General features: G+C 55.5%; 110 protein-coding genes and 8 pseudogenes (2 of these 118 only partly in view). 60 read left to right on the plus strand and 58 right to left on the minus strand.

Going from position 1 to position 112,720, the window contains the following annotated elements:
- Together FEE99_RS11440 and FEE99_RS11445 are read right to left on the minus strand one after the other, a co-directional pair.
- On the minus strand, positions 1-305 hold the 5' portion of the coding sequence (locus FEE99_RS11440) for a cyclic nucleotide-binding domain-containing protein (RefSeq protein WP_016771227.1). It extends 169 nt beyond the left edge of the window; only the first 305 of its 474 coding nucleotides appear in the window; the start codon lies at positions 303-305; the stop codon falls past the left edge of the window.
- Between the two features lie 195 nt (positions 306-500).
- Positions 501-2,555, minus strand: coding sequence for a S9 family peptidase (locus FEE99_RS11445; protein ID WP_041478846.1), 2,055 nt, complete (start codon positions 2,553-2,555; stop codon positions 501-503).
- 236 nt (positions 2,556-2,791) lie between these two features.
- On the opposite strand from FEE99_RS11445, the gene FEE99_RS11450 reads away from it, so the two are divergent.
- From FEE99_RS11450 to FEE99_RS11460, 3 genes are read left to right on the plus strand one after another with little or no spacing between them, the layout of a single operon-like run.
- Positions 2,792-3,289 carry a hypothetical protein gene (locus tag FEE99_RS11450; protein WP_041478845.1) on the plus strand — a complete coding sequence of 166 codons (498 nt, stop codon included), beginning with the start codon at positions 2,792-2,794 and terminating at the stop codon, positions 3,287-3,289.
- A gap of 15 nt (positions 3,290-3,304) precedes the next feature.
- Complete coding sequence (locus tag FEE99_RS11455; RefSeq protein WP_041478844.1) at positions 3,305-4,081, plus strand: class II glutamine amidotransferase; 777 nt, start codon at positions 3,305-3,307, stop codon at positions 4,079-4,081.
- A gap of 12 nt (positions 4,082-4,093) precedes the next feature.
- Positions 4,094-4,636, plus strand: a complete 543-nt coding sequence (locus FEE99_RS11460; RefSeq protein WP_016771223.1) for a DUF2937 family protein — start codon at positions 4,094-4,096, stop codon at positions 4,634-4,636.
- A 269-nt stretch (positions 4,637-4,905) separates the two neighbouring features.
- Here FEE99_RS11460 and FEE99_RS11465 read toward each other — a convergent pair whose 3' ends face one another.
- A complete protein-coding gene (locus FEE99_RS11465; RefSeq protein ID WP_041478843.1) occupies positions 4,906-5,820 on the minus strand; it encodes a LysR family transcriptional regulator in 915 nt (304 codons plus the stop codon).
- Between the two features lie 159 nt (positions 5,821-5,979).
- Here FEE99_RS11465 and FEE99_RS11470 point away from each other — a divergent pair, with 159 nt between their 5' ends.
- The 4 genes from FEE99_RS11470 (at position 5,980) to FEE99_RS11485 (ending at position 9,702) form a co-directional block, all read left to right on the plus strand.
- Positions 5,980-7,266, plus strand: a complete 1,287-nt coding sequence (locus tag FEE99_RS11470; protein ID WP_016771221.1) for an MFS transporter — start codon at positions 5,980-5,982, stop codon at positions 7,264-7,266.
- Between the two features lie 62 nt (positions 7,267-7,328).
- Positions 7,329-8,081, plus strand: a complete 753-nt coding sequence (locus FEE99_RS11475) for a 5-oxoprolinase subunit PxpA (protein ID WP_041478842.1) — start codon at positions 7,329-7,331, stop codon at positions 8,079-8,081.
- Positions 8,078-8,782, plus strand: coding sequence for a 5-oxoprolinase subunit PxpB (gene pxpB / locus FEE99_RS11480; protein ID WP_041478841.1), 705 nt, complete (start codon positions 8,078-8,080; stop codon positions 8,780-8,782). The genes FEE99_RS11475 and pxpB overlap by 4 nt, the downstream gene beginning before the upstream one ends.
- Complete coding sequence (locus FEE99_RS11485) at positions 8,779-9,702, plus strand: 5-oxoprolinase subunit C family protein (RefSeq protein ID WP_041478840.1); 924 nt, start codon at positions 8,779-8,781, stop codon at positions 9,700-9,702. The genes pxpB and FEE99_RS11485 overlap by 4 nt, the downstream gene beginning before the upstream one ends.
- Positions 9,703-9,789: 87 nt before the next feature.
- On the opposite strand, the gene FEE99_RS11490 is transcribed toward FEE99_RS11485, so the two are convergent.
- Entirely contained in the window at positions 9,790-10,968 is a 1,179-nt protein-coding gene (locus FEE99_RS11490; protein ID WP_016771218.1) for a vWA domain-containing protein, read from the minus strand.
- Positions 10,969-10,980: 12 nt separating this feature from the next.
- Positions 10,981-11,826, minus strand: a complete 846-nt coding sequence (locus FEE99_RS11495; protein ID WP_007911294.1) for an AAA family ATPase — start codon at positions 11,824-11,826, stop codon at positions 10,981-10,983.
- A 225-nt stretch (positions 11,827-12,051) separates the two neighbouring features.
- On the opposite strand from FEE99_RS11495, the gene FEE99_RS11500 reads away from it, so the two are divergent.
- Positions 12,052-12,549, plus strand: a complete 498-nt coding sequence (locus FEE99_RS11500; protein WP_041478839.1) for a helix-turn-helix domain-containing protein — start codon at positions 12,052-12,054, stop codon at positions 12,547-12,549.
- Here FEE99_RS11500 and FEE99_RS11505 read toward each other — a convergent pair.
- Entirely contained in the window at positions 12,546-13,622 is a 1,077-nt protein-coding gene (locus FEE99_RS11505) for a DUF748 domain-containing protein (RefSeq protein WP_041478838.1), read from the minus strand. The two genes, FEE99_RS11500 and FEE99_RS11505, sit on opposite strands and share 4 nt — an antisense overlap.
- Before the next feature lie 141 nt (positions 13,623-13,763).
- Here FEE99_RS11505 and cysK point away from each other — a divergent pair, with 141 nt between their 5' ends.
- Together cysK and FEE99_RS11515 are read left to right on the plus strand one after the other, a co-directional pair.
- Positions 13,764-14,738, plus strand: coding sequence for a cysteine synthase A (cysK, locus tag FEE99_RS11510; RefSeq protein WP_041478837.1), 975 nt, complete (start codon positions 13,764-13,766; stop codon positions 14,736-14,738).
- Between the two features lie 184 nt (positions 14,739-14,922).
- Complete coding sequence (locus FEE99_RS11515; protein ID WP_041478836.1) at positions 14,923-15,861, plus strand: aspartyl/asparaginyl beta-hydroxylase domain-containing protein; 939 nt, start codon at positions 14,923-14,925, stop codon at positions 15,859-15,861.
- Between the two features lie 55 nt (positions 15,862-15,916).
- On the opposite strand, the gene FEE99_RS11520 is transcribed toward FEE99_RS11515, so the two are convergent.
- Positions 15,917-16,078, minus strand: coding sequence for a hypothetical protein (locus FEE99_RS11520; RefSeq protein WP_016771212.1), 162 nt, complete (start codon positions 16,076-16,078; stop codon positions 15,917-15,919).
- A 35-nt stretch (positions 16,079-16,113) separates the two neighbouring features.
- Entirely contained in the window at positions 16,114-16,536 is a 423-nt protein-coding gene (locus FEE99_RS11525) for a hypothetical protein (RefSeq protein ID WP_305965250.1), read from the minus strand.
- Positions 16,537-17,087: 551 nt separating this feature from the next.
- Between FEE99_RS11525 and FEE99_RS11530 the strand changes: the two genes are divergently transcribed.
- A complete protein-coding gene (locus tag FEE99_RS11530; protein ID WP_041478834.1) occupies positions 17,088-17,951 on the plus strand; it encodes a DMT family transporter in 864 nt (287 codons plus the stop codon).
- Between the two features lie 113 nt (positions 17,952-18,064).
- Here the strand turns inward: FEE99_RS11530 and FEE99_RS11535 are convergent, their stop codons facing one another.
- Positions 18,065-18,973 carry a DMT family transporter gene (locus FEE99_RS11535; RefSeq protein ID WP_041478833.1) on the minus strand — a complete coding sequence of 303 codons (909 nt, stop codon included), beginning with the start codon at positions 18,971-18,973 and terminating at the stop codon, positions 18,065-18,067.
- Positions 18,974-19,187: 214 nt separating this feature from the next.
- Here FEE99_RS11535 and aceK point away from each other — a divergent pair, with 214 nt between their 5' ends.
- The 5 genes from aceK to FEE99_RS11560 all read left to right on the plus strand — a co-directional run bounded on the left by aceK (position 19,188) and on the right by FEE99_RS11560 (position 27,514).
- Positions 19,188-20,909 (plus strand): bifunctional isocitrate dehydrogenase kinase/phosphatase, encoded by a 1,722-nt coding sequence (aceK, locus tag FEE99_RS11540; RefSeq protein ID WP_041478832.1) that lies wholly within the window; start codon positions 19,188-19,190, stop codon positions 20,907-20,909.
- A gap of 138 nt (positions 20,910-21,047) precedes the next feature.
- The gene (gene hrpA, locus FEE99_RS11545; RefSeq protein WP_041478831.1) at positions 21,048-24,959 is read left to right on the plus strand and encodes an ATP-dependent RNA helicase HrpA; all 3,912 of its coding nucleotides are present in this window, start codon (positions 21,048-21,050) and stop codon (positions 24,957-24,959) included.
- Positions 24,960-25,412: 453 nt separating this feature from the next.
- A complete protein-coding gene (locus FEE99_RS11550) occupies positions 25,413-26,534 on the plus strand; it encodes a beta-ketoacyl-ACP synthase III (RefSeq protein ID WP_041478830.1) in 1,122 nt (373 codons plus the stop codon).
- 135 nt (positions 26,535-26,669) lie between these two features.
- Positions 26,670-27,281 carry an RNA polymerase sigma factor gene (locus tag FEE99_RS11555; protein WP_041478829.1) on the plus strand — a complete coding sequence of 204 codons (612 nt, stop codon included), beginning with the start codon at positions 26,670-26,672 and terminating at the stop codon, positions 27,279-27,281.
- Positions 27,275-27,514 carry an anti-sigma factor family protein gene (locus FEE99_RS11560; RefSeq protein ID WP_041478828.1) on the plus strand — a complete coding sequence of 80 codons (240 nt, stop codon included), beginning with the start codon at positions 27,275-27,277 and terminating at the stop codon, positions 27,512-27,514. Before FEE99_RS11555 ends, FEE99_RS11560 begins: the two co-directional genes overlap by 7 nt.
- A gap of 250 nt (positions 27,515-27,764) precedes the next feature.
- On the opposite strand, the gene FEE99_RS11565 is transcribed toward FEE99_RS11560, so the two are convergent.
- Entirely contained in the window at positions 27,765-29,087 is a 1,323-nt protein-coding gene (locus FEE99_RS11565; protein ID WP_041478827.1) for a putative porin, read from the minus strand.
- A 280-nt stretch (positions 29,088-29,367) separates the two neighbouring features.
- On the opposite strand from FEE99_RS11565, the gene FEE99_RS11570 reads away from it, so the two are divergent.
- On the plus strand, positions 29,368-30,492 hold the full coding sequence (locus tag FEE99_RS11570) for a GNAT family N-acetyltransferase (RefSeq protein ID WP_041478826.1): 1,125 nt from the start codon (positions 29,368-29,370) through the stop codon (positions 30,490-30,492).
- A 117-nt stretch (positions 30,493-30,609) separates the two neighbouring features.
- Here FEE99_RS11570 and FEE99_RS11575 read toward each other — a convergent pair whose 3' ends face one another.
- From FEE99_RS11575 to FEE99_RS11590, 4 genes are all read right to left on the minus strand, one after another.
- Entirely contained in the window at positions 30,610-32,442 is a 1,833-nt protein-coding gene (locus tag FEE99_RS11575) for an ABC transporter ATP-binding protein (protein ID WP_041478825.1), read from the minus strand.
- An 88-nt stretch (positions 32,443-32,530) separates the two neighbouring features.
- Positions 32,531-33,094, minus strand: a complete 564-nt coding sequence (locus FEE99_RS11580) for a peptidylprolyl isomerase (RefSeq protein ID WP_041478824.1) — start codon at positions 33,092-33,094, stop codon at positions 32,531-32,533.
- Positions 33,095-33,097: 3 nt separating this feature from the next.
- Positions 33,098-33,901, minus strand: coding sequence for an alpha/beta fold hydrolase (locus FEE99_RS11585; protein ID WP_041478823.1), 804 nt, complete (start codon positions 33,899-33,901; stop codon positions 33,098-33,100).
- A gap of 14 nt (positions 33,902-33,915) precedes the next feature.
- Positions 33,916-34,839, minus strand: coding sequence for a LysR family transcriptional regulator (locus FEE99_RS11590; RefSeq protein ID WP_016771199.1), 924 nt, complete (start codon positions 34,837-34,839; stop codon positions 33,916-33,918).
- A gap of 49 nt (positions 34,840-34,888) precedes the next feature.
- Here FEE99_RS11590 and FEE99_RS11595 point away from each other — a divergent pair, with 49 nt between their 5' ends.
- The 3 genes from FEE99_RS11595 (at position 34,889) to FEE99_RS11605 (ending at position 37,220) form a co-directional block, all read left to right on the plus strand.
- A complete protein-coding gene (locus tag FEE99_RS11595) occupies positions 34,889-35,203 on the plus strand; it encodes a hypothetical protein (protein ID WP_016771198.1) in 315 nt (104 codons plus the stop codon).
- A 232-nt stretch (positions 35,204-35,435) separates the two neighbouring features.
- Positions 35,436-36,035: an FMN-dependent NADH-azoreductase gene (locus FEE99_RS11600; protein WP_041478822.1), complete on the plus strand. Its 600-nt coding sequence runs from the start codon at positions 35,436-35,438 to the stop codon at positions 36,033-36,035.
- A gap of 327 nt (positions 36,036-36,362) precedes the next feature.
- Positions 36,363-37,220, plus strand: a complete 858-nt coding sequence (locus FEE99_RS11605) for a carboxylate/amino acid/amine transporter (RefSeq protein ID WP_041478821.1) — start codon at positions 36,363-36,365, stop codon at positions 37,218-37,220.
- A gap of 90 nt (positions 37,221-37,310) precedes the next feature.
- Here the strand turns inward: FEE99_RS11605 and FEE99_RS11610 are convergent.
- Positions 37,311-37,916: pseudogene (locus FEE99_RS11610) on the minus strand (mechanosensitive ion channel domain-containing protein); the annotation flags it as partial.
- A 524-nt stretch (positions 37,917-38,440) separates the two neighbouring features.
- On the opposite strand from FEE99_RS11610, the gene FEE99_RS11615 reads away from it, so the two are divergent.
- Entirely contained in the window at positions 38,441-38,650 is a 210-nt protein-coding gene (locus tag FEE99_RS11615; RefSeq protein ID WP_371924046.1) for a DUF6957 family protein, read from the plus strand.
- Between the two features lie 164 nt (positions 38,651-38,814).
- Here the strand turns inward: FEE99_RS11615 and FEE99_RS11620 are convergent, their stop codons facing one another.
- Positions 38,815-39,276 (minus strand): helix-turn-helix domain-containing protein, encoded by a 462-nt coding sequence (locus FEE99_RS11620; protein ID WP_041478820.1) that lies wholly within the window; start codon positions 39,274-39,276, stop codon positions 38,815-38,817.
- Between the two features lie 27 nt (positions 39,277-39,303).
- Between FEE99_RS11620 and FEE99_RS11625 the strand changes: the two genes are divergently transcribed.
- The 3 genes from FEE99_RS11625 to FEE99_RS11635 all read left to right on the plus strand — a co-directional run bounded on the left by FEE99_RS11625 (position 39,304) and on the right by FEE99_RS11635 (position 40,674).
- Positions 39,304-39,804 carry a DUF6957 family protein gene (locus tag FEE99_RS11625; protein ID WP_305965252.1) on the plus strand — a complete coding sequence of 167 codons (501 nt, stop codon included), beginning with the start codon at positions 39,304-39,306 and terminating at the stop codon, positions 39,802-39,804.
- An 81-nt stretch (positions 39,805-39,885) separates the two neighbouring features.
- On the plus strand, positions 39,886-40,281 hold the full coding sequence (locus tag FEE99_RS11630) for a hypothetical protein (protein WP_081932509.1): 396 nt from the start codon (positions 39,886-39,888) through the stop codon (positions 40,279-40,281).
- A gap of 12 nt (positions 40,282-40,293) precedes the next feature.
- A complete protein-coding gene (locus FEE99_RS11635) occupies positions 40,294-40,674 on the plus strand; it encodes a hypothetical protein (RefSeq protein ID WP_041478818.1) in 381 nt (126 codons plus the stop codon).
- A gap of 377 nt (positions 40,675-41,051) precedes the next feature.
- On the opposite strand, the gene FEE99_RS11640 is transcribed toward FEE99_RS11635, so the two are convergent.
- Complete coding sequence (locus tag FEE99_RS11640) at positions 41,052-41,309, minus strand: hypothetical protein (RefSeq protein ID WP_041478817.1); 258 nt, start codon at positions 41,307-41,309, stop codon at positions 41,052-41,054.
- Between the two features lie 341 nt (positions 41,310-41,650).
- On the opposite strand from FEE99_RS11640, the gene FEE99_RS11645 reads away from it, so the two are divergent.
- Positions 41,651-42,196 carry a hypothetical protein gene (locus tag FEE99_RS11645; RefSeq protein ID WP_041478816.1) on the plus strand — a complete coding sequence of 182 codons (546 nt, stop codon included), beginning with the start codon at positions 41,651-41,653 and terminating at the stop codon, positions 42,194-42,196.
- Positions 42,197-42,494: 298 nt separating this feature from the next.
- On the opposite strand, the gene FEE99_RS11650 is transcribed toward FEE99_RS11645, so the two are convergent.
- From FEE99_RS11650 to FEE99_RS11660, 3 genes are all read right to left on the minus strand, one after another.
- Positions 42,495-42,656: a type II toxin-antitoxin system CcdA family antitoxin gene (locus FEE99_RS11650; RefSeq protein WP_041478923.1), complete on the minus strand. Its 162-nt coding sequence runs from the start codon at positions 42,654-42,656 to the stop codon at positions 42,495-42,497.
- A gap of 206 nt (positions 42,657-42,862) precedes the next feature.
- Positions 42,863-42,991: a helix-turn-helix domain-containing protein gene (locus tag FEE99_RS11655; protein WP_335340678.1), complete on the minus strand. Its 129-nt coding sequence runs from the start codon at positions 42,989-42,991 to the stop codon at positions 42,863-42,865.
- Between the two features lie 30 nt (positions 42,992-43,021).
- A complete protein-coding gene (locus tag FEE99_RS11660; RefSeq protein WP_305965253.1) occupies positions 43,022-43,255 on the minus strand; it encodes an AraC family transcriptional regulator in 234 nt (77 codons plus the stop codon).
- Between the two features lie 214 nt (positions 43,256-43,469).
- Between FEE99_RS11660 and FEE99_RS11665 the strand changes: the two genes are divergently transcribed.
- Entirely contained in the window at positions 43,470-43,931 is a 462-nt protein-coding gene (locus FEE99_RS11665) for a RidA family protein (protein WP_041478815.1), read from the plus strand.
- A gap of 100 nt (positions 43,932-44,031) precedes the next feature.
- On the opposite strand, the gene FEE99_RS11670 is transcribed toward FEE99_RS11665, so the two are convergent.
- From FEE99_RS11670 to FEE99_RS11680, 3 genes are all read right to left on the minus strand, one after another.
- Positions 44,032-44,595 (minus strand): TetR/AcrR family transcriptional regulator, encoded by a 564-nt coding sequence (locus tag FEE99_RS11670; RefSeq protein WP_041478814.1) that lies wholly within the window; start codon positions 44,593-44,595, stop codon positions 44,032-44,034.
- 249 nt (positions 44,596-44,844) lie between these two features.
- Positions 44,845-45,546 carry a glutathione S-transferase family protein gene (locus FEE99_RS11675; protein WP_041478813.1) on the minus strand — a complete coding sequence of 234 codons (702 nt, stop codon included), beginning with the start codon at positions 45,544-45,546 and terminating at the stop codon, positions 44,845-44,847.
- Between the two features lie 455 nt (positions 45,547-46,001).
- Positions 46,002-46,469, minus strand: coding sequence for a metallophosphoesterase family protein (locus tag FEE99_RS11680; RefSeq protein ID WP_041478812.1), 468 nt, complete (start codon positions 46,467-46,469; stop codon positions 46,002-46,004).
- Positions 46,470-46,778: 309 nt separating this feature from the next.
- Between FEE99_RS11680 and FEE99_RS11685 the strand changes: the two genes are divergently transcribed.
- Together FEE99_RS11685 and FEE99_RS11690 are read left to right on the plus strand one after the other, a co-directional pair.
- Positions 46,779-48,962 (plus strand): PAS domain-containing sensor histidine kinase, encoded by a 2,184-nt coding sequence (locus FEE99_RS11685; RefSeq protein ID WP_041478811.1) that lies wholly within the window; start codon positions 46,779-46,781, stop codon positions 48,960-48,962.
- Positions 48,959-49,294, plus strand: coding sequence for a response regulator (locus FEE99_RS11690; protein WP_237143811.1), 336 nt, complete (start codon positions 48,959-48,961; stop codon positions 49,292-49,294). Before FEE99_RS11685 ends, FEE99_RS11690 begins: the two co-directional genes overlap by 4 nt.
- 184 nt (positions 49,295-49,478) lie before the next feature.
- Here FEE99_RS11690 and umuC read toward each other — a convergent pair.
- Both umuC and FEE99_RS11700 read right to left on the minus strand, forming a co-directional pair.
- Positions 49,479-50,758 (minus strand): annotated as a pseudogene (umuC, locus tag FEE99_RS11695) (translesion error-prone DNA polymerase V subunit UmuC).
- A complete protein-coding gene (locus FEE99_RS11700; protein ID WP_041478810.1) occupies positions 50,745-51,176 on the minus strand; it encodes a LexA family protein in 432 nt (143 codons plus the stop codon). The pseudogene umuC and the gene FEE99_RS11700 overlap by 14 nt, the downstream one beginning before the upstream one ends.
- A 98-nt stretch (positions 51,177-51,274) precedes the next feature.
- Here FEE99_RS11700 and FEE99_RS11705 point away from each other — a divergent pair, with 98 nt between their 5' ends.
- The gene (locus FEE99_RS11705) at positions 51,275-51,985 is read left to right on the plus strand and encodes an SOS response-associated peptidase (RefSeq protein ID WP_041478809.1); all 711 of its coding nucleotides are present in this window, start codon (positions 51,275-51,277) and stop codon (positions 51,983-51,985) included.
- A 176-nt stretch (positions 51,986-52,161) separates the two neighbouring features.
- Positions 52,162-52,527 carry a histone-like nucleoid-structuring protein, MvaT/MvaU family gene (locus FEE99_RS11710; RefSeq protein ID WP_081932507.1) on the plus strand — a complete coding sequence of 122 codons (366 nt, stop codon included), beginning with the start codon at positions 52,162-52,164 and terminating at the stop codon, positions 52,525-52,527.
- Here the strand turns inward: FEE99_RS11710 and FEE99_RS11715 are convergent.
- Positions 52,458-53,681, minus strand: a complete 1,224-nt coding sequence (locus FEE99_RS11715; protein ID WP_081932505.1) for an isocitrate/isopropylmalate dehydrogenase family protein — start codon at positions 53,679-53,681, stop codon at positions 52,458-52,460. The two genes, FEE99_RS11710 and FEE99_RS11715, sit on opposite strands and share 70 nt — an antisense overlap.
- Before the next feature lie 46 nt (positions 53,682-53,727).
- Positions 53,728-54,306: pseudogene (locus FEE99_RS11720) on the minus strand (SLC13 family permease); the annotation flags it as partial.
- A gap of 66 nt (positions 54,307-54,372) precedes the next feature.
- Here FEE99_RS11720 and FEE99_RS11725 point away from each other — a divergent pair.
- Together FEE99_RS11725 and FEE99_RS11730 are read left to right on the plus strand one after the other, a co-directional pair.
- A protein-coding gene (locus tag FEE99_RS11725) for an IS5 family transposase (RefSeq protein ID WP_156497531.1) occupies positions 54,373-55,225 on the plus strand; the annotation gives its coding sequence in 2 pieces (ribosomal slippage) (positions 54,373-54,714 and positions 54,716-55,225; 852 coding nt in all).
- 70 nt (positions 55,226-55,295) lie between these two features.
- Positions 55,296-55,988, plus strand: a pseudogene (locus tag FEE99_RS11730) (HAD family hydrolase).
- Between the two features lie 677 nt (positions 55,989-56,665).
- Here FEE99_RS11730 and FEE99_RS11735 read toward each other — a convergent pair.
- A complete protein-coding gene (locus FEE99_RS11735; RefSeq protein WP_041479743.1) occupies positions 56,666-57,805 on the minus strand; it encodes a glutathione-independent formaldehyde dehydrogenase in 1,140 nt (379 codons plus the stop codon).
- Between the two features lie 224 nt (positions 57,806-58,029).
- Between FEE99_RS11735 and FEE99_RS11740 the strand changes: the two genes are divergently transcribed.
- The 3 genes from FEE99_RS11740 (at position 58,030) to FEE99_RS11750 (ending at position 59,697) form a co-directional block, all read left to right on the plus strand.
- Complete coding sequence (locus tag FEE99_RS11740; RefSeq protein ID WP_064361071.1) at positions 58,030-58,236, plus strand: hypothetical protein; 207 nt, start codon at positions 58,030-58,032, stop codon at positions 58,234-58,236.
- A gap of 56 nt (positions 58,237-58,292) precedes the next feature.
- A protein-coding gene (locus FEE99_RS11745; RefSeq protein ID WP_156497532.1) for an IS5 family transposase occupies positions 58,293-59,145 on the plus strand; the annotation gives its coding sequence in 2 pieces (ribosomal slippage) (positions 58,293-58,634 and positions 58,636-59,145; 852 coding nt in all).
- Between the two features lie 288 nt (positions 59,146-59,433).
- Positions 59,434-59,697: a DUF1652 domain-containing protein gene (locus FEE99_RS11750; protein WP_081932520.1), complete on the plus strand. Its 264-nt coding sequence runs from the start codon at positions 59,434-59,436 to the stop codon at positions 59,695-59,697.
- A 205-nt stretch (positions 59,698-59,902) separates the two neighbouring features.
- Here the strand turns inward: FEE99_RS11750 and FEE99_RS11755 are convergent, their stop codons facing one another.
- Positions 59,903-60,313, minus strand: coding sequence for a response regulator (locus tag FEE99_RS11755; RefSeq protein ID WP_041478930.1), 411 nt, complete (start codon positions 60,311-60,313; stop codon positions 59,903-59,905).
- A 480-nt stretch (positions 60,314-60,793) separates the two neighbouring features.
- Entirely contained in the window at positions 60,794-61,189 is a 396-nt protein-coding gene (locus tag FEE99_RS11760; protein ID WP_208601939.1) for a DUF7673 family protein, read from the minus strand.
- A gap of 395 nt (positions 61,190-61,584) precedes the next feature.
- On the opposite strand from FEE99_RS11760, the gene FEE99_RS11765 reads away from it, so the two are divergent.
- Positions 61,585-61,797, plus strand: a complete 213-nt coding sequence (locus tag FEE99_RS11765) for a hypothetical protein (protein WP_371924083.1) — start codon at positions 61,585-61,587, stop codon at positions 61,795-61,797.
- On the opposite strand, the gene FEE99_RS11770 is transcribed toward FEE99_RS11765, so the two are convergent.
- Positions 61,763-62,008 carry a hypothetical protein gene (locus FEE99_RS11770; RefSeq protein ID WP_420480641.1) on the minus strand — a complete coding sequence of 82 codons (246 nt, stop codon included), beginning with the start codon at positions 62,006-62,008 and terminating at the stop codon, positions 61,763-61,765. The two genes, FEE99_RS11765 and FEE99_RS11770, sit on opposite strands and share 35 nt — an antisense overlap.
- A gap of 509 nt (positions 62,009-62,517) precedes the next feature.
- On the opposite strand from FEE99_RS11770, the gene FEE99_RS11775 reads away from it, so the two are divergent.
- From FEE99_RS11775 to FEE99_RS11805, 7 genes and pseudogenes are all read left to right on the plus strand, one after another.
- The gene (locus tag FEE99_RS11775) at positions 62,518-63,342 is read left to right on the plus strand and encodes an alpha/beta fold hydrolase (RefSeq protein WP_237143813.1); all 825 of its coding nucleotides are present in this window, start codon (positions 62,518-62,520) and stop codon (positions 63,340-63,342) included.
- 187 nt (positions 63,343-63,529) lie between these two features.
- Positions 63,530-63,754, plus strand: coding sequence for a DUF2188 domain-containing protein (locus FEE99_RS11780; protein ID WP_041478933.1), 225 nt, complete (start codon positions 63,530-63,532; stop codon positions 63,752-63,754).
- A gap of 949 nt (positions 63,755-64,703) precedes the next feature.
- Positions 64,704-66,215 carry a sensor domain-containing diguanylate cyclase gene (locus FEE99_RS11785; RefSeq protein WP_081932522.1) on the plus strand — a complete coding sequence of 504 codons (1,512 nt, stop codon included), beginning with the start codon at positions 64,704-64,706 and terminating at the stop codon, positions 66,213-66,215.
- A gap of 310 nt (positions 66,216-66,525) precedes the next feature.
- Positions 66,526-67,071, plus strand: coding sequence for a DUF488 domain-containing protein (locus FEE99_RS11790; RefSeq protein WP_041478934.1), 546 nt, complete (start codon positions 66,526-66,528; stop codon positions 67,069-67,071).
- Between the two features lie 902 nt (positions 67,072-67,973).
- Entirely contained in the window at positions 67,974-70,043 is a 2,070-nt protein-coding gene (locus FEE99_RS11795; protein ID WP_143979135.1) for a putative bifunctional diguanylate cyclase/phosphodiesterase, read from the plus strand.
- A 152-nt stretch (positions 70,044-70,195) separates the two neighbouring features.
- Positions 70,196-70,924, plus strand: a pseudogene (locus tag FEE99_RS11800) (PAS domain-containing protein); the annotation flags it as partial.
- A gap of 153 nt (positions 70,925-71,077) precedes the next feature.
- A pseudogene (locus tag FEE99_RS11805) lies at positions 71,078-71,515 on the plus strand (methyl-accepting chemotaxis protein); the annotation flags it as partial.
- Positions 71,516-71,647: 132 nt separating this feature from the next.
- On the opposite strand, the gene tnpC reads toward FEE99_RS11805, so the two are convergent.
- The 7 genes from tnpC to FEE99_RS11840 form a co-directional block, all read right to left on the minus strand.
- Positions 71,648-73,195: an IS66 family transposase gene (gene tnpC / locus FEE99_RS11810; RefSeq protein WP_034128274.1), complete on the minus strand. Its 1,548-nt coding sequence runs from the start codon at positions 73,193-73,195 to the stop codon at positions 71,648-71,650.
- A 61-nt stretch (positions 73,196-73,256) separates the two neighbouring features.
- On the minus strand, positions 73,257-73,592 hold the full coding sequence (gene tnpB, locus FEE99_RS11815) for an IS66 family insertion sequence element accessory protein TnpB (protein ID WP_009682493.1): 336 nt from the start codon (positions 73,590-73,592) through the stop codon (positions 73,257-73,259).
- Positions 73,589-73,921: an IS66-like element accessory protein TnpA gene (gene tnpA / locus FEE99_RS11820; protein ID WP_009682494.1), complete on the minus strand. Its 333-nt coding sequence runs from the start codon at positions 73,919-73,921 to the stop codon at positions 73,589-73,591. Before tnpA ends, tnpB begins: the two co-directional genes overlap by 4 nt.
- Positions 73,922-73,940: 19 nt before the next feature.
- Positions 73,941-74,129 (minus strand): transposase, encoded by a 189-nt coding sequence (locus FEE99_RS11825; protein ID WP_082817310.1) that lies wholly within the window; start codon positions 74,127-74,129, stop codon positions 73,941-73,943.
- Positions 74,130-74,520: 391 nt separating this feature from the next.
- Complete coding sequence (locus tag FEE99_RS11830; protein WP_041478935.1) at positions 74,521-75,006, minus strand: hypothetical protein; 486 nt, start codon at positions 75,004-75,006, stop codon at positions 74,521-74,523.
- A 252-nt stretch (positions 75,007-75,258) separates the two neighbouring features.
- Positions 75,259-76,488, minus strand: a complete 1,230-nt coding sequence (locus FEE99_RS11835) for a three-Cys-motif partner protein TcmP (protein WP_041478936.1) — start codon at positions 76,486-76,488, stop codon at positions 75,259-75,261.
- A 31-nt stretch (positions 76,489-76,519) separates the two neighbouring features.
- Positions 76,520-77,302 (minus strand): phage Gp37/Gp68 family protein, encoded by a 783-nt coding sequence (locus FEE99_RS11840; RefSeq protein WP_041478937.1) that lies wholly within the window; start codon positions 77,300-77,302, stop codon positions 76,520-76,522.
- Between the two features lie 344 nt (positions 77,303-77,646).
- On the opposite strand from FEE99_RS11840, the gene FEE99_RS11845 reads away from it, so the two are divergent.
- From FEE99_RS11845 to FEE99_RS11870, 6 genes and pseudogenes are all read left to right on the plus strand, one after another.
- Positions 77,647-78,279, plus strand: coding sequence for a hypothetical protein (locus tag FEE99_RS11845; RefSeq protein WP_052392179.1), 633 nt, complete (start codon positions 77,647-77,649; stop codon positions 78,277-78,279).
- 400 nt (positions 78,280-78,679) lie between these two features.
- On the plus strand, positions 78,680-79,360 hold the full coding sequence (locus FEE99_RS11850) for a dual OB domain-containing protein (RefSeq protein WP_143979042.1): 681 nt from the start codon (positions 78,680-78,682) through the stop codon (positions 79,358-79,360).
- 9 nt (positions 79,361-79,369) lie between these two features.
- Positions 79,370-79,812: pseudogene (locus FEE99_RS11855) on the plus strand (DUF488 domain-containing protein).
- A complete protein-coding gene (locus FEE99_RS11860) occupies positions 79,809-80,402 on the plus strand; it encodes a DUF4326 domain-containing protein (protein ID WP_052392180.1) in 594 nt (197 codons plus the stop codon). The pseudogene FEE99_RS11855 and the gene FEE99_RS11860 overlap by 4 nt, the downstream one beginning before the upstream one ends.
- 78 nt (positions 80,403-80,480) lie before the next feature.
- The gene (locus FEE99_RS11865; protein WP_041478940.1) at positions 80,481-80,816 is read left to right on the plus strand and encodes a hypothetical protein; all 336 of its coding nucleotides are present in this window, start codon (positions 80,481-80,483) and stop codon (positions 80,814-80,816) included.
- Positions 80,779-81,531 carry a hypothetical protein gene (locus FEE99_RS11870; protein ID WP_143979043.1) on the plus strand — a complete coding sequence of 251 codons (753 nt, stop codon included), beginning with the start codon at positions 80,779-80,781 and terminating at the stop codon, positions 81,529-81,531. Before FEE99_RS11865 ends, FEE99_RS11870 begins: the two co-directional genes overlap by 38 nt.
- Before the next feature lie 63 nt (positions 81,532-81,594).
- On the opposite strand, the gene FEE99_RS11875 is transcribed toward FEE99_RS11870, so the two are convergent.
- Both FEE99_RS11875 and FEE99_RS11880 read right to left on the minus strand, forming a co-directional pair.
- On the minus strand, positions 81,595-82,464 hold the full coding sequence (locus FEE99_RS11875; RefSeq protein ID WP_041478942.1) for an ImmA/IrrE family metallo-endopeptidase: 870 nt from the start codon (positions 82,462-82,464) through the stop codon (positions 81,595-81,597).
- 14 nt (positions 82,465-82,478) lie between these two features.
- Entirely contained in the window at positions 82,479-82,850 is a 372-nt protein-coding gene (locus tag FEE99_RS11880; protein WP_041478943.1) for a helix-turn-helix domain-containing protein, read from the minus strand.
- Between the two features lie 247 nt (positions 82,851-83,097).
- Between FEE99_RS11880 and FEE99_RS11885 the strand changes: the two genes are divergently transcribed.
- The 4 genes from FEE99_RS11885 to FEE99_RS11900 all read left to right on the plus strand — a co-directional run bounded on the left by FEE99_RS11885 (position 83,098) and on the right by FEE99_RS11900 (position 88,424).
- The gene (locus FEE99_RS11885; RefSeq protein ID WP_143979044.1) at positions 83,098-83,847 is read left to right on the plus strand and encodes a multiubiquitin domain-containing protein; all 750 of its coding nucleotides are present in this window, start codon (positions 83,098-83,100) and stop codon (positions 83,845-83,847) included.
- On the plus strand, positions 83,822-85,009 hold the full coding sequence (locus FEE99_RS11890; protein ID WP_041478945.1) for a ThiF family adenylyltransferase: 1,188 nt from the start codon (positions 83,822-83,824) through the stop codon (positions 85,007-85,009). Before FEE99_RS11885 ends, FEE99_RS11890 begins: the two co-directional genes overlap by 26 nt.
- Positions 85,006-85,446, plus strand: a complete 441-nt coding sequence (locus FEE99_RS11895) for a DUF6527 family protein (RefSeq protein ID WP_041478946.1) — start codon at positions 85,006-85,008, stop codon at positions 85,444-85,446. The genes FEE99_RS11890 and FEE99_RS11895 overlap by 4 nt, the downstream gene beginning before the upstream one ends.
- 830 nt (positions 85,447-86,276) lie before the next feature.
- Complete coding sequence (locus tag FEE99_RS11900) at positions 86,277-88,424, plus strand: hypothetical protein (RefSeq protein WP_237143814.1); 2,148 nt, start codon at positions 86,277-86,279, stop codon at positions 88,422-88,424.
- A gap of 594 nt (positions 88,425-89,018) precedes the next feature.
- Here FEE99_RS11900 and FEE99_RS11905 read toward each other — a convergent pair.
- The 8 genes and pseudogenes from FEE99_RS11905 to FEE99_RS11940 form a co-directional block, all read right to left on the minus strand.
- Entirely contained in the window at positions 89,019-89,384 is a 366-nt protein-coding gene (locus FEE99_RS11905) for an MbcA/ParS/Xre antitoxin family protein (RefSeq protein WP_041478949.1), read from the minus strand.
- Positions 89,385-89,692: 308 nt separating this feature from the next.
- Positions 89,693-90,382, minus strand: a complete 690-nt coding sequence (locus FEE99_RS11910) for a hypothetical protein (protein ID WP_041478950.1) — start codon at positions 90,380-90,382, stop codon at positions 89,693-89,695.
- 15 nt (positions 90,383-90,397) lie between these two features.
- Positions 90,398-90,583: a DUF7693 family protein gene (locus tag FEE99_RS11915; protein ID WP_420480642.1), complete on the minus strand. Its 186-nt coding sequence runs from the start codon at positions 90,581-90,583 to the stop codon at positions 90,398-90,400.
- Positions 90,584-90,607: 24 nt separating this feature from the next.
- Positions 90,608-91,036, minus strand: a complete 429-nt coding sequence (locus FEE99_RS11920) for a hypothetical protein (RefSeq protein WP_052392181.1) — start codon at positions 91,034-91,036, stop codon at positions 90,608-90,610.
- 8 nt (positions 91,037-91,044) lie between these two features.
- Positions 91,045-93,012, minus strand: coding sequence for a hypothetical protein (locus FEE99_RS11925; RefSeq protein ID WP_064361074.1), 1,968 nt, complete (start codon positions 93,010-93,012; stop codon positions 91,045-91,047).
- A complete protein-coding gene (locus FEE99_RS11930) occupies positions 93,009-94,901 on the minus strand; it encodes a hypothetical protein (RefSeq protein WP_041478952.1) in 1,893 nt (630 codons plus the stop codon). The genes FEE99_RS11925 and FEE99_RS11930 overlap by 4 nt, the downstream gene beginning before the upstream one ends.
- Positions 94,901-96,109, minus strand: a complete 1,209-nt coding sequence (locus FEE99_RS11935) for a site-specific integrase (RefSeq protein WP_447121764.1) — start codon at positions 96,107-96,109, stop codon at positions 94,901-94,903. Before FEE99_RS11935 ends, FEE99_RS11930 begins: the two co-directional genes overlap by 1 nt.
- Positions 96,110-97,818: 1,709 nt before the next feature.
- Positions 97,819-98,523: pseudogene (locus FEE99_RS11940) on the minus strand (mechanosensitive ion channel family protein); the annotation flags it as partial.
- Between the two features lie 191 nt (positions 98,524-98,714).
- On the opposite strand from FEE99_RS11940, the gene FEE99_RS11945 reads away from it, so the two are divergent.
- Positions 98,715-100,055, plus strand: a complete 1,341-nt coding sequence (locus tag FEE99_RS11945) for a DEAD/DEAH box helicase (protein WP_041478955.1) — start codon at positions 98,715-98,717, stop codon at positions 100,053-100,055.
- Positions 100,056-100,106: 51 nt separating this feature from the next.
- Here FEE99_RS11945 and FEE99_RS11950 read toward each other — a convergent pair whose 3' ends face one another.
- The 4 genes from FEE99_RS11950 to FEE99_RS11965 all read right to left on the minus strand — a co-directional run bounded on the left by FEE99_RS11950 (position 100,107) and on the right by FEE99_RS11965 (position 102,150).
- Complete coding sequence (locus tag FEE99_RS11950) at positions 100,107-100,382, minus strand: hypothetical protein (protein ID WP_041478956.1); 276 nt, start codon at positions 100,380-100,382, stop codon at positions 100,107-100,109.
- Positions 100,383-100,659: 277 nt separating this feature from the next.
- On the minus strand, positions 100,660-101,085 hold the full coding sequence (locus FEE99_RS11955) for a Fic/DOC family protein (RefSeq protein ID WP_305965249.1): 426 nt from the start codon (positions 101,083-101,085) through the stop codon (positions 100,660-100,662).
- Positions 101,082-101,252, minus strand: a complete 171-nt coding sequence (locus FEE99_RS11960; RefSeq protein WP_143979047.1) for a YhfG family protein — start codon at positions 101,250-101,252, stop codon at positions 101,082-101,084. Before FEE99_RS11960 ends, FEE99_RS11955 begins: the two co-directional genes overlap by 4 nt.
- Positions 101,253-101,406: 154 nt before the next feature.
- Positions 101,407-102,150, minus strand: a complete 744-nt coding sequence (locus tag FEE99_RS11965; RefSeq protein ID WP_041478957.1) for a DUF899 domain-containing protein — start codon at positions 102,148-102,150, stop codon at positions 101,407-101,409.
- A 174-nt stretch (positions 102,151-102,324) separates the two neighbouring features.
- Between FEE99_RS11965 and FEE99_RS11970 the strand changes: the two genes are divergently transcribed.
- A complete protein-coding gene (locus tag FEE99_RS11970; protein ID WP_041478958.1) occupies positions 102,325-102,717 on the plus strand; it encodes a hypothetical protein in 393 nt (130 codons plus the stop codon).
- A 121-nt stretch (positions 102,718-102,838) separates the two neighbouring features.
- On the opposite strand, the gene FEE99_RS11975 is transcribed toward FEE99_RS11970, so the two are convergent.
- From FEE99_RS11975 to FEE99_RS11985, 3 genes are all read right to left on the minus strand, one after another.
- Positions 102,839-103,708, minus strand: a complete 870-nt coding sequence (locus tag FEE99_RS11975; RefSeq protein WP_041478959.1) for a DUF6279 family lipoprotein — start codon at positions 103,706-103,708, stop codon at positions 102,839-102,841.
- A gap of 77 nt (positions 103,709-103,785) precedes the next feature.
- Positions 103,786-104,502 carry a TorF family putative porin gene (locus tag FEE99_RS11980; RefSeq protein ID WP_041478960.1) on the minus strand — a complete coding sequence of 239 codons (717 nt, stop codon included), beginning with the start codon at positions 104,500-104,502 and terminating at the stop codon, positions 103,786-103,788.
- Between the two features lie 202 nt (positions 104,503-104,704).
- Positions 104,705-104,893, minus strand: a complete 189-nt coding sequence (locus FEE99_RS11985; protein ID WP_016985943.1) for a hypothetical protein — start codon at positions 104,891-104,893, stop codon at positions 104,705-104,707.
- A 339-nt stretch (positions 104,894-105,232) separates the two neighbouring features.
- Between FEE99_RS11985 and FEE99_RS11990 the strand changes: the two genes are divergently transcribed.
- The 3 genes from FEE99_RS11990 to FEE99_RS12000 all read left to right on the plus strand — a co-directional run bounded on the left by FEE99_RS11990 (position 105,233) and on the right by FEE99_RS12000 (position 107,740).
- Positions 105,233-106,069 (plus strand): CvfB family protein, encoded by an 837-nt coding sequence (locus FEE99_RS11990; protein WP_016771157.1) that lies wholly within the window; start codon positions 105,233-105,235, stop codon positions 106,067-106,069.
- Positions 106,070-106,164: 95 nt separating this feature from the next.
- Positions 106,165-106,557 carry a DUF2177 family protein gene (locus FEE99_RS11995; protein WP_041478961.1) on the plus strand — a complete coding sequence of 131 codons (393 nt, stop codon included), beginning with the start codon at positions 106,165-106,167 and terminating at the stop codon, positions 106,555-106,557.
- A 253-nt stretch (positions 106,558-106,810) separates the two neighbouring features.
- Entirely contained in the window at positions 106,811-107,740 is a 930-nt protein-coding gene (locus FEE99_RS12000; RefSeq protein ID WP_041478962.1) for a DMT family transporter, read from the plus strand.
- Here the strand turns inward: FEE99_RS12000 and FEE99_RS12005 are convergent.
- On the minus strand, positions 107,688-108,869 hold the full coding sequence (locus tag FEE99_RS12005) for an MFS transporter (RefSeq protein WP_041478963.1): 1,182 nt from the start codon (positions 108,867-108,869) through the stop codon (positions 107,688-107,690). The two genes, FEE99_RS12000 and FEE99_RS12005, sit on opposite strands and share 53 nt — an antisense overlap.
- A 103-nt stretch (positions 108,870-108,972) precedes the next feature.
- Between FEE99_RS12005 and ptrR the strand changes: the two genes are divergently transcribed.
- Positions 108,973-109,866, plus strand: coding sequence for a putrescine utilization regulator PtrR (gene ptrR / locus FEE99_RS12010; protein ID WP_041478964.1), 894 nt, complete (start codon positions 108,973-108,975; stop codon positions 109,864-109,866).
- A gap of 142 nt (positions 109,867-110,008) precedes the next feature.
- Positions 110,009-110,137, plus strand: a complete 129-nt coding sequence (locus FEE99_RS12015) for a PA1414 family protein (RefSeq protein WP_003184145.1) — start codon at positions 110,009-110,011, stop codon at positions 110,135-110,137.
- Between the two features lie 161 nt (positions 110,138-110,298).
- Here the strand turns inward: FEE99_RS12015 and FEE99_RS12020 are convergent, their stop codons facing one another.
- Entirely contained in the window at positions 110,299-111,678 is a 1,380-nt protein-coding gene (locus tag FEE99_RS12020) for a sodium:solute symporter (RefSeq protein ID WP_041478965.1), read from the minus strand.
- Positions 111,679-111,837: 159 nt separating this feature from the next.
- Positions 111,838-112,720, minus strand: partial view of a purine-cytosine permease family protein gene (locus FEE99_RS12025; RefSeq protein WP_041478966.1) — the 3' portion only. Its footprint extends 620 nt past the window's final position; only the last 883 of its 1,503 coding nucleotides appear in the window; its start codon lies off the right edge, out of view; it ends in the stop codon at positions 111,838-111,840.

Genomic DNA, 112,720 nt, shown 5'->3' on the forward strand with positions numbered 1-112,720 from the left:
GTAGCCGAGCGGCGCTCGCCATCAAGCACGGCCATTTCACCGAAGGCCCGGCCGCTGCGCAGGGTGGCCATGGTGATGACCTGGCCATCAGCGCCGGTTTTCTGCACGGCGACCTGGCCGGTGTGGATGATGCACATGAAACTGCCGGCATCGCCCTCGCGAAAAATCGCCTCGCCTTCAGCCACGGTGCTGATGCTGAAATAGCCGGAAGCGGCCGCGAAGTCGGCCAGCTGCAATTGATCGAACAGGCCACAGTCCATCAGCCAGTCGCGGATTTCGTTGTTCAGAAAGGTCGGTTCAGACATGTCGATGCGGTCTTTTTGTTATCACTGTTTCCAAGGAGCACACGGTCCCCATGTAGGAGCTGCCGAAGGCTGCGATCTTTTGATCTTGTCGTTCAAAACCAGGATCAAAAGATCGCAGCCTTCGACAGCTCCTACACAGGGAATCGGTGGAGGCTTTTGGTCTGCTGTTAAGACCCAAGCCACCCACAGAGTTCCTCAGGCAATCTGCAAAACCTTGAACACAAATGCATATTCGAGCGCTACGTCACGTAATCCCTGATAGCGCCCGCTCATGCCGCCATGCCCGGCGCCCAGTTCGGTCTTGAGCAGCAGCACATTGTCGTCGGTCTTGGTTGCGCGCAATTTTGCTACCCACTTGGCCGCTTCCCAGTACTGCACGCGGCTGTCGTTGTAGCCGGCGATCACCAGCAGTGGCGGATAAGCCTGCGCGGTGACGTTTTCGTACGGTGCGTAAGCCTTGATCCGATCATAGACGTCCGGTTCTTCCGGGTTGCCCCATTCGTCGTATTCGGTGACGGTCAGCGGCAGATCGGGGTCGAGCATGGTATTGAGCACGTCGACGAACGGCACTTCGGCAATCGCCACGCCGAACAGGTCCGGGCGCTGGTTGAGCACCGCGCCGATCAGCAGGCCACCGGCGCTGCCGCCGCTGATCGCCAGTTTCTCCGCCGTGGTGATGCCGTTGAGAATCAGGAATTCGGCGCAGGCGATGAAGTCGCTGAAGGTGTTGTGTTTGTGTTCCTGCTTGCCGGCGCGATACCAGGCTTCGCCTAGCTCGCCGCCGCCGCGTACGTGGGCAATGGCGAAGGCCATGCCGCGATCGAGCAGGCTCAGGCGGGCGTGAGAAAACCACGGATCGAGGCTGGAGCCGTAAGCGCCATAACCATACAGATACAGCGGCACCGGTTTACCGACCATCTCGCGTTTCATCACCAGACTGATCGGCACCTGCGTACCGTCCGGGGCGGTCGCCCACAGGCGTTGGCTGACATAGGCGTCGGCATCAAATTGGCCGAGTACCGGGGTTTCCTTGAGCACCGTTTGTTCGCCGCTGGCAAGAATCAACTGGCGCACCTGGGCCGGGCGATTCAACGCTTCGTAGCGCAGGCGAATGCGGTCGCTCTCGAATTCCAGGCTGTTTTGCACGTGGAGGCTGTAGGCCGCATCGGGCAATTGCACGCGATACGGCGCCGAGCCCTGCGGGTGAACCTCGATGATCGGCAGGCCACCTTCGCGCAGACTCAAAGTCATCGCCTCGGTGTTGAGGCTGACACCGTCGAGCATCACTTCTTCGTTGTGCGGGATCAGGTTCTGCCAGTCGGCCTCGCTCGGCGGCACGCCAGTGTCCGGGGCCTGATACAGGGCGAAGTTGATGCCGTCGCGGTTGGTACGGATAAACCATGTCCAGACGCCATCGAGCAGGCCGTGGTCGACGTCGTATTCGTGATCTTCGACCCGTGGCGCCAGGCAGCTGAACGGCAGGTGCGGTTGGTTGGCGTCCAGCGCCCAGACTTCACTGGTGGTCTTGCTGCCCAGCGACAGCAGCAATTGCTGTTCGGAGCTGGCGCGGTAGCAATGCAGGAAGAAACGCCCATCCGGCTCGTGGAAGACTTCTTCAGCGGCGGTGCCATCGAGACGATAGCGAAACAGTTTATGCGGGCGATGGGTGTCGTCGAGCACACCGAAAAACACGGTCAGGCTGTCGTTGGCCCAGGTCATGCTGCCGTCGCAGTCCTCGAATTCCAGTTCGCTGACCTTGTCGTTGGACAGCTCCTTGACGAACAGCGTGTAGATCTCATCGCCCGAGGCATCAACGCTGTAGGCCAGGCGCTGGTGATCGGGGCTGATGCTGAAAGCGCCGAGCGAGAAGAAGCCGCCATTGGCCAGCGCATTCGGGTCGAGCAGCAATTGTTCGCGGCTTTCATCGAGGGTCAGGCTGTCGTCCGCAGGACGCGGGCAGCGATAGTGCCGGGCGTATTCATCACCAGCGGTGGTGCGCGTGTAATACAGATACGGGCCCCAGGGCGAGGGCAGGGACAGATCAGTCTCGAGAATCCGCCCCTTGATTTCGTTGAACAGGCTTTCGCGCAGCTCGGCCTGATCGGCGATTTGCGCTTCCTGATAAGCGTTTTCAGCCTTGAGGTAGTCGAGCACCGCGTCGGTATCGCGTTCCTGCAGCCAGGCATACGGGTCGGCGCCGGGCGCCCGCTGGGCAATCGGGGCAGTCATGACATTGGCGGATTGGGGCATGGAAGGCTCTCGGACAATATTCGGAATTGGGTTTTTCGCAGGTCTTGAAAGCGCCGCAGCCCGTGTGGGAGCGAGCCTGCTCGCGAAAGCGGTGTGTCAGGCAACGCTGTTGCAACTGACAGTCCGTATTCGCGAGCAGGCTCGCTCCCACAGGGGCGGCTGCTGGCCGTCTGGTATTGGGACAAGCCGCATGGGCGAAAAGTCGTTACTATAAGCGCCTATTTGCCTGCCTTGCCATGGACACCATGACCGAGAACGACTATCTGATCGCCTGGGGCCTTTACGCCTTTGCCGCCGTGGGCTGCCTGCTGGTATGGATGCGCCTGACCACCTGGATGTGGCGCTGGCTGCGCGAGCCGCTGCGTGTGCTGATGGCGGTGTTGCTGTTCAGCCCGACCATCGTCGATCCGGTGAAAGCCAAAGTTGCACCGGCTATCGCCATCACCGCCCTGGACATGCTGTTCAAGGTCGGCAACAACGCCTGGCGCGCGGTTTCCGATCTGTTCATGTACGGCATGATCGCCTTCGGGGTGTATCTGGTTTTCGTCTTGATCCGCCTGCCGATCGAGCGTGCCTCGGCAGCACGGCGTGAACGCGCCGAGGCCGCCAAGGCTGCGGCCCGTGCCGAAGAGCGCGACGATGATCAACCGTTCGGCGGCGCCGGTGACGACCGCTACGGTCGCCCGCCGGTGCCGAACAATCCGCAGCGCATGCGGGTCGAGCCGCGTCTGTAACCCGAGAGTCCGCACATGTGTGAATTACTGGGCATGAGTGCCAACGTGCCGACCGACATCGTGTTCAGCTTCACCGGCCTGATGCAGCGTGGCGGACGCACCGGCCCGCACCGCGACGGCTGGGGCATTGCCTTCTACGAAGGGCGGGGCCTGCGTCTGTTTCAGGACCCGGCAGCGAGCAGCGAGTCGGAAGTGGCCAACCTGGTGCAACGTTATCCGATCAAGAGCGAAGTGGTCATCGGCCATATTCGCCAGGCCAACGTCGGCAAGGTCTGCCTGTCCAACACTCACCCGTTCGTCCGCGAACTGTGGGGGCGCAACTGGTGTTTTGCGCACAACGGCCAGCTCGCCGACTTCACTGCGATCAAGAGTTTCTACCGACCGGTCGGCGATACCGACAGCGAAGCGGCATTCTGCGACCTGCTCAACCGTGTGCGCGCGGCGTTTCCGGAACCGGTCGATATCGAAGTGCTGCTGCCGGATCTGGTCGCCGCTTGCGCCGAATATCGCAGCAAAGGCGTGTTCAATTGCCTGCTCAGCGACGGCGACTGGCTGTTCTGTTATTGCTCGACCAAACTCGCCCAGATCACCCGCCGCGCCCCGTTCGGCCCGGCGCGGCTCAAGGATGTCGATGTGATCGTCGATTTCCAGGCCGAAACCACGCCCAACGACGTGGTCACGGTGATTGCCACCGAGCCTTTGACCGAAAACGAAACCTGGACCCGTTACGAACCGGGCCAATGGAGCCTGTGGCGACGCGGCGAATGCGTCAGCCAGGGCAAGACCGAATAAGGATTTGCATCCATGTTGCTCAGTTATCTACGGCTGGTGTTGTTTGCGGCGGGCCTGTTGATCGGTGTCCAGGTGCCGGGGTTCATCAACGATTACGCGCAACGTGTCGAAGCGCACCTGATCGAAGCGCAGACCGGTCTGCGTGGTTTCCAGGGCACGGCGGATCAGTTTTTCAAAGGCGATATGCAGGCGCTGGTCGCGCATTACCGTGCCAGCGAAGACCCGATTTTCCGCAGCGATGCTGACAGCCTGAACACCTTGCTCACCCGCCAGGTCGCGCTGGACAAGCAGTTCCAGGCGATGCAAGGGCCGTGGTATGTGCGCTTCCTGCAAGTGGTCCTGGCCGCCGATCCGGATATTCGCAAGGAAACCTGGAACGGCTACAGCTACCAGATCCTGCTGACGCCAGAGGCGATGATCTGGGGCATGAGCGGCGCGTTGCTGCTGTCGTTCGGCATCGAATGCCTGTTTCGCCTGATCGACTGGGTCGTCCTCGGCGGCCGCCGCCTGCGCCAGAGCCGACCGATCGAAGATCGCGACGTGCGCGGTTTGTAAGACTTGCACAATCCCCTCTGGCAACAGAGGCTTTATGGCATTGGGGATTCTGTGGTGAGTGGGCTCTGTGGTGGGTGGGTACTGAGTTGAGTGGGCTCTGTGGTGAATGGGCTATGGGGGGAGTGGGTTCTGTGGCGAATGAATTCTGTGGCGAGGGGATTTATCCCCGTTGGGCTGCGCAGCAGCCCCAAAACCTGCACTGAAAGACCGCGTTGGCCGCAATCACGACTGCTGCGCAGCCGAGCGGGGATAAATCCCCTCGCCACTAATCATTCAGTGAGGGTGATGCAGTCCTCGCCCACCTTTTGCGCATACCCCGCCAAGACCTGCTGACACAACGTCACAATCTCCTCGACCCACTCAACCCCGACCCGCCACGACACCACCACCGGCAGATTCGCCGGCCGCTGCTCGATGTCGAGCAAGATCAATTCGCCCCGTGCCAGCTCCTCGGTCACCAGCACCGGCGGCAGCGCGCCGATACCGAAGCCATCGCGCAACAACCGGGTGATCGCCGACACCGAGTTCACGCAATTCAAGCGTGGCGCCATGACGCCGCTGGCCTGCATCAGCGCGACGATATCCTGATGCGGTCGTGAGTTTTTCGAATAGGTGATGATCCGCTCCTGCGCCAGTTCGGCGAGGTCGGCGTAGTCGCGGTTGTAGATCGAATTGCTCGCGACAATCCAGCCCAGCGGATGGCTCGCCAGCTCGAGGCTGCGCACGCTTTCGTGACGGACCAGATCGGTTTGCAGAACCAGATCAAGGAAGCCTTTTTGCAGTTGATCGCAGAGGTTCAGCGCGGTATCCGCGACCAATTCGATTTCCACGCGTGGGTACAGATCGGTCATCTGCGCCACCAGCGGGCTCAGCCAGGTATGGATTACTGTGTCCATCACGCCGATACGCACCCGCCCGACCTTGCTCGAACGGGTCTCGATCGACTGCTTCAGCGCCGCCATGGTGTCGAGCATCTGCTCGGCATAGTCGAGCACTTTCAGGCCTTCCGGGGTCAGGCTGACGCCGCGTGAGTCGCGCAAAAACAGCTTTACGCCCAGCTCGCCTTCGAGCACCGCAATGCGGCTGGAAATCGATGCCTGGGTGGTGAACAGCTTGTCAGCGGTCAGGCGAAAACTCTTCAGGCGCGCGACCCAGACAAAGGTCTCGAGAAACTTCAGATTCATGGACAAGGCTCGAGTGACAAATTTTTCTTATGCCTAAGGCGGGTTTTTATTCGTTGGACGGCGCAGGGCAGGGCGACGAAAAATCGGCGCATCCGGTTCCCACGATAGGCGTCGTCGGAGCTTCGAACAAGACCAATAAAAGCCCTGCGGAGATTTGCCATGAGTGCTCCCGACACCCTTCCTTTATCCAAGCCTGCGGCGCGCCCCGGGCCTTTCGACTGGTATCGCAACATCAACCAGCAGGAGCGCCGCACGTTCTGGAGCTGCAAGATCGGTTACGGCCTGGATGGCATGGACACGCAGATGCTCAGCTTCGTTGTGCCGACGCTGATCGCGATGTGGGGCATCACCACGGGCGAAGCGGGACTGATTCACACCAGCACCCTGATCGCCTCGGCCATCGGCGGTTGGGTCGCCGGGATTCTCTCCGACCGCATCGGCCGCGTGCGCACCCTGCAACTGACGGTGCTGTGGTTCGCCTTCTTCACCTTCCTCTGCGGCTTCGCGCAAAACTACGAACAATTGTTGATCGCCCGCACCCTGATGGGCTTCGGTTTCGGCGGTGAATGGACCGCTGGCGCAGTGTTGATCGGTGAAGTGATCCGCGCCAAGGATCGCGGCAAAGCGGTGGGCATGGTGCAATCCGGCTGGGCGCTGGGTTGGGGCCTGACGGCGATTCTGTACGCGCTGCTGTTTTCGGTGTTGCCAGCGGAAGATGCGTGGCGCGCGCTGTTCATCCTTGGCATCGTGCCGGCGATATTCGTGATTTTTGTCCGTCGACTGGTGAAAGATCCGGAGATATATCGCGAAGCCAAAGCCGCGCAAACTCCGGAAAACCCGGCGAAGTTCTACGAGATCTTCGCGCCGGGAATGCTCTTCACCACGTTTCGCGCTTCCTTGCTGACCACCGGTGCGCTGGGCGGCTACTACGCGATCACCTCCTGGCTGCCGACTTTCCTCAAGAACGAGCGCGGTTTGAGCGTGCTCGGCACCGGTGGTTATCTGGCGATGGTGATCGTCGGTTCCTATGTCGGTTATGTGATCAGCGCGTATCTGACCGACCTGCTGGGGCGGAAAAAGAACTTCATTTTGTTTGCCGTCGGCTCGTTCACCATCGTTCTGCTCTACACGCAGATGCCGGTCAGCAATGGCGTGATGCTCTGGCTGGGCTTTCCGCTGGGCTTCTTCGCCTCGGGGATTTTCAGCGGCATGGGCGCGTTTCTCACCGAATTGTTCCCTACGCGGATTCGCGGCTCGGGCCAGGGTTTCTGCTACAACATCGGCCGCGCGCTGGCGGCGTTGTTCCCGCTGTTGATCGGCCTGCTCAGCCAGAAAGTGCCATTGAGCATGGGCATCGGCGCCTTCGCGGCGGTCTCCTATGGCGTGGTGATTCTGGCGGCGCTGAGCCTGCCGGAAACCCGTGGCAAGCAACTCGACGCGCAGTAACTGATACCCTGCGCAGAAGTCTCCTACAGATAAAAAGACCAGCAGCTACAGGAGTGTTCACCGTGAGCCGCCTGCTATTGAATTGCGACATTGGCGAGAGCTTCGGCAGCTGGACCATGGGTCTGGACGCCGAAGTCATGCCCTTCATCGATTGCGCCAACATCGCCTGCGGTTTCCATGCTGGCGACCCGAGCATCATGCGCAAAACCGTGGCGCTGGCGCTCGAGCACGGCGTGCAGATTGGCGCGCACCCGGCCTATCAGGATCTGGTCGGATTCGGCCGACGTTCCATGGCCTATTCCGCGCAAGAGTTGCAAGACATCCTGCATTACCAGATCGGCGCCCTGGACGGCATCTGCAAGGCGCAGGGCGGACGCGTGAGCTACGTCAAACCCCACGGCGCGATGTACAACGACATGATGGCCAACCCGGCGCAGTTGCGCGCGGTGGTGCAGGCCGTGGCCGCGTATGACCGCAGCTTGCCGCTGATGTTGATGGCGACCCGAGACAACGCTGCGGCGCAGCAAATTGGCGATGAATACGGCGTAACGCTGTGGTTTGAAGCGTTCGCCGACCGTGCCTACGACAGCGCCGGCCGGCTGGTCTCCCGGCAACTGCCGGGCGCCGTGCATCACGATGCCGAAAAAATCATCGAGCAAGCGCTGACCATTGCCGATGGCGGCGCGCTCACCGCCAGCGATGGCAGCGCCTTGATCCTGCGCGCCAATACCTTGTGCGTCCACGGCGACAACGCCAGTTCCGTGGCCGCGGTGCAGCGCATTCGCCAAGCCTTGCAACAGTCGAGTGCGTCATGAACCCACGGATTGAAGTGGTGGCGCTCGACTGCCTGATGCTGCGTCTGTTCGATGAAATCGCCGAAGCCAACATGCCGTGGCTGCTCGCCGCCAGCGAGCGTTTGCGCACGGTGTTTGGCGCCCGGCTGATCGATCTGGTGCCGTCCTATACGACGTTGATGGTGCATTACGATCTGACGCTGTTGAGTCCGGCGCAGGCGCGCGAATTGATCGCCGAAGCGCTGATCGATCTGGCGCCGAATGCGCGCAGTGCCGGGCAGTGTCACGTCTTGCCGGTCTGGTACGACTTGAGTGTCGGCCCGGAATTGAGCCTGTTGGCCGAACGCAGCGGCCTCGCGGTGGAGGAGGTGATTCGTCGCCACAGCTCACGGGAATATCAGGTGTTCGCCCTTGGCTTTGCGCCGGGTTTTGCCTTCATGGGCCTGGTCGAAGAGATGCTCGCCGCGCCGCGCTTGAGCACGCCGCGCAAGAAAGTTGCCGCCGGCAGCGTGGGCATCGCTGAGCGGCAGACGGCGGCTTATCCGGTAGTTTCACCCGGTGGCTGGAACCTGATCGGGCGCACCCCGGCGCAACTGTTTGATCGCCATCGCGACGGCTACAGCCTGATGCAACCGGGCGACACGGTGCGCTTCGAAGCGGTCGATCACGCCGAATTCATACGCTTGGGCGGCGATGACACCCCACTGGAGGCGTTGGCATGAGTCGATTGACGATCGAAGCCAGCACACCGCTGTGCCTGTTGCAGGACGCCGGGCGGTTTGGCGTGCGGCATCTGGGCGTGACCCAGGGCGGCGCGGCGGATTGGTGTTCGATGAGCTGGGCCAATTGGCTGCTCGGCAATGAGCTGGATGCAGCAGTGGTTGAAATCACCCTCGGCGGGTTTGCCGTGGTGGCTGAAGAGGATTGCCTGCTGGCGCTGGCGGGAGCGGATCTCGGCGCGCAGATCGACGGCCAGCCGCTGGCGCCGTGGCGCAGTTTCAAATTGGCGAAAGGCCAGACATTGCGATTTACCCAGCCGTTGCTTGGCGCTAGAGCTTATCTGGCGGCCCCCGGCGGTTTTGCCGCGCCGCAGGTGCTGGGCAGCAGTGCCACGGTGGTGCGCGAAGAGCTCGGAGGGCTTGATGGCCTGGGCGTGCCGCTGACAAGAGGGGCAACCTTGAGTTATCGCGGCGAACCCCGGCAGGTGCGTGAAGTACCGCAGTCGCATCAACCGGACCTGCGCTCCGACAAACCGCTGGATCTGGTGATCGGCGCGCAGATCGGCCTGTTCAGCGGGCAAAGCCTGTTTGAGGTATTCAATAGTCGCTGGACACTCGACAGTCGCGCCGACCGCATGGGCATCCGCCTGCTCGGCTCGGCGTTGCAATATCAGGGCGCGCCGATGATCTCCGAGGGGATTCCGTTGGGCGCGGTGCAGGTGCCGCCCGATGGCCAGCCGATCGTGTTGCTCAACGATCGCCAGACCATTGGCGGATACCCGCGCCTGGGCGCGTTGACGCCGCTGGCGTTGGCACGATTGGCGCAATGCCTGCCGGGAGCGAAGGTGAGATTGAGGCCGGTAGTGCAGGACGTCGCGCACCGCGAGCATGTTGAGTATTTGCAGCGCTTTAAAGATCGCTAAAAGCTTCGCGAGCAGGCTCGCTCCCACAGGTCAAAGCATTCCAATGTGGGAGCGAGCCTGCTCGCGAAGGCGTCGTCGTGTTAACGATTACTTGGAAAGAAACCGCATCCCTTCTTCAAGCCCGCGCAGCGTCAGCGGATACATCTGATCCTCGATCAGATCGCGGACGATGTTGGTCGACGAGGTATAGCCCCAGGTGTCCTTTGGATACGGGTTGATCCAGATGAGCTTCTTGTATTTTTCCATGAAGCGCTGCATCCACACGTAACCCGGCTCTTCGTTCCAGTGCTCGACGCTGCCACCGGCCTGGGTGATTTCGTAAGGCGCCATGGCGGCGTCACCGATGAAGATCACTTTGTAGTCGGCGCCGTATTTGTGCAGCAGATCCTGGGTCGAGGTGCGTTCGGAAGTGCGGCGCATGTTGTTCTTCCACACCGATTCATAAATGAAGTTGTGGAAGTAGAAATACTCAAGATGCTTGAACTCGGTCTTGCAGGCCGAGAACAATTCCTCGCAGATCTTTACGTGCGCGTCCATCGAGCCGCCGATGTCGAACAATAGCAGCAGCTTCACCGTGTTGCGCCGTTCCGGGCGCATCTGGATGTTCAGCAGGCCGGCATCCTTGGCGGTGTGGTCGATGGTGCCGTCGATGTCGAGTTCTTCCGCCGCACCCTGACGGGCGAACTTGCGCAGACGACGCAGGGCGACCTTGATGTTGCGCGTGCCCAGTTCCACCGAATCGTCGAGGTTCTTGTACTCGCGCTGATCCCAGACCTTGACCGCTTTGCCCTGACGCTTGCCGGCATCGCCAACGCGGATGCCTTCCGGGTTGAAACCGCCGGAACCGAACGGGCTGGTGCCGCCGGTGCCGATCCATTTGTTGCCGCCGGCGTGACGTTCCTTCTGTTCTTCCAGACGCTTCTTGAATTCCTCGATGAGCTTGTCCAGCCCGCCAAGGGACTGGATCTGCGCGCGTTCTTCGTCGCTCAGCGAACGCTCGAATTCCTTGCGCAGCCAGTCTTCGGGAATCAGCGCCTGCAAGTGATCGTCGAGTTTCTCCAGGCCATTGAAGTAGGCACCGAACGCGCGGTCGAACTTGTCGAAATGGCGCTCGTCCTTCACCAGAATCGCCCGCGACAAGTAATAGAACTCGTCCATGTCGGCGAAGGTCACGCGCTGTTTCAGCGCGTTGATCAGGTCGAGCAGCTCGCGTACCGACACCGGTACCTTGGCTGCACGCATTTCGTTGAACAGGTTGAGCAACATGGCAGCAGCCTCTTAGCGGGTGCCGCGCCGGCTCATGAACGCCAGGCGCTCAAGCAGTTGCACGTCCTGTTCGTTTTTCACCAGTGCGCCTGCCAGCGGCGGAATGGCCTTGGTCGGATCGCGCTCGCGCAGCACCGCTTCGCCGATGTTGTCGGCCATCAGCAGTTTCAGCCAGTCGACCAGCTCGGACGTCGAAGGCTTTTTCTTCAGGCCCGGTACCTTGCGCACGTCAAAGAACACGTCGAGCGCTTCGCTGACCAGGTCCTTTTTGATGTCCGGGTAGTGCACGTCGACGATTTTCTGCAGGGTAGTGCGGTCGGGGAAGGCGATGTAGTGGAAGAAGCAGCGGCGCAGGAAGGCGTCCGGCAGCTCTTTCTCGTTGTTGGAGGTAATGATGATGATCGGGCGTTTCTTGGCCTTGATGGTCTCGTCGATTTCGTAAACGTAGAACTCCATCTTGTCGAGTTCTTGCAACAGGTCGTTGGGGAACTCGATGTCGGCCTTGTCGATTTCGTCGATCAGCAGAATCACCCGCTCTTCGGACTCGAAGGCTTCCCAGAGCTTGCCTTTCTTCAAGTAGTTGCGCACGTCGTGGACTTTTTCATTGCCCAGCTGCGAGTCGCGCAAACGGCTGACCGCGTCGTACTCGTACAGACCCTGATGGGCCTTGGTGGTGGACTTGATGTGCCAGGTGATCAGCTTGGCACCGAACGATTCGGCCAGTTGCTCGGCGAGCATGGTCTTGCCGGTGCCCGGTTCACCCTTGACCAGCAGCGGCCGTTCCAGGGTGATGGCGGCGTTGACCGCCAGCTTCAGGTCATCGGTGGCGACGTAGGCCTGGGTGCCTTCGAACTTCATCTGCAAATCCTCGAACGGTAACGCTGACCTTACGGGCAGGGCGGGGCGAATAATCGGATGCCCGACTATAACGCGCACGCCGGTCGACTGTGAACGCAGACGGCTTATTCAGTCTCTGAATGGAGCGTCACATGTTGACTCAGTCTCGGCGGATGGCCAGTATTCCGGTATCGCCGATTTGGCGATAGCCTTTCTTACTCGGTTAGTAAAAAGGGCAGAAAATCGATGTTACCCATGAAACGGCCGCGTCTGCGATCTGCGCACGTCCTGTCGGATTTCAGGTTGGCGCTGACATTTATCAATGGTCAGGAACTGACAGTTGATTTGGGGATGGATATTCATACTTATCCAGGTCTGCGGCCACTGCTTGATCGCGAAGTCTTTGCGACTGCCGTAGTCGGGGACGAGGGGTGGATCGTTGAATGGGTTGATCCCGACGTACAGATCGGTGCAGACACCTTGTATATGGATGCGCTAGCGCAAAATGCCCAGGATGAGAACACGCGCATTTTTATCGATTGGCGCGCCCGTACCGGACTTTCTCTCAATGATGCGGCCGAAGCGCTCGGTGTGAGCGCTCGCAGCATCAGCCGTTACAGCAATGGGCGTGAAGCAGTGCCACGTTCTTTGGCGTTGGCCTGTCTGGGCTGGGATTCGCTGCAACAGCGTTCATCGATAGCGGCCGAAGACACAGGTCGATATGTCGTCAACCGCAAAACTTAACCCTCATCCGGCTTCGGCCGTTCGTACCGCGCATTGAATGCCTGGATGAAGCCATTGCGCAAAATCTGCAGAAACGCTTCGAAGGCGTTGACGTTCTGCTGGTGAACATTGCCGCTGAGTTCGACGCGAGTGGCGAACTGGTTTTTGTTCTGGTTTTTCAGCACGGTCTCGGTGCCGCCGACCAGCGCTTCCCAGATTGAGCGGAACAGGCCTTTGTTCTTGTTTTCGACGTCTTGCTGCCAGTTGAATACGTCGACGTCGCGCAGCAGGGGTTTGATGTAGCCGGTGAGTCGGGCTTTCTCTGCCTTCGCTTCAATAACCACGTCGCCGTGGCCGGCGTTGAAGTCGAACTTGCCGTAGGCGGCGGCGAAGTCGTTCATGCGTTTGAGCTCGATGTCGCGAGCGCGCAGACGGAATTCAAAGTCTTCGAAGTTGCTCAGCGGATCGAAGGTGGCGGTGGTTTCCAGCGGCGCGTGGCCCAGCAGCAACGCCTTGCCTTCAAAGCGCGCGTCGCGTTTGCCTCCCTTGTCGACCACATTGGTCAGGTTGTAGATGCTGGCGTTGACGTTGCTGGCATTCATGTTCACCGGCGGCTTGGAATTGAAGTTGCGGAAGGTGATACGGCCGTCGTTGATCTGCACTTCATCGAGGGTGATCGGCAGCAGCTTGCCCAATTGTTCACGCCAGTCGGTGCCCTGACCGGTTTGCGAGTTCTGCTTGTTGGGGCCACCGTCGACGAAGTTGATTTCGGGGTTGAGAAATTGCACCTGCGCGACCACGGCATGGTCGTACCACAACGAATGCCAGCTCACCGACAGATCGATCAACGGCGCATCGACGAACGGCACCGGCACCTTGCCATCGACCTTGACGATTTTCAGGCCATTGATTTTGTATGCGCCGCGCCACAGCGCGAGGTCGACATCGGTGATCTGGCCACGGTAATCGCCCATGTCCGCGAGCTTGTCATTGAGGTAGTCGCGTACCAGATAGGGCAGGGCGAAATGCAGGGCGACCAGCAGCACCACGACACCCGCCAGGGTCCAGAGCGGCCAGCTGTAACGACGTTTCATGCCATTGTTCCTTCAAGAGTGTGGCTTGACGATTCAAAGCGATTGACTCCGCGCGTTTGCAGACGTTCGACCCGACTGGACTGTGATCGGCAACGGGCTTACCTTGGAAGGCTGAATTCAACGCTGCATAAGGACCCAGCCATGAGCCGTATTTACGCTGACAACGCCCATTCCATCGGTAATACGCCGCTGGTCCAGATCAACCGCATCGCGCCGCGCGGGGTTACGATTCTGGCCAAGATCGAGGGGCGCAATCCCGGTTACTCGGTCAAATGCCGAATCGGCGCCAACATGATCTGGGACGCCGAAGGCAGCGGCAAACTCAAGCCGGGCATGACCATTGTCGAGCCGACTTCCGGTAACACCGGTATCGGTCTGGCCTTTGTCGCCGCTGCGCGGGGCTACAAGTTGATGCTGACCATGCCGGCATCGATGAGCATCGAGCGCCGCAAGGTTCTTAAAGCCTTGGGCGCGGAACTGGTGTTGACCGAGCCGGCCAAGGGCATGAAAGGCGCCATCGAGAAAGCTGCGGAAATCGTCGCCAGCGATACCGATAAATATTTCATGCCGGCGCAATTCGATAATCCGGCCAACCCGGCGATTCACGAAAAGACCACCGGCCCGGAAATCTGGAACGACACCGACGGCGCCGTGGATGTGCTGGTGGCTGGCGTCGGCACCGGCGGAACCATTACCGGTGTCTCGCGGTATATCAAGAACACCGCCGGGAAACCGATTCTGTCCGTGGCTGTCGAGCCCGCTTCTTCGCCGGTGATTACGCAGGCGTTGGCCGGTGCCGAAATCAAGCCGAGCCCGCACAAGATTCAAGGCATCGGTGCCGGTTTTGTGCCGAAGAATCTTGATCTGTCGATGGTCGATCGTGTCGAACAGGTGACCGATGAAGAATCCAAGGCCATGGCTTTGCGACTGATGCAGGAAGAAGGGATTTTGTGCGGCATCTCCTGCGGTGCTGCCATGGCGGTGGCGGTGCGTCTGGCGGAGAAACCAGAGATGCAGGGCAAAACCATCGTCGTGGTGCTGCCGGATTCGGGCGAGCGTTATCTGTCGAGCATGCTGTTCAGTGACCTGTTCACCGAGCAGGAGAACCAGCAGTAATCCGGTTGATTCAGGTCAGCCGAGGTTCAGGTGCTGCATGTTAATAAAGGCTTTGTTGCGTAATGCTTAACACTGAATCTTGTGTCAGGCGGGTTTTTCCGCAGGCCGGTAGTGTTTATCATGGCCGGCTGCCATGCCGGGTAAAGGGCATTGCGCAGCGTTGTCTTTATTCAAGGAGTTGTTGATGACCGTTTCGTTTGCCGCCAAGGCGTTTGTGCTGTTGCTGTTTCTGGGCAGCACGCTCTATGTGCATTTGCGCGGCAAGGCGCGTTTGCCGGTATTGCGCCAGTTCGTCAACCACTCCGCGCTGTTCGCGCCCTACAACGCGTTGATGTACCTGTTTTCTGCAGTGCCATCCAGACCGTATCTGGATCGCAGCAAGTTTCCGGAACTGGATGTTCTGCGCGACAACTGGGAAACCATCCGCGACGAAGCCATGCACCTGTTTGACGAGGGCTACATTCGCGCTGCCGAAAAGAATAACGATGCCGGTTTCGGTTCGTTTTTCAAGAAAGGCTGGAAGCGTTTCTATCTGAAGTGGTACGACAAACCGTTGCCATCGGCCGAAGCCCTGTGCCCGAAAACCGTGGCGCTGGTCAGCGCCATTCCCAACGTCAAGGGCGCGATGTTTGCGCTGCTGCCGGGCGGCAGTCACCTCAACCCGCACCGCGATCCGTTCGCCGGCTCGCTGCGCTATCACCTCGGTTTGTCGACGCCCAACTCCGATGATTGCCGGATCTTCGTTGACGGTCAGGTCTATGCCTGGCGCGACGGCGATGACGTGATGTTCGACGAGACCTACGTGCACTGGGTCAAGAATGAAACCGCTCAGACTCGAGTGATTCTGTTCTGTGACATCGAACGTCCGCTGAGCAACCGCTTGATGACCCGGATCAACCGCTTCATCAGCGGCTGGCTCGGCCGCGCCACCGCGCCGCAGAATCTTGATGACGAACGCGTTGGCGGCATCAACCAGGCTTATGCCTGGAGCAAGAACTTCAGCGACCGTTTCAGCGGCGTGGTCAAGCAGTGGAAGCGCCGCCATCCCAAGGCCTACCGCGTAATGCGCCCGGTGCTGGCGGTGCTGGTGCTGACGTTGCTGGGGTACTGGTTGTTTGGTTGAGGCTGGATCAGACAATAGAAAACCGCTCTTTGGGAGCGGTTTTTTATTGATGGGTTCAAGGACGGCCGGCGAGCAGGTTGGGCTCGGTCACGTCGGTTCCGTTTTCAAGGACCTGCAGAAAACGGCGCTGATTCGCGGATAACTCCAGTCGATCAAGCTTTTCCACCGGCTCGCGCAATTCCTTTTTGCTTGGGGATTTTCTAACGACTTTGCGCATACTCCCTCCCTCGCTGGTCAATAAATGAACAGATGTCACGATACTTCACTCTCCACTGGTAGAACAAGGCGACCTTGCACATCAAATGTGAAGCCGAGTTGTTGATAAACCGGAATGGCTCCCGGCATAGGTTCCTGAACTTCGATGACTTGGCTGCCAATAATTCGGGCGAATTCGTCGATGGCGAGCAATGCCAAAGCGGCTATTCGGTTTTTCAGCGGGTGAACCTTTCCGGGTTTGCCCTCCAGTCGCACGATGCGAATCCGCTGGCGGCTATTGTTGGGATTTGCGAAGCATAGCCCGCAGAGTTCTTGTTCAAACCAGATTGCGATATCCAGAGACAGAGGTTCTCGAGCTTTCCAGACGACGACGTCTTCCCACGAGAAAATCGGGTCGTCCCAAGACTGATAAACTGCGAGTGCTTCAGCATCAATAGGCTCAAAGCGGACTTCTGACATGTCGGCTCCCGAAATGCATCGCATCTGCGCAGTCGCAACACCCGCCCGCTTCCTCGCCTCCGACCGATAAACCTGATACCGCAAATACGTCCGTTCCCTTGGCATATGATCTCTTGCATTCCATGTCTCCTGACAATCCGTTGCCATGCCAATAACCCTAACCACCCGGCGCCAGACTGTCGCTACCGGCCCATTGCCCAAGTCATTGCAATCTGTGTCCCGGGCTGGTTATAGTCAGCCCGCTTGAGCGCCATGCTCACGCCTTCATTTCCTCAATAAAGATCAGCATCCATGCCTGCATCCCTCATCAACGCGGTAGTCGATTCAGCGGTCAACGCTGGCGTCGTGCCGTGCGGGAATCGGCAGCCTGTGCAGATCAGTCATTACCCTCCACCTGTCAGTAGCACGCCGGTGTGCGCAGTCGTTTCGCCGCCGGGCGTTGGTGTTCGGGGCTGATCGGCAGTTTCTGCTGAACCCCGCGCCCGCCAGAAAAACCTACTGAATTTCAGCTTCGGCTGAGTTGGCTTCTTGCCTGACTACAGGTGGTATTCATGTTTGTCCTTTCGAAACAATCCGCGCTCGCGGCGACGTCCACGAGCCTGTTCGTTCTGCTGTGGAGCAGCGGGGCAATTTTCTCCAAATGGGGCTTGGCCCATGCTTCGCCCTTTGCCTTTCTGCTGATTCGCTTTGCCATCGCCCTGTGCGGGCTGGTCTTGCTGGCGCCGCTGCTGAAATTGAAGCTGCCCAAGGGTGGCAAACCGATGCTGTTCGCGATCGCCACCGGCGTGGTGCTGTTGGGCGCCTATCAGATCTTTTATCTGCTGGCGCTGGACTGCAAAGTTACGCCGGGGGTGATGGCCACTCTGATGGGCGTTCAGCCGATTCTCACCGTGGTGCTGATGGAGCGCCAGCGTTCGGCGAGCCGCCTGTTCGGCCTGGCGCTGGGCCTGGCCGGGCTGGTCATGGTGGTTTTTCAGGGGATCGGTCTGGCCGGAATGTCCTGGGCCGGCATGCTGTTCGGTTTGCTGGCGCTGGCGAGCATGACGCTCGGCTCGATCATGCAAAAACGCATCACCGACAATCCGCTCGGTACGCTGCCAGTGCAGTACCTGGCCGGCCTGTTGCTGTGCGCGGTGTTCGTACCGTTCCAGCCGTTTCACTTCGAGTACAGCGCAGGCTTTATTGTCCCGGTGTTATGGATGGGCCTGGTGGTGTCGGTGCTGGCGACGCTGTTGCTGTATCGACTGATCGCGCGGGGCAATCTGGTGAATGTCACCAGCCTGTTCTATCTGGTGCCGGCGGTGACGGCAGTGATGGATTACCTGATTTTCGGTAACCGGCTGGCGGCGTTGAGCGTGTTGGGAATGCTGCTGATTATTGTTGGATTGGTATTTGTGTTCCGTAAAACCGGATAGCCGATAGGCAGGTGGCGCTTGTTGCGCCGCCTTTCGCGAGCAGGCTCGCTCCCACATTGGAATGTATTTTTCTGTGGGAGCGAGCCTGCTCGCGAATATCTGCGGCAGAAAATCTAACGGACTGACACCTTTGCAGGCCTCACCACCGCCGGCTTCAACACCAGCCACAACGCCGCCGCAATCAGCACCCCGCCATAAATGTGCGCCATCGACAACGGCTCATCCAGCAACAACGCCCCCCACAACACGCCGAACGGCGGGATCATGAAGGTCACGGTCATCGATTTCACCGGGCCGATCGAGCTGAGCAGGCGGAAATAGATGATGTAGGCAAACGCCGTGCAACCCAGGCCCAGGCCGAGCAGCGACAGCCAGACATGCCAGCCACCCCAACTGACCGGCGGCGCAGTGATCACGCTGTAGGCGAACAGCGGCAGCAAAAACAACGTCGCCCCGAGCATGCTGCCCAATGCCGACAAACGGCTGTCCAGCCCACCGGCCTGATCCAGCCAGCGCCGCGCGAGGAAACCGGCAAAGCCATAACAAGTGGTCGCCAGCAGGCAGGCGACCGCGCCCATCAGCAGTTGCAGGTCGAAGGCCACGGGACCGGCGCGTGTCAGCACGCCGACGCCGAACAGGCCGAGGAACACACCGCCCAGCTTGGCAATCGTCAGTTTCTCGCTGAAGAACAAACCGCCAATCAACACGCCCATCAGCGGCGTGGTTGCATTGAAGATCGCCGAATAGCCGGCCGGCAATACCTGGGCGGCAACCGAATACAGCGTCGCCGGAATCCCCGAGTTGATCACGCCAAGCAGCATCATGGTTTTCAGCTTGCCCTTGAAGTCCCAGCTGATGCGCATCAGCCCAAGGATCACCAGCAGCCCGGCAGCCGCGATCGACACGCGAAAGAACCCGGTCGGGATCGTGCCGATCACCGGAGCAATGATGCGCATGAACAGAAAACTCGCGCCCCAGATAGCGGCCAGCGACAACATGCGGAAAATATCGACAGGGCTCACGGCGGGCTCCTTGCTTGATCGGGACGAGAGTGTTGCCGAGCGTCCGGATCATGGCAACCGCTATTCGGGCTTTTAATTCTGCCTTGGGATTAACCTGCGCGAGAAACACCGTCAACGGTCAGCGCTGTATCGGTTTTGGCAGAAATTGCGCTTTTCCTGCGAGCGCTTCCGTGACTAAGCTCAGACCAACCGAATTCCCGCCGAGGTTTCATATATGTCGCAGCAATGGCCAGCCACCGAGATCGCCCGGATGATCCTCGCCGGCTTCGACGATTACCGCGAGCATTTCCACCGCATCACCGATGGCGCGCGGGAGCGTTTCGAACAGGCGCGCTGGCAAGAAGCCCAGGCCGCCTCGGCGGCGCGGATCAGTCTGTATGAGGAAAAGGTTGGCGAAACCGTCGTTCGCCTGCGCGAGTATTTCGACGAAGAGACCCTGATGAACGTCAGCTGCTGGCCGCTGGTGAAAAGCGCCTATATCAGTGTGATCGACCTGCGCTTCGACGATGAGCTGTCCGAAACCTGGTACAACTCGATTTTCTGCGGGCTGTTCAGCCACGACCTGATCAGCGACGGCTGCATGTTCATCCACACCACGCGCCCAAGCCTGCGCCGTGCCCGCGCCGCGCAAACCCGTACGTACAAGCCGCAGGGCCAGTTGTCCGGGATGCTCGCCAGCATCTTCGCCGATTACCGCTTCAGCGAGGATTACGCTGATTTGCCCGGCGACTTGCTGCGGCTCGAAGCGCAATTGCGCGAGAACCTGCCGGACTGGGTGTGCAAGGACCCGGAGCTGAGTGTCGAGCTGTTTTCCTCGGTGCTCTACCGCAACAAGGGCGCGTATCTGGTCGGACGCATCTACACCCGCGACGAGCAATGGCCGCTGGTGATTCCGCTGTTGCACCGCGAAGGCCGGGGCATTCAGATCGACGCGTTGATCACCGACGAAGCCGATGTGTCGATCATCTTTTCTTTTACCCGTTCGTATTTCATGGTCGATGTCCCGGTGCCGGCAGAGTTCATCGGTTTTCTGCGGCGCATCCTGCCGGGCAAGCACATCGCCGAGCTGTACACCTCGATCGGCTTCTACAAGCACGGCAAATCGGAGTTTTACCGCGCGCTGATCAATCATCTGGCCAACACTGACGATCAGTTCATCATGGCCCCTGGCGTGCGCGGCATGGTCATGAGCGTGTTCACCCTGCCGGGTTTCAACACCGTATTCAAAATAATCAAGGACCGTTTCTCACCGTCGAAGAACGTCGATCGCGCCACGGTGATCGAAAAGTATCGGCTGGTGAAAAGCGTCGATCGGGTCGGGCGTATGGCCGATACCCAGGAGTTTGCCGATTTTCGCTTTCCGCTGAGCAAGTTCGATCCGGCGTGCCTAGAAGAACTGCTTGAGGTGGCGCCGTCGACGGTTTCGGTCGAAGGCGAAACCGTGCTGATCCGCCACTGCTGGACCGAACGCCGGATGACGCCGCTCAACCTGTATCTGGAAAATGCCAACGACGCCCAGGTACGTGAAGCGCTTGAGGATTATGGCCTGGCAATCAAGCAGCTGGCGGCGGCGAATATTTTTCCCGGGGATATGCTGCTGAAAAACTTCGGCGTCACCCGTCACGGGCGCGTGGTGTTTTACGATTACGACGAAATCTGTTTCCTGACCGAAGCCAACTTCCGCCACATCCCGCAACCGCGCACGCCGGAGGACGAAATGGCCTCTGAGCCGTGGTACTCGATCGGCCCGCTGGACGTGTTTCCCGAAGAGTTTCCACCGTTCCTGTTTGCCGATGCCGGGCAGCGCAAGCTGTTCGACCAGTTGCATGGCGAGTTGTACAACGCGGATTACTGGAAGGGCTTGCAGGAGGCGATTCGGGCGGGGAAGGTCATCGACGTCTTCCCATACCGGCGCAAGGGCCTCGATAACGAATAACAAGACGCAGCTGCAAGCGGCAAGCTTCAAGCTGCAAGTTGAAAGCCGCAGTGACTTGCGGCTTGTAGCTTGGCGCTTGCAGCTGCTTTTCTGCCACAATCCGCCCCTGCATAAATAGACGACCGAATTGCCTACCCGATGACCGACGAATCGCCCTCCATCGACAAACTGCTGAAAAACCTCGATCACGCCATGCTCGCCGACCGTCACCGGCTGCGGCGGCAGTTGCTTGAGCTGCGCAAGAAACCCGACGAGGCCAAACTGGCCCAGTGGGTGACGCGCATGCAGGCGTCCTGTGATCAGGTACTGGCGCGTCGCGCGAGCCTGCCGGTGATTCGTTACGACGACAGTTTGCCGATTGCGGCCAAGCGCGACGAGATCAAGAAGGCCCTGGAGCAACATCAGGTGCTGATCATCGCTGGCGAAACCGGTTCGGGTAAAACCACCCAGTTGCCGAAAATCTGCCTGGAAATCGGTCGCGGCCAGCACGGTCTGATCGGCCATACCCAGCCGCGTCGGATCGCCGCGCGCAGCGTCGCCAGCCGTGTCGCCGAAGAACTCGGCACGCCGCTTGGAGCGCTGGTCGGCTATCAGGTGCGTTTCGAAGATCAAAGCGATGCCAACACCCTGATCAAACTGATGACCGACGGCATTCTGCTGGCGGAAACCCAGAACGACCGTTATCTGGAACGCTACGACACGATCATCGTCGACGAAGCCCACGAACGCAGCCTCAACATCGATTTCCTCCTCGGTTACTTGAAAACCCTGCTGCCACGCCGTCCCGACCTGAAGGTCATCATCACGTCGGCGACCATCGATCTGGAGCGCTTCTCCAAGCACTTCGATGACGCGCCGATCGTCGAAGTGTCGGGGCGTACTTTCCCGGTGGAAACCTGGTACCGGCCGCTGACCCTGGAGCAGGACGAGGAGGGCAACCGGGTCGAGGATGACCTGACCGTCGATCAGGCGATTCTCGCCACCCTCGACGAAATCGCCGCCTACGAGCGCAGCGAACGGCGCAGTCCCGGTGACGTACTGGTGTTTTTGCCCGGCGAGCGCGAGATTCGCGATGCTGCCGACATGCTGCGCAAGGCCCAGCTCAAGCACACTGAAATCCTGCCGCTGTACGCGCGCCTGTCGCCGGCTGAACAGCAGCGCATCTTCCAGTCGCACCCGGGCCGTCGTGTGGTGCTGGCGACCAACGTCGCCGAAACCTCGTTGACCGTACCGGGCATTCGCTATGTGATCGACAGCGGCACCGCGCGCATCAGTCGCTACAGCTATCGGGCCAAGGTGCAGCGCTTGCCGATCGAAGCGATTTCCCAGGCCAGCGCCAATCAGCGTAAAGGTCGTTGCGGCCGGGTCGAGCCGGGTATCTGCGTGCGTTTGTACAGCGAAGAGGATTTCCTCGGCCGCCCGGAATTTACCGATCCGGAAATTCTGCGCACCAACCTCGCCGCCGTTATTTTGCAGATGCTCCATCTGCGCCTCGGCGAAATCACCGCGTTCCCGTTTATCGAACCCCCGGACGGCAAGGCGATCAGCGACGGTTTCAACCTGCTGCAAGAACTGTCGGCGGTGGATCGCAACAGCCAGCTGACGCCACTCGGTCGACAATTGGCGCGCTTGCCGGTCGACCCGCGCATGGGCCGCATGCTCCTGGAAGCGGCCAGGCTCGGCAGTTTGCAGGAAGTGCTGATCGTCGCCAGCGCCATGTCGATTCAGGACCCTCGCGAGCGTCCGCCGGAGCGTCAGCAAGCGGCGGATCAGGCCCACGCGCAATGGAAAGATCCTGATTCCGACTTCGCCGGACTGGTCAATCTGTGGCGCGGTTTTGAAGAGCAGCGTCAGGCGCTGACCGCCAACCCGCTGCGCAACTGGTGCCGGAAGAATTTCCTCAATTACCTGCGCTTGCGCGAGTGGCGTGATTCTCACCGTCAATTGAGCCTGATCTGCCGCGACATGCAGCTGAGCCTGAACAAAGAGCCGGCGGATTATCCGAAGCTGCACAAAGCGGTACTGGTCGGCTTGCTCAGCCAGATTGGCCAGAAAACCGAAGACGGCGATTACCTCGGGGCGCGGCAGCGGCGCTTCTGGATTCATCCGTCGTCGGGCATCGGCAAGAAGCGTCCGCAGTGGCTGATGACCGCCGAACTGGTGGAAACCACCAAGCTGTACGCGCGCATGGTCGCCAAGATCGATGCCGACTGGATCGAGCCGCTGGCCGGGCACCTGATCAAGAAGAATCACTTCGAGCCGCATTGGGAGAAGAAGCGCGGCCAGGTCGTAGCCTATGAGCAGATCACCCTGTTCGGCCTGATCGTGGTCGGTCGCCGCCCGGTGCATTACGGCCCGGTCGATCCGGTGGTATCCCGTGAGCTGTTTATCCGCGAAGGCCTGGTGCGCGGCGAGATTCAGTCGCGGGCCAAGTGCCTGAGCGCCAATCAGAAGCTGCTCGAACAGCTCGACGAACTGGAAGCCAAGGCTCGCCGTCGCGACATTCTCGCCGACGAAGAAACCTTGTACGCCTTCTACGATGCGCGTCTGCCGGCGGAGATCCACCAGACCGCGACCTTCGACAGTTGGTACAAGGTCAACAGCCAGAAAGACCCGCAGCTGCTGATCATGCGCGAAGAAGACGTGCTGGCCCGCGAGGCCAGTGAAGTCACCGCCCGTGATTACCCGGACACCCTGCACATCGGCGATCTGGAACTGGCGCTGACCTACCATTTCGAACCCAATCACCCGCGCGACGGCGTGACCTTGCGCGTGCCGGCGCCGTTGCTGCCGATGTTGCCGCCGGAGCGTCTGGAATGGCTGGTGCCGGGCCTGATCGAGGCCAAGTGCATTGCCCTGGTGCGCAACCTGCCGAAAGCCCTGCGCAAGAACTTCGTGCCAGTGCCGGACTTCATCAAGGCCGCGTTGCAGCGCATGACTTTCGCCGAAGGTTCGCTGCCGCAAGCGCTCGGTCGCGAGCTACTGCGCATGACCGGCGCGCGGGTCAGCGATGAAGCGTGGGCGGAAGCGGCGCAGCAGGTTGAAAGCCATCTGCGCATGAACCTGGAAATCGTCGACGGCGAGGGCAAGTTCCTTGGCGAAGGCCGCGATCTGGCTGAGCTGACCGCACGCTTCGCCGAAGCCAGCCAGGCCGCGCTGGCGGTGCCGCAGAGTGCGAAAAGTCAGCAGCCGGTGGAGGCGAAAGTCTTTGCCCCGGTGGCGGAAAAGACCCAGCAGAAGATCGCCGGGCTGTCGATGACGGTGTACCCGGCGCTGGTGGAAGAGGGCGGCACGGTCAAGGAGGGACGCTTCTCGACTCCGGCCGAAGCTGAGTTCCAGCATCGTCGGGCCTTGCAGCGTTTGTTGATGCAGCAACTGGCCGAGCCGGCCAAGTTCCTGCGCGGCAAGTTGCCCGGGCAGACTGAACTGGGCTTGCTTTATCGTGAGCTGGGCCGGGTCGATGCGCTGGTCGAAGACATTCTGCTGGCCAGCCTCGACAGCTGCATTCTCGAAGGCGAAGATCCTTTGCCCCGGGATGGCGCCGGATTGGCGGCACTGGCCGAGCGCAAGCGCGGCAACTGGACGGAGCACGCCGAGCGGGTCGCGCGGCTGACGCTGGAAATCCTCAAGATCTGGCACGGTCTGCAAAAACGCTTCAAGGGCAAGATCGATCTGGCGCAAGCGGTGGCGTTGAACGACATCAAGCAGCAGATCGGCAATCTGGTCTATCCGGGTTTCGTCCGCGAAACGCCGATGCAGTGGCTCAAAGAGTTGCCGCGTTACCTGAAAGCGGTCGAGCAGCGTTTCGAGAAACTCGGCGCACAGGTGCAGAAGGATCGCGTCTGGAGTGGCGAACTCGCTGGCCTGTGGGCGCAATACCAGACCCGCGCGGCCAAGCATGCGCAGGAAGGCAAGCGTGATCCGCAGCTGGAGTTGTACCGCTGGTGGCTGGAGGAATACCGCGTGTCGCTGTTTGCTCAGCAGTTGGGGACGAAAGTGCCGATCTCGGACAAGCGCCTGAGCAAACAGTGGAGTCAGGTCGAGCCCTGACCTGCAGCCATACACAATCCCCCTGTGAAAGCGGGCTTTGTGGCGAGGGGATTTATCCCCGTTGGGTGGCGAAGCCGCCCCAAAACCTGCAACCTCGGTTCATCGATCGTTCCCATGCTCTGCGTGGGAATGCCTCTGGGGACGCTCCGCGTCCAGTGACGCGGAGCGTCACGGGCTGCATTCCCACGCGGAGCGCGGGAACGATCATCAAAAGATCGCAGCCTTCGGCAGCTCCTGCAGGGATCGAGTTGAGCAGGAGAAAGGCGCCAAAATTCTGGGTTTATGGCAAACTTCGCCACCATAACCCGCCGTTTCGCGACCCAGAGCCTTCGGCCGTGTCGCGCTGCGGAATAAAACGATGCCAGGTTTGCGTCCCCCGGATGGGAATAGACCCTTTGCGTGTTGGTACGACGGTTCCAGCACTTTCTGCCTGAACAGATTAGAGAAACGACCATGCATAATGTCGTCATCAGCGGCACCGGCCTGTACACACCGGCCAACAGCATCTCCAACGAAGAGCTGGTGCAGTCTTTCAATACCTACGTCGCCCAGTTCAACGCCGATAACGCCGGGGCCATTGCCAGCGGTGAAGTCCAGGCCCTGACCGAATCCAGCGCCGCGTTCATCGAAAAAGCCTCGGGCATCAAGAGCCGCTTTGTCATGGACAAGGACGGCATCCTCGATCCGCAACGCATGGCCCCGCGCTTGCCCGAGCGTTCCAACGATGAATGGTCGGTGCTCTGCCAGATGGCCGTTGGCGCGGCTGAACAAGCCCTGCAACGAGCCGGCAAAACCGCAGCCGACATCGACGGCGTGATCGTCGCCTGCTCCAACCTGCAACGCGCTTACCCGGCCATCGCCATCGAAGTCCAGGAAGCGTTGGGCATCGAAGGTTTTGGTTTCGACATGAACGTGGCGTGTTCTTCCGCCACCTTCGGCATCCAGGCCGCCGCCAACAGCGTGCAACTGGGCCAGGCGCGGGCGATCCTGATGGTCAACCCGGAGGTCTGCACCGGGCACCTGAACTTCCGTGATCGCGACAGCCATTTCATCTTCGGCGATGCCGCGACTGCGGTGATCATCGAACGCGCGGATCTGGCGACCTCCGCGTACCAGTTCGACGTGGTCAGCACCAAATTGCTGACCAAGTTCTCCAACAACATCCGCAACAACTTCGGCTTCCTCAACCGCGCGGCGGAAGAGGGCATCGGTGCCCGCGACAAGCTGTTCGTGCAGGAAGGCCGCAAGGTGTTCAAGGATGTCTGCCCGATGGTCGCCGAACTGATCGGCGAGCATCTGCAAGAGAACCAGCTCAACGTTGGCGACGTGAAACGCTTCTGGCTGCACCAGGCCAATCTGAGCATGAACCACCTGATCGTGCGCAAGCTGCTCGGCCGCGAAGCTACCGAAGAAGAAGCCCCGGTGATTCTCGACAGCTACGCCAACACCAGCTCGGCCGGTTCGGTCATTGCCTTCCACAAATACCAGGATGATCTGGCCTCGGGTTCGCTGGCGGTGCTCAGTTCGTTCGGTGCCGGTTATTCGATCGGTAGCGTGTTGCTGCGCAAGCGCTGAAACAGGTTAATTTCCCCTTAATCGCGTCGATCTTTCCTACATCCGAAGCGATTGAAACGCTGTAATTTTTCGGACGTCGCGGCAGGTGCACACCTGCCGCGTTCATTTTCGAAGTCCGGACAAGGGGATTGATGGATGGCGGCTGACGACACCCAACTGCTCACGCGCCTGCTGGCGGGGGAGCAAAAGGCTTTCAAGGAATTGGTCACCACGTATCAGAGCGCCATGCGCGCTGTGGCTTACGCGATTGTCGGCCAGCGTCATGTCGAGGAAGTGGTGCAGGATGCCTGGCTGTCGGTGGTGCGTCATCTGGCCAGCTTCGAAGGCCGTTCCAGCCTCAAGACCTGGTTGCTGACCATCACCGCCAATTCGGCCAAGAGTCGCTACAAGCTCAATCGCCGGGAGGTCCTGCTCGACGACCTGCCATCGCCCCACGGCACCATCGGTGACGATCGCTTCTCTTCCAGCGATGGCCACTGGCTGGTCGCGCCGTTCGCCTGGCACCAGGACACCCCCGAAGCGCTACTCACCGAAAACGAACTGCGCGAATGCCTCGAACATACGTTGCTGAGTCTGTCCGAGTTGCAGAGCAGTGTCCTGCTGTTGCGCGAACGCCAGGGCCTGGAGCTGGAAGAGATCTGTAATCTTCTGGAGATTTCGCTCTCCAATGTCCGCGTGCTGCTGCATCGGGCACGTTTGAAGGTCTTTGCGACCGTGGAACATTTTGAGGAGACAGGAGAATGTTGACCTGCAAGGAGCAAGTGGCACGATCCAGCGATTATCTCGACGGCCAACTGAGCTTTCGCGAGACGCTGATGGTGCGTCATCACCTGTTGTTCTGCCCCCACTGCCGGCGTTTCATGCGGCAGATGCGCGTGATGCAGGCAACCCTGAAGGCGCTGCCGGACAAACCGGACGAGAACGTCGATGCCTTGGCCGAACGCCTGGCCGAGCAACGACGAAAAGACAACCCCCTGTAGGAGCTGTCGAGTGAAACGAGGCTGCGATCTTTTGATCTTGTTTTCAGGATCAAGATCAAAAGATCGCAGCCTTCGGCAGCTCCTACAGGGGTTTTTGCATCCTGCAGAAATAACCCGGTGCGGGTGAAACGAACGGATGATGGGGATCGTCCCGCCCGCACCGGAGTGAGGCAGCTTCAAGCCTCAAGCTGCAAGTAAAGGCATTCACTCGCAGCTCTTGGCTTGTAGCTTGTAGCTTGCAGCTGCCGTTTTAGAACTTCGCTTCAGCATCCAGCTGCAGGGTGTTGGCGTCTGCATCGCGCTGGCTGCGGCTGGCGAAGTCGGCCTTGGTCAGGAAGTACGTAGCGCCGACGGCGAAGTTCTTGTCGATGTCGTAACCGACCTTGAACTTGTGCCCGCGCGAACCGGTGGTGCCGTTGGCGAAGTCGGAGTCGGTGAAGGCGCCGACCACGGCGTTGCGCTGCACGTCGCGATAGTTGTAGTCGAGGTTGAAGCCGAACACTTTCGACTTGGCGCCGAGCAACCATGCGGTGTCCTGATCGGTCACGGCATCGTTGTTCTTCACGTACTGGCCGTAGAACGACAGTGGCATTGGCAGGCCGCCGATGTCGATCTGGCTGAACCCTTCATACAGACGGAATTCGTTGTTCGCCGAGTTGCCGTTGACCGCCAGGGCGCACGGCGTCGAGGTGCCGGTGCAGCGGCTGTCTTCGTCGTTCTGGTAGGCGTAGACACTGCCGCCGACTGTCATTTTCAGGTTGTCGGTGATGTTGAAGCGGCTGCCCAACTGGCCAGCGGTCAGGCGCAGGTCGTGGCGGAATTGCACGCCGTCGCCGTCAACGTTGTCCTTGAGGTTGTAGTTACCCAGGCTGCCGAACAATTCGGCGCTGCCGCCCAATGGATACTTGTAGGTAACGGCCAGACCTTCCGGGTTGATATCGCTGTCCCAGATCACGTCGCCCATGCTCACCCACGGTTGCAGCATCTTGCCGCCGATCACGTGCAGGTTCTTGATCTGATCCGGGTGGTAGTCGATGTAGCCGAGGTCCAGCCAGATCTGCTTCTTGTCGAAGTAGTTGTCCTGATCCTGGTTGGTCGAGCGCGCGTCGTCACCGCCGCCAGTGGCGATGCGGATACCGGTGTCGACTTGCGGGTTGATCTCGGTGTAGGCGCCCAGACGCGCACGGATGCGCTGGCGATCCTTGTCGCGGCCGCCGTTGTTCGGCTCGCCGTCGATCTTGATGGTTTCCTGACGAATACGTACGTCGCCCTTGAACTGGGTCTTCGCCGCCCAGGCCAGTTTCTGGTCGAACAGGCTCTGTTCGTTGGTCTTCTTCGCGACCGCCGCCACTTGTTCGTTGGTTTCCTGCTGCGCCTGTTGGGCGATTTGCTGAGCCTTCTGATCCTTGGCCAGTTCTGTTTGCAGCTCGATGTACTGCGCCTGGGAAATCGACCCGTTGGCCTTGAGCATGTCGAGCAGTTTGGCGTCGACTGCAGCACTGGCCGGAACGCTCATGGCCAGCAACAAGCCGCCGCACAGGGCCGCTGCAGTTTTCGTGGAAGCAAGACGCATAGCAATCTCCGAAGATGAAGGGGATGGCTGAACCATCCTGGGCACAACCGGCTGAAGGCCGGAAAACTGTGTCCGGGTTAGAACCCGGCGCTCTAAAAACAGGCGCCAGTATCGCGATGGTTTATGACAGAGCGGTGGCACAGTGATGGCAGGTTGATGACGATGCGTATCAGGCGTGAACTATCGAGTTAGAGCGCTGTCGGCCGATTGAGCGTGTGCAACGGGGTCGCGATCAGCGATACTCGCCGGGCTTTGTCGCCAAGCTGTGGAGTGCCAGTGAATGCCGTTGCAACGCCTGCAAGACCTGTCAGAAATCGCCCCGGAAAGCTGGGATGCGCTGGTGCCGGACAACCAGCCGTTCCTGCGTCACGCCTTCCTCAGTGCGCTGGAAGACAGTGGCAGTGTCGGCCCGCATTCAGGCTGGCAGCCCGAACATTTACTGCACATCGAAGATGATCGACTGATCGCCGCACTGCCCAGTTATCGCAAGTGGCACTCCTACGGCGAGTACGTCTTCGATCACGGTTGGGCTGACGCCTGCGCGCGTGCCGGTATTGATTACTACCCCAAACTACTGACTGCCGTGCCCTTCAGCCCGGTCAGCGGTCCGCGCTTGCTGGCGGCGAAGGTCGAGGACGGTTTCGAACTGCTGAAAAGCCTGCCGGGCTATCTGCAGATCGAAGAACTGTCCAGCGCGCACATCAATTTCACTGATCCGTTTACCGATGCGGCGATGGCCGAGCAACCGGGCTGGCTGCAGCGCATCGGCTGTCAATATCACTGGCAGAACCGTGGTTACCGCGACTTTCAGGATTTTCTCGACGCCCTCAGTTCGCGCAAGCGCAAGCAGATGCGCAAGGAACGCGAGCAGGTGGCGGGGCAGGGCTTCGAGTTCGAGTGGCTGGAGGGGCGTGAGCTGGGCGAGGCACAGTGGGATTTCGTGTACGCCTGCTATGCCAACACCTACGCGGTGCGGCGTCAGGCGCCGTATCTGACGCGGGAGTTCTTCAGCCTGCTGGCCGAACGTATGCCCGAAGCGATTCGGGTGGTTCTTGCCAAACAGGGCTCACGGCCGGTGGCGATGGCGTTCAGCCTGGTCGGTGGCGACAGTTTCTACGGGCGTTATTGGGGCTGCCTGGCCGAGTTTGATCGGCTGCATTTCGAGACGTGTTTTTATCAGGGCATGGATTACGCGATTGCCCATGGCATCCAGCGTTTCGATGCCGGGGCGCAGGGCGAGCACAAGTTGATTCGCGGCTTCGAACCGGTAATCACCCATTCCTGGCATTACCTGCGCCATCCGGGGTTGAAAGCGGCGGTGAAGGATTTTCTTCAGCAGGAGCGCGCCGGGGTTCTGGCCTATGCCGAAGAAGCAAGAGCAGCCTTGCCCTATCGCCAAATCTGACCATGATCGTTCCCACGCTCTGCGTGGGAATGCGGGCCGTGACGCTCCGCGTCACTGGACGCGGAGCGTCCCTTGAGGCGTTCCCACGCGGAGCGTGGGAACGATCATATCGCGCGATCAATCGATGCCGACAAAGCCTCCGGTCTGGTGCGCCCACAAGCGCGCATACAAACCGCGATGGGCGAGCAGTTCGGCGTGGGTGCCGCTTTCGGCGATCTTGCCGTTTTCCAGCACCACCAGACGGTCCATGCGCGCGATGGTCGAGAGGCGGTGGGCGATGGCGATCACGGTTTTGCCCTGCATCAAGGTCTCGAGGCTTTCCTGAATCGCCGCTTCGACTTCCGAATCCAGTGCAGAGGTGGCTTCGTCCATGATCAGGATCGGCGCGTCCTTGAGCAGTACCCGCGCAATCGCGATGCGCTGGCGCTGACCGCCCGAGAGTTTCACCCCGCGCTCGCCGACATGCGCGTCGAAACCGGTGCGGCCTTCAGCGTCGGACAGCAGTGGAATGAACTCATCGGCGCGAGCCTTGTGCACCGCCTCCCACAGTTCGGCGTCGGTGGCGTCGGGTTTGCCGTAAAGCAAGTTGTCGCGGATCGAGCGGTGCAACAGCGAGGTGTCCTGGGTGATCATGCCGATCCGCGCACGCAGGCTTTCCTGGCCGACTTCGGCAATGTTCTGCCCATCGATCAGGATGCGCCCGCCCTCGACGTCGTACAGGCGCAGCAACAGGTTGACCAAGGTTGATTTGCCGGCGCCGGACGGGCCGATCAAGCCGATTTTTTCCCCCGGTTTGATGTTCAGGTTGAGGTCGCCGATGATGCCTTTCTTCTTGCCGTAGTGAAAATCCACGTGCTCGAAACGCACTTCGCCCGAGGCCACGGCCAGCGGTTTGGCCTGCTCGCGGTCGGTGACGCTGACCGGTTGCGAAATGGTGCGCAGACCGTCCTGGACCATGCCGATGTTTTCGAAAATGCCGGTGACAACCCACATGATCCAGCCGGACATGTTGACGATGCGAATCACCAGGCCGGTGGCCAGGGCAATCGCGCCGACGGTGATCAGCGACTGCGTCCACAGCCACAATGCCAGCGCCGTGGTGCCGACGATCAGCAGGCCGTTCATGGTGGTAATCGCCACGTCCATGCTGGTCACCACGCGACCGGCCATCTGCGCTTTGACGGTCTGTTCCTCGATCGCTTCCTTGGCGTAGTGCTGTTCGAAGTTGGTGTGAGCGAACAGTTTCAGCGTGGCGATGTTGGTGTAGCCGTCGACGATACGGCCCATCAATTTCGAGCGCGCGTCAGAGGCTTCCACCGAACGCTCTTTCACGCGCGGCACGAAGTAATACAGTGCGCCGATGTAGGCGACGATCCAGGTCAGCAAAGGGATCATCAGGCGCCAGTCGGCCTCGGCGAACAGCACCAGCGAGCTGATCGCATAGATCACCACGTGCCACAGCGCGTCCACCGCTTGCACGGCGGAATCGCGCAGCGAGTTGCCGGTCTGCATGATGCGCTGGGCGATGCGCCCGGCGAAGTCGTTCTGGAAGAAATTCAGGCTCTGCTTGAGCACGTAACTGTGGTTCTGCCAGCGGATCATGCTGGTCATGCCCGGGCTCAGGGTCTGATGCACCAACAGGTCGTGCAGGCCGAAGAAGATCGGTCGCAACACCAGGGCGACCACCAGCATCCAGGTCAATTCGAGGGCGTGGTCGCTGAAGAAATCCGGGTTGGGCGTGCCTTGGGCCAGATCGATGATGCGGCTCAGGTAACTGAACAGCGCCACTTCGATCAACGCGGCGAACAGGCCAACCACGAGCAGGGCGGCGAAGCTCGGCCAGACCTGCTTCAGGTAATAGGTATAGAAGGGCCAGACGCGGTCCGGCGGGGACGCCGTCGGGGCGTCGCGGAAGATATCGATCAGTTGTTCGAAACGGCGATAGAGCATCAGATAACCGCCCGGAATCCGGGCTCTCCTTTTATCAGTGCGAGCGGCGCAGGCTCAGCCCCACGCCGCTCGATATGCCCGGCGAAACTCAGTCGATGCGCTTGGCCGACTTGATGATCACAGGGTCGACAGGCACGTTTTGCATGCCGCTTTTGGTGGTGGTCTGCGAGTTGACGATGATGTCCACGACATCCATGCCCTTGACCACTTTGGCGAACACCGCGTAACCGGCGTCACGGCCCGGATCGAGGAATGCGTTGTCGGCAACGTTGATGAAGAACTGGCTGGTCGCCGAATCAGGGTTGGAAGTACGCGCCATCGACAGGGTGCCACGAACGTTGTGCAGGCCATTGCTGGCTTCGTTCTTGATCGGCGCCTTGGTTTCTTTCTGTTGCATCTGCTGAGTGAAGCCGCCGCCCTGAGCCATGAAGCCCGGGATCACGCGGTGGAAAATGGTGTTGTTGTAGAAACCGCTGTCGACGTATTCAAGGAAGTTCTTCGTGCTGATCGGTGCCTTGACCGGGTCCAGTTCGATTTCGATCTGGCCGTTGGTGGTGTCCAGCAGCACGTGGGGCGCCTTGGCCGGGGTAGCAGCCATCAGGTTGGCGGCAAACAGTACGGAGCCGGCGGCGAGGGCGAGTTTTTTCAGCATGTGTCAGTGATCCTGAGAGTGAAGGTCGGCTGTGGCGAGAAAATCCAGCAGCGTTTGATTGAAGCGTTCGGGTTGATCGAGCGGGGTGGCATGGCGCGAGTCGGCGATGACCACCAGCCGCGCATCCGGCAACAGTTTTACATAGGTTTCTTTTAACGCCACCGGCGTGTAATCACGGTCGGCGCTGATGACGAGCGTTGGACAGGACACCCGGGAAAGTCGTTCCTGAACGCCCCAGCCCACGATCGCATCGAAGCTGGCGAGATAAGCACGTTTGTCGTTTTTTGCCCAGCGTTCGGCCATTTTCCGTCGCAGATCGGCCTGTTCCGGCTTGGGGAAAAGTTTGCTGCCGAGGGCTTTGCCGATGGTTTCCAGGCTGAGCAGGCGCATCAGGCTCCAGCGTTTGAACCACTGCCAGTAGTCGTCGCGGGTGCGCAATTTGACTTGTGGCGCGCTGTTGACGATGGTCAGGCTCTTGAGCACCTGCGGCTGATCGACAGCCAGTTGAAAACCGATCATCCCGCCCATCGACAGCCCGACGTAGTGCACCGGGCCAAGGCGCAGGTGCTCGATCAAGGCCAGCAGGTCAGCGCTGAATGCGGCGATGCTGTAGCGCTCGCGGGGTTTGTCCGAGCGCCCGTGGCCGCGTATGTCCGGGACGATCACCCGGTAGTGCACGGCCAGCGCCGGGATCTGCATTTCCCAGTCCAGGGTGCTCGAGCCGAGCCCGTGAACCAGCAGCAACGGCGCACCGTGGCCATATTCCTCGTAGTGCAGGTTGCAACCTTCGTGCTCGAAATACGCCATCGGTGAACTCCTTGTCAGGCTTGTTCAGGTGCGGCGAACGGTGCGTCCAGCGGCAAGGTGTCGAAGGTGCGCAGCAGTTCGATGAGGATTTGCGTGGCCGGGCCCAGGGGTTTGTCCTTGTTCGAATACAGATAGAAGCTCGAATTGCGGCTGCCGCCTCGATCCAACGGTAGCAGCTTGAGCGAACCATCCTTCAATTCACGGTCGATCATGTGCCGCGGTAGCCAGGCAAAACCCAGGCCGCTGCTGACAAAGGTCGCGGCGGTGGCGAGGCTGCCGACGGTCCAGCGCTGTTCGGCGCCGAGCCAGCCGACATCACGCGGCTGTTGGCGCCCGGAGTCGCGGATCACCACTTGCATCTGGGTTTCCAGATCCTGAAAGCTCAGCTCGCGGTTGAGCCGATGCAGCGGGTGATCAGGATGGGCAACGGCGACGAACTCGACATCGCTCAACTCCGCACCCAGGTAGCCCGGAATGCTCAGGCCGGTGATCGCCAGGTCCGCCACGCCTTCGAGCAGCACTTCCTCGACCCCCGACAACACTTCCTCGCGCAAACGCACGCGGCAGCCGCGACTCTGCGGCATGAACGCGGTCAGGGCGCGGACGATCCGCGCGCTCGGGTAGGCCGCATCCACCACCAGCCGCACTTCCGCTTCCCAGCCTTGCTCCATGTGATGGGCGAGGTCTTCGAGTTGGCTGGCCTGTTTGACCAATTGCCGCGAACGGCGCAGCAATACGCCGCCGGCCTCGGTGAGCACAGCTTTGCGCCCGTCGATGCGCAGCAACGGCACGCCGAGCTGATCCTGCATGCGGGCGACGGTGTAGCTCACCGACGATTGCGAACGGTGCAGGGCCTCGGCGGCCTGGGCGAATCCGCCGTGGTCGACCACGGCCTGCAACGTTCGCCATTGATCAAGGGTCACGCGGGGCGCTTTCATCAATAGCTCCTCTTGTCCTAAGCTGGCCGTCCCTCATGGAGACTGCCGAATGAAAAAATTCTGTTGTGTGGTGCTGGCGCTGCTGCCGTTGACCGCGTTTGCCTATCCGATCGATGTGCAAAAGGATCTCAACGGCATGAAGATCGACTACGAGACTTACGACACGGACAACGACATCGGCTCGATCCGTGTGGCCAACTACGGTGATGTCGACGCGACCTGCCGTGCGGTGTTCAGCAACGGCCCGGAAGCACCGCGCACGCGCAGCATCGATGTCCCGGCCGGCAAGCATAAAAACGCCACGGCCAAGTTCACCCGCGAGATCATCAAGCTGCGCATCAAACTGACCTGCACCCCGAAATAACGCTATTTCCCTGTGGGAGCGAGCCTGCTCGCGAAGACGGAGTGTCATCCAGAGATGATGTGACTGACATTCCGCTTTCGCGAGCAGGCTCGCTCCCACAGGGGATATGGGTCTAGCTTATAAACGAATTTATCGATGGATTACAGCGGATATTTGCGCTTTTTCATCGATTCGACTCTGTTTAACCTTCACTCCATCGACTTACAACATTTTCGGATGGAGGCTACACACCATGTCCCGCGTTCTGATCATCGAAAGCAGTGCCCGCCAGCAAGATTCGGTTTCCCGTCAACTGACCCAGACCTTCATCGCTCAGTGGAAAGCCGCGCACCCTGCCGATCAGATCACCGTGCGTGACCTCGCCGCCAACCCGGTGCCGCACCTGGACGCCAACTTGCTGGGCGGCTGGATGAAGCCCGCCGAACAGCGCAACGACAGCGAACAGGCGTCGCTGGACCGTTCCAACCAATTGACTGATGAGCTGCTCGCCGCCGACGTGCTGGTGATGGCTGCACCGATGTACAACTTTGCGATCCCGAGCACGCTCAAGGCCTGGCTTGACCATGTGCTGCGTGCGGGGGTGACCTTCAAGTACACCGAAACCGGCCCGCAAGGTCTGCTCAGCGGCAAGCGCGCCTTTGTCCTGACCGCTCGCGGTGGCGTGTATGCCGGTGGCCCGGCGGATCATCAGGAACCGTACTTGCGGCAGGTGATGGGTTTCATCGGGATCAACGACGTGACTTTTATCCATGCTGAGGGCATGAACCTGGGCGGTGACTTCCAGGAGAAGGGCCTGAATCAGGCCAACGCCAAATTGTCTCAGGTCGCTTGATCGGTTAATCGCCAGATAATCGCCGATTGTTTAAGTGACCTGGCGCAACCCCTTCAAGGTTCCACGCGCATCGAACCTCCCTTTGCACTTTTGCTCCTGAGTGCTGTAGCCCGATTGAACGCTTTAGCGAGATCGGGCTTTTTTTTGCCTGCGATATTTTCTGCTTCAAGCAATCCCTCTGTAGGAGCTGCCGCAGGCTGCGATCTTTTGACTTTAAAAAACAAGATCAAAAGATCGCAGCCTGCGTCAGCTCCTACATGGGGATTTGTGTTGGTTCCAGAAAGTAAAAACCGCTATCGTCGCCGCCATTCGATTTTCGAGGCGAGCATGGGCTATCTACTTTTTGTCACGCTGATCCAGGCGTTTTCCTTCAGTCTGATCGGCGAGTACCTGGCAGGGCATGTCGACAGTTACTTTGCGGTGCTGGTGCGTGTGGTGCTGGCGGGGCTGGTGTTCATTCCGTTGACGCGCTGGCGTTCGGTGGAGCCGGCGTTCATGCGTGGCATGTTGCTGATCGGTGCGTTGCAGTTTGGTGTGACTTACGTCTGCCTGTACCTGAGCTTCCGCGTGCTGACGGTGCCGGAGGTGTTGCTGTTCACCATTCTCACGCCGCTGCACGTGACATTGATCGAAGACGCGCTGAACCGTCGCTTCAACCCGTGGGCGTTGATTGCTGCGCTGGTAGCAGTCGGCGGTGCGGCGGTGATTCGCTTCGACAGCATCAGTCCCGACTTCTTCATGGGCTTTCTGCTGCTGCAACTGGCCAACTTCACTTATGCCGCCGGGCAGGTCCTGTACAAGCATCTGGTGGCGAAGCATCCGAGCGATCTGCCGCATTACCGCCGTTTCGGTTATTTCTACCTCGGTGCATTGGCGGTTGTGCTGCCAGCGTTCCTGTTGTTCGGCAAGTCGAACTTTCTCCCGGAAGCGCCGCTGCAATGGGGCGTGTTGCTGTTTCTCGGTCTGGTCTCGACTGCATTGGGTCTGTACTGGTGGAACAAGGGCGCATGCATGGTCAACGGCGGAACACTGGCGGTGATGAACAACCTGCACGTGCCGGTGGGGTTGCTGTTGAATCTGCTGATCTGGAATCAGCATGAGGAACTGGGGCGGTTGTTCCTTGGCGGGGGTGTGATTCTGGCAGCGGTGTGGATCAGTCGGTTGGGCATTAAACGCACTGCGTAACCCGTGCAGGAGCTGCCGAAGGCTGCGATCTTTTGATCTTGAACATCAGAAGATCGCTGCCTTCGGCAGCTCCTACATGTGATCAGTAAGTTACATCAGGTGTTTTTCCGGCTCGGGAATACTCGCCGAGCCCAACACCGCCGGCAGCAACCCGGCGCGCAAATCCCCGCCACTCGGCTGTTGATACAGACTCAGCCCGAACTCCGGCAACACCGCCAGCAGGTAATCGAAAATATCCCCCTGAATCCGCTCGTAATCGGCCCACACCGTGGTGCGGGTGAAGCAGTAGATTTCCAGCGGAATGCCCTGCGCGGTGGTTTGCATCTGCCGGACCATGCAGGTCATGTTCGGCTGAATCTCCGGATGACTCTTCAGATACGCCAGTGCATAGGCGCGGAAGGTGCCGATATTGGTCATGCGGCGGCGGTTGGCCGACATCGCCGCGACATTGCCCTGCGCCTCATTCCAGGCCTTGAGCTCGGCTTTCTTGCGGCCCATGTAGTCGGTCAGCAGGTGCACCTGCGAGAGCTTTTCTTCCTCGTCGTCGCGAATGAAGCGCACGCCGCTGGCATCAATGAACAGGCTGCGCTTGATCCGCCGACCGCCGGACTGCTGCATGCCGCGCCAGTTCTTGAATGACTCGGACATCAGCCGCCAGGTGGGGATCGAGACGATCGTCTTGTCGAATCCCCGTAATAGTGAGCTTCTAAAAATATGGACAGCATTCAGCCCAGTAAAACCGGGCTTAATGCAAAAATGGAGCTGTCCGGAATTTTGGATGCGGAAATGGACAGTCGCCGATGCTGGCGAAGCGCAGCATGTCCGGTGCAGTCTCACACTCTGACCAATGTCCGCCATCGGAACCTCTAAAGATCCAGTAAATCATTGAGGCAAGATGGGCCTCCGCGACTCAGATCCTGGCCTCCACGCCCTAGTAGCGATTTACCGAGAAATGCACCCAAGTGCTGTACGTCACGGTAGACCCCAAAGACAATGTGCCGTCCTGCACGACGGGTAGTGCTTGATGGTTAGTCCTAGCAACGATGACTGCTTGGGGAGGGTGGTTTTGAACTGATGGCTCCCCCTCCTAGAGGACTTAATTCTCGCGGCTCGAAAACGGTACAAATGCATGCCGTTTTGCGTCGCTGAAACTGGGTGAACCTGGATGCCATCCTCACAGATGAAAGCAGTCCAAGTTGGCTGCGGCTGGATGCCAGCCTATGTTTGTGTTTGCCTACAAAATCGTTCACGGAACAGCGGCGGTTCGACCTTGCGACTGGGTTAGGTCAACAATCGCTCGAACCTTTGATGACAGCTATCTCTTCGAAACCAGGAACACCGTCTATGTGCTCAAGGGGCTAGGACAACGGAAGTCGTCTTCGCTGGAAGGCATCTCCTCCATCTGTCAGGTGTCACCGCCTCACTCCTGACGACTCGACTGTTTCAGAGACCAAAATATCTTCCGTTGGCACAAAGCTGCTATGCCAGGCATTCCCGGAATGTTTGGTGATGGGGTGCTGCATTAGCATGGCGTGTCCCGAGCTCTCCCTGGTACCACCTCGGCGTCAATGTCCAGAACTTCTATTCCGACCATTTAGCTCTGGAATGCTTTATGCCACAGCCTCCGCAGCGTGCTTTCAGGTATGCCCAACTCCTTCGACGCTTGAGATTGACTGAAACCTCGGGCTTTTAACTCCTGAACATCCAGCCACTTCTTCCGCGCCTCCAGCACGCCTGGAGGAACCGTTGCTTGCGTTTTTGTAGGTAGGGGATTATCTGCCAGCCCTAAAGCTTCTGCCTCCGCCAGTGAAGCCAGGAGGACTTCACGTATTGTCCGTTTCTCATGAGATGCGATAGCGAGTGCGAGTAGGGTGATTGGCTCAACCTTCAGCGCGGCGGCAATCTGGACACTCGTGTCGACAGTTGCGGAGCTTTTTCCAAGCTCAAGGGCGCTGATGTGCGCTTGTGTTACAGAACCAGAAAGCTCCGTCTGGGACAGGCCTTTCTGCACGCGAAGCAGTTGAACTACTGCTGCATATGATTTGCGCAGCGACATTTCAGTATCCCGATAAAAGGAGACGGTATGTCGCATTTGCCTGCCGCCACACAAACATATATATTTGTAGGTGTGGCGGCTCTTCGCCCCCGCTCGAATTTATTGAATATTGACAAAAAGAGGGGGTGGGGTGTGGATAGCGCTTTTGACGTCGGCCTCTTAGGTGATTCAGGCGTTGAATTACAGGGGTCTGATCTCTCCCTCGACGAAGCCCTCGCATTGGCCAAGAAGATCTACAAATGGATGCCCCTCTGCGCCGTTGAAGAATGGGTAATTATGGATGCCATCGTCACCGAGGATGAACGAGCCAAAGTGGCCGCCGCTGGTTGTCAGCCAATGTTTATGTTTGCCCACAAAGTGGTCGACGATGAACAGCAACGCTTCGAACCAGGTCACTGGGTAAGATCGAGCATGGGGACTGCGTTCACTGACGGTTTTTTGTTCGTCACTCGGAATTCTGTCTATGTTTTGCTTGGCCCCGGGCACCGCAAGTCAGCATCTATCCAAGCTATTTTCTCAATTTTTTAATTCTCTTAGGCCCTGCCAGAGATATACGCGAGACCTTTGATGTTCCGAACATATAAAGATGATCTTGAGGGAAGACTAACGATGTTTGGCGAAGGCCTAGCACACTGGAACGCTGTGTCGCGCGTACTCCGAACGCATTGGTACCACGTTGTAGTCGAGGCGCAGGAAGGCGGTAGAGTTTTTGAGCTTGAACTCATGATCAATGATGAATACAGACTGCGAGAAGTAATCAAGTCCCAAGACAAGGGAATTGTGGTCAAATCTGTCCGGGCGATCACACCGCCGAGGATTAATGGTGGGAATGATTGGAAGATGGATAGGTTGTCGAGCGTGTCTGTAGGTAATGATGTCAATGACATTCCTGTGTGTTTGATGCACTTGGAAAACGGTTCTGTATATCACGACTCATTTCAGAAAAAATTCAACCACCGCTCTCTCTCAAATCTTACGCAGATGTATTTGAGTGGCGGTCAGTAAAAAGGCAGCCAAATGAAAAGTCCTATCATTCTGGAATTTCACAGTAAACGCCTTTCTGACTTTGATCTTAGAAGAATCGCAAAAGCCCAAAACGAAAATTTCGATGGCCCCATCACGGCCTATCTTTGCGGCGTTGCCATCAGCAACAATGTTGCCGTAGGAGTCGTCTTTGGCCACACGCGTAAAGGCCCGTTCGGACGTTTCGATGACGGTCACTACATGCGTACCTCTGACATCATTTGCGCCCGCCGTGAAGGCCGATTCTGGGTTCTCAACACGCTCAACTCGCGATACGTCATCGCGACGTTTCAACGTGATATCGGCCGACAAACCCTGCGTAACTTTCTGATGGTTTCGAGCCAGGCAATCCAAGACCCCCCTTCGATTCAGTGAGCTTCTCACTCGCGCTCTAGCAAACTGATTGAGCGCCCACGAGGCTTCATGACAATCAAACTTATCAGAAAGCGCGAAGTTATTTGAATTGCAGGGATTTTTTGAGAGCCACCACAGATTCGGGCCACCTTGGTTGAGATGGGCTTTGATCTCAACGAATTCGTAACCAACTTTAATTACTCTCAAAAAGAAAATTGGGAAATTGCGGAGTTAATGCACGAAATCTCCGGATGTTTCTTGCTCAGGGCATTTTTTCAACGATCCCCCGTAGGAGTATTCACTTAGGTGCATTCGGCGAATAGCATATCAAGGAAGAGACCGATGATTAAACCGGCAGCCTCTTCCGCGTTAGTCGAACAAGGAACGTACTGGAAAGATCAGGCTGTATCAGGTACAGGCTCGATCCGAATAACTTTGATCATAGCTTGAGGGCAGAGCAAGCTATCACCATCCTCTGCATAATTCTTATTGGCTTCGAAGGCTGCTTCGATGTCGCGCAAGTTGCTGCAGTCCTGAAAATCAGACGTGTCAGTCGTCACGTATTCGTGGCACACGCAACTCAATGCAGAGCGATTGGCCCATAAGTCGTCGGGTATAGTCGTGTCGATGCGAATGAAGCTGATAAGGAATTTCATGCGACGCCCTTAAAGATCTATTCCTGAATATAGAAAAAGTGGGCATCGTGCACAGGGTCAATAATATCGATTTTTGGCCGTTGGTCAATATTGAGTTGTGTCGTGCGTACTGTTTTTCACAACGCAGAACCAAACGCAAAAATATTTTTTGATTGGAGCTAAAGTATTCTCGGTTTTGAGCCGTTTAACAAATAAACAAACAAATAAACGCGCTGAGAGGCTAAAGATATATGGCTACCGTCACCACGCATGAATCAACACACCCATATGATTATCTCCGAGGCCGAATAGCCTGTGAGACTTCTAGTCTTATAGGCGCCTTCAGGGACGGAGACCAAGTCGTGCTCAGAATTGATGAGTACGCCTACCACTTGAGCCCAACTCAAGCTGATTTGCTGGCTCAAGGATTTCTAATGGCAGCTCTACGCACTGGTCTTGGACGTTTCGATATGCCATGGCTTAATGGACAGATCCATAATGTAAGTGCGATACCCAAAAAAACTTTCCAGAGGGGAGTGGCAATGGGGATGGGGTTCCATGACGCCACACTCCCGGAGTCAGACAAATTTTTCGCGACGGGTTGGCTTTACGAGGGAACTGGGGAAGATTTGGATTACCCCGCAAACATGGTGTTTCTTAAAACTAGGCGAGATGGTGTTGTCGGATTCAAAAAGGGAAAAGATGAATTTCTTTTGAGCCCAAGGCACGTCGCTCAGCTCTGCTTGGAGCTTGCTGATTCTGCCAATTCACTCGACACGCGTGTCTGGAGTATATGGGACAGGCGCATCGAGTGGAGTACCGGGCACGCAACATCAGACAGAGCCTCTTTTGATCTGGCGAATAGTGCACTATTTGATTACCTGAAATCATACAAACATATCGTTTAAAAGTTTGATCGGCAAAAGTATCGATTTGAATGCTGGAGGAACCTTGGCTGAGAGTCAGCAAGGCTCTCCTCACGATACTAAGCGTGTCATGAGCGCATATTCGTAGGTAACGAGAGCTACGCAGACAGGCTTAATGGGTGTGATTGAGTGTGTAATTGGATAAGAAAGCGCTTACGCTCGATTTAGATCAACTTTTCCCGGGCTTGGGTGAGTGCGCCTTAATTTACGACCTCGCTGCTCTGGCCCTACTAAGTCTCGTTCACTGTCGTTTCTAGGGAGTTTCAAACTCGCTCAGGTATCAGAAACTCCGTACTTGATCGCTGAACACGCCGTGGGCTTCCACTTCTCTGTTGTAGGCATTTACGGCTTCGCTGTTCTCTGCCAGCCATTGCTCGGCCTGTTGCTTCTTTAGGGCCTCGGCCAAAGCCTGTTCCAAGAGGATTTTTTCTTGAGTGCGCATGGTGTCGTCTCCCGTTCGGCCGCGATCATAAGAGTAACCCTTAAACAAACTCGCCATTTTCCTAGTCCTGGCACTGGTGTACTCATCTAAAATCTTAGCGCTGACTTTACATTCAAACATGACAACGCATCCTGAAAAACCTAGTCGCTTACGCAGCTTACCGACGAGCTCACGTGTGCGCTCGCCCCGTTATGCAGCTCATCAAATCACAGCGCAGGCGATTGATTGTTCTGTTTCCAAGCCCTAGGAGTCACACCTTCGGTTCGCACGAATGTTCGACAGAAGTGAGACTGGTCAGAGAAGCCACACTCCAGTGCAATGTCCGCAAGTAGCAATCTCGACGTCTGAAGCAGCTGCTTGCCCCTCTAAATCCGCTGCTCTCGCATCCGTTCTTTGGGCGAGACGGGAGTGCTGTTTTTAAACTGACGGGTGAAATGGCTGCGCGATAGCGCACACGCCTGTGCGATAGCTGCCACGGAGATATCTGCGTCCAGGTTATCGAGCATCACCTGCTTGGCGCGCTGGATCTGCCAAGGTTTCAAGTGTCCGGTTTGTTTAGCCAAATCCTTAAGTGAGGACGCGCATGTTTCCTTTTTCATCCTGATTCCTTTTTCCCAGTAGCCGGTTGATCAGCTCAATCCAGCGGTCAGTCGATGGAAAAAATTTAACGGAATGCGTGTCGTGATGGGGGCGCATTTTTGCGCTGCGAGAGGCGCAAAAATGCGCATTTTCAATAGCGTTTCCGGTGCTAGCCTTTGCCTCCCGACAACTCGAATCGACATCATTCGATTCGTCATCTGCAAGGAGAAAGCAATGGCTGCCTCACACCCGCACGGCAAAAACACCGCTTACTGGGGAGTTTCATGGGAGGAGGGCTACGGCTATCCCCAGGCCAGAAAAGTCGGAAACGAGATCTATATCTCGGGTCAGTTCAACCACGATGAGGAGGGTAATCTCGTTGCTCCCGCGCCCCTGAATAGCGAGGGTAAACCCAGCGATTTTTCGTCGATAGGAGAGCAAATGCGCGCCTCCTACGACAACATCGCCAAGCTGCTCGCGCTCTATGGAGCAACCCTTGATGATGTCGTCGAAGAAACGCTGTACGTATTGGATATGGACGCGGCATTCTCCGTCGTAGGTGATGTGCGCAAAGCCGCATATCGCACTGAGCGCCCCCAGTGCGCGAGCAATATCATCGGTGTATCCAGGTTGGCTCAACGTTCACAGCTGATTGAAATTGTCTGCAAGGCGGTCATCGGATCTCGCGCCGACTAAGAGACGCTCCCGGTGTCTATCGCCCTGGATAATGGCCCCCAGATATTGAACCAGAGATCGTGCTAGGAGAGGATAAGGCACAGCGAATCGCTGTCAGTTGCTAAGCCGGCAGAGGCCCGAACGCTCGGTATGAGTCGACCAAAGAATCAAATAGCGAGATATCTGAGCGACTTCTGGCCAAAAGCTGGGCACCGACAATAGCTGCGAAAATTGCACGTGCTCTAGCTTCACTTTCATTTTCTTCACACACCTTCGCAGCCAATAGAAGCTTGCTAAGCCATGCAGTATTAACCTCAGCAAAGGTCTGAATTTCTTTTGTCATCTCAATGGGCAAAGTATCGGTTTCAGCGCCCATGAAACTACCCAGACAAAGGCGATTGTCGGCCTCAAGCGATCTTCTGAAGATTTCAGGAAAGCGGCGCAGTGCGTCAATCGGAGACGGGCTTTCAGATTCGATCGTCTGGAGTGCGAGCGCACCGTCCTCCCAATATCGTTTGGCAACCGCAATTCCTAGATCGGCTTTGCTTGGAAAATGGTAGTAAATGCTCGCCGCTTTGATGCCAACTTCTTGCGCAAGGTCGCGGAAATTCAAACCATTGTAGCCCTGCGATTGGGCAATTTTTTTGGCCGCCAGCAGAATGGCTTCTTTGGAGTTGACGCTCATCTTGGTGCCTTTCGTCTTGGGACGATCTCTCAAAATTGGGAAAGCTAATTTACAGCAAAGACCTACCGTGTGACAGGTAGAGTGTTGGCGGCGAGCCGTGAGCTCAACGTGACTTAGGTGCTTAAGTAGGGGCCGTTCCATCATGGCCAGTAAACGGCATCGCGAACCGACACGAGTCAGATCATTACGGTCACCGAGAAGGCCAGGGCTGTGGCGATCTCGGCGGACGTAGTTTCCATTGAGACGCTGTTACTGGGCTGGCGAATCCAGTTCAGGAATGCCGCTGTTCCGATCAGCGTAGGCAGCCTGGAAGCTTGGACGTTTTGTCCAGCGCTGCCAGTACGCATCCAGGAACTCAAAACGCTCGTCCAGTGGAGTGGCATTGACCGGGAATTTCGAGAAGGCGATCGCGGTTGCCAAGGTAATGTCCGAGAAGGTCGGGGCATCGCCGCCGAGCAGCCACTCGCGACCATCTGACAGATGACGATTAACCAGTGCCGCGTGAGCCAAAGCTTCCTTACGGCAATGTTCGCCCCAAGCCTCATTCTTGGTCAGTTCCAGCTTGAAGCCCAGCCCGGTATGCAACACGTGGAACGCTGTAACGATGCGGTACAGGATGTGCACCCACACCCGATTGTCCCACATGTTATCCAGACCCTGTTCTAGTGCGGTCGCTCCCATTAATTTGCGACCGGGATACTCTTGGTCAAGATAACGAACGATGGCAGCCGTTTCGGAAATGTAGCTGCCGTCTGCCAGTTGCAGGGTGGGCGTTTCGCCCCACGGATTCAAATTCAAATGACGCCAGCCACGCTGTTCGCCTACAGGGGACATGTCGTAGATGGTTTCGGTAAATTGGTCGGCGATGCCCTTTTCGTGCATGAACAGACGCAGACGCTGTGGGTTTGGAAATGCCGAAGGCGAAGTGAAGAGCTGAAGTTTATTAGTCATGGTCGATCCTACATAGTGGAGGTTGGGTTATCTATCTGTCGTTAGGTAGACAAACCTTAGCGAGCGACTCAGTGCGCGTCAACACCTATCTAACATTCGTTAGGTACATTTTTATTGGGATGTTCTGGCTGCATCGGTTCGATTGAGGTGAATCGCTCGCTGGAGCTCGGGAAGGGCGTGGGATCTCACATCGGTCGCGAGACAGAACTGCGTCATCCCGACTGCGGGATTGCATGGATTGGAACCGCCACAACATCCTCAGCATGGGCACCTATTTCGCGCCGCCCAATGTGAATTGGACAAGACGTGACTACCGGACAGTTTTCCCCTGACCGTTTCGAAACCGGCTGCCGCGAAGCGCTTGAACTCCGCCTCCTACAAAACGTTGCGGCAACTGTTGTCGCTGCAGATCATGCGTGTATTCCCTGTTCTGGATCGCGGTAAACGTAGAAATTTCAGGCGGGGGGATCTAGCAGGGAAATTAGGCGCGGCTCGATGCTGTCGGGTTGTATCTCGAGAATTGCCAGGGTGAGCGGCAATTTGAAACGCCGAGGGCCAGCGCTACCAGGGTTCACGTAGAGACGATCGCCGCGCCATTCGATGCGCGGTTTGTGGGAATGGCCGGTGATGATGAGCTTTATGTCTGGATCTAGGTCGGCGGGGACGTCGGCGATGTCGTGGATAAGGAGGGTGTGCCAGCCGTTGAGAGTGAAGGTCAGAAGGTCGGGGAGGTCTTTGGCCCACGGGCTGCTGAGATCATTGTTGCCGCGCACGGCGTGGACGGGAGCAATTTCGGACAATTGGACAAGGATGTCCGGGTTGCCGATGTCGCCGGCGTGGATGATCAGGTCACAGCCTTGAAGCGCGCCGATGGCTTCGGAGCGGAGGAGATTATGAGTATCGGATATTACGGCGGTTTTCATGGGCCAACTCTCCGTGGACGTTTCGGGTAGGAGTGACTGTTTTCGACCCCATAGCAGCTCATCAGCGCTTCGAAGCGCTGTATCACTTCCACACACGTACCGGCATGAATGATAGACGTCTCAGGATAGTGAAACGCAATAAGTGGCGTTGACAACGTCCCGCGTTAATCTACTGCCTTGGGGCCCCACGAATGTCTTGCTGTATTAAACGAAGTTTTTTCGAGGTGGATGCCGTCTAAGGAGATACTCTCAGGGAGAGCCAAGACGCCGATAGCAAGCGCGTTTAAGCACAGGTATTGAGGATGAAGCATGTTGAATGTTGACGAGTTCCCCAAGGACACTTGGGAACCCAGTGAGTATGAGAGTCTGGTCGCCATGGGGGCCCATTCGCTCGATGTCATTCCAGGGGCAATTTACCTCTGTGACCGCGACGGGTGGCTGGTCAGATTTAATAGCGAAGCGGTCAATCTGTGGGGAAGAGCGCCTGCTTTGGGTGTCGACGGCGACCGCTATTGCGGCTCATACCGACTTTATACGACAAACAACACGCCATTAGCGGTTGACGAATGTCCGATGGCCTCCACGCTCAACGCAGGCCTGTGTGCGCGTAACCAGGAAGTCTTGATTGAGCGACCGGATGGTTCGCGTTTCGTAGCACTCATGAATATCCGCACCCTTAGAGACCGGCGTGGGGAAATCCAAGGCGCGATCAATTGTTTTCAAGACGTCTCGATGCACCATGCAATGGCCGAAGAATTGCGACGTAAAAGCTCCGATCTTGAAGATTTTTTCGAAAACAGCGCCGTAGGCCTCCACATTGTCAGCGGCGAGGGCATTATCCTTCGGGCCAACAAAGCGGAGTTGTCGCTGCTAGGCTATTCAGCGAACGAGTACATTGGTCGCCACATCACAGAATTTCATGTTGATGAGCCGATAATCGGGGACATCCTCAATAAACTCGGTAGCGGTGACTGCCTGAAAAATTATCCGGCGCGTCTGAGGGCTCGGGACGGCACCATCAAACATGTCGCGATTACCTCTAACGGGCGATTTGAAGACGGCAAGTTCTTCAACACACGTTGCTTTACTGTTGATGTGACGCGCGCGCATGAAGCTGAAGTTGAGCGCCAAGAGAGTGATGATCGGCTCGCGGCTACCTACGAGGCGGCGACCATCGGAATTGCCGAGGCGGGAGAGGATGGCCGGCTACTCCGGGTGAACGATGCCCTTTGTACCATGCTAGGTCGCTCTCGCGAACAGCTGCTATCGATGACCTTTTTTGATTATACCCATCCGGATAGCCTTGAGCAGGACACAGAGTTATATGCACGGCAGGTGGCAGGTAACCTGGACAACTATGTGTTGCGCAAAAGGGCCATGAAGCTCGATGGCCAGCCGCTTTATCTCGATATTCATAGCTCATCGGTAAGGGCTCCTGACGGCAGGTTCCGCTATGGTGTGCGCATCATCCAGGATGTGACGCTGGCCCGAGAGATGGAGAACCGGTTGCGAGAAAGCGAGCGTCACATGCGCAATCTACTAGAAGCGCTGCCGGCGGCCACGTACACCACTGACGCTGAGGGGCGCATCACATTCTATAACCGTGCGGCAGTCGAGTTGTCGGGGCGAACGCCGCAATTGGGCGACCTGTGGTGCGTAACCTGGAAATTGTTTAACACCGATGGCACCTATCTTCCTCACGACCAATGCCCGATGGCCGTGGCCCTCAAGGAAAATCGGCCCATTCGGGGCGTCGAGGCCATTGCGGAGCGTCCGGATGGCACCCGCGTGCCATTTGCGCCTTATCCGACCCCCCTGCATGATGCGGATGGAAGCCTGATCGGTGCCATCAACATGCTGGTGGACATCACCGAGCGAAAGCAGGCAGAAGACCGACAAAAAAACCTCATTGACGAACTGAATCATCGAGTCAAAAACACGCTGGCAACGGTTCAGTCCTTGGCGGCCCAGACAGCGCGCAATGCACAGGATGCCAAGGATGGGTACACCCGGTTCGAAGCCCGGCTGCTTGCATTGTCTCGTGCCCACGACCTGCTGACGAAGCGGCATTGGGGCCTTACTCCGCTGGATCAGCTGGCCCATGAAGTGTTAATGCCGGTATTTGGCCATGAGCCAGGCCGCATCGAGATCACCGGTGATGAGATCAACGTTGACACCCGCGTCGCACTGAATCTCACCATGACGCTCAATGAGCTGGCAATCAACGCCCTTAAATACGGGGCGATGTCCAGCGAGAGGGGGACACTTTCCGTTAGGTGGAGTCTTCAACCCCAACCGAGGGGCGCGCTACTCACCGTGAACTGGCGCGAACAGCGCGGCCCCTTAGTGTCCACGCCAGAGCGCGAAGGATTGGGTTCGCGGTTGATGAAACGCTGCATCGAGCGTGATCTAGGCGGTTCTTTTGAACTCGACTTCGCCACTGAGGGCGTTCACTGTCGCTTCTCGTTTATGATCGTCGGGAACAAAGCGTGACCTCGTTTATAGGAATCAGGGTGCTTCTGGTTGAAGACGAGGGCGCCATCGCCATGCTAATCGAGGAAATGCTCGAAGATTTAGGGTGCACGGTGGTTGCCTCCGAGGCCCAATTAGCGAAGGCCCTGCACGTAGCAAATGTGGTGGATGTAGACTTGGCGATTCTGGACGTGAACTTGGCTGGAGAGCGCGTCTTTCCGGTAGCCCAGATTCTGCGCGCACGCAACATCCCTTTTTATTCAGTACCGGCTACGGCGCCAGCGGCCTGCTGGGAGAGTTTGCCGACTGTCCAGTCCTGCACAAGCCGTTTTCGGAAACCGATCTTCGGTTGAAAATTGCAGTAACGCTGAGACGTTAGATTAATAAAGCCTTTTTTGGAAAACGCCTTGGTTTTGATGGTGTACTCGCAGCTGCCCGACTCGTAATGGCTGCTTGCTGATAGGCATGAACGGCAGCTATTGTGCAGCCGTTCAAGGCTGATCGTTTCTGCGGCGGTAGATGCCCATCTCGTGGTCGCTACCTGGCGCTCACCGTCCACAACTGATCCAGCTTCGTCGTATAACTCTGGCTCATAAGCTCCCGACGCATCGCCCATCCAGGCGTTGCCGGCACGCTGGCTAAACGCAGCACTCCCTTTCCCCAGCGGCCATTAATCTCATCCAGCACTCCCATCACCTTGTCTGAAATCGCCGGCTGGGATTGCGCGAACAGGTCATCAGTGAATTCGCCAGGCTGTCGCAGATCCATCAGCAGCACTTCCGCCTTGCTGTACTTGTAGCCGGGACGGAAGAGACGGTTGACTGCTTCGGTCGCAGCCTTCGTCATCAGCCGCACGTCATTGGTCGGGTACGGTAACTCGACCAGCGCTCCATTCGCATATTTCGCTTCCTCGGGATTGAACATGCCGGTGCGAATGCTGACGCGGATCTTCTTGCACAGCGAGTTTTGCGCTCGGAGCTTTTCCGCTGCGCGTTGAGTGTAGGTGGCGACGGCCTCCTTTATCGGCTCAATTTTTGTCAGCCGCATACCGAACATTCTGCTGCAGCAAATCTCTTGCTTGGGTGGGTCAGCTTCCCCTAGTTCTAGACATGGTGTACCGGCCAGCTCGCGAGCAGTCTTCTCGATCACCACGCTGAATTTCTGACGAAGCATCCACGGATCGGCTTTTGCCAAGTTCATCGCAATCTTGATGCCCATTGTTTCCAGATGAGCCTTCATGCGCTTGCCAATGCCCCAGACTTCGCCGACGTCGGTGTTGCGCAGCGTCCAGTCGCGTTTGAACGGATCGCACAAATCCACTACGCCGCCGGTGATATCGAGCAACCGTTTGGCTGTGTGGTTGGCGAGCTTGGCCAGCGTCTTGGTGCCGGCAATACCCACCCCGACTGGAATGCCTGTGCGTTTGAGAAGGGTGGAGCGCATGTGCCTGCCGAACGCGGACAGATCTCCAGGCATGCCAGTCAAATCAGCAAATGCTTCATCAATGCTGTAGACCTCAAGTGCCGGCACCACCGATTCGATGATCGTCATGACGCGCTCACTCATGTCGCCGTACAGAGCGTAATTGCTGCTGAAGGCCACGATTCCATGCCGGCGTAGATGGTCTTTGATCTGGAAGTACGGCTGCCCATTTTTACGAACGGCTTGGCGTCGTAGCTACGTGCGATCACACAGCCGTCATTGTTGGACAGCACCACGATAGGTGTCTTGGCGAGGTCGGGTCTAAAGACGCGCTCGCAGCTCGCGTAAAACGAGTTGCAGTCGATCAGGGCGAAGACAGGTTCACGTATTGTCATGATCGCGCACGCTGTATTTCACAACGCCCCAGATCACAAGCTCATCGCCTTCCATGACATGTCTAGCCGGATATTTTGGGTTCTCTGACACAAGCAACACGGCGTTCTCGCGCAGAAGCAGGCGCTTGCAGAAGGGCTCCGAATTCAACGCGGCAATAACGATATCGCCACTGACCGCTTCGATGCTTCGATCGACGATCACCACATCCCCGGAATAGATGCCCGCGCCCTGCATGCTATCCCCATCAATCCTCACCAGATACACGTGCGGCGCCCTGATATCGAACAGCTCATCCAGGGAAATGTGCTTTTCGATGTGGTCAGCCGCAGGGGAAGGGAAGCCCGCCGGTACCTTGGATGAATAAAGGGGCAGCTGCTTACCGCCAGTAGCAAGTGGGCCGAGGAGGGTGATGCTCATGATGCAAGCCTTAGGAGATTAACTGTACAAGTATACAGTTAACGATTTGGTTCGCTTGCGGTCAATCTCATAGGCACGACAATTCGACGGGTGACAGCATGTGCGGACGCTACTCGATCTACGAATCGATGGATCACTACCTCAAGGAGCTTGCGCCAAGGCAATTGGTGATCAATGGCTATGACCTCTGGCCAGTCGAGCGATACAACGTCGCCCCGTCGACGCGGGTGGAAATTATCCGGCCGGTTCGGGATGGCTTGAGCATTGATAAGGTCAGATGGGGCTGGGCGCCATTCTGGGCGAAAGGAAAGCGTCCTGACCCGATCAACGCGAGAGTCGAGACCGTCATCACCGGCAAGTTCTTCAATCAGCTCTGGCCAAACGGACGCGTACTCGCGCCAGCGAATGGCTGGTTCGAGTGGGTCAAGGACGAAGAAGATCCGAAGAAAAAGCAGCCGTATTTCATCACTCTGAAAGAGCAAATTCCCGTGTTCTTCGCAGGGTTGGCCGAGGTGCACGAAGGTATGGAGCCGAATGATCACGACGGCTTTGTCATCATCACCGCCGCGAGTGATGAGGGCATGGTCGATATCCACGATCGCAAACCCCTGGTCTTATCGCCTGAGCAAGCCCGTGAATGGATCGATCCCGACACTTCACCTGAACGAGCACGCGAACTCGCAATGGAGCACTGCAGGCCTGCTACGGATTTTCATTGGTACAAGGTTGCCAAAGATGTGGGGAATGTTCGTAATCAGGGCTCACACCTGATTCAGCCGCTATCTCTGGCTTCGGATGTTGACGACTGACTAAAACCGAGAGCCGACAGTATTCGTCGGCGGAACGACGAGCTCTCACAATTATTTGGGATTATGGCCGAGCCATAATTATCGCTAATTTATAATTTCCCTAGCCCGGTTACGATGCGGGCATAAAATGCAGAACTGCAATACACTCTTAGTTACCTATCTAATCGAGACCTGTCATGTCCAAACTCGCAGAATTCCGCCAGCTTGAAAAACACCTCGCCGAACAGCTTCAGGCACTGGAAGCCCTCAAGGGCGACGCAGGGCTCAAAAAAGAAATTGAGTTCGAAACCAAGCTGCGTGATTTGCTCGCAAAATACGGCTACAGCCTCAAGGACGTCATCAATCTGCTTGATCCACAGCCGAGTCGGCGCGCTACAGCTGTCGAGTCCAAAGTTGGCAGTCGCAAGCCCCGTCAGTTGAAGGTTTATAAAAATCCACACACGGGCGAAGTCGTAGAAACCAAGGGCGGTAATCACAAAACGCTCAAGGAATGGAAAACAAAGCACGGCGCAGCGACTGTTGAGTCTTGGCTGACAAAATGATCTTGGCTTGAATTGAAAAAAGGCCCGCGAGGGCCTTTTTTCATCTGACATAATGATAAATCAACAGTTTTGTATTCATGCTCAGTCTGAGTAATCCGCTTAGCCACATGTTCCCCGAACGATTTACAGCCTAGTGTTCCTCCGATATCGCCAGTGCGCAACTCAGGCACCTCTAATACCGCATCTACTGCTGCGGTTATGGCGTTTGATGCACTAACGCATCCGCTATGCTGATGACGGTTGCCCATCCATTCAAGCAGCATGGCCACAGAGAGAATCATCGACACTGGATTGGCTTTATCTTGGCCGGCAATATCTGGGGCAGATCCATGTTGGGCCTGCGCGCAGCAGTATTTTTCACTGGCCATAATCGACCCGGCAAGGCCAAGACTGCCTGACAATTCACTGGCCAGGTCGCTAAGAATGTCGCCGTAGAAGTTGGTAGTTACCAACACATCGAAACGTTCCGGGTTGCGTACGAGGTGCGCAGTACACGCATCTACCAACAAGTCATCAAGCTGCACATCAGGGAAGTCTTGGCTGACGCTGCGTACACAGTTCATGAACAAGCCATCGGTCATGTGGAAACTGTTGACCTTGTGGACAGCGGTAACCTTATTTCTTCTAACTGACGCAAGTTCGAAGGCGCGGCGTGCGATCCTTTCGCAGCACTGACGCGTGATCTTGCGAGTAGAGAGTGCCATATCTTGCGTCGGCATCACCTCACCCCAACCCCGACTCATATTGCGATCAGGATAAAAACCTTCGGTCGCCTCACGCATGATCACCAAGTCCATGGTTCTCCCTTCACGCAAATTCGACTGCAAGAAGGGGCGCGTTCTGGCGGGTCGGATGTTCGCATATAGATCCAGGCCTGTGCGGAAGGCTGCGGAGATATTGCGACCTCCCTTTTCCGGTGGAGGATAGTCTGCATGAGACTGAGTACCTAGGATAATGCCAGCGTACCTCTTCGCTTTTTCCAACACCTCATCGCGCAAAGTAGTGCCGTACTTTTCAAGGCTGGTGAAGCCGACATCGTCATGATCAAAGCTCAGTCCTAATCTGAATCTCTCGTTTGCCGCCGAGAGTACAGACAGGGAAGAATCCACAATTTCGGGCCCAATACCATCACCCGACAGCACTAATAAACGCATAGCCTTAGCTCCTTGGCTGGCACGAAGCACCAGCCGAGTTCATTTTTTACGTTGCGACTGAGTAGAGGGGAAACAAACCCAATAACATCGAAGACATCATGATGAGTAGGGATAGCGCGAGTGACCATTTGAACGTGTATTTCTGATGGTCGCTGAATTCCACGCCGGCGAGACCCACGAGTAAGTAAGTGGAGGCTACCAGTGGGCTGAGTAGGTGCACCGGCTGACCCGCCATAGACGCGCGTCCTATTTCTGCGGCGGAGATACCGTATGCCTCTGCAGCATGAGCCAGCACTGGGAGTACGCCGTAATAGAACGCATCGTTAGACATGAAGAAGGTGCCGGGAATGCTGATCAAGGCGGTGATCGGTGCGAGATAAGCACCCCACGACTCAGGTAAAGCCCACAGAAGCGTGTCGGACATGGCTTTTACCATTCCCGTCCCGGACAAGATGCCCGCAAAAATACCTGCTGCTAGGAAGATGGCTATCTGATTAAGTGCGGTCGGCGCATGAGCGGCAATACGTCGACGTTGGTCATCAATGCTGGGGTAGTTGATCACCAGAGCAACCGAGAAAGCCATCATGAACAGGATTGGCAGCGGCAGAAGCTCCACTACTAGGCTCTGTACGTAAACCCAAGAAATACGATTTTCTGTAAAATACACCGCCATTAAAGCCAGGAGGCCAAGATGGCAAAGCGGTATGAACTCCCCGACGCAGCCTCGGATCTGGTTGCAGATATCTTCACCAAAAATCAGCGCACCGGGCGCCCTCGGGCCGATGATCGCCTGATGCTAAACGGTATTCTCTGGGTGCTTTGCTCTGGCGCAGCCTGGCGAGACATGCCCGAACGATTCGGCCCTTGGTCAACGATCTATCAACGGTTCCGGGGATGGCGTGATTGCGGAGCTTTTGATCAGATGCTCAAGCGTCTTCATATCCGATTGAATGAGCAGGGTTTGATTGACTTGGAAACATGGATGATCGACTCCACTGCCGTACGAGCAACCCGGGCTCATCAGGTGCCGGGAAAAAAGGGGATTTGAAGAACCGCAAGACCACGCGCTCGGGCGCAGCCGGGGTGGCCTGACGACCAAGATTCACATGCTGTGCGACGCCAATGGTGTGCCTCTGCGTTTCCTGTTGTCAGGCGGACAAGCCAGCGATATAGCCTATGCCCAACCGCTACTCGATCAGGCTTGCATACCCAGCCTGCGCGGTCGCCCACGCAAGCGTTGCCGCTGGTTGCTGGCTGACAAGGGTTACGACGCTGAAGCGCTGCGCCAGTATTGTGATCGTTATCGCATGCAGCCAGTCATTCCGTTGCGAAGCATGAAGCGCAAAACCAAGCCAGGATTGCCTCGACTTTTTGATCGCCCCAAATATCGGCAGCGCAACATCATCGAACGCATGTTTGGCTGGCTGAAGGAGAACCGTCGCATCGTGACGCGCTTCGACAAGCTCGCAACAAGTTTTGCGGCGATGGTCTCATTGGCCTGCGCTATGCGGTGCTTGCGACAATACTTTACGTACAGAGCCTAGGTGACGATTTACTCGCATGCCCCGAACAATATACCCATAGCGCCCGCTCTAATTAACTTGGAGGATACTCATGCGACCCCAAACATCTTTATATTCGACCTTGATGGCACGCTGACCGACAGCGTGTACCAGAACGTAGCCGCATGGAAAGAGGCACTCGATTCCGAGAATATCCCGCTGGCCATGACACACACACACACACACACGGCGTATTCATCGGAAGATTGGTATGAGCGGAGTGCTGATGTTAAAAACCTTGTCCCGTGAAACGGGTGTAGAAATTACTGACGAGCAAGGAAGAATCTTAAGTAAAAAGCATGCGGCTGCGTATGAGGCCCTCAAAAGCCAAATAACGGCACTCCCAGGTTCAGTCGAGCTACTAAATACGCTCACCCACGAAAATATACAGTGGTGCATCGCAACCAGTGGTGGTGTTTCTACAGCCAAGATCAATTTAAAGGCGCTGGGTTTAGACATCAACGACATTAATATAATCACCCGCGACGATGTCAAATATGGAAAGCCTGATCCAGATCTTTTCCTTGCCGCAGCGCAAAAGCTCAAGAGACCCATTGAGGACTGCTTAGTGGTTGGAGACGCCATATGGGACATGCTTGCAGCAAGGCGGTGCAAAGCGACAGGTGTGGGCTTGCTCTCCGGCGGCTACGATATTAGCGAGCTAGAAAGAGCGGGAGCCCTGAGGGTGTACGAGGATCCTCAAGACCTATTGCAGCATTTTGAGGAAATAGCATCCCGACCTTGATTTTCGATAATCACCGTCAGGGCTTTTTATCAGCAGATTCATGCGTTTCGCCGATAACATTTCGATGCTTTGGGAGAGTGCAGCCCCCAGCGCCGTACTGAAACTCACTTCACTTGCGCAGGCGTTAAAGTAGGCTCGACAACGGTAACCAGTAGCCCTTCAGAACTTTGGATGCAGGGCAGGAAACCTTCAGTTCGCCGCGTATCTAGCCAGCCCCTGACTTTAAGCACATCGAAAATCTGCCCTTGATCCATCAACGCGAGAATCAGCTCGTCTGATATTCGATACCGACCGCACACCGGACAGTCACGCTCTTCCCACGGGCCGTCGCACATGACGCGTTGTGCAGCTCCCACACAAATCAGGCAATTCATCTCGATCACCATTTATTGTTGTAGTTATCTCTGGCCCAGGATGTTCACTCCTACCTGGGCCGCCTAGCTGCCCTACTTATTCTCGTCAGACTTTCCTTCCTGCATTTGGACAGAAGACTTGGTGCCACTGGAATTGTCTTTCGTGGCGTTATCCGCGTTGTCAAAGCATCCATGAAGCATGAATACACTGCATAGACATAAGCACATAGATAGCTTTTTCATGATCATTCTCCTGCTAGCTGTTGAATCTTTTCTACTGAAGAGGCCGGCCCAAAGGGAGCCGGCGAAACCGGAGGTTGGCGTTTAAGCTGCTGGCTTGAGTACAACCTTCGTCCAGCCATCGTCACGTGCGTCGAAGTGCTTATAGGCATCTGGGCCCTCGGCAAGCTTGAGACGGTGGGAGATGATCTGAGAAGGTTTTGCTCGGCCATGGTGGATTAGCTCAGCCAGGCGACGGTTGTAGACTTTGACGTTGGCTTGGCCCGTTCGAATCTGCTGCCCCTTGAACCAGAAAGCGCCGAAATCGAAAGCCATCTTGCCTTCCTTAGCCAGCTCATTTTTGGCTCCTGGGTCTTGCGGTACGAACACACCTACGACGCCGATGCCTCCGGTCGCTTTGGTCGAAGCGACAAGGTTGTTCATGGTCAGGTGATTAGCTTCATGACCATGGCGGTCGCAGCACTGATAACCCACGCACTCGCAACCGCGATCAGTGCCCTTGCCATGGGTCAAGTTCAAGATCTGATCCACCGCCTCTTTCTCAAGCGAGTTGATGGGCGTAGCGCCCATTTGAGCAGCAAGCTTCAAGCGGTCAGGATGATTATCGACTACGAACACCTGAGAGGCACCCTTGATCATGGCCGAGTGGGCAGCCATCAAACCAACTGGGCCGGCGCCGTAGATGGCAATACTTTCCCCGGGAAGGAGGCCTGCCAACTCGGTTGCATGCCAACCAGTCGGGAAGATGTCGGAGAGCATGACGTAATCTTCTTCACGTTCTTGCGCGTCCTCGGGCAACACCAGGCAGTTGAAGTCTGCATAAGGCACTCGAAGTAGTTCAGCCTGCCCCCCCTGATACGGGCCCATGTCAGCGAACCCATAGGCCGCACCCACGCTGCCGGGGTTAGCGGTCAGGCAAAACCCCGTCAGGCCTTTTTCACAGTTTTCGCAAAAGCCGCAGCCGATGTTGAATGGCAAGCATACCAGATCTCCTACCTTGACCCGATCTACGCCGGAGCCTACTTCGATGACCTCGCCCAGATTCTCATGGCCAAACACTCTGCCCGTTTCAAAAGAAGTACGGCCTTCGTACATGTGCAGATCAGATCCGCAGATGTTTGTGGCAGTCACTCGCACCAGAGCGTCGGTAGGTTTTTCGATTTTGGCGTCCGGCACATTTTGCACACTAACGTCACGAGGGCCGTTGTAAACGATGGCTTTCATTGCATTCTCCCAGAAGCAAGACGAAAGGGAATTTTCGTCAGCACATGTTTAATCTGTCCGAGGGAGCACGTATGTTCAAGAAATTCGATCCATGTCTGACGAACGGTACATTCCAAATGTCGCCCAAAAAATCTGAATTATTCGCCATTGAATCTCTCTCTTTTAAATCGATAAAAGATTGAGGGGTTGACTTGAGTTATCTGGATTGGGTGCAGTGGCCAGCTATGGCAGTGACGGTTATCGCCGCGTGGCTTATTGGCTCTCAACGTCCCGCGAGAAGAATGGCGGGGTTCTTCTGTTTCATTTTGAGTAATGTTCTGTGGGTCATTTGGGGTGCTTACGCCGGGGCCTATGCATTGATCGTACTGCAGATCTGCCTCTGTTTGATGAACTTGCGCGGTTGTAAAAAGAACTTTAGGCTCTGTACGTAAACCCAAGAAATACGATTTTCTGTAAAATACACCGCCATTAAAGCCAGGAGGCCAAGATGGCAAAGCGGTATGAACTCCCCGACGCAGCCTGGGATCTGGTTGCAGATATCTTCACCAAAAATCAGCGCACCGGGCGCCCTCGGGCCGATGATCGCCTGATGCTAAACGGTATTCTCTGGGTGCTTTGCTCTGGCGCAGCCTGGCGAGACATGCCCGAACGATTCGGCCCTTGGTCAACGATCTATCAACGGTTCCGGGGATGGCGTGATTGCGGAGCTTTTGATCAGATGCTCAAGCGTCTTCATATCCGATTGAATGAGCAGGGTTTGATTGACTTGGAAACATGGATGATCGACTCCACTGCCGTACGAGCAACCCGGGCTCATCAGGTGCCGGGAAAAAAGGGGATTTGAAGAACCGCAAGACCACGCGCTCGGGCGCAGCCGGGGTGGCCTGACGACCAAGATTCACATGCTGTGCGACGCCAATGGTGTGCCTCTGCGTTTCCTGTTGTCAGGCGGACAAGCCAGCGATATAGCCTATGCCCAACCGCTACTCGATCAGGCTTGCATACCCAGCCTGCGCGGTCGCCCACGCAAGCGTTGCCGCTGGTTGCTGGCTGACAAGGGTTACGACGCTGAAGCGCTGCGCCAGTATTGTGATCGTTATCGCATGCAGCCAGTCATTCCGTTGCGAAGCATGAAGCGCAAAACCAAGCCAGGATTGCCTCGACTTTTTGATCGCCCCAAATATCGGCAGCGCAACATTATCGAACGCATGTTTGGCTGGCTGAAGGAGAACCGTCGCATCGTGACGCGCTTCGACAAGCTCGCAACAAGTTTTGCGGCGATGGTCTCATTGGCCTGCGCTATGCGGTGCTTGCGACAATACTTTACGTACAGAGCCTAGCGTAGATGCTGGGGCTTTTCGTCTCGTGCCGGCGGCCAGCCAGAAGCTGAAAGCTTTATGCGCTTATCCCTTACTTGGATATCCATCAATCATTATGTTCGCTGCAGCAAAGTCATTGTGCGAAGTCTTGTAGTCGCTGTGCTTTGAAACCTCTAGCTATCGATAGATTTCCTGATCAACCTCACAACTTTACGTGTTGCATTGAGTCAACAGTGGTTCATGAAGTTATGCTTATACTTTGGAAGAGACTCTGCGCCAGGAAATTGTAAATGCTTCGGGGGAAAACCTATGCTTTCTGCGCTTGAACTGAGACGCATAATTGAATGTGGCTTTCTCCCGCTATCCTGTACCTGCACCTTCAGCCCAGATGGCTCACTGACAATTAAGGTTTACGAACCCTCCACGGGGCGCGTAGATCTCTTAGCCACTGGCGTTTCGGTTTCGGAACTGAACTCCAGTCGGGCCTTGGCGAATCTGATTGCGGAGCTACGCAGTGAGATCGCGACCTGCCAATCATCGTTTCGGGAGACTGCGCTGAAATCCTCGTCTTGAAAATATGATCGATTGTCAATTTCATATTAATGGCACAGCGACATTAGGGTAGGGTTTGTCTACCTTAGAGATTGATTAAGACCATGTCCCAAGAACGTGAGCTACAACTTGAACAAGCCTTTCTGGCCGTCCTTGCGGCCTTGGGACAAAAAGGCGCAAGCATTGAAGACGCTTGCGCTATGGCGGAACCAAGATGAGCAACGGTTTAATACTTGCCAATGGGATTTTCGGGCTGAAGAAGCTCCGCCACGGCAATCACCATGTCATCCAGTGACCAAGGTTTGTGTAGGTAAATAGTGTGGGCTGGCACTGCGGTGCTCTCGATCAGATAACCCGAGGTAAGGATCGCAGCGATGTGAGGCCACCTGCCTTTGACCATTTCTATGAACTCGATGCCCTGAACCCGGCCAGGGACGCCATGATCTGCGATTACCAAGGCGCATTCTTGGTTTGCTTCGAGCAGGTAGGTCAACGCATCATCTGCCTTTGTGAATGGGACAGTTTTCGCACCGATATCAGCAATGATATCGACCATGAGCGACAGCACGGTTGGATCGTCCTCAATGATGATGATCTCGCCGTGAATCGGCAGCAGTGCCTTCCAGTTGACGTTCAAGATGATTTCCTTAGCGAAAAACCGTTCAAGCAGCGGATGGCTACTTGGAGTGTAAGCGAAATTTCACGCTTAACTAATATACGGCTACCGCAAGCGTATAGCCGGCTTGAGTCATGTTCCGTAAAGATTACTAGCAGCGTAGCGAAGAAGCGTTCGGTGTCCTGCATTTCCGGCCGACCCGACCCGAGATAGTCCCTGAATCTATCGCCAAATGACCCTCATAGATATTTCCAGCGGCGGGCTCGCTTGCATTAGGTAGGTCTCTAGCGGGAAGTGCCGTCCGATGTAAATGCGGCAGTCTCCGTCACGGTGCGCAATGGAGACCAATTTAGCGTTCCGCCAATTATCTGTCCACCCATTACCCGTCGGCTCCGCTGAATACAGAGATGATACAGACGAGGCGTGTAGGAGAGACAGCGGCTCCGGTGAGGTGGGTAGTGGCTGAATCCTTAGTTACGATGACTGAACCGTGATGGTGAGCTACCTCACCGCGTGCCATTTCATAGCCAGCGTCTGGAAACGTGACGCATATCCTATTGCTTCCGGGGTTGCTCCGTTTTGAGCGATCCAAGTAAAAACTAAGCTACAAGAAGAGGCCGTTTTTTGATTTAGACCATAAAGGTCAGCAAAGTCAAAACCGCCGTTCTCGGTCGCGTTCCACCATGCTAAAAGAAAGTTTGCCACCTTGCTCGATTGCGTGGTCTCACGCTCAGCCAACGCCAGCAAGTGTTCCAACGCCGACTGTGTGGCCGTATCCATAACAGGCTCAGAAGTCGTATTTTTTGCGAACAGATGGACGGAGGCTGAGGAACCAAGCTCCGGCAAAGCACGCAGACGTTTATCCGCCGTGTCACCCCATAAACGGCCGGCTTCCACCGTATCTTCTAGACTTAAGAGACCTCGAGCGCTGAGCTCACGAAGGAATTCGAGGCCTAAGTCCAACGCTTCAAACAATCTGTGCCTATTAGACGAATTTTGAATCGCATTCAAATGCGAGAGTGATCGAGAGAAATACGGTTCAGGTAGGTTTCGGAGGCAGGGAGCGCTAGACATGAGTAAACGCCTCGGTGATTTTCATAGAAAGCTGAATACAGTTGATTTCAGCGCTGAGCATGGAAGATACGAAATCTAAACAACCCGACGTACCCGTTTTAGAACGTCAGCCGTTCCGTAATGGTCTGGTAGTTTATCGCAGAACGTGCTGATGCACGGATGCCCTTTCAAATGCGGAGAGCACGTTGGATTACATCGATTTGATTCAGTGGCCAGCGATGGCTGTAACAGTCATCTCAGCCTGGTTCATAGGCTCACAACGAGCGTGGCGCCGGATGCTCGCTTTTTGGGGGTTCATCCTAAGCAATGCGCTTTGGGTGGCCTGGGGACTTCATGCCGAGGCCTATGCGCTAATTGTTCTTGAATGCGTACTGTTGGGCATGAATGCCCGAGGATTCAAAAAAAACTACGACGGGTACCGTCATTCTTGAGTCTTCCGTTCTTATGTCTTCGAATTTTTCTTAATCCACGAAGGTTCATCAGAAAAAGGCAAACCTGCAATACGATCAATGCATATGCGCCTGCGTAGGCGCCCCAGATGACCCACAAGACGTTGCTCACGCTGAAGCACACAAACCCTGTCATTCGCCTTTTTGGTCGCTGCGATCCGATGAGCCATGCGGCCAGAACGGTGACGACCATTGCTGGCCACTGAATCCAATCCCAATAAGACAAATTATCCTCTCAATACATTATCGTGAGCCGGAGTGCTGCTTGGATACCAGGCTGATCAGTCAGGCTTCTCATCGTCGGATAGGGGGTTCGATTTGGCGAGAACGTAGCAGGGGTGAAGCTGACCATTGAGATGTGTTGTTACAACAACAGATATTAGTGACCACCCCCAGCGAGCTTGACGTTTACTTCATTGGTCGAAAGCGCTTCCATGATTTGCTCTGCCTCGGACATATGCATTTTGTCTTTCTCAAGCTGATGAGTTCATCTGTTAGGCGCCCGTCCCGGGTGAGGGTTCCTCTACCTAAGATCGTGGCCCTGATTGCCTGATCACCAAGCGCTTGAACCTTTATCAGAATGTGTTGGGCCTAGACAAATATCGAGATGTTAGGAGGAAAGGCGGTGGTTCGAGCGCCTCATAACTGCTCGGCTACACTGCTTCACGGATGACGGAGGTGGAGTTCATGCCGAGCCGAATGATGACCGTTAAAGATTTACAGGTGTATGTCTCCATCGCCGGCCAAGGCCCTCCGTTACTCCTACTTAACGGTCTGGGAGGTTTGATTAAAACCTTCGATGCTCTGCGCAACGAACTAGGTGACTACACAACGATCACGTTGGACGTGCCTGGTGTCGGCAAATCGCAAATGCCCCGCTGGCCGATGCGATTGCCAAGTCATGCCGATCTGATCGCCGAAATGCTCAAGCAACTGAGCATCGACCATGTTGATGTATTCGGCGTGAGTTGGGGCGGTGCATTGGCGCAAGAGTTCGCTCTTCGTCATCCCACCATGGTGCGACGGCTTATCTTGGCGGCGACCTCTGCGGGCCCAGTTCTACTGGTAAAGCCCGCCGACATCCTGGAATTCTTTAGAGGGAGCGCAGGCACCAAACAGCCCGAACGAGATGCTTCAGTCAATTCGACACAGGCACTGCTGCGCTTCGGTGTTGTAAAGCGAATGCTAACCGTACGCCTGCGAACGTATCATCACCAGTTAGCCGCTTTGGTAGGCTGGACAAGTCTGCTGCGGTTATCCCGTTTGCGTATACGCACGCTCATCCTCATCGGCGATCGTGACACCCTCGTGCAGCCATACAATGCGTATGTCCTGCGACGCTCAATTCCACAAGCCGAACTGCGCGTTCTTAAGGGCGAGGGGCATTTTTTCGTAGTGACCAGTGCTAGGCGAACTGCTGGTTTGATACGCGAATTTCTTTCTCGGCAGCAGAACGGTGAAGGCCCGGCGCCGGAGATCGCTAACCGCGCTGGTAAGCAACGTTTGCAGCGAACCAAGACTGCTTAACCTCTGCCATGCCAAAGCTCTTCCTGGTGTGTAGCGGCAACTGCCCCATGCTTCGGGTTTTCCCCACGTCCCTAGAAACTTAAGGGAATCTCCGTAAGCATCCAGAATGCCGCCAATCCGTTCAAACTCTTCGGTTCCCCTATGGTCAACCTGACAAGCATTGATCTGTCATGTCAGAGGTGAGCCAATGGATAACTATCACATCAAAAAAACGGAAAAACTTTGGGAGCTCGTCAAGGAGGGCGCCCAACGCGCCTCCAAGACCGCATCCACCAAAGCAGAAATTACCGAGATAGCGAGCGAATTTCTTCAGGGCAAGACTGCCTCTCTCAAAATCCACAAAGAGGACGGCACGATCCAAGAGGAGCGTACATTTCCTCGATCAGCAGATCCTAGAAAAACAAAAGGCTGAACCGGGCACTTGAAATGGTTGCGGCGCGCATTTCGCTGGCGCTGCGATGCAAGCAACCGACCTGAAGTCTCGGTCATCCCAAATGGATTTCGCTTCAACTACAGGTGCTGATGATGGTCATAGCATGTCTAGGATGGGGATCTTTGATTTGGAAGCCGGACACCTTACCGCTCGCGAGCGAGTGGTTTATGGACGGCCCCGTGTTGCCCATCGAGTTCGCGCGAGTCAGTGACAACGGAGATCTTACGACGGCCATATGCGCGAATGCGCCTGGGTGCACAGTGCTTTGGGCGATACTGGATCTGGACAACCTTGATGAGGCACGCGAGGCCCTTAGAATTCGGGAGGGGGTACCTCGAGATCGGGAGGATGGCATCGGTAGTTTCGTGGTTGGGAAGACCGTAGCGGGGGTCATTGCTGAATGGGCGATCTCCCGCCAATTGGACGCGGTAATCTGGACTGGATTGCCACCAAGGTTCGGAGGCATTGAAGGTTTAGTTCCCGCAGCCGAAGACGCTATTGCCTATCTTGGAGGCTTAAGCGGAGAAGAACGTGAGCATGCGCGCGTCTACATCAAAAAAGTGCCGGCTCAGATCGACACACCCTGCCGACGCGAGATAATGACAAGCCTTGGGTGGCAGTGATTGGCGTAGAGCCCCAAACGAACATCCCCACCACCATTGCACATTGGCGGCCCTGCGAAACTGGCTGAAATATCTTCACCAGACAAAGGAGGTGAGTTGGTCGATCTTCGCAAGCATCAGGATAGACCGTTTGGGTTTTGTCCGGCGTTTCACAAAGTGCAGGAGCCATCGAATTTTCTACGCTCTGGCGATGTTCGCTGCGTCCCGGGGTGCTCAGAAGCAACCGGTGAATGCTTTGATCTTTCTTTAGATGTACGGTATGAAGATTGCTCTGTTAAGCCCACCGCCAATTTGACGACGCGCACATGACGCTCTCCTTACCGATCTACACAAGGCTGACACCTAAAGCATTGTCCCTTTCGCTGATAGGTTTCATTCTTCTGGTCTGTTTTTCGTTGATCCTTGCTACTGCTTGGCAGATGGCGCAGTCGTCCGGTGAGCGAGTAGACGCGGCCAAAATAACTGTTTCGAACATCGTACTTGCCGCTGAACAGCAGGCCCGTGACACGATGCTGCAGGCCGACAATACTTTGCGAGATCTTGCTGAGCGTGTAGCGCACGATGGAAGCGGCCCTGACCAACAAGAGCGATTGGCGAAGCTGTTGGCCCGACAGGTGAGTAATATTGAAGGTGTTCAAGGGCTTTTCATCTTCGATGCTCACGGCAACTGGATGGCGAATTCGTTTTCGGAAGGCCTGCACACCAAAAACAACAGCGACCGAGCATACTTCGTTTATCACCGCGAGCACGATGATCAGTCCATCCACATCGGCTCCATAGTCGAAAGTCGAACGACTGGTGAGATGGTGATCCCTATCAGTCGGCGTATCGAAACAGCCGATGGAGCATTTGCAGGAGTTGCGTTAGCCACGGTTCCGGTTTCATATTTCCAAAGCTTTTTCAAGCGCATGGACGTTGACGACGCAGGAGTAATTTTCCTAGCACTCGATAATGGAGAACTTCTTGCCCGACGCCCGACAGTAGCAGCGTTGATGACGACCAATCTTTCCAAAGGTGAGATTTTTAGCCGCTACTTACCCCAGAGCGATAGCGGTACTGCAATTATCAAATCCATTGTAGATGGCATTGAGCGGATCTACGCCTATCGTCGCTTAGCTGGTCTGCCTATCGTCGCAGCAGCCGGAGTGTCGTACGAACATGTATTCGCTCCTTGGTGGTCATATGTTTACCAATCGGTTGCACTGGTAGGCTCCATCATATTGGCTTTGGCGTTTTTAGGTAGCTTGCTATATCGGCAGATCCAACAGCTGCTTGTCGCAGAGCGTGAGCTCAAAGCAATCCGAAAAGAGCTAGAGGTGATAGCCCATACAGATGGTCTCACTTCTCTAGCCAATAGAAGAAATTTTGACTTGGCTATGGATAAAGAATGGAAGCGTGCCACGAGAAATCAAACAAGCATATCCGTAATCCTTTTGGATATAGATGTGTTCAAGCAATATAATGACCAATACGGTCATTTAAGTGGTGATGATTGCCTTGTGCGCGTAGCGAACCTTATTGCAGCTAACGTCAATAGACCAGGTGATATCGCTGCTCGCTACGGTGGGGAAGAATTTGTAGTTCTGCTTCCGGACACTGAACTCGCAGGTGCGGTTATGGTTGCAGAGAACATTAGGCTTTCCTTGTTGAATGCAAAAATTCAACATTCAGCGAGCCCATTCGGCATAGTCACCATAAGCTCAGGTGTGGTCTCGACTGCTAAAACAGGAGAGGAGAATCATAAAGAGTTTCTGATCAAAGCTGACCGTTTGCTTTACAGCGCTAAGGCTCAAGGACGGAATCGAGTAGGAAGCTGAACACCGATGGCCTACAAAACGCCTCGAACGTTATCTCCAACTTCACCGCTACCTTGGGCTTCGACATGGAGCGTTAATTCCATCAGTGCAGCCTCCAGGGCGAGCTGATTTGATATCCTTTCCAGCACTTTCGATAACGAATATTCGCTTGCCATAAGCTTCCTTTATCCTTGAAATTGTCTGAGCGTAGCAGCGAGTTCGGGTTGGGCATGAGGTGTGTCGCAACCGTTGCGAGGCGTAGCTCAGCATCTCTTTTTTTTTCGATCCTTGACTTCGAAACTATTCCTGAAGACGCACATAGGAGGAGGTTATGAACAAAGCAGTTTTTACTGTGGGTCATTCGACAAAGCCTATCAATGTCTTCGTCCAGATGCTCCAGAGCTTCGATGTTGACGCCGTGATAGACATCCGGACTGTGCCTCGCTCCAGGACGAATCCTCAGTACAACTTGGATGTGCTGCCAGAGTTATTAGCCAAATCTGAAATCTTGCATTACCAGATCGAGAGCTTAGGCGGATTGCGAAAAAAATCCAAAAACGTCCCGGATGACATCAATGCATTTTGGGAAAATAGAAGCTTCCACAACTACGCTGACTACGCTTTATCGGATGAGTTTGAAGAAGGTTTGCGTCAACTGTTGAAGCTGAGCGACACCAAGCGTTGCGCCATCATGTGCGCGGAAGCGGTCTGGTGGCGATGCCATCGTCGTATAGTCGCTGACTACCTGCTGAACCGAGGGGCGGAGGTCTTTCACATTATGGACATTGGCAAGTCTACGAAGGCGATACCTACTCCTTCTGCCGAGCTAGTGGGAAGCAAACTTACCTATCCGAAAAAAGGCGAATCGAAAGAATAGCCTCCGTTTCGCCGAATTTTCCGTCGTTGAAAGTGTAAGGGTTTCTCCAGCCAAGTGACACCTTTTGCTAATGTCATCCCCCCTCGTACCCCAGCTAGAGTTTTCTACAAGGGGGGGTTGCGGAAGATAGGCTTACAGCCGTCTTAGCCTCCTGCAGCAGTTGTTCGGCGTACATGGCCGAATCATCATTCGGAGTCGGATAGCCTGTTGCTGAAAGAGCCTTCGCTCGCTCTTCAATGAGCAAGCGCTCAGGATCACGAGCGGCTTGGTAGGAGCGGCCAAGCACGCGCCATGTGGTATTCGTTCGTAGTTAAAAGGGGATGCGCGTGCAGTTAAATGCGAGCATGGAAGAATGCGATTGGGCTCAAATCGTGACGCTTAGATTTACCAGCAGCACTTTTCCTCCCTAATCCATTCAGTTCCCAAGGCTCTAGTGGGGGTGTTTAGGTGTGGCGCCTAGCCAGCTGTTGACATCCCAGCGCATTCAGCACGGCCGTGCGACCGATTAACGCGCACAAGCCTTCGGCAAGCGGAGCGCGCAGGCGTGCGGGATGGAAGTAACCGTCCGGCCATGTCATCTACCCAGCCCCGCAAAGCCAAGACATCGTGTGCACTCAAATTTAAGTGAGCACCAGATCTAGCCTTTTAAACGGGTATTTCATGCAGCCAACACTCGGTTCCTATTCCAAGGCCTTCAAAGCCCAGGTCATTCAATATGGGTGCCCAGCACGGCACTACAATTGCCAGCATCGCATTCAGCCGTAAGCGTGCCCGTGGAAGTCGCAAGGCTGGCATGACGCTTTTTTTTGTAAAATTTTTGACGATAGGATGAAGCGTACTCTTCAGAAACTGCTCGTGCCGCCGATGGCCCAGAGGAGCCAAATTCAACCTTCAAGGTTTCAATGCTAGTAAGCAGCTATAACAGCGTGTATGTGCTGTTTTCCTTCGCCGTAGCGATCCTGGCGTCTTATACCGCGCTGGACATGACTGGTCGAGTCACCCGTACCGAAGGCAAAGCATCGGCACTTTGGCTTGCCGGTGGATCTTCCGCCATGGGCACGGGCCTCTGGTCGATGCATTTTATTGGCATGTTGGCCTTCCAACTGCCCATCGAGCTGGGTTACGACCTGACGCTGACTGGCTTATCGTTGTTGATCGCCATCGCCTCCTCCGCCTTTGCTTTGTGGCTAGCATGCCAGACGGAAATGCCACTGCCGCGTTTGCTGCTTGGTGCGGTGCTCATGGGTATCGGAATTGCATCCATGCACTACGTTGGAATGGCGGCGCTGCTGATGAATCCTGTAGTGGAATACGTTCCGTCGTTGTTCGCGCTATCGGTGCTGATTGCTATCCTTGCTTCGGGCGTGGCTTTGTGGATCGCTTTCCGCCTGCGTGGCGAAGGTCAGTACATCAATCGTACACGCATCGGCGCCTCGTTAATTATGGGGTGTGCCATTGTTGGAATGCACTATACCGGAATGGCGGCTGCCCAATTTCCTATCGGGAGCGTGTGCGGAGCGGTCAATGCAGGCATTGATAGCAACTTGCTAATGGTTTTGGTGATTCTGATCACGCTGGCTGTCTGCGCTATTGCCTTGATCGTATCAATGCTTGACGTCCGCACCAGCATACTTGCCAGCTCCCTTGACCTCGCAAACAGTGAACTGGTGCAGCTAGCTCTTCACGACAATCTTACTCGCCTCCCTAACCGTATCCTCCTAAACGACCGTCTTCAGCAAGCGATTCATAAAGCCATCAGGCAGAAGAGCCACTTTGCCGTACTCTTCATGGATCTGGATGGTTTCAAAGCTGTTAACGATACTTACGGTCATCACACTGGCGACCAGTTGCTTCTGCAAGTAGCAAAGCGAATCAACGACGCCAAACGCGGCGAAGATACGGTGGCTCGCCTCGGAGGCGACGAGTTCGTTCTGCTTATCGATCCCGGCGAACCTGAAGACGCTGCGATGTTGGCGCAACGCTTGGTGGAAAATATTCGATTACCTTACGTACTTGGGCGGCAGACAGTGCATGTGTCCGCTAGCATCGGTATCGCTATATTCCCAGAAAATGGCCTAACCGAGCATGAGCTGATGGTCAATGCCGATGCGGCTATGTACCACGCCAAGGAGCAGGGCCGCGATGGCTACTGCTTCTTTGAAAAAGCTATGAACGTTAACGCTCACCTGCAGTTGGAAATGCAACAGGATCTGCGGTGCGCACTGGATCGGAATGAATTTATCCTGCACTTCCAGCCGAAGATGCTCGCCCCAAATGGCCCTATGATCGGCGTTGAAGCTTTACTGCGTTGGAACAAGCCAGGTTTGGGCTTGGTGCCGCCCGTCCGTTTCCTGCCCTTGGCAGAGCGTACTGGATTGATCGTGCCAATCGGTAGCTGGGTAATCCATGAGGCGTGCCGGCAGATGGCCGAATGGCAAGCGTTAGGCGAAGGTAAAGACGAATGGAGTATTGCGGTCAACATTTCGACGGTACAACTGGCCCATGCAAAGCTCGTTGATGTCGTGCGCAATGCCCTGCAAAGCAGTGGCCTGCCCCCCCGTTTCCTGACACTGGAAGTTACCGAATCTACGGCGATGCGGGACGCTGAAGCTGCTTTGATTGTTCTTGATCAATTGGCAGCATTGGGCGTGAATATCTCCATCGACGACTTTGGTACCGGTTATTCCAGCCTGCTTTATCTTAAGCGCCTACCAGCCAACGAACTGAAGATCGACCGAGGTTTTATCACCGAGCTGGCTAAGTGTAACGATGACGCGGCTATCGTTTCGGCCATAGTAGCGCTCGGTAAAACGCTGGGGCTGAGGATCGTTGCAGAGGGTGTGGAAACCGCTGAACAACAACAGATGCTTACCGAGTTGGGTTGCGACATTTTGCAAGGTTACCTGCTGGGCAAGCCGATGAGCGCAGAGAGGATGCTGGAAAGCTTAAGCGCGACCAAGACTCTAGCGTGATACTGCACAAGCCATAGATTCAAGTTGGTGCTTGCTGGTGCAATTTGCAGACCCGCTACATCACCTGATTTAAGCATCAGTTAAACATTCGAATTGGGATTTACGGCTTCTCCTCATTCGTCCGATAGTAAAATTCACTCTAAGGCTAATCAATGTTCAACAAGGCAATCAAGCAGACCTTGGCTGAGGCTCTGCAAAAGCTTCAGGCCGCAGAAGCAAGGGCCGTGGCCGTTGACCGTTCGACGGCAACAATTGAATTTAAACCCGATGGCACCATCATAGGTGCCAATGAGAACCTTCTTACCACCATGGGCTACCGACTGGAGGAGATCGTCGGACAGCACCATCGTATTTTCTGTTTTCCTGATTACCAGGCGAGTGCCGACTATCGTAAGTTCTGGCAGCGCCTGGCTGGTGGCGAGTACATACGTGAACGTTTCCTGAGGCGTAATAAGCAAGGCCTGGAGGTCTGGCTCGAAGCCAGCTACAACCCTATCCGAGGCGCCGATGGTCGCGTCGAAGGCGTGCTGAAGCTGGCCACCGACATTACTACTCAGGTGATCCGTGAGCAGGAGCAGAGCAGCATGGTTCAGGCCATCAGTCGCTCGATGGCTGCGATTTCCTTTAACTTGAAAGGTGAGGTTCTCGACGCCAACGAAAACTTCGAGCAGGCCATGGGCTATCGCCTGGATGAGATTCGGGGAAAGCACCACCGCATGTTCTGCACACGAGGTGAAGCGGACTCTCCTGAATACCGCGATTTCTGGGAGCGACTGAACCGTGGTGAGTTCTTCTCTGGACGCTTCCAGCGACTCAACCGGCATGGCGATACCGTCTGGCTGAGCGCAACCTACAACCCGGTATTCGATGCCAGTGGCCGGCTTTACAAAGTAGTTAAGTTTGCCCGTGATATTACGTCCCAAGTGCGCCAGCAGCAGGCAGAATCCGATGCAGCCACGCTCGCCTACAATATATCCCAGCAGACGGACAGAAGCGCTCGCCATGGTGCCGAGGTCATTAGTGAAACGGTCGAGGTGGTACAAGGCATAGCAGCCGAGCTCTCACGAGCGGCTGAAGGCATCACTGCAGTCAATCAGCAGTCAGAGATGATCCGCAGCATCGTGCAGACCATCCGAGGTATCGCCGAGCAGACCAACCTACTTGCTCTAAATGCTGCTATCGAAGCTGCAAGGGCGGGTGAACAAGGCCGAGGTTTTGCGGTGGTCGCCGATGAAGTACGAAACCTTGCAGCCCGCACGGCGCAGGCCACCGTGGAAATCGTCGATGTTGTGAAGCGCAACCATGAACTAGCGCAGGATGCTGTGGAGAGCATGCAGGCTAGTCGCCAAAAGGTCGATCAAGGCGTCGATTTGGTCAGCCAAGCCGGCTTTGTGATAGAGGAAATTCAGAGCGGAGCACGGCAAGTAGTCGACGCCGTGCGCCAGTTCGCCGAGGCAAAGGAAGAGCTCTGATGTAACTGTATCGGGCACAACCTCGTAAGGCTGTTCCAATTTCTCACGATAAGCGTGCTTGTCCAATATGACATCATCGCTGCTTACTGGGCGCAACTGAACGTTTGCATCCGAGCATCACGTCTTACGCAATTAGACCGGTTGCCAAATATGCGGCAGCAAATGATCGATTTCACTCGCCCGCTGCGTCGGCAGGCGTGTGAGCACGTCCTTCAAATAGGCATACGGATCATGACCGTTGAGCCGCGCAGACTGGATCAAACTCATGATCGCCGCCGCCCGTTTTCCGCTGCGTAGCGACCCTGCGAAGAGCCAGTTCTTGCGTCCAAGAGCCCATGGTCGGATCTGGTTCTCTGCCCAATTGTTGTCTATGGGTACAGCCCCGTCATCGAGGTAGCGCGACAGCGCTGCCCAGCGTTTCAGGCTGTAATCGAGTGCTTTGCTGATGGCTGAGCCTTCGGGCACAAGGTCGCGCTGGGCGCTCATCCAGACATGTAGCATGTCCATTACCGGGACGGCTTTTTCTTTCCGTATTCGCCGCCGTAAATCCGGCTCCAGATCGCGGACTTCGCTCTCGATTTCGTACAACAACTGGATATAGCGCAGGGCTTGCTCAGCAAGCGTGCTTTTATTCGTAGCGTGCAGCTCGAAGAATTTGCGCCGTGCATGGGCCATGCAGCCGATTTCGGTCACGCCGAGTTCGAAGCTGGCTTTGTAACCGCCAAAATCGTCACAGACCAGCTTGCCCCTCCAGCCTTGCAGGAAGTTGCGAGCATGCTCTCCGGCACGGCTGGGGCTGAAGTCATAAACCACCGCTGCCACATCCGAGAACTGGCTGGTGGCGTAGGCCCAAACATAGGAACGGTGGGTTTTCTTTGTTCCCGGCATGAGCATTTGCACGGGTGTTTCATCGGCATGAATAATCTGCTGCCCGAGTACCACTTCGCGCAGCGCATCGACCAGCGGCTGCAACTGAACCCCAGTCACGCCAACCCATTCGGCCAAGGTTGAGCGTGGAATCGCCAGGCCCGCTCGACCGAAGATCGATTCCTGACGGTAAAGCGGTAAATGGTCAGCAAACTTGGCAATCATGACGTGGGCCAGCAGCCCAGCGGTTGGGATGCCCTTGTCGATGATCTGAGCCGGAACCGGTGCCTGGATAAGCGTTTCGCAGTCATCGCAGACCCATTTGCCACGTACATGACGCTCGACGGTGAACACGCCCGGTGTGTAATCCAACTTCTCACTGACATCTTCACCGATGCGTTTCAGCGCGCAGCCGCATGGGCAGTGAGTGTTGTCAGGTTCGTGATGGATCAGTGTGCGTGGAAACTCAGCCGGCAATGCAGTGCGCTTGGGCTTCTGCTTTTTCTCGGTCGCCGCTGGCACTGTTTGCAAGGCCTGAAGCTCTGCTTCAATCGCTGCGATATCTGTATCGATCAGGTCATCGAGCAAACTGGCCTGCTCAGGATTCATCTGCTCGCTGCGCTTGGCAAATTTCAAGCGCTTGAGCTGCGCAATTTCGAAGGTCAGCTTCTCGATCACCGTCTGATCGCGGTTGATCTTCTTGCCCATGGTTTCGACCGTCTTACCCATTGTTTCGACTTGCGAGAGCAATTGCGCAGCTAAGGCACGCAGTTGGTCGGGAGTCATTTGGTCGAGATTGGGAGAAGAAGTCATGCGCCGAATTTTGCCAGAGCAGGCGCTTCGCGGCGATAGACCGATAGGCTAATGGCAGCCGTTAAAGCAGTGTGATCGAGCCGCCGGAACCTGCTCGTTGCCATGGCAGGCCCAATACCAAGGCTTGGAGTTGCTCGGTGTCCAACTGCATTTCAGAGCCATGACGAATGCTTGGCCAGTGGAACTTGCCCTGGCTCAACCGGCGCGCCGCCAGCCATATGCCGAAGCCGTCATGCACCAGCACTTTCATGCGATTGGCGCGGCGGTTGGCGAAAAGATAAGCACAGTGCGGCTGCGCCGCACCGAACACCGCAATCACCTTGGCTAATGCCGTTTCGGTACCAGCGCGCATGTCCATCGGCTCGGTGGCGAGCCAGATGGAGTCGATGCGAATCATCGCAGAAGGTCTCGAAGAAAGGTCGCGCAGGCAGCAGCATTTTCAGTGGGCCAGTTCACTGTGACGGTGCCACGCGGGTGCTGTATTTCAACGCAAATATTCGATGATGATGTGTGGGATTTCGCCCCTGCCAGCGGCACGGGTAACGGAATAAATGCAGGTTGCAGCGCCGTGCTTTTCTGCGCTTGCAGGCGAATCCATTTGTGGACGAGGTTTGCGTTGAGGTTATGGCTGAGTGCGATGCTGGCAATCGAAGCACCGGGCTGGGCACACTCTTGAATGACCTGAGCTTTGAAGGATTTGGAATAGGAACGGCGTGTTGGCTGCATGAAATACCCGCTTAAAAGGCTAGAACTGGTGCCCACTTAAATGTAAGTGCACACCATGTCTTGGCTTTGCAGGGCTGGGTAGATGACTTGGCCGTACGCATACGATGCCGTGGCTGATGGCGACACTGGAAATGGATGCGCCAGGTTGCAGGCATTCCTGAACGATCTGGGCTTTGAACGGTTTCGGATAAGAGCTTCGTTGGCGCATGGAAATCCTGGCGATAAGGGGGATCGCGTCCGCTTAAAAATACGCGGACACCATCGCCCCTAATGCTGGAGTTCGGAAGGTGAGTTCGCCGGACGCTTACGGATGGAAGCCCGAAGGGCCGAGATGCCGGCGCTTGCGCCAAGGCTCGGTTGACGACAGCCCCTCCCCGAAGGGGCACGCCCTAGCATTAGAGTAGTGCCGCGAACTGCTCCAATTGGTGAGCACATTGAGAGAGTCGAAAGCGCATCCGACTCTAGATCGGGTTTTCGATCGCATGCAGTCCGAGCTCAGCACATCGATTGATACTTTCGAAAATCCACCGATCTAGGGCCCTTGGGGCGGATGCACCTCTTCGCATCGACGCCGCGCTCCATCCAGACCAACGACAACCCTAGCTGAAGGTTTGCGTACGCAGCCACGCTTCCACTTTTTGCCATCGGCCCACCTCGGAAAGCTTTGACCTGCCTGTATCTAGAATCTCAAGCAGTCGCTGTCTCTCAGCAGGTGAGGAGAACCAGTCATCAATCTCGACGCTGCAGTGGTTGGACTCGCTCAATGCCCATCTCACGATCATGTCCGCAGCGGCTCTGTAGTGATTCGCCATGAACAGGCGATGGCCATCCATAGACCATCCACGCTTTGCTAGTTCATCGGTCACGTCAATGATGCCAAGGTCACCAAAGTAGGCTGTGGTGTCAGGATAATGGATACCTGCCAACGACACCTTGGCCTCCCCGGATTCCCGATCAAAATAGGAAAGGAAATGCCACCCACCTGTGGTGCTTCCAGGATGAGGGAAGTTGATGGCGGCTTTCCCTGTTATGTAGTGCTTGTGCGAGACGCGTTTGAGGTCAAAGTCGAAAAGCGGTTGGGCCATGAGGGCTACGCTCGTTAGTACCGGGCCGATATTCGAGTTACAAGATCAATCAGCCTAATCCATCAGGATCTTTTAAGAACTCTTGGGCGATGTGAAGTGTAGATATGTGGTGAAGATAGACGATCAAGCTGTCACAGGGGCCGGCGGGGCCATCTTATGTGGATTGGCATTTGCCTTGGATTTGGCTAGGTGATGTGACGGACGACTCGATGGTCGTCGACCCCATTAGGCTGTTCCATGTCCGACTCGACTTCATTTGGTAAAGAAGAAGCTTCGTTGCTTCTTGAAAGCGATGATATCTGAAGTATGGATTTGGCTGGCCTTTCGTCTCGTTCCACCGGTAGCGGTGTGAATCTCGATCTCGGTGCTACCTAGTAGCGCAGTATTGATATCATCGCTATGGGCTGGAGTATTGTTATAAATCCTTTCGAAAAAATCCTTCACGGATAAAGATGGTACCGAGTCGTGGAGGAATTTTGGAATGTCCTCCTTCAGCTGGTCTTTTGCTTGTTCTCTCGCCGACTCATTGAAGAGGTAAAGCGTCTTACCTTCGCTAGGGTCATGCGCGAGCATGCCAAGGCCAGATCTGCCGAAATGAGCCTGAGTCTCGCTATTTTGGTGCAGCCGGTCATTGTAAACCTGGCGAGCACGATACGAATTGGCGAGGTGTATCAGCCAATATCGCCAACCACTAGGGTTGTTGATTGAAAAAGGGCTGACAAATTTTGCACATTTCTTGAAGTTTTCGAAGACGATGTTTTCCGCCACTCCGAGCCATGCTGTCTTCGATTGCTTCTCTTCAAGAATCTCGAAGTCCCGGCTGCTCAGCTGCAAGTATGCCAATTGGTTCGACAGCGTTTTTGGATCGTGCTGCTTCAGGAAGGCCAGTAGAGATGAGATGACGAAAGTGTAGAAAACCTCCACCGATTCATTCAGATTCATCATGTCTATCAAGGTCGCAGTGTCAACATGACTGTGCCCACATTGATCTAGGTTGAAGATTATGTTCGGGTATTTTTCTGATTTGATCTGAGCTTTGATTCTTGGATAAGCATGTTCGAACAACTCGGTCGAGTAGCGGGTTTGGATTTTGAGCCGGCTATTCGAGATGCTATGGTGAAGGATAATTGGATTCAAGACTCCTTCCAGAATGCCGATTGCCATCCGCTCGGCGTCATTCAGGAAAAGGCTACACTCGATATCCACGAGGGGTAGATTGTTAACTGCCCTGTAGGTGTTGATGTCAGTTAACGCTCGATTCAGCTCTTCCACAAAAATTATGGGTGAACCGGCAGTGCCGCATTGATATCGGCCTGCGCCACTGAAGCCGTCTACTACAGCCAGGCGAAATTTTCTGACCTGCGGGTGCTTGCACCGTGTGATCACGTACTGATAAAAATAATCGCGAAGTATTTGATGCTTCTTCCTTGAGTGCTCTTCAAGAACTGCACCTTCTTCCCAATCATACTTCTTCTTAGCCATGGATATTCCTTGTCAGGCTACGGTAGTTCCACTAGGACATGCCCACCAGCTTTACTGGCATCTCATCCCAGGTTTTGCCACGGTATTCGCGACCGTTAGCTTTTTTCGAACGGCGGACATTATCTTTACCCCACGTCCCCCATTGTTTAAAGAAAAACGCCGTGCCACTTTCTAGGCATTGTGTGTAGATCTCATCAATCCACCCTTCTTTCACCGGTCGCGCTTTATTCCCGCTCTCGCCGCCGACAATCGCCCAGTCAATCTGCGTGAGATCGATTTTGCCTACTGGCCCTATGAGTGGTTCGAAGGAGATGAACCTGATCTGGGCAGGGGTGTCTTTCAGGAACTGAACACGTCCAGCGGCATCTTTATCTTCAATGGACGTGCCCAGCCAGACGTTGGGTAGAACCTCCGTGATGACTTCGTTGAGGATCTGTTTCATCCGCTCTGGGCGCTTGGTCAGAATTTGATAGTTGTGATGCGGGGTTTCTCGCATCACCTTCCACACGGCAATAATGAACTCGTCACTGACCTTCTCATGGAAGAGGTCGCTCATTGAGTTCACAAAAACTTTGCGGGGTTTCTTCCAGCGATACGGAATCGCCAAGGAGTCATGGTCTTCGACAATAGAGCCGTTCCAGACGATGCGCTTGTTCTTTTTGCGGGTCAAACCCATGTACTTCGGGGTGCCCATGGCTTCAAGCCGACGTGCCATTTCCATGGCATAGCAGTTTTTGCACCCGGCACTAATGATGGAGCAGCCTGCTACCGGATTCCAGGTAGAGTCTGTCCACTCAATCTGTGTCTCTGCCATATCCTTCTTAGCCCCCTCGTTTGCGATCCTAGCCGGTGCATTTCTGACCGAACGAGCCGAATTCAATGGCTATCATAATGAATTCCTCGCTGATAGGGCAGTCACGACCACGGTCATCAATCCGCATCACGGAAGAATGCAGGCTGCATTTTGTCCAGATAGCGCTTGGTTCGCGCTTGGCGCCGGTGCCGTAAGGAAAGTCCTGTGGTTTTGAACGTTTGATGCTGCCATGACATCATGGCTTTTAGATGGTGGGCTGTCGCGATTGCGAAAGAACACGACCTATCCAGCCTGAACACTACCCAGGGCGTGATTTTAGGCCGAGTTCATTGATGGAGCTTTCGATGTTTGATCCGCAAAAAATCCATGAAGATGACGTCGGGGCCTATACGTGGTCTGGTTTCGCTTGCCGTGAATCTCCCTCGGCTGAAGACTACCTGAGCTATGCCCGAGCAGACCTGAAGGATGGAGACACTCCAAGACACCTCATAAACGCACTAGCGAACGCAAAAAGGGCTCTTCACATGCGTATGGAGGATGCCTGCCTTGGCTTCGGTGCGGGTAGTCTTGATAATATGAGAGGGTTTCACCGCCTCTCTAAGTACCTGAAGAAGTGCGGCCTACCGGCTCCGGACGTTCTTGAGAAATTCAACAGTACAAGAAACAGCATTGAACATGACTTCACCGTCCCGTCGAGAGAGATAGTGGAAATCTTCACGGATGTCACTTATCTGTTTTTGAGTGCAACTGATAGGTGGTCTGTACGCCAGCCTGACGACATAGAGCTGAATGAGCTGAATCACTCCAAAGATCGTCTGCTAAACGGCGTTAGCTACAACTGGCGCGCAGGCCAAGTTAAGTTGCTAATAAGTGAGCCTGGTGATCGGTCTCGGGGTTATCCACATAGCATCACCTACACGAATCAAGATCCCGAATTTTTTCATTGGGTCACATTTGCGGTGACACACAGCTCGTAGCGGCAACTCCAAATGGGCTTGTCGGATCACGACTTAAACATGCTGGCGATGACCCGAGCGTTCAGTAATGCGTTGTGGGATAGGTAAGTTTCGTCGTTATTGGCATCGAGCGTCGTTGCGTCACAGGGGGAAGTTTGGAGCATTCCTAGGCCACGGGGCTCGTTCATATGCGAATTCAAAGGAAAGCACTCAACCCTAGCCTGATCGTCTGAGATTTAGCGAACATGGCTTGGCTGAAGAGTGTGGGGGGAGATGGCGCGCCGGAGCTTTACCACTAAAATTAATAAGTGCGTGGACGAGGCTGCAAATCGGCGGGAGGCCCACGGGAAGGCTCTTGCTAAGGACGCTAGATACAAGCAGGATGGTGATAGCGCATTGATACCAAGGAAGGAGCTTCGAAATGCCGTACTCACACCAGTTCGTGTGCTTGGCCAGCTCGAAAAAGCCATATGGCCGCTGTATCGCTGGCAAGCTGTGGGGAGGAGAGAACCATGGGGCGTGGATCCGCCCGGTGAGCAATCGTGAGCATGACTCAATCTCGGATGCGGAACGTACGTACGCTAATGGTCGGACAGCACAGGTTCGGGATCTGACCACAGTGACGTTCTCCGGGTTACAGAATCATCCTTACCAGCATGAAAACCATCTTATCTGCCATCCACCTTTGTGGGCGTCGCAGGGCCAATTGAGTCTGAACGATATCGCACAACTTGAAGACCATCCCGAGACACTCTGGGAATCTGGTCATCACAGTCGGTGCGGTGTGAATGATCGTGTTCCCCCGGAATCCTTGAACGTTCGTCGGCAATCGCTCTTCCTAATTCGGCCAGACAGAGTTTCTGTTAGGGTTTCAGCAGAAAGCGCCCAATGGGGTAATCACAGACTCAAGGCTCGTGCATCGTTCTCGTACAACAGGATTCAGTATGCATTCAGCGTCACAGACGAGCTTGCCGAGAGTCATTTCATAGGTCTTGGTGCAGGTACTCACCAACCTGAAGGGATCACTTATTTTACGGTGAGCCTAGGTGATATCGACCCCAACACTGGCTACGCCTACAAACTCGTGGCAGCCATTCTTTGACGGATAATCATGAAAATTCTGACTATCGGCTTCACCGAAAAAAAGGCTGAACGCTTCTTTTCATTGATCAAGCTTTCAGGGGCCAAGCGGGTCGTGGACGTCCGACTGAACAACATCTCTCAGCTTTCTGGCTTCGCCAAGCGGGACGATCTGAAGTATTTCCTGAAGGAAATCTGTGACGTCGACTACGTGCACCTGCCCGACCTTGCTCCGACCAAAGAGATCCTCTCGCCCTACCAGAAAAAGGACATCACCTGGCAGCAGTACGAGGAGAAGTTCATGAACCTATTGGCGAAGCGCAATATAGAGAAGCACGTGCGCCAGGATTTGATGGAGGGGGGTGCTTGCTTTGCAGCGAGCACCAACCTCATCAATGCCATCGCCGACTGGTGACTGAATACCTGAAGGAGCATTGGGGCGATACGTCCATCGATGTCAAGCATCTGGTATGAGTGATATCAAAACCATCTTCATTGCCTACCCGAAGGAATTCCTTTGCTTCTCGAAGCTGCAGAGGAAGGTGCAATTCTACACCAGCCAGTCTGCCGAGGTTCAGCTCCTGGCCATGGTCGATCCCAATGGCTACGTGAGCGCTTATGCGGAAGAGCAGGGTTTACCGTTCGAGCTGGTGGAAGATCAGGCCGGCGCCGTCGAAAAAGCAACGCACGCGATTCTCTTTGAGGATCGCGAGTGCTTTGCTGGTTTGAGATACGCCTTGCGCCTAGCTGCCATCCCAACCCGGGTAATCCCGTTGCAGCTCACCTTGGTGGTGAACAAGGATCGGGGAGACCTCTACGACTTCTACATCGGTCGAGGCACTATCTGGGGCAACCCTTACCAGATAGGCCAGGACGGAGACCGTGATGAGGTCATTCGGAAATTTGCCTACGACTTCGGTCGTGGCTTCCTCAAGGCATCTGAAAACTTTGAGCATAACCTCAGCAGCATCAGGGGTAAGGTCATCGCTTGCCATTGCAAGCCTGCTGCGTGCCATGGAGACGTCTTGGCAGCACATCTAAATGCCCAAGATGATGACCTCTAGGTGGGGCGTCGTCATGGGAAGAATGTAGTCCGTAAGTTTGTGATTTGATAGATTTAAAGATTCTAGGGGCGATTCTTAATGTCGAAGAGTGAGAGTGACAGTTTAATAATATCAACTGTTGATGCACTTACTAAGTTTTCGCTGGATTTGATTCCGGGCGCTAGCCAGGCTAAAGCTGTTTATGAACTGATGAAGGTGGTTGGCGATAATGTCGGCAAGTATCAGGAAAGAAGAAATGAAAAAAGAGTGAAGGATTTTCATCGCGGGTTATTGGGTGGTAATTCGACTCTGATAGGCGATCTGCTGGACGTAGAGGATTATCACGCGCTACTGAAAATATGTTTGGACGACGTTGAGGACGATAAGTCGGGTATCTATGGTCAGTTTGCCAGAGCTATTGCTGCTGGTAAATGAAAAATATAAGAGATACTTGATCATTATTCTAGGTCAGCTTAGTCATCAACAACTGGAAAAACTAAGGCGTGGCTGGGTTGCAACCAATTACACCTTAGTGCACCGTAGTGCCAATGGTAGTATTTCTCCAAAAAGCGTTTTGTTGGGGGATGAAAATGAAATTATGGATGAGATGGACTATGAGTCTCTTTCTGTAAGAAAGCTTGTAAAAGAAGGAGAACTGACGAAGCTGGGAAATCAATTGGCTGAATCGTGCTTCAGGCGCGATCAGCTTATGCCTGAGGCGATAGGTGAAACGTCATGGGTTGGTGGGGCGCTAGATGTAATTACTGCAGAAACAGTTCATCACTCTACGATGCAGTTCCTTGAGAGATTATTGTCTTTGATGCATTCTTCGCTGGTGAAAGCTAATCTATATGACCCGGTAAATGAGTTTTATCGGTCGGAGCTTTTGGATGCGCTGCCTTTCTGTATTGTCCTGATCAGGGATGTTTCTCTTTTTCGAATACATATGTGTGCGATAAGAGGGATGACTGATGGTAGGGATACAATTTTAGCGTTTATCGGAAAAAAAGATAGTGAGCTTGTCGGTTTGTTCAATGCCAGTGATGTGCTTGAATGCGATGAGACGGATCAGAAATCTCAAACTGACATGATGAACAAAATTAACCAGGCGGTAAGGCGTAAGGTTAAGCTTGCAAAGAAATCCCAATAAGCAGTCTCTGCGAAATATCATTTACTGGGTTTTTAGGGGTCATCTCTCTTAGAGCTTATGCAGTTATCTATACTTAGACCAACCTGGGCGGCCATCTAGTTCTTCCAGAAGATCATCGTCATCGTGTTTCGCCCGAATGCCGTTCGGCACCGGGCGAGGATCGAGCTCTTCGAAATTCAGGATCGATTGAGTCTGCCTGGTCGGCGCGTGATAAGTGGCTTGTTCGTAGCAGGCGAACCGCCGAGCATCATCGCTGGTGCTCCAATCTGTTCCCTCAATGTCTACCTCATGAAGGCCGCTTATTCCATCCCGGTGCGCTTTGGCTGCGGCGGAGTTTTGAGGAAGGGGAATTCCTTTGGTGATCCACACCCTGGCATCGCGCAGCGCCTTCGAACCAATCGAATACTTGACCACGCCATCCTCCGCGACGACGAACGCCACGTGACCATCTGCAGCCTGAGCGAACCTGGAAGCGATACACGAGCGGGAGGCCTGAAAGTGATCAGCCAATTCGGCAAGATGCTCCAAGGTGAAATTCCTTTCCTCCGCCATGGGTTGGATCATTGACCAGGGCACCAGGCACTCGGCAGCAAAGATGTCGCACGAAATCTCTTCTTGGTGACGCCCCGTGAAGCGTTCAAGCTCTTCAGCTGGCACCATCTCACCATGCCTAGACGGCAGCTCAAGGACATGGTGTGCAATTTCATGGAGGATGGTGAAGCGCTGTCGAACCAAACTATCCTTTTTGTTGACCCAGATGTGTTTCTGGCCGCGCCTTTCAAAAGTGCTGCCCGCTTCACCATCGGGGAGTTCAACGCACGAAACCTTGAAGCCCAGATGAAGAGCAAGCGCCTCTACATCAACAGGTGCTGTATTGATGCCAGCGTCCTTCAACAGTTTCCTGGCTCGTGAGATCACAACGTTCTCGTCCATGAAGCTCCTCGTCGCTACATCTGCTGAATAAGTTCGATCCGCTTGAGCCAAGCCTCTTCGGTGTCTGGACGCTCACCTCGGAAGCTCATCGTGGCGACGTCCTCAAAATCTTCCCACGGTATATCCATCCGGGAAATCATGAGCTGGTAAAGCGCGTTCTCGACGGTCACTGACTTGGCCAGCAATCGAAATACATCGCTTTCTCTGTCGTCGAGCTCAAGCGCTTGGCTCAGCCGCATGACAACATCATCGGACGGTGCTGCCCGGTCTCCCTTCTCCAATCTCCAGATATATGCGTGATCCAGGTCGCCTGCACGCCTCTCTAAGTCCCGAAAGCTCAGCTCTTTTCGTTCACGCATGGTTGCGATGAACCCGGCCAAATCCATTTTTTTCTCCAACCTCTTGCATTGCCCAAACGGGCGGGAGTAGTCTGTTGTCTAGCAAGACAACAGCTCGCGATTCATGATTCATGATTCATGATTCATGATTCATGATTCATGATCCATGATAAGCGGCTTTTTTTTGAAGTCCACTGTTGTCTGGCTAGGCAACGACCCTGCGGTCGTTTTTTAAGAGCTATGGTGTTGTCTGGGCAGGCAACGGCTCATCTAGTTCAAATGCGAGGATTCATCCATGACACAGTTGAACGATTTAGAGATTGAAGACGTTGCCACCGCACTTGCTGCAGGCCGCGAGGTGCGTGACCACGGCCCGTACAAAATCCAGCTCGGAAATGATGCGCTCGAGTACCGGCCACTGGTGATTGCTGACCCCGTACCAACTGGGCAGCAGGTGTTGGAGGCTGCAGAACTCCGCCCGGTGGACGAATACCTGCTGTTTCAGGTTCTCGCCAATGGCCACTTGGAGCTGCTCAGCCCCAGTGAGACGACTGACTTGCGCCAGGCTGGCGTCGAGAAGTTCTTGGCATTCAAAAATGATCGCACATTTCGCTTTTTCATCGATGGTGAGGCTCAAGACTGGGGTGCACAGCGCATCTCTGGGCGCACCCTCAAGCTACTCGCCGGCGTCGATGCGCAGAAATACGACATCTTTCTGGTCATCCCGGGTGATGACGATGAACTGATCGAAGACCGTGATCTGTTTGACCTGGGTCGCCCTGGTGTGGAGCACTTCGCTGCGGTTCAGATCAACATCAAAGTCTTCGTCAACACGCAGCCAGTGGTTGTTCACTCCCGCACTTTGTCGTACTGGGAGGTGGTGCATTTGGCCTACCCGGATGCACAGCCTGGCCCTAACTCCTACTTCACCGTGACCTACGCCAAGGGCCACGAAGGCAACTCGCTGACCAACCTGGTTGATGGCCAACACGTCCGTATCAAGAAGGGGATGCACTTCAATGTCACACCAACTGATAAGTCGTAGTCCTCACCTCCTGAGCCTTCGCAACGAAGGGTATAACCTGGACACCAAGGAAGGTTATCTCTTGGTTCGGGACGTGCCCTACGTGAACGCTGAGCGTCAGGTGGGCAAAGGTGTGTTGGTTATGGCGCTCAATTTGGTGGCTGATGTTGCGGGCCAACCGAGCGACCATACAGCACATTTCATTGGTGACCGCCCTTGCGATTCGCAAGGGCGTCCCCTCGAAGAGATCATCAACAACAGCAATCTGAATCCGCTGTTGCCGGATTTGGTTGTGAACCACTACTTCTCAGCCAAGCCCCGTAGTGGCAATTACCCTGATTACTACCAGAAAGTCTCGATCTACGTATCGATCCTTAGTGGCCAGGCCCAGGCCATCGACCCAAGCGTCACTGCCAAAACCTTCGCCCCTATTCGGTCGGAGACTGAAGACACAGTGTTTGCCTATACGGACACGGCGTCACCACGTGCAGGGATCGGGATGCCCACTCATAAGTTCAAAGGGCTAAAGATTGCAATTGTAGGATTGGGCGGTACTGGTGCCTATATCCTGGATCAAGTCGCGAAAACTCCGGTGGCGGAGATCCATCTCTACGATGGCGATCTGCTCCAGCAGCACAACGCGTTTCGCTATCCGAGCGCTGTGCCGTTCGCCACATTGGAGCGGGGCCTGAAAAAGGTGGAGTATCTCCAAGAGGTGTATAGCCAGATGCATCGTGGGATCACTCAGCACCCGTGCATGATCACTCCTGAGAATGTGGGCGAGCTCCGGCGATTCGACTACGTGTTTCTTTGCGTGGACAACACCTCTGCACGGGCACTGGTCGTCCGGGAGCTCATCGGAACTCGTGCCTCATTGCTGGACGTCGGGATGGGGGTGCATCTGGTCAACGATACTCAGGAAGTCTGGGGAACCTGCCGGGTCACCGCCGTAACACCCACCCAATTTGACCACGCCGACCGTACCTTGCCGCTGACCGAGAATGAGGCAGAGGATGCTTACCGCTCGAACATTCAGATTGCTGATTTGAATGCGCTCAACGCAGTACTCGCGGTGGGCATGTGGAAAAGGCTCTGTGGTTTCTACGTCGATCAGTGCCAGGCTGGCCACGTAACTTACGCGACCAACCTCAATGAGATGGGCAACAGCGAGGAGCGCCCATGACCATCAAACGTCTCGCACCGCAATTCGTTGAGCACTTCCCGGAGACTTTGATACCCGGTGAGCTCTATTTGGCCATGGAGTTCGCAACTGCAGCACACCTGTGTGCCTGCGGTTGCGGAGTCAAAGTGATCACACCGTTCTCTCCAACCGACTGGCAGATGTCATTCGATGGTAAAACGGTGTCGCTCAAGCCCTCAATCGGTAACTGGACATTCAAGTGCCGCTCGCACTATTGGGTACGCTCAGGTCGCATTGAGTGGGCAGGGGACATGTCTCAAGAAGCGGTCAACGCTGGGCGTAAACGGGACGCTGAAGCAAAGGCACGAGCTCAGGGTGCTAAACCAAGTGCCGGGCGTAATCAACCGGTACCGGCAGTTCAGCCAGAGATCCAAGAGACTTCGCTGTTTGGAAGGCTGAGAAAATGGTTGGGGTTGTAATGGCCACCTTGGTCACTTACGTCCCACTGTTTATGGGGACAGACAATCGGGCCGTGGAAGGAGGGGGCCCGAATTCCTGCGATTGAACCGGCCTAACCTGGGCTGAATACCCCCTGCCTTTGCACCATTACGGTGCTCAAAAAGTGGCAAATTACACTTTAAGTGTATGACAGCCATATGCCATACTGGATCTATCCAATGATTCTTGCCCTGTTCGGGCACCTCCTTGCTTGGAGGTTTTTGGCGTTTCAGCGCCGCTAGCAGGAGAGGGCCGGCCTTTGTTTGCATGAAAATGCACCAAGTGTTCCGGAGTTACCGTTTGGCTGATTCTGAGACTGTTTGCCCCTGAACCTTGGAGCTTTCTCTCGGTCTGAACTACAGTCGTGGTGCCGTTAGTCGGCTGCAGACAGGTGTCGCTTGTCGAGCTAGGTGTTGGAATCGATAATCCGCGCCGCCGCAAGCATGTCGAGTACCACATTGCAGTCCAGTTGAATCAAGGTCGAGCATTGGTGAGAGGCTGTATCTACAGTGAAAAATACTGACCTGGGGAAGGAAAATATGGGCCTGGAGCGTCTGTTCGAGGAAACTCGTAAACGTATGGGAGCCAGTCGTGAAGATCGACTGAAGGCTGCCCGTGACCGTTCTGAAGCGTTCAATCGCCGCGCGGCAGAAGATTTTGCTGCCCAGCGAATGGATCGTGACCTACTAGCCCGTACCTGCAGTTTGTAAGCTACCCCTACATTCATTCAATAGAGCAGCCTTATAGGCTGCTTTTTTTTTGCGCGATCACAATGACTCCATACCTGGTTTCCAAATTCCAAAAGGCAACGTTGAGTGCCTTGATCCGCGAGTGTTTCGACGCCGATTTTGCGGACATTTTCGCCAAACCTCAGGTCTCGTACCTGTTCAAGTACCTGGAGGAGTTGAATGCAGAAGGGGTACTGCTGGAACCCGAGTACATCGACCGTGAGTTCCTGGAGGACTTCTCCAACTACTACGTCAAGCGCTTTGGCAACGACGGCTATATCTGCTCACGCCTTCATTTTTTCAAATGTCCCATCAGCCATAAGGACATGGACGATCTCCTGCTAGGGCGGCCCGGAACTGCGCTGACTGCTGAGTACCTCCAAGAAAACTACCTAGGCTTCATGGTGGTGAAGCCGCTGACCAAGACCTTTGTTGGCAAGACATGCCTGCAAGTAATCGGTGAGCCGAATATGGGGGCGGGGGTTCGCAAAAAAATCGCCCGCCGATATGACGTCAGTCTCTTTGGCATCGACCTCTACGTCGACTCGATTGCTTTCCAGGAGCAAGACAAGGTAGTTGCTGCCTGCGCAACAACCGCCGTCTGGACGGCGCTCCATGGCTTCCCAGGACGAGATGTCAGAAGCGTCACGTCCTGCAGCCAAATCACTACGACTGCACTCGATCTCGCCGATAGCTCTGGCAATGGCTTCCCCAATCACGAGCTGAGCAATGAGCAGATTCAGCGTGCACTAGACGCTGAAGGACTCCGCTACCATGCGACTCAGTTGCGGGAGCGTTCGTCCGACTGGTTCGCTCACTACGTCGCTTCGCACGTCGACAGCAACTTGCCTGTCATCCTGACAGGTATGGTTTACGGTCTTGAACGTACTCCCGAGAGGAAGTGGGAGGTCGTGGCGCGGGGCGGCCATGCTATTACCTTGCTTGGTTATGACTTCCGTGACGGGGTTCGGTCGATCTACATGCATGATGACCGACTGGGCCCGTATGCCAGAGCACAAATTATTACGCTCAAAAAACTGCTAGGCCCCGACACCCCTCCTGGTATGGCAGACACCTGGGTGATAGCCATTTCCAAGCGTAGTGAAACAGGAGTGTGGGCGAAAAAGCCTCATGAGTTTCTACTGCCCGAGGCTTCGATTGCATTGGCTGCGAAGAAGGCTCGCCTGGCATACACCTATGCTTACCAGACGGCCCAGCGGATCAATATGGAGGTGGACAAATGGATGACCTACCTCTGCCGTGAACTCGACATTGAGAGGCAGGCTACAAGCCATACCATTAGGCTGGTCACAGTTTCGGAAGCGCGCCAAGGGGTGCTCGAGTTCGATGCTACGAACCAGCTTGGTAACTCGCTGCTTACAGAGAAACACCATCTCATAGTCACTGAGTCAACGGTGGAGAGATGGGCGCAGGAGAAAATCAAGTTCCTGACCAGCCATATTGCCCGGTGGCAATGGCAGATCGATTTCCGTTGGGGCGATCACCAGACCTTTCGGATCTTGCTCGACGCTACAGATATCCCGGCGGGGAATGCGGTTGCGGGTGTATTCATCTTTGATCTGCTCTACGGCCAGATCGCGCTGGGGGCGTTCAATGAAATCTTGGCCAAACTGGATCCACCTGAACAGCCACATTTCTACAACGCTTTCCTGAAAAGCCTCAAACGACGCGCGGATGACTACGCCGGTAATTTGCAGAAAAAGTATGGGGCTCTCCGGGCACCCAACTACTTGAAGGCTGACGAGGTCTCTGAGACTGGCGAGGGTAAGAACCGTACGACGAAAAGCTTCTACGATCCCTCTGAAAAGCGCCTCAGGACGCTTTTCGGTGCGATATCGAAGGACAAGTACCGGAACCTTATCTGGGCAATCGGTAAGGACGGAATTCTCTACGTCGCCGAGGACATCACCAAGCCAGTAATTCTTGGCCACCCAAGCATGACGGGTCTTCAGCCAGCACGGATAGCCGGTGAAATGTGGTGTGAGTTCGATGGCAAGAAGCACATGTGGTTCGTGAATTCTGAATCCGGTCGCTACAGCCGTGACTACAGTACGCCTGAGGTATACCTGGCGAATGCGATCCGGAAAATTTCTTCCATCTTCCCTACCGAGAAGTTCTCCCTCGGGGGCAAGCGGCCAAGAGCTGAAGATCCCGCAGCAGGCAGCCCTGTGGCAGTCAATATGGATCCTGAGCCTAACCCGACGCAATGAGTGACACGGCAGAACCTTCTGGACGCTAGAAGGTGCTGCCCTCGATCCGAAAATATGCGCTTGACGTTAACCATGTATGGATATACAGATTTCTCAATTGCGTAAATATACGGTGCCAATCCTGGTCGCAGCGTTGGGGACGCCAGCACGGATCGTGAGGCATGGAGAGAAAGTCCCTTAACCGGGGCTTTTTTTGTCTGAAATTCGAGTGAAGTTGGCGCAGCCCTTGCGCAATGCACTATAGGGTCGCTGAGCACGATGCCATTGCTGTCTTGCCATCGCTCCTTCGAGCCATAGGCTCGGCTGCGTGGACACTGAATAAACCGTAATGGTCATCGCACGAAACGCTTGAGTGACCGGCGACTCGAAATCACCTGCTCTCGTATCTCATCAGGATCAATCGACATTCCGCCGTCTGGGGTCACGCGCAGAGATTTCAGGTTGTTGAGGGCAGTTATGAACGCCCGATCTCTGGCTTGCTCTTGGCCTGATCTGTTGTCTCGACAAACGAGTCCTATCAATCGACCGAACCACTTCATGCCGCACTCCTTATTTCGTGTTCCATGACAGCATTTCAGCGATGCGCATGAGAGGTTAAATGAGAGAGCGAGTAGAAGCGAGATATTGGACGACCTGCTCCAGCCCCGCTCGGCATGCGATGAGATCGCGTGGTCGACCACTCAGACCTCGATTCATGCTGGTTAGCCAGACCTTTGCATTTTGCTCGTTTCCTGCGACGGCGAGCAGTGACTGATACAACTCAACCATGAGCATGGCCTGGCTCCACGCTTCGGTGCTAGGTTTGAGTTGCTCATGACCGTTACGTAGACGCAGCACAGTGGAAACCTGCTCGCCCAGAACAGCTGACAGATCAGTGTCATCAAGACCTAAGCTTTCTCCGGCTCGGATAAAGGCTTTGCTAAGCACAGCGTTTTCTGCGATCGATGTGACTGATTTCATGCGCCACCATATGATCTGTGATGGCCGATTTTAACTAGCCATCTTTATTGAGCAGTATGGCCGCATCTGACCGGTGAACGGTTCCAGCGGCCAGCAATAAATGGTCTGTAACGTAGTTTTGTGCTTTGTAACTCTGCTTACGTTACAGCGCACAAAATTACGTTACAGACCTCAGAGGGCGAGGGGCGAAGGCAAGCGGAGCGCGCAGGCGTGAGGATGGAAGCCCGCCAGGGCCAAGACCAGCGCAGCGCGTGGGCTTGGTTTACGACAGCCGTCCCCGACGAGGGCACGCCCAAGACCATGGCCTGTCACCAGCCCGTATAATGAGTAACCATGTGTCCCCAGTCCGAGAGCGCCACCCCATCGCTGCGAAGGATGTTCATTGCCTCGGCGGCAGGGATTTTGGTTGGACAGCCCCCAGTCAAATATGTCTTATCTTTGCCCTGGCAGTACAAGTGCATGATCGTTAAAACCATGATTTGTTGCAGGGGCGACATGGCGCGATAGCTCTTCCGCATTTCCTTCATGGATTCTGAGTTAAGCTCTTGATCGCCTGACCAGTTGAAACCTCGAGGCCGCAAGTTGTAATGCCAGCCTGGACTGCCCCAAGCCCGCTCGACACGCTCAAAACAACCTTCAAGCGAATAGGCCTCTACGATGCCCCAAACTGCTTGTCCAAAAATATTTCCACGTTCTGATGCACTGGGAAACGTAGGGATACAAGCACCGCAAACCATCGCCAACGCCGTGTGCTCGATACCATCCATGCAGGGCACTTTGTCTACCATGTCGACCAGCGCCCAGTCAGGGAAACGGCCAGCAGCAAACGTGGCGTTAACTGCTGCGTAGGCCGCCAAGGCTACTGGTTCTCGCGAGTGATGGATGTAGGAGTGGCTGACGGTTTGAACATTCGTGAATGCCCATACACCTGCCGAGGGCTGATGGACGCCAATCTCAGACAGAAGTCCTTTGGCTTGGTTAACGTAGTTATTGTTCATGTCGATCTCCTAGCTTCACTTTGTGGTCGAGCGATTGCAAAATGTTAAAATTTGACGAAGCAGTTCTTCGAGCTGTCGATGCTCGTTTGAGGATAAAAACCCCACTGGATCAAGCGCATCTTTTGAGCTGAGCTCATACTTTTTACTGTCAGGGGAAATGCAGTTGTCGCAGTAATCGAAATCACCGCAGTCAATAAACAATGTGATAAGAAATTTACTAATTATTTAATGGTTGACAGGCGATCCGTTAGGAACAAAATCGATGACGTTCGTGTGCTTTTTCCACCGCTGCTCATAATCGTCAATCTGATCGAGGAGGAACAGCTCGCGGGCTAGGGCGGCTTTCCACAACTCTTCAAAACGCTCGGATTCATTACGGAGCTGTGCGAGTCGAGCCTTCAGTTGGGTCACTTGACCATTTTTTTTGGCGCTCTTTTCTTTCTGAACGGCGGCGTAATGCTCGATATCTGCGATAAGCTGCGCGTAAATTTCACGATCTTTCCTGATTAGACTTGGATCCTTGCCGGCCTCGAGCGCTACAGTGCGGAACGAAATGCGGGTGCCTTTTTCGACCCGCTCCGGCTTGTTGTTAGCTAGGCGGAGTAGGGCGTCGTAAAGTTCTTGTAAGCCTGTGCCTTTAATATTGGTATTCATAAGTCTGCTTAGTTCAAATGGCTGAGTATTACTTCGTAGTCTTTGATGTTGCGTTGCTCCATCCTGTACTCGAAGGATTTTGGATCAAGATCCATGAGATCAATCTGGGCGTGCTCAATGACGGACTTGACATTGCTTGCTTTGAGCACGGAACTGGCGCACCCGAAGCAGTTCGTGAAATTGCCATGAGCTCGTTCGTTACAAGGTTTGCTACTTGCACACCCACCCAGTGGGGTTCGTTGGTAAGAAATCAGGCCTTTTTTGGCCTTTTGCATGGTTTCTTCAGCAGTTTGTCGGTAAATAATTCTATCGGGGTCATTCGCTTTGCTCATCGTTGTTACACGCTCACCATGGCCACCATGCAGCTTCTCGCTCGAATACAAAACATCATGTAGATATGAAATCCACTGCGCGTCATTCATGGCATTTTGGAATTCTTTCGCAAGCTCGGGACTTTTCAACTTCATGTTGTACCCGCCCGCAGAGCAACCGCGTTGATAGTAAATGCTCATGGACTCGGTAAGGTGGGTCAAGAGTCTTTTGAGCTCAGGAATATCGAGGACTTGGCTTTGAGCGCCGAAAACAGCCATAGTCCTGCGGAACTGATGTGATGCGATTTTCCATGGTTTACCTACCTTGTATTTTGGATCTGAGCGCCAGTCTGCAAGCGGGTCGATTGTCTCAAGCTGAAGGATGTCTGCTTCTTCAATAAAGATGGGCGGAAGGTACTTTTCATATCGCGTAAAATCTTTGATAATCACCGTTTTCCCAGGGTCGGTCTTACAAAACGGTAAAAAACTCGGCGTCAGAAGTAAGCAGTCGCTACCAGCTGTATCTCGAGGTACATGAGGGGCGATGATAGATTTAATTAACTGCAGGCTCTTAATTGGTTCAGAAATTAGCTCATTGGCAATCCAAGCAGTATCCTTAATAGTTCCCGATAGCTTTGTTGAAATACCCATCAGATAGATTTCCTTTGAACTCCAACCCTCGGCTGGTTTAATGCACTCGTCTTCCAGTAGTTTGGCCTCGTGATCTCTCACTAAAGTGTAAATGTGAATCAGGCATTTGGCGCAGTGCTGTACAAGGGAAATATGCCGTACTAAGTTATCGGAGTGTCGAATTTTATATTTTTCGCAGAAATTCGTGAGGTTGTGATCGCTCAGTGCTTTGGAAAAATTTTTACTTTTTTGTTTCTGTTCTGATAGTTTTTCGGCAGTCGTGTGATATCTGCTGGCTTTACTTATGTCTCGACCGTACAGTGGGTTTTCGGCTAATTTTGCTGCGAGCAATTTAATACTATCGCCGTGCTTAAGAAAGTCTAGTGTAATGTCGTTGTAGTGATGGTAGCGAGCATGGAGGATGCGACTTGGAATAACGGGTGTCTGTTTTTCGTTGTCATATCTGGCGCTACCTCGTTGATGTAACGCTTGAAACAAATGTTTGTGTGGTTTTAGTATTAGTTTATTTGAAGTTAATTTTATATAGTCTCTTAACATTTTTGTTATGTTGGATGCGTGGTTGACTTGTATTTTGTTTACGAAGTCAATGTGCGCAGGTGAAGATATAATTTCCTGAAGCGTAATGTTTTTTTCGTCCGCGCATTTTGTCAGAGTACGCAGAGCGTTAAATGACAATCTAATACTGGAAATTCTTAACGCTTTACCCTGAAAGTTTAGTGAGAAAATGTTTGTAGCTAGCAGCAACTGCGAGGTTTTGATATTGTTTGTGTTGAAGATTGCCTGGGATCTATATGACTGAAAGTCAAGTGAGGTCGAGTCAGTGGGCACGAGACGCAGCTGGGGGAAATCCCAATACAATTCCCGAAGTAAAACTGGTTGCCCGTTTAGGCGATAGCTGATGATGCTGGAGTCGCAAAGATTATTCAAATCCATCCCGATATGAGCAACATTTATTTTATCGTTCGGAATTTGCTCATTTATTAAGCTTTCGGTACTATGTGCGTTACTATTCATACTATTACCTTCAAGCGGATGAGCCGCTCTAAATGTCGTTCCCAATAGTCGGTTAACGTGTTGTTCAGATATACATCTTCTCGCAAGTCTTTTAGGGTTTGGCCCAGTGAAGGATTCACGACTAGCATTTCATGCAGGAGTTGATCAATTTTTTTCAGTGTGGGCCCGTGGATTAACTCGAAGTGTGTGAGGCTGGCGCTCGATTGGATCATTTGTTTGGTGACAAATTCTAGACTTATCAGTTTCCAAGCATCGTCACGGTTTGCATGCACCTTGTGGTGAGCGCAATTTAAACAGCCAACTTCGCTTTTACAGTCCGGTTCAGTGGTGATTTGCGCAATGTTGATTTTCTGCGGTGCACCCTCACTTGAACACCCCCCAACGGGGGTCAAACAGGGGTGTGGGCTACCAAAGAACTCATTAACCGCTGCGTGAAACTTACCAATCTGATCCACCGCATTCTTCTCACCCGCCTTTAAATAGTTGGATCTTTGCGTGCGCTCGCTGTGCCCGAGGAGAATTCGAGAGGCTTCGTGGCCGTGATTTTTTGCCACATAGCTATCTTTGTAGTTTCTAAAACTTTGATAGCTAAGACATGGCACAGTTGGGTCAATGAATCTGCATACGCGATCATATAGACGGCGGAGTATGTTAGTATCAAGTATTCTGTAATTTGACATACTGTTGCCGTCAAAGCCTACGAAGAGGTAGGGGTGGTCATTACCCATGCATAAGTAGTCTCTCAGTTGGACATATTTTTTGAAGTGTTTGATGAAGTCAGCTTTGACGCGAACTGAAATTTCTTTGTTGTTAGCCCGAAATTTTATGGATCTCATGCCGATTTCTTCATCTTGAGTTACTATATATTTGGCATCCCACGGTAGTTCGCGCAAGGGGGATTCATTAATTGCGGTTGCTGCAACAAACATCGCGACAAAACAGTCGTGGGCAAATCTTGCCAAAGATGCTCGATATTTGTTGTTTTTGGATGAGTTGGCTAGTTCTAATCTCGACTCATATGATTTTTTTGCCTGAAAATAATAATTGTCATAGTTTCCACTGCGGCGGGCTTTATATTCTTCGAAAGTCCTCATGCAAGCTTTGCTGTAGTCAAAAGACAAAGACCCAGCAGTCCGCGCTCCGCCTTTACCGAGAATTTTGCTGGTGATTAGCGTGTATTTATCGTCCGCTACTATCCAGGCATAATCGTCTTTGATTTTTAACTTGTATGGGATTTGCTCTTCTTTTGTTAAGAAATCCGTAAGCCCGATGAATAGGGGTTCGTATGTCTGGAGGAGATATTTTACCGATTCTAGACTCGGGGGCTCGATTTCCTTCGTAGCTTTGTTGTGAGGTCGTACAATTAGAGGTAGTTTCGTGAACAGATAGTTTTCCTCCGGGAACATTTGTTCTCCGCAAGTCTTGCATACTGTCTGCATACGCCTGCGCGTGTCGTATTCTCTATGATCGCCATTTAGGTGTTGAGTGAAGGCAACCAAGGCATCGTGATATAACTCAGGCGTGTTAAGAAAATTTTCAAGTCCGTTAGCCTCGCACCATTTTGCCATGATTACCCAATCCGCAATTGCGGAATAGGCAGAGCTTAGAGCTGTTTTGGTGAGGCTCATGCTGATGATGTGGCTAGCGAGGTTTTTTATCCTCGCTAGTCGCTTGGGTAGGCGAGTTGATAACTTAACTTTTCTCCTTGCTCTGCTACCCGAACGTTCGCCAAAGCAAAAAGCTCCAAAATCAAAAGCATGTCGATGGCTGAACCGGACAAGAATTGATTCGATAGGATTTTTTTCCAGCATATTTTGGGCTTCGGTAAGTAATTCTGCGTAGTTAACCTGGACGTCCAGACGAATTTCGCAATAAGATCTGTCGTCCATTATTGATTTTCTATAAGGCTCAGGATGTGCTTTTGATAATCTGTATCAGCCTCGTGCACCAATTGGTTAATCCTCCTGTAGTCCAAGTAACTCATGGTGGTTTTGCGGCTCGAATGGTGCAGACGCTTGGCAACGTAATCGATCAATTCTAGGTAGCCAATCTTGCCTTGTGTCAGGAGCTCTCTGCGCTCTTCTACCAAATTCATTCCGAAAGAAGCCCTTAAGTCGTGGAAACTAAATTTAAAGTTATGGCCGCGTGCTTTGATTAGCGGCAATAACGTGTCTCTCATAAATTTTCGTACAGCAGAACCCTTTTCATGGTTCTTGTATTTGTGTTTGTCAAGCTGGCTCACATACAAAGGCTTTCCGCTCCTACTCAAAAAAATGTATTGTTCAGTTTCATCTCTTTCCAGTGCTTGCTTTTTACGGCCCTGGTAGCGTTCGGATTGGAGATAGGTAAAAAGTCGATGATGCACCCAGCCAGGTACTTGAATATTCTGTCGCTTACCATATTTTGTATCTACGAGTGAGCCTTCCCCCGCTTTGATTGGGTATGTGGCGATGTCATTTGCATAGGCGTCGATCACATTGCCGATACGTATTGTTAGTACTGTTTGGATTCGCATTCCTGAGAAGAGCGCCAACAGAAACGCGAGCAGCATTTCTGTATTGCCTACCATAATCAGTCCTTCAATGACTGCATCCTGCTCAAACTTGTTCAAGGGCCGTAGCTTTCCTCCGTCGTAAATGAAGTCACTCGTCTCTTCCTTGTTTTTTGGGAAGGTTAGGTCTGTAGTGATGACCTCTCGGAATCGCGTTACGCCGTATCTATCGGTGCGGGTGATATGGGAAATCTTTTCTTTCCAAGGTGGTTTCGTCGGAATGTAATTTCGATACGTCATTCTCCATCGATAGTAGCGGATCATTGAGCGGATCTTGTTGTTAACGCCTTCCGCATCTATCTCGTTTCGTGCAATAGCTAACTTGAAGTGGGCTTTAAAGACGTACGTCGGCCTTTCAAATTCCCTTCCTTTGAAATCGAGATGATCTTGATTGTGAGCGTGCATCACATTCATGAATTCTCTGAGGTTGACAGCCTCAGCGCCTAAAGTCTGGTCAGAAAGTTTAGGGTACTGTCCGGCCCGCCATAATAGAAAAAGGTTCCCCTCCACCCAGGGAGTGCCATCTGGTTGAAGAATGATCTTCATTCCTTGGATGTAGTTTTCGTCTTGGTACCGCACCGGGTAAAAAAAGGAGGCTCTGTTGGGAGTGAGATCATCGATTCAATTGGGTCTTCGTAGCACTTGGTGAAAGGAGTAAGAGCTTTAAGTTCCACTGTTGTGTACATAGCGAGCTTGCAAGTTAGATTTCAGGGGGAAGCCTGAGTTTCCGCTCTGGCTCGATTTAGGTAAGCCAAAAGATTAGCGGCGTTTAAAACTTTTGCAACATGTATTTTTATTGCTGGTTGCGATGGTGCATTTTAATTTTAATATATTGTCATGGTCTTTTTTGTTTGTTGCGCTAGTTTTTTATTAGGGTTGTGGGCGCTGGCTCTGCTGGAGGCCGCGTAATACCTAGAGGGAGGTTTTTTTATTTTTAATCAATTGACTCTGGAATATATCGACATGTCTGTAAATAATGAGTTAATCCGGTTTGTGAGTCCCTTGTATACGTCGATTCTAGGAGGTTATGGGAGGTGGCTGATGCATGTCTAAGCTCGCAATGCCTTTCAAGCAACGTGATTGAAGGGCTGGGCATTACTCTTGGCTGTAAACGAATTAATTACGTCAATTGCCAAGCCTTCTTCTGAGTCGATGTTTAAGGTTAATTGCCAAATAGAATTTATATCGCTAGAGAAAATTCGACGGGCGAAATTTTTTTTACATTTTTCGCTCTTTGGCCATTCATCCACGCCTCTCGGCGCATGCCTCGACGCCTCAGAGCATCGAGTTGTGGGGGCAACTACTGTGTGGTCATCCTGGGAGACGGCTAGACTAGCCTGAAACTTCCAGGTGACATGGCTCGCTTGGGCCTTAGTGACATGGGCTCGAAGCTCAGGAAAGTAGTGCGACTCTCGCCAAATGAGGAGCCTACCCTGGATGGTGCTGGTGCTGGTGCTGGTGGTGCTTATTTAATCATCGGCCTTCATTATGTTGACATGCGCGGCGAAGATGGTATCCGGGCCCAAGCTCTGACCCAAGCTATGACGAAGATGGTGAGCAGCACGGCGAACTCGCTCATGAAGGAGACTACTAGCCCCGCTCGTAGGGGCACCAAGGCGTCGACGGGCGCTGCGTTCAAGCTGACCTAATCAATGTGGAAGGCTAGTGGCGTAACTGTCCAACAAGGGGCTGTAGCAAGCGTCGACCAAACTTTCACCCATCTAGGCGAAGCCCCAAGCTGCCCTTAGGCAAATAACTCTGAGTGCGCTGCACCTGAATGACCTTGCGTTGATAAGGGTGCTTCTGCACGACGATGAGTGTTGGTGGCCTTCGATATCTAACGTCTTTAAGGAGGCTATCGACTTCTAACTCTTAGAAAGGTGGTCTGCATTTTTGGCTTTGGATATCTAATAAGAAGCAACACACCCGCGCTCCTGTCGAGCACCGCCAGAACCAATTGAAGCTGCCTGAAGTGGACGTGTTCAAAAAAGTGGAATGACCAACTCGCTCACGGAGTGCCCCATCCTCTGAGCTCTTGCTCAAGAAAATCTGGCTCTATTTACCTACCCTTCGCGGGGTGCGATCAAGAGTGTCAGCGAAGGCGGTACACTAGGCCGCAGAGGGATGTGTTCTGCACGATTGGTAGAGCAGATGGTGGTGCTCAGGTTGGCTAAAGCTGCATCACAGCATACAGGCCTGTTGCTGTCCGGATTGCCGCGAACTCACGATACGTCGAAGTTGAATTCAACTCACGCGTAGTTCTGCACTTTGACCGTGTGCAACGTGATGTCGACCACGTCGCCATCGGCGCCGACTTGCGGCATTTCGATCCAGTCGCCGACCCGCAGCATGTCGTTGCTGGTCAGTTGCACGCTGGCAACGAACGACAGCAGCGTGTCCTTGTAGACCAACAGAATCACTGCCGACATCGCACCCAGACCGGACAATAGCAACAGCGGCGAGCGGTCGATCAGAGTGGCGACGATGATGATCGCGCCGAACACGTACAAAACCATTTTCGCCAGTTGCACGTAGCCTTTGATCGAGCGTGTACGCGCATGCTCGGTGCGCGCGTAGATGTCGAGCAGGGCGTTGAGCAGGGCGCTGACCGCCAGCAGCAGGAACAGAATGGTGAAGGCCAGCGCGACGTTGCCGAGGAAATTCATCGCGGTTTTGCTCAGCTCCGGCACCAGGTGCAGGCCGAACTGGATCACCAGCGACGGCGTCATCTGCGCCAGTCGTTGAAACACCTTGTTGTGGCGAAAATCGTTGATCCAGTGCAGCGCCGGTTGGCGGCCGAGCATGCGGCTGGCGTGCAGGATCAGGTAGCGCGCCACTCGTCCGAGCACCAGCGCGATGACCAGCAGCACCAGCAGCGCCAGTCCCGATTGCAGAAGTGGGTGCTCTTCGAGCGTGCCCCATAGGTCCTGGGCTTTGAGCCAGAGCTGTTTGATATCCATGAGCGAAACGTTTCTTCTGTAAGACGCGAGGGCAGATTAGAGCATTTAAGACGCTGTGTATTGCAGCGAGTGACAAATCGGGCAACAAAAAAACCACTGATTGTCGGCGTTTGCACAAAGAAACTCGGCCTGAGCGCTCGAAACCGGTAACCTATGCAGCTGTTTTTTTGCATATCTTCGAGGTAGCACCCGTGTTTTCCCAATTCGCCCTGCACGAACGCCTTCTCAAAGCCGTGGCCGAGCTGAAATTTGTCGAGCCAACGCCTGTGCAAGCCGCGGCCATCCCGCTGGCGCTCCAGGGGCGTGATCTGCGGGTGACGGCGCAAACCGGTAGCGGCAAAACCGCCGCTTTCGTCCTGCCGATCCTCAATCGCCTGATCGGCCCGGCGAAGATCCGCGTCAGCATCAAGACGCTGATTTTGCTGCCAACCCGTGAGCTGGCCCAGCAGACTTTGAAGGAAGTCGAACGCTTCTCGCAGTTCACCTTCATCAAGTCCGGCCTGATCACCGGCGGCGAAGACTTCAAGGTGCAGGCGGCAATGCTGCGCAAAGTGCCGGACATCCTCATCGGCACCCCGGGGCGGATGATCGAGCAGCTCAACGCCGGCAACCTCGACCTGAAAGAAGTCGAAGTGCTGGTGCTCGACGAAGCCGACCGCATGCTCGACATGGGTTTCGCTGAAGACGTGCAGCGTCTGGTCGATGAGTGCCCGAACCGTCAGCAGACCATGCTGTTCTCCGCCACCACCGGCGGTTCCGGCCTGCGCGAAATGATCGCCAAGGTCCTGAACAACCCTGAGCACCTGCAGCTCAACGCGGTCAGCCAGCTCAACTCGACGACTCGTCAGCAAATCATCACCGCCGACCACAATCAGCACAAAGAGCAGATTGTGAACTGGCTGCTGGCCAACGAGACCTACCAGAAGGCCATCGTCTTCACCAACACTCGCGCCATGGCCGACCGTATCTACGGCCGCCTCGTGGCTCAGGAATACAAGGCGTTCGTGCTGCACGGCGAGAAAGACCAGAAGGATCGCAAACTGGCGATCGATCGACTGAAACAGGGCGGCGTAAAGATCCTCGTCGCGACTGACGTTGCGGCCCGTGGTCTGGACGTCGACGGTCTGGATCTGGTGATCAACTTCGACATGCCACGCAGCGGCGACGAGTACGTGCACCGCATCGGTCGTACCGGCCGTGCCGGCAACGATGGCCTGGCGATCTCGCTGATCTGCCACGGCGACTGGAACCTGATGTCGAGCATCGAGCGCTACCTGAAGCAAAGCTTCGAGCGCCGCACGATCAAGGAAGTCAAAGGCACCTACGGCGGGCCGAAAAAGGTCAAGGCCTCGGGCAAAGCCGTCGGCGTGAAGAAGAAAAAGACCGACGCCAAGGGCGACAAGAAGAAAACCGCCGCCAAGACGCCGACCAAGCGCAAGAGCGTGAACCGGCCGAAGCCGAATTCTCTGGTGAGCAGCGACGGCATGGCCCCGCTCAAGCGTCGCAAGCCAGCAGAACCTGCGGCTGAGTAAGCTTTAGAGCGCGCATAAAAAAACCGGACAATGTCCGGTTTTTTTTCGTCCTCAACTGTCGGCTTTTTTCTCCGCCGATCCCAGTTCCTTCAAACGCTGATCGATCAACTGGCACTTGTCCGGCAGATCGGCGCTGGCCGTGCCCAGATCCATTTTCTGCAACTCGGCGTTAATCTCCTTGGCTTTTTCCGGATTCTGCTCGGTGAGCTTTGAGACTTCCTTGGCCAGTTGTTCGCGTTTGATCGTCGCCTCTTCCGGCGTGCAAGCCCAGACGGGCAGGGCGCAGGCGAGAGTGGCGGCGAGGGAGAGCTTGATCAGGATTTTCATGGGCAGGCCTCAGTTCCGGTTAAGGCGGGTTAACCGGTTGAGGGCTGAAGCGTGGCAAAAGTTCAGTAAGCTTCGCAGGAGGAATGCGGATCAAAAGTTCGCTTCAGCTATCGACGTGCCGATGCAGTGATCAAAGATATCGACAAGAGGTTGCTCAACTCCGTAGAAGGAGTGAATGCATGCGTCAATCCACCCTTGGCGATCCACCGAATGCCAATCGATCGAATAACCTGCGTTGTAAATGATGTATTCAAAGACAATACGCTGGGTTCGTCCGTTACCCTCTCTGAACGGGTGGGGCAACGTTGATATTTCCATACATTTCGGCCACTGAGTGGATGAGGTGATCACGTGAGTAGTCCTCGAACCAGCCTGCATTGGCCATTTTCGAAAACTCTTTTGCGACCTCGCGCTCAATGAATTCCGGGCTGCAAAAACGGGTGTTGCCCTTGCTGATTGCCAGCGTGCGGATTTCACCCGCCCAAGAATAGACTTTGTCGAACAAGGTGCGGTGAACGTCTTTCAACGTAGCAAGACTGTATGGGGGTGGAATGAATTCCAGTTTCGCAGCAGCTAATTCGTTGATATAGCGTTCCGCTTCGTCCAAATCCTCTGCGGTGCGCAAATCGAGCAGATTGATGAGTACGTCTGAGCCCGGATAGCAATCCGGGGCTTGGTCAGCACCGTATTTGTCATTACTCAAACTTTTACGTGCCGGACGGCTTTCAGGGCAGCCTCCCGAGTAGGGAGTTTGATTTCCCCATCGCAAGGTGAAGGAGCGAAGCCTTCCAGGCGCAAGCTGGCTGCGAAGTTGGCTCTGCGATGCTTGGCGAACCAGATTTTCTTGGTTTCTAAACTCAGCTTTTCCATCTTGCCCCCTCAATGTCAGGTGCGCCTATTGTAGCGGAGGAATGTCCGAAGGGCCCCGATGACTTAGCATCGCACATTCGCAGGTGCTGTAGAATCCGCTCGTCGGGCCTCTCTGGGTAGAAGTGCTCCGGACGAGTCCATGCACGGATTGCGCTCAAGATCGCTGCTCACCATGACAGCAACCCGACTTCGGCGCACCGTCATACCGATCATGATGTCGCACCCATTCCATGATCTCGTCTTCATTCCTGCCCTTGGGCGTCAGATCAAGGTAGTGGTAAGCGCCGACCAGCATGTCCAGACCGCGTGCGTACGTTGAATAGGTGTGAAAAATCTCGCCTTCGTCGTTGCGATAAAACACGCTCAGCCCCGGCATTTCTTCCTCGGCGCTTTCGGTTTTTTCGTAATTGTAGGTAGCCTTGCCCTCGGCGACATCTTCAGCCCGGGCGCAGACGCCGAAGTCGTAATTGAAATCGCAACCTTCTGACGAGACCCAGTCGAATTTCCAGCCCATGCGTTGTTTGAACGCCTGAAACTCGCGCAACGGCGCGTGGGAAACGGCGACCACCGCGACGTCGTGATGGGCCAGGTGCTGGTTGGCGCCATCAATGTGGTCACTGAGGAACGAGCAGCCCTGGCAGCCTTCTTCCCAGCCTTCAGCAAACATGAAGTGGTAGATGATCAACTGACTGTTGTTGCCAAACAAATCGTTGAGCTTCAGTTCGCCGTTCGGACCTTGGAAGTGATAGTCCTTGTCGACTTTCACCCACGGCAGGGCGCGGCGCTCGGCGCTGAGGCGATCGCGTTCTCGGGTGAAGGCTTTTTCGCGGGCCAGATGCTGCTGACGGGCGGCGAGCCATTCTTCGCGTGATACCACCGGATGGTTTGCAACGTTCATGACCATGTCTCCTGCGGGTTGAACCGGCTGTTTCAGACTAGTCGTTTAACCAGGGAGAGAATCGACAGACCGCCGGTCGGTCGCCGCGAAGATATGCGGCTGAACGGCTGCGCAGCGCTTCGGTCACAATCTTTGAAAGCGGCACAAATTACCCGCACCGGAGGTTGGATCAGGATGACGACTTATAACTGGGATTTGATTGAACGTTTGCTGCATGAAGTGCAGAACAGCGCTGGACAGAGCTTCGCTCCCCGCGCTTATGCCGAAGACTATGCGGCCGAGAAAGCCAGCGCCGGCGAGCCGATCGAGAATCTCGACCATTTGAAAACGCTGGCCTGTGAGTATGAAAGTCTGCTGCTTGACCGTGGTTATATCGAGCCGCGTCCGGATCATGAAGGCAGTACCGGCAACAATTTCATTCTGACGCAGCGCGGTTCCAGCCTGCTGAGCCTGATCGACAGCAGCATCCCCGGAAACGACCACCCGCGTCAGGTGCTGGATGAGCAGGAGGATGCGCTGGATGAGGTGACGTTTGATGAAGTCGCTTCAAAGGCTCAAATCGCCTGAGCCAGCGAAATCCCCCTGTGGGAGCGAGCCTGCTCGCGAAAACGGTCTGTCAGTGACATTTGATCTGTCTGATCTTCCGCTTTCGCGAGCAGGCTCGCTCCCACATTGGATTCCAGTGATTTCAAGGTTTCTGCGCGGCCTTCAGGCACTTGAGGTCATTGAAGTCTTTGCGCACGCTCTCGATTTTCTTCAACAACCGCTCACGCTGTTGCGGTGTGCTCTGCGCCATCAGATCGACAAACAGCGAGCGTGCCTGAACTTCGGTGTTGGCGTAGGCCTTGCGGTAATCTGCTGTCCATAAGCGCTCGCGGTTGACCAGAAGCGTCTCGATGCGTTGTGGGAATTCGGGGCTTTGGCGTTGCGCAACGGCGGCACTGAACTGTTGCTGCCAGTGCGCGCGGTTGGCGATCCATTGAGTGTTCTGGTCGCCCAAGGCATTGGTCCAGGCAACGACGCGTTGTTTCTGTGAATCACTGAGCGGTCCTAGCCAATCGTTCAGGCGTTTTTCCATGCGCTCGCCGCGTTCCTTGATCTGTTGGGCCAACGGCGGTTTCACATATTCCTGCTGACGTTTGCGCAAATCCTTGGCAAACGCGTCGTTCATTTCTGCGACCTGTTTATCGTCCAGGCCTTGCAGCAACTCAATGGCCGAAGGGGTGATTTCCCGGGCGGTTTCGGCAATGGCCTGCTTGGCTTCGGCGGTGCGCTCCTGCAGGGCGGCGTCGCTGACCTGATTGCTTTCGACCATGGCCTGCAATCGGTCCAGCCAGTCGAGGTAACCCGGGAGCTGCGTGGTGCAGTGCCAGGTCAGGTGTTCTCTGAGCCGGTCGTTGAACCAGTCTTTCTGCTCGCCGTTCATGTCCACGTAGTCACTCAGCGACCATGGAATAATCACGTCGAGGTTGCGGTAGGCAAGGCCCACGCGGCTGCAAGCGCCGAGGGCGAGGGTGAAGATCAGCAGGGCGGCAATCTGTTTGAACCAGCGAGACATGGGCAAATCCTTGCGAGAGCCTGGCGTCGGAAATCTGATTCTTATGTGATGCAGGATGCGCGCGGCAGTTCAGCCGATCAATAGAACGTGCGTACAGCCTTGAGGGTGACGAGGCCGTCGCACTCGCTGTTGTGCCCGGAATAGGCCGAGCAATCGCTGCCACTGAGGCTGGAATTGCTGTAGATCAGATCGAGATCGACGCCCATGAATGGTCGCGACAGTTTCACCGACCAATCGGTGAAACTGCTGACATAACCACCGTCCACCGCCACCGGTGTGTTCAGTTGATGGGTGGTGTATTTCATGCTCACGCCGATGCCGAACGGCTGATTGCCGCTGAGGTCGGCAAACAAGGTGTTGTTCTGTTTATCCGGGTCGTTGCTCAATGCGATGCCGAAGCGACTGCCGAGCAGAGTCAGGCCACCAAACAGCTCCTGGCTGTCGAGGGTGTCCACGCGGGGATAGCTGTAATGGATCATCCCGACTTCATAGCCGAGCACCTGATCGAAAGGTTGCTTGAAGCCGACGTAGGAATCGATCTCGAGGTTCTTGCCCGGGCTGATGCCCATGCTCGGCGCGTACTGGCCGAAATACACGCCGCTGTCGTGGCTCAGGTCGAGGCCGCCGTGAAACGAGCCGACCGCCGCCGGCTTGACCAGGCCCTGGGCCATGCTGCGGCTGGGCGTGGTGCCGAGCTTGAGATCGAAGTCGCCAAGTTCACCCTGAAAAACCTGCGCGTGCGCGGTCGCGCCTGACAGCAGGCTGACGAACAATAAACAGGGAAATGGGCGCATGCGTCACTCCATGAACCGCGAGCGCAGGGCGAAGGCCTGCTGAAACGCTTGATCTAGACGCGTGCAAGGATACCGGCGAATGCCCGGCATTGATGGCCGTTCGTCGATTTTTGAGGATTTATGTTTAAAGCGAGGGGGATTGCGCGGTGCCAGTCCAAGCGCTTCGAAGCTCAAAGCGCCTCTGGACGGGGTAAAACCGGTGTTACTTCTTGCCCAGGCTGATCTGCTTGGACGGGCCGAATGTCTGGCCACTGACGCCTTTGGCAATTTGCTGGATCTCGCCGCCGGACTTGAGGAATGCTGCGATCTGATCGTTGATCGATTCGCTGGTTTCAACGGCTGGAGCTGGCTTTGCTTTGCTGGTGGATGCTTTTACACGCATGGCGGCCATTAACCTTTAGAAAAGTAACTCGGCCAGGCATCGTACAGGAATAACTTGACAATAGCTTGGTAAATATCCCCCGGAATAACCAACCGCAGCGCTGCAATATTGCCGGTTCGACACTATTAATGTTTCGCTAACTCCCTGTTTTAAATAAGAACATCGCATCAGTGTGAGGCGATTGCGCACAGCCGCAAGCCGCCCGGCCGGACTGACGAGCGGCACCTCACCCGGCGGTGATCAAGCAAAATCAACAGGTTGATGCAGATTTTCCGCTGCGTGGATCTGTCGCCCGACGTCTGCGGCAAAAACGGGTAGAATGCCGCCCACGTATTGAGGGTTTCGGAAATGGCTTTAGTCGGGCGTTACAACAGTTTGCAAGTGGTTAAACACACTAACTTCGGTTTATATCTGGACGGCGGTGCCGATGGCGAAATTCTTTTGCCCAACCGTTATATCCCCAAAGATATTCCCAGCGAAGATGAAGACTGGCTCAACGTATTCATCTATCTGGACAGCGAAGACAAACTTCTCGCCACTACGGAAAAACCCAAAGTTCAGGTCGGCGAATTTGCCAGCCTGAAAGTGGTTGAAGTCAACAGCATCGGCGTGTTCCTCGACTGGGGGCTGCCGAAAGATCTGTTGCTGCCGTACTCGGAAGAAAAGCGCCAGATGACTGCTGGCGAATACTGCGTGGTGCACGTCTACCTCGACAAACACACGCGCCGCATCACCGCCACCGCGCGCCTCGATCGTTACCTGGACAAGACCCCGGCCACCTACAGCCCGGGCCAGGAAGTTGATCTGCTGGTTGCCGAAGCCACCGACATGGGCTTCAAGGCGATCATCAACAACAAGCACTGGGGCCTGATCCACAAGAACGAGATCTTCAAGTTCATGCGTTCGGGCATGCGCGAGAAAGGCTTCATCAAGGAAGTGCGCGCCGACGGCAAGATCAGCCTGAGCCTGCAACCGGTCGGCCAGGAAGCGGCGAGCAGCCTGAGTTCGAAGATCCTCGGCAAGTTGCGCGAAAACGACGGCACCCTGGCGGTCAGTGACAAGAGTGATCCGGCGTTGATCAGCAGCCTGTTCGGCGTCAGCAAGGGCAACTTCAAGAAAGCCATCGGCTCGCTGTACAAGGAAGGCAAGATCGTCATCCACGCCGATCGCATTGAACTAACCTGACTCACCGCAGGCCCATGGTAGGAGCTGCCGAAGGCTGCGATCTTTTGATCTTGATCTTGAAAATCGGCGGCTCCCACATCTAAAGGGGTGAGCCAATGAAAAAGGCGCTGATCGCATACGTCTCGACGCTACTGACGTTTCTGCTGCTCGACGGGATCTGGCTCGGGCTGCTGATGGCGCCGACCTATCGCGAACTGCTCGGTTCGCTGATGCTGGATAAACCGCTGCTGTTGCCCGCAGCGGTTTTTTATTGCCTGTACGTCATTGGCTGCGTGGTATTCGTGGTCTTGCCGGCGCTGAGCTGGCAGCGAGCGGCGAAGCTGGGTGCGCTGTTGGGGCTGGTGGCGTACGGCACTTATGACCTGACCAATTGGGCAACCTTGCGCGACTGGTCGGTGCAGGTGAGTTTGATGGACTGGGCGTGGGGGACAGTGGCGACGGCGGTTGCTTGCATGGTGGGTTATTTGATGGCGAAGCGATTCACGTGAGCTGATTCGGCAGTTGTGTTGGCAATGCTGGCCTCTTCGCGAGCAGGCTCGCTCCCACGTGTTCACCGAACCCTCTGTGGGAGCGAGCCTGCTCGCGAATGACGTCGCAGCCGGCAACCATTCAGCGCTGACGCCACTGACCAACTTAATGTCTTTTCCAGACGGCTTTTTCCGCGCGACTGATTGATAATCCCCGACACTGTTTCCTGACCAATGGATGGCCTGCCATGTTGTGTGTGTTCGAGGTGTTGCGGTGAGTGCCGAGCGGCGCAATGCCGACGGTTTTGCCCTGCAAGTGATGATCGGCCTGTGCCTGATCTGGGGTGTGCAGCAAGTCCTGATCAAATGGGCGGCGACTGACATCGCGCCGGTGATGCAAGCGGCGGGGCGCTCGGGAATTTCTGCGTTGCTGGTCGGTTTGCTGATCTGCTGGAAGGGCGGTTGGGATCAGGTCGGCAGCACCTGGCGCGGCGGTTTGCTGGCCGGTGCGCTGTTTGGTCTGGAATTCCTGTTCATCGCCGAAGGCCTGCAATTGACCACCGCCGCGCACATGTCGGTGTTCTTGTATACCGCGCCGATCTTCACCGCACTCGGCGTGCATTTCCTGCTGGCCAGCGAGCGGTTGCGCCCGTTGCAATGGCTGGGGATTCTGCTGGCGTTCATCGGCATCGCGATTGCCTTCGCCGGCGGTGTGTCGTGGGACAACCTTGATCGGCGCATGCTGCTGGGCGATGCCTTCGGCGTATTGGCCGGCGCTTGTTGGGGCGCGACCACCGTGGTGGTGCGGGCCTCGCGACTGTCGGAAGCGCCGGTGACATTGACCCTGTTTTATCAGTTGCTGGTCGGTTTCATCGGCCTGCTGTTGATCGCGCTGTTCAGCGGCCAGATCACCCACGTCAGCCTGACCACCGTGGCGGTGGCCAGTGTGCTGTTCCAGGGCCTGGTGGTGTCGTTCTTCAGCTACCTGGTGTGGTTCTGGCTGCTGCGCCGTTATCTGGCGGCCAACCTTGCGGTGTTTTCGTTCATGACGCCGTTGTTCGGCGTGACCTTCGGCGTGCTGCTGCTCGGCGAACAGTTGAGCCTGAACTTCGTCATCGGCGCCGTGCTGGTGCTGCTCGGCATCACCTTCGTCAGCGCCGAGCAGTGGCTGCGTCGGCGTTTGCGCAAGGCGCTGGGCCAGTAGCCTTGGCCTGCATCGCCAGCGCGCCGGCCAGCAACAGGCCGGCGCCGGCGATCAGCAGCGCCGGCTGCAAACCGCCGCTGAAATGGCTGCTCAGCGCCGCCAGCAGCGGGCCGCTGAGCTGGCCGACAGCGAAGCACGCCGTGAGCATCCCGGCGTTGCGTTGAGTGGCGTGGGGCGCCAGCTCTCGCGAACGCTGCATGACCAGTTGCATGCACGCCAGAAACGGCGTGCCGCAAAGGATCACCCCCAACGCCAGGCCGACGCCGCTGCCCAGCAGACAGGCGAACACTCCGGCCGCTTGCAGCCACAACGTCGCCATCAGCCAGTGCCGCGTGGTCTCGGGATCATGTCGACGCAAGCTCACCAGCCACACACCGATCGCCGCGCCGAGGCCAAAGCACGGCCAGAACAGATCCGCCTGCCACTGGCCGTGAAACTGCGCGTTGGCCATCTGTGACAGGAACGTTGCCGGAATGATGTAGCCGATGCCGTACAGCGCATATATCAGCGCCAGCCGGGCAATGCCGCGATTCGCTGGGTTCACATGGGTTGTTGCTGGCCTCGCTACCACCGTGGGCTGCGGTAACAACCGCCAGACGCCGAGCATCATCAGCAGCGCAGCTGCCGCGTAAATCAGCCACAGGGTTGCCGATGTCTGCTGCAATCGATGTGAGACCAGCGCCAGCAAGCCTGTGAGAAAAATCCCCAGACCCGGTCCGGCAAAGACCAGGGCACCCCAACGCGGGCGACCCGCTGCCGCCGCCAGCGGCTGGCTGAGCGAAGTAATCATCACCAGCACCCAGGCACTCGCTACCCCGGTGCCAAAGCGCAACAGCAGGTGCGACCAGAAACCGTTGGCCCAGAACGACGCCAGTGTCAGCAGCACGCACAGCCACAGCCCGCCATGCAGCCGTCGCTGCACCTGCTGCGGCCGCTGCGCGAACATCGCATCCACAGCACCAAGCAGATAGCCGAGGTAGTTGGCCGCCGCGATCAGCCCGGCGGCGGTGAGGTCGATCTGCCCTTCGCTGAGCAGGTGCGGCATCTGTGGCGTCAGGGCGAAACGGCCAATGCCCATGGCCATCATCAGGGCAACGAAACAGGCGGATAAACGTATCAGCGGCGACATGGTCGGGCTTCCTTCAGCGGAGCGATGACCGTCAGGCTAGGATCGATTGACTTTCTTTAAAATTGAATAATAGTGAGTAACTTGTTCTGTTCAGGAGAAGATTGTGGAATTCAGCCAACTGCGGATATTCCAGGCGGTCGCCGAGGAAGGCTCGATCACCCGCGCCGCCGAGCGCCTGCATCGTGTGCCGTCGAATCTGTCGACGCGCCTGAAACAGCTCGAGGAGCAACTGGGTGTCGAATTGTTCGTGCGCGAACGGCAGCGTTTGCAGTTGTCGCCGGCGGGCAAGGTGCTGCTCGACTACACCGGCAAACTCTTCGCTCTGCGCGATCAGGCCAGTGCGGCGGTGATGGGCGGGCAACCGGCCGGGGATTTCGTGCTGGGCACCATGTACAGCACGGCGGCGATTCATCTGCCGGCGTTGCTGGCGCGATATCACAAGCAATACCCGACAGTGAATTTGCAGGTGCAATCGGCGCCGACCGGCGAACTGCTCGAAGGTTTGCTCACCGGCCGCCTCGACGCGGCATTGGTCGACGGACCGCTGCAACTGGCCGGGCTCGATGGCGTGCCGCTGTGCGAGGAACGCCTTGTGCTGATCACCGAAATCGACCATCCACCGGTGCACAGCGCGCGGGATGTCGAGGGACGCTCGGTATTCACCTTCCGTCAGGGCTGTTCATATCGCATGCGTCTGGAAGCGTGGTTCTCTCATTACCACGCGGCGATGGGCCGGCCGATGGAGATCGAGTCTTATCAGGGCATGCTCGCCTGTGTGATTGCCGGCAGTGGTGTGGCGTTGATGGCCGAGTCGATGCTCGCCAGCCTGCCGGGTCGCGAAAGCGTCGCGGTGCATCCGTTGGCCGAGCCGTTCGCGGGTGCGACAACGTGGCTCATGTGGCGCAAGGGTATGGCCGGGGCCAACCTGAATGCCTGGATTGACGTGCAGCAAGCGGTCTATCCCGTGGCTTTGCATGAAGTGCGGGAAACCGCGTGAACCAATCGCAACAGATTCTGTTCAATTCAGTAACAGATCATTGCGGATTTGGCCGAGCATTGCGTAGGACTTCGGACTATTATCAGTGCGAAGCGGCCTCAGAATTCCGGCCGCTCAGCACCACCCTGAAGGGGGCATGACGATGAAAGAGAAAATCCAGAACTGGCTGCACGATTTGGGAGTTGCCCTCGGTTTGATCGAACCGCCTCTGCAACCGGTACCGATTCGCACGGACGACGAACAGCGTCGGCGCCAGCCACGTCGCCGTTAATACCTCCGATCAGAGATTTCAAGATCGCAGCCGTCGGCAGTTTCTACAAATGGTAGGAGCTGCCGAAGGCTGCGATCTTTTGCTTTTCGCCAAGCGAAAAAAACGGGTGTGGTCACCGACGCCACACCCGCTGAAGAAAACATCACCTCGTTACTGTCGATTCACACCGCAGTGGCCACGGTCGCCGGGCGCGGCGAGAACAGGCTGACCAGTACGAAGCTCACCAGGCTGACACCCAGGCTGTAATAGATCGGCGTGTTCGCGTCCATGCCGTCCTTGACCATGAACACCAGCGCAGTGACAAAGCCCAGCGTCATGGCGCTGATCGCCCCGGCAGTAGTCGCACGCTTCCAGAAAATCGCGCCCATCAGCGGAATCAGCATGCCACCGACCAAGAGGTTGTAAGCCAAGGTCAACGCGCTGATCACGTCATTGACGACCAGAGCAATGCCCAACACCGCGATCCCCGTCAGCAGAGTAAACAGACGGCTGACCGCGACATTGGACTGTTTGCCACCGCGCAGTTTCGGCAGCAGGTCTTCGGTCAGGGTGGTGGACGCGGCGAGCAGGCCGGCGCTGGCGGTGGACATCATCGCCGCCAGTGCGGCAGCGATCACCAGGCCACGGATGCCGTCGGGCAGCGAGACTTTGACGATGGCGGCGAACGCGTTGTTGACGTTGTCCAGATCCGGAATCAGCACATGCGCAGCCATGCCGATCAAGGCGCAGACCAGACCGTAAATGATGCAGTAGATCCCGGCCGAGGTGCCTGCGTACTTGGCGACCTTTTCGCTTTTGGCGGTGAACACCCGCTGCCAGATGTCCTGGCCGATCAGGATGCCGAAGAAGTAGATCATGAAGTAGGTAATGATCGTGTCCCAGCCGATGCTGGTGAAGTTGAAGCTGGCCGCCGGCAGTTGCGCGACCAGTTGATCCCAGCCGCCTACGCGGTACAGGCAGATCGGCAGCAGCAGGAACATCAGGCCCACCGTCTGGATGCCGAACTGGACGATGTCCGTCAGGGTCAGCGACCACATGCCGCCGATCGTTGAATAAGTCACCACGATACCGCCGCCCAGCAGTACGGAAATCCAGAAGGGCAGACCGAACAACACTTGCAGCACGGTGCCGATCGCCAGAATCGAGGTCACGCCGATCATCAGCGCGTAAGCGAGCATGATCGTCGCACTGGCGGTGCGCGCCATCGGGTTGTAGCGCTTCTCCAGGACCTGGGTGACGGTGAATACCTTGAGTTTCAGTAAGGGTTTGGCGAGGAACAGGTTCAGCGCGACGATGCCGCAGCCCAGTGCCGCGCACAGCCAGAAACCGGAAATGCCATGCACGTAGCCCAGACGGACCGTGCCGACGGTGGACGCGCCGCCGAGTACGGTTGCTGCCATGGTGCCCATGTACAGCGACGGCCCCAGATTGCGCCCGGCAACCAGATAGTCTTCGTGGGTCTTGGCCTTGCGCATGCCGTAGTAGCCGAGAATCAGCATCGCAGCGGCATAAATGAGTACGACGAATAAATCCAAAGCCATGATGGCGTGTCTCCGATTGTCTTTTTTATGGTCAAGCAAATGGGGTCTGCAAGGCTTCCTGTGGGAGCGAGCCTGCTCGCGAAGGCGGTCTGTCAGTCACACCATTGTTGGATGTGCTGAAGTCTTCGCGAGCAGGCTCGCTCCCACAGGGGATTCGTGTCAGGCGGCCTGACGCAGTTGAGGTTTTATGGCGGCTTCACTGCGCACATCCGTTGGCCCAAACACTTCCCTAGGTTCGGGGAACAGGCGCAGCAGCGTCAGATACACCACCGACGCCAGGCCCAACGTCACCGGCAAACTGATGTCGATGCCACCGGCCAATTCGCCCAGCGGGCCGACGAACTGCCCCGGCAGGTTGACGAAGCACAGGCCGACCAGTGCGCTGGGGATCCACGCCCCCAGACCGCGCCAGTTCCAGCCGTGGTTGAACCAGTAGCGTCCGCCCTGTTCACCGCGGGTGAACACTTGCAGATCATCCGGGCAGTAGAAGCCGCGCCGTACCACCAGACCGATGATCATGATCACCATCCATGGGGTGGTGCAGGTGATGATCAGCACGGCGAAGGTCGACACGCTCTGCACCAGGTTCGCCGCAAAACGGCCGATGAAGATGAAGGCGATCGACAGCACGCCGATCAGCAAGGTCGCCTTGACCCGGGAGAGCACGCGCGGGAACACGCTGGACATGTCCAGCCCGGTGCCATACAGCGACGTGGTGCCGGTGGACATGCCGCCGATCACCGCAATCAGGCACACCGGCAGGAAGAACCAGCTCGGCGACACGGCCAGCAAGCCGCCGACATAGTTGTTCGCGGCGATGTAGTCCGGTGCCTTGATCGCGACGATGGTGGCGGTGGCGAGGCCGAACAGGAATGGGATCAACGTTGCCAGTTGCGCGGCGATCACCGCCAGCATGATCCGGCCCTTCGGCGTCTCACGCGGGATATAGCGCGACCAGTCGCCGAGGAACGCACCGAAGGAAATCGGGTTGCTCATCGCCACCAGCGCCGCGCCGATGAATGCCGCCCAGAACCCGGCCTGA

It is taken from the genome of Pseudomonas sp. ef1, from assembly GCF_007293365.2.
Taxonomy (GTDB): Bacteria; Pseudomonadota; Gammaproteobacteria; order Pseudomonadales; family Pseudomonadaceae; genus Aquipseudomonas; species Aquipseudomonas siliginis.

Excerpts from the sequence above, each read along its gene's own strand:
- FEE99_RS11560 (WP_041478828.1), top strand. The coding sequence starts at position 27,275 with ATGTTGACCTGCAAGGAGCAAGTGGCACGATCCAGCGATTATCTCGAC.
- FEE99_RS11780 (WP_041478933.1), top strand. The coding sequence starts at position 63,530 with ATGGATAACTATCACATCAAAAAAACGGAAAAACTTTGGGAGCTCGTC.
- FEE99_RS11775 (WP_237143813.1), top strand. The coding sequence starts at position 62,518 with ATGACCGTTAAAGATTTACAGGTGTATGTCTCCATCGCCGGCCAAGGC.
- FEE99_RS11450 (WP_041478845.1), top strand. The coding sequence starts at position 2,792 with ATGGACACCATGACCGAGAACGACTATCTGATCGCCTGGGGCCTTTAC.
- FEE99_RS11825 (WP_082817310.1), bottom strand. The coding sequence starts at position 74,129 with ATGCGCCAACGAAGCTCTTATCCGAAACCGTTCAAAGCCCAGATCGTT.
- FEE99_RS11530 (WP_041478834.1), top strand. The coding sequence starts at position 17,088 with ATGTTTGTCCTTTCGAAACAATCCGCGCTCGCGGCGACGTCCACGAGC.
- FEE99_RS11675 (WP_041478813.1), bottom strand. The coding sequence starts at position 45,546 with ATGACTAATAAACTTCAGCTCTTCACTTCGCCTTCGGCATTTCCAAAC.
- FEE99_RS11485 (WP_041478840.1), top strand. The coding sequence starts at position 8,779 with ATGAGTCGATTGACGATCGAAGCCAGCACACCGCTGTGCCTGTTGCAG.
- FEE99_RS11665 (WP_041478815.1), top strand. The coding sequence starts at position 43,470 with ATGGCTGCCTCACACCCGCACGGCAAAAACACCGCTTACTGGGGAGTT.
- FEE99_RS11550 (WP_041478830.1), top strand. The coding sequence starts at position 25,413 with ATGCATAATGTCGTCATCAGCGGCACCGGCCTGTACACACCGGCCAAC.
- FEE99_RS11555 (WP_041478829.1), top strand. The coding sequence starts at position 26,670 with ATGGCGGCTGACGACACCCAACTGCTCACGCGCCTGCTGGCGGGGGAG.
- FEE99_RS11995 (WP_041478961.1), top strand. The coding sequence starts at position 106,165 with ATGAAAAAGGCGCTGATCGCATACGTCTCGACGCTACTGACGTTTCTG.
- FEE99_RS12020 (WP_041478965.1), bottom strand. The coding sequence starts at position 111,678 with ATGGCTTTGGATTTATTCGTCGTACTCATTTATGCCGCTGCGATGCTG.
- FEE99_RS11865 (WP_041478940.1), top strand. The coding sequence starts at position 80,481 with ATGTCGAAGAGTGAGAGTGACAGTTTAATAATATCAACTGTTGATGCA.
- FEE99_RS11765 (WP_371924083.1), top strand. The coding sequence starts at position 61,585 with ATGGCTGTAACAGTCATCTCAGCCTGGTTCATAGGCTCACAACGAGCG.
- FEE99_RS11505 (WP_041478838.1), bottom strand. The coding sequence starts at position 13,622 with ATGAAACGTCGTTACAGCTGGCCGCTCTGGACCCTGGCGGGTGTCGTG.
- FEE99_RS11520 (WP_016771212.1), bottom strand. The coding sequence starts at position 16,078 with ATGCGCAAAGTCGTTAGAAAATCCCCAAGCAAAAAGGAATTGCGCGAG.
- FEE99_RS11975 (WP_041478959.1), bottom strand. The coding sequence starts at position 103,708 with ATGTCTCGCTGGTTCAAACAGATTGCCGCCCTGCTGATCTTCACCCTC.
- FEE99_RS11620 (WP_041478820.1), bottom strand. The coding sequence starts at position 39,276 with ATGTCGCTGCGCAAATCATATGCAGCAGTAGTTCAACTGCTTCGCGTG.
- aceK (WP_041478832.1), top strand. The coding sequence starts at position 19,188 with ATGTCGCAGCAATGGCCAGCCACCGAGATCGCCCGGATGATCCTCGCC.
- FEE99_RS11575 (WP_041478825.1), bottom strand. The coding sequence starts at position 32,442 with ATGCTCTATCGCCGTTTCGAACAACTGATCGATATCTTCCGCGACGCC.
- FEE99_RS11715 (WP_081932505.1), bottom strand. The coding sequence starts at position 53,681 with ATGCGTTTATTAGTGCTGTCGGGTGATGGTATTGGGCCCGAAATTGTG.
- FEE99_RS11705 (WP_041478809.1), top strand. The coding sequence starts at position 51,275 with ATGTGCGGACGCTACTCGATCTACGAATCGATGGATCACTACCTCAAG.
- FEE99_RS11590 (WP_016771199.1), bottom strand. The coding sequence starts at position 34,839 with ATGAAAGCGCCCCGCGTGACCCTTGATCAATGGCGAACGTTGCAGGCC.
- FEE99_RS11845 (WP_052392179.1), top strand. The coding sequence starts at position 77,647 with ATGTTTGATCCGCAAAAAATCCATGAAGATGACGTCGGGGCCTATACG.
- FEE99_RS11830 (WP_041478935.1), bottom strand. The coding sequence starts at position 75,006 with ATGGCCCAACCGCTTTTCGACTTTGACCTCAAACGCGTCTCGCACAAG.
- FEE99_RS11685 (WP_041478811.1), top strand. The coding sequence starts at position 46,779 with ATGTTGAATGTTGACGAGTTCCCCAAGGACACTTGGGAACCCAGTGAG.
- FEE99_RS11580 (WP_041478824.1), bottom strand. The coding sequence starts at position 33,094 with ATGCTGAAAAAACTCGCCCTCGCCGCCGGCTCCGTACTGTTTGCCGCC.
- FEE99_RS11925 (WP_064361074.1), bottom strand. The coding sequence starts at position 93,012 with ATGAATAGTAACGCACATAGTACCGAAAGCTTAATAAATGAGCAAATT.
- FEE99_RS11910 (WP_041478950.1), bottom strand. The coding sequence starts at position 90,382 with ATGAACAATAACTACGTTAACCAAGCCAAAGGACTTCTGTCTGAGATT.
- FEE99_RS11585 (WP_041478823.1), bottom strand. The coding sequence starts at position 33,901 with ATGGCGTATTTCGAGCACGAAGGTTGCAACCTGCACTACGAGGAATAT.
- FEE99_RS11570 (WP_041478826.1), top strand. The coding sequence starts at position 29,368 with ATGCCGTTGCAACGCCTGCAAGACCTGTCAGAAATCGCCCCGGAAAGC.
- FEE99_RS11615 (WP_371924046.1), top strand. The coding sequence starts at position 38,441 with ATGTTTGTGTTTGCCTACAAAATCGTTCACGGAACAGCGGCGGTTCGA.
- FEE99_RS11625 (WP_305965252.1), top strand. The coding sequence starts at position 39,304 with ATGTCGCATTTGCCTGCCGCCACACAAACATATATATTTGTAGGTGTG.
- FEE99_RS12005 (WP_041478963.1), bottom strand. The coding sequence starts at position 108,869 with ATGTCGCCGCTGATACGTTTATCCGCCTGTTTCGTTGCCCTGATGATG.
- FEE99_RS11970 (WP_041478958.1), top strand. The coding sequence starts at position 102,325 with ATGACGACTTATAACTGGGATTTGATTGAACGTTTGCTGCATGAAGTG.
- FEE99_RS11680 (WP_041478812.1), bottom strand. The coding sequence starts at position 46,469 with ATGAAAACCGCCGTAATATCCGATACTCATAATCTCCTCCGCTCCGAA.
- FEE99_RS11750 (WP_081932520.1), top strand. The coding sequence starts at position 59,434 with ATGCTTTCTGCGCTTGAACTGAGACGCATAATTGAATGTGGCTTTCTC.
- FEE99_RS11860 (WP_052392180.1), top strand. The coding sequence starts at position 79,809 with ATGAGTGATATCAAAACCATCTTCATTGCCTACCCGAAGGAATTCCTT.
- FEE99_RS11790 (WP_041478934.1), top strand. The coding sequence starts at position 66,526 with ATGAACAAAGCAGTTTTTACTGTGGGTCATTCGACAAAGCCTATCAAT.
- FEE99_RS11965 (WP_041478957.1), bottom strand. The coding sequence starts at position 102,150 with ATGAACGTTGCAAACCATCCGGTGGTATCACGCGAAGAATGGCTCGCC.
- FEE99_RS11460 (WP_016771223.1), top strand. The coding sequence starts at position 4,094 with ATGTTGCTCAGTTATCTACGGCTGGTGTTGTTTGCGGCGGGCCTGTTG.
- FEE99_RS11770 (WP_420480641.1), bottom strand. The coding sequence starts at position 62,008 with ATGGTCGTCACCGTTCTGGCCGCATGGCTCATCGGATCGCAGCGACCA.
- FEE99_RS11735 (WP_041479743.1), bottom strand. The coding sequence starts at position 57,805 with ATGAAAGCCATCGTTTACAACGGCCCTCGTGACGTTAGTGTGCAAAAT.
- cysK (WP_041478837.1), top strand. The coding sequence starts at position 13,764 with ATGAGCCGTATTTACGCTGACAACGCCCATTCCATCGGTAATACGCCG.
- FEE99_RS11895 (WP_041478946.1), top strand. The coding sequence starts at position 85,006 with ATGACCATCAAACGTCTCGCACCGCAATTCGTTGAGCACTTCCCGGAG.
- FEE99_RS11850 (WP_143979042.1), top strand. The coding sequence starts at position 78,680 with ATGCCGTACTCACACCAGTTCGTGTGCTTGGCCAGCTCGAAAAAGCCA.
- FEE99_RS11960 (WP_143979047.1), bottom strand. The coding sequence starts at position 101,252 with ATGGAAAAGCTGAGTTTAGAAACCAAGAAAATCTGGTTCGCCAAGCAT.
- FEE99_RS11670 (WP_041478814.1), bottom strand. The coding sequence starts at position 44,595 with ATGAGCGTCAACTCCAAAGAAGCCATTCTGCTGGCGGCCAAAAAAATT.
- FEE99_RS11905 (WP_041478949.1), bottom strand. The coding sequence starts at position 89,384 with ATGAAATCAGTCACATCGATCGCAGAAAACGCTGTGCTTAGCAAAGCC.
- FEE99_RS12015 (WP_003184145.1), top strand. The coding sequence starts at position 110,009 with ATGAAAGAGAAAATCCAGAACTGGCTGCACGATTTGGGAGTTGCCCTC.
- FEE99_RS11985 (WP_016985943.1), bottom strand. The coding sequence starts at position 104,893 with ATGGCCGCCATGCGTGTAAAAGCATCCACCAGCAAAGCAAAGCCAGCT.
- FEE99_RS11795 (WP_143979135.1), top strand. The coding sequence starts at position 67,974 with ATGCTAGTAAGCAGCTATAACAGCGTGTATGTGCTGTTTTCCTTCGCC.
- tnpC (WP_034128274.1), bottom strand. The coding sequence starts at position 73,195 with ATGACTTCTTCTCCCAATCTCGACCAAATGACTCCCGACCAACTGCGT.
- FEE99_RS11870 (WP_143979043.1), top strand. The coding sequence starts at position 80,779 with ATGGTCAGTTTGCCAGAGCTATTGCTGCTGGTAAATGAAAAATATAAG.
- FEE99_RS11700 (WP_041478810.1), bottom strand. The coding sequence starts at position 51,176 with ATGAGCATCACCCTCCTCGGCCCACTTGCTACTGGCGGTAAGCAGCTG.
- FEE99_RS11890 (WP_041478945.1), top strand. The coding sequence starts at position 83,822 with ATGTCACACCAACTGATAAGTCGTAGTCCTCACCTCCTGAGCCTTCGC.
- FEE99_RS11930 (WP_041478952.1), bottom strand. The coding sequence starts at position 94,901 with ATGGACGACAGATCTTATTGCGAAATTCGTCTGGACGTCCAGGTTAAC.
- FEE99_RS11525 (WP_305965250.1), bottom strand. The coding sequence starts at position 16,536 with ATGTCAGAAGTCCGCTTTGAGCCTATTGATGCTGAAGCACTCGCAGTT.
- FEE99_RS11740 (WP_064361071.1), top strand. The coding sequence starts at position 58,030 with ATGGCAGTGACGGTTATCGCCGCGTGGCTTATTGGCTCTCAACGTCCC.
- FEE99_RS11500 (WP_041478839.1), top strand. The coding sequence starts at position 12,052 with ATGTTACCCATGAAACGGCCGCGTCTGCGATCTGCGCACGTCCTGTCG.
- FEE99_RS11660 (WP_305965253.1), bottom strand. The coding sequence starts at position 43,255 with ATGAAAAAGGAAACATGCGCGTCCTCACTTAAGGATTTGGCTAAACAA.
- FEE99_RS11840 (WP_041478937.1), bottom strand. The coding sequence starts at position 77,302 with ATGGCAGAGACACAGATTGAGTGGACAGACTCTACCTGGAATCCGGTA.
- FEE99_RS11990 (WP_016771157.1), top strand. The coding sequence starts at position 105,233 with ATGGCTTTAGTCGGGCGTTACAACAGTTTGCAAGTGGTTAAACACACT.
- FEE99_RS11875 (WP_041478942.1), bottom strand. The coding sequence starts at position 82,464 with ATGGACGAGAACGTTGTGATCTCACGAGCCAGGAAACTGTTGAAGGAC.
- pxpB (WP_041478841.1), top strand. The coding sequence starts at position 8,078 with ATGAACCCACGGATTGAAGTGGTGGCGCTCGACTGCCTGATGCTGCGT.
- FEE99_RS11600 (WP_041478822.1), top strand. The coding sequence starts at position 35,436 with ATGTCCCGCGTTCTGATCATCGAAAGCAGTGCCCGCCAGCAAGATTCG.
- FEE99_RS11950 (WP_041478956.1), bottom strand. The coding sequence starts at position 100,382 with ATGAAAATCCTGATCAAGCTCTCCCTCGCCGCCACTCTCGCCTGCGCC.
- FEE99_RS11595 (WP_016771198.1), top strand. The coding sequence starts at position 34,889 with ATGAAAAAATTCTGTTGTGTGGTGCTGGCGCTGCTGCCGTTGACCGCG.
- FEE99_RS11835 (WP_041478936.1), bottom strand. The coding sequence starts at position 76,488 with ATGGCTAAGAAGAAGTATGATTGGGAAGAAGGTGCAGTTCTTGAAGAG.
- FEE99_RS11470 (WP_016771221.1), top strand. The coding sequence starts at position 5,980 with ATGAGTGCTCCCGACACCCTTCCTTTATCCAAGCCTGCGGCGCGCCCC.
- FEE99_RS11650 (WP_041478923.1), bottom strand. The coding sequence starts at position 42,656 with ATGCGCACTCAAGAAAAAATCCTCTTGGAACAGGCTTTGGCCGAGGCC.
- FEE99_RS11920 (WP_052392181.1), bottom strand. The coding sequence starts at position 91,036 with ATGAATACCAATATTAAAGGCACAGGCTTACAAGAACTTTACGACGCC.
- tnpB (WP_009682493.1), bottom strand. The coding sequence starts at position 73,592 with ATGATTCGCATCGACTCCATCTGGCTCGCCACCGAGCCGATGGACATG.
- FEE99_RS11640 (WP_041478817.1), bottom strand. The coding sequence starts at position 41,309 with ATGAAATTCCTTATCAGCTTCATTCGCATCGACACGACTATACCCGAC.
- FEE99_RS11710 (WP_081932507.1), top strand. The coding sequence starts at position 52,162 with ATGTCCAAACTCGCAGAATTCCGCCAGCTTGAAAAACACCTCGCCGAA.
- FEE99_RS11515 (WP_041478836.1), top strand. The coding sequence starts at position 14,923 with ATGACCGTTTCGTTTGCCGCCAAGGCGTTTGTGCTGTTGCTGTTTCTG.
- FEE99_RS11605 (WP_041478821.1), top strand. The coding sequence starts at position 36,363 with ATGGGCTATCTACTTTTTGTCACGCTGATCCAGGCGTTTTCCTTCAGT.
- hrpA (WP_041478831.1), top strand. The coding sequence starts at position 21,048 with ATGACCGACGAATCGCCCTCCATCGACAAACTGCTGAAAAACCTCGAT.
- FEE99_RS11490 (WP_016771218.1), bottom strand. The coding sequence starts at position 10,968 with ATGTTGCTCAACCTGTTCAACGAAATGCGTGCAGCCAAGGTACCGGTG.
- FEE99_RS11445 (WP_041478846.1), bottom strand. The coding sequence starts at position 2,555 with ATGCCCCAATCCGCCAATGTCATGACTGCCCCGATTGCCCAGCGGGCG.
- tnpA (WP_009682494.1), bottom strand. The coding sequence starts at position 73,921 with ATGCAGCCAACACGCCGTTCCTATTCCAAATCCTTCAAAGCTCAGGTC.
- FEE99_RS11935 (WP_447121764.1), bottom strand. The coding sequence starts at position 96,109 with ATGAAGATCATTCTTCAACCAGATGGCACTCCCTGGGTGGAGGGGAAC.
- FEE99_RS11465 (WP_041478843.1), bottom strand. The coding sequence starts at position 5,820 with ATGAATCTGAAGTTTCTCGAGACCTTTGTCTGGGTCGCGCGCCTGAAG.
- FEE99_RS11630 (WP_081932509.1), top strand. The coding sequence starts at position 39,886 with ATGTTTGGCGAAGGCCTAGCACACTGGAACGCTGTGTCGCGCGTACTC.
- FEE99_RS11785 (WP_081932522.1), top strand. The coding sequence starts at position 64,704 with ATGACGCTCTCCTTACCGATCTACACAAGGCTGACACCTAAAGCATTG.
- FEE99_RS11565 (WP_041478827.1), bottom strand. The coding sequence starts at position 29,087 with ATGCGTCTTGCTTCCACGAAAACTGCAGCGGCCCTGTGCGGCGGCTTG.
- FEE99_RS11880 (WP_041478943.1), bottom strand. The coding sequence starts at position 82,850 with ATGGATTTGGCCGGGTTCATCGCAACCATGCGTGAACGAAAAGAGCTG.
- FEE99_RS11885 (WP_143979044.1), top strand. The coding sequence starts at position 83,098 with ATGACACAGTTGAACGATTTAGAGATTGAAGACGTTGCCACCGCACTT.
- FEE99_RS11980 (WP_041478960.1), bottom strand. The coding sequence starts at position 104,502 with ATGCGCCCATTTCCCTGTTTATTGTTCGTCAGCCTGCTGTCAGGCGCG.
- FEE99_RS11455 (WP_041478844.1), top strand. The coding sequence starts at position 3,305 with ATGTGTGAATTACTGGGCATGAGTGCCAACGTGCCGACCGACATCGTG.
- FEE99_RS11495 (WP_007911294.1), bottom strand. The coding sequence starts at position 11,826 with ATGAAGTTCGAAGGCACCCAGGCCTACGTCGCCACCGATGACCTGAAG.
- FEE99_RS11635 (WP_041478818.1), top strand. The coding sequence starts at position 40,294 with ATGAAAAGTCCTATCATTCTGGAATTTCACAGTAAACGCCTTTCTGAC.